This is a genomic window from Pseudomonas sp. P5_A12 (assembly GCF_056400685.1).
In genome coordinates this window covers 1-111,024 of sequence record NZ_JBFUKU010000001.1, presented here as the reverse complement: position 1 = coordinate 111,024, position 111,024 = coordinate 1, and the positions used below count along the sequence as shown (strand labels likewise).

Here is a 111,024-nt window from a genome sequence, read left to right as displayed (position 1 = left end):
GTGTCGATTCGGCACTGGTCTACCGGGGCATGGACATTGGCACGGCCAAACCGTCGAAAGAAATTTTGAGCGAATTCCCGCACCGGTCTGATTCTCGATATTTTCGCCCAACGTGCCCGTACCCATGAAGGCAAGCTCCAGGTAGAACTGGCCCAGCTTGACCACATGAGCACCCGGCTGGTTCGTGGCTGGACTCACCTTGAACGCCAAGGTGGCGGTATCGGCATGCGTGGCCCGGGTGAAACCCAGCTGGAAACCGACCGCCGTTTGCTGCGGGTTCGTCTGCGACAGATCAAGGGCCGGCTGGAGAAAGTGCGCAGCCAGCGCGAACAGTCGCGACGTGGTCGTATGCGTGCGGATATCCCTACCGTGTCGCTGGTGGGTTATACCAACGCCGGTAAATCCACGCTCTTCAATAACGTGACGAAATCCGACGTGTACGCGGCTGACCAATTGTTTGCCACGCTGGACCCGACCCTGCGCCGTCTGGATTTAGACGATCTGGGGCCGATTGTCCTGGCGGACACTGTAGGTTTCATTCGCCACTTGCCCCACAAGCTGGTCGAGGCATTTCGGTCTACTCTCGAAGAGTCGAGCAACTCCGACCTGTTGTTGCATGTGATCGATGCGGCCGAACCAGATCGCATGTTGCAGATCGAGCAGGTGATGGTGGTGCTGGGCGAGATTGGTGCCCAGGACTTGCCGATCCTCGAGGTCTATAACAAACTCGATTTGCTTGAAGGCGTTGAGCCACAAATCCAGCGCGACGAGAACGGCAAACCCCAGCGGGTATGGCTGTCGGCGCGTGATGGCACGGGTCTGGAGTTGCTTGAGCAAGCCATTGCCGAGTTACTTGGCAGTGATTTGTTTATCGGCACCTTGCGCTTGCCGCAACGTTTTGCTCGACTGCGTGCGCAGTTTTTCGAAGTCGGTGCGGTACAGAAAGAAGAACACGACGAAGAAGGCATCAGCTTGCTGGCCGTTCGCTTGCCACGGATCGAGTTGAATCGATTGGTGAGTCGCGAAGGTTTGCAACCGAATGACTTCATCGAGCAACACACTTTGCAATAAAAGCCTGAGAAAGCGGTTGTGCCGTGGTGACAGGCATTCTGTAGCATTGGTCGGCGCGCCGTGGGTGCGTCTTTGCTTTATCAGATGGAGAGCGCTATGGCTTGGAATGAGCCGGGTGGCAACTCGAATAATCAGGATCCTTGGGGTGGCAAGCGCCGCAATAACGGCGACCGCAAGGGACCACCGGATCTCGACGAGGCCTTCCGAAAGCTGCAGGAAAGCCTGAACGGGTTGTTCGGTGGTGGTAAGAAACGCGGTGATGACGGCGGAGGTTCGGGCAAGAGCGGCGGCTTCGGCGGCATTCTTGGCATCGGCCTTGTCGTGCTTGCGGCCGTTTGGCTGTACAGCGCAGTCTATGTCGTCGACGAGCAGGAGCAAGCCGTGGTGCTGCGCTTCGGCAAGTACTACGAAACCGTCGGCCCGGGCCTGAACATCTATTTCCCGCCGATCGACAAGAAGTACCTGGAAAACGTTACGCGTGAGCGTTCGTACACCAAGCAGGGGCAGATGCTGACCGAAGACGAGAACATCGTCGAAGTGCCGCTGACCGTGCAGTACAAGATCAGCAACCTGCAGGATTTCGTGCTGGATGTCGATCAGCCGGAAATCAGCCTGCAGCAAGCGACAGACAGTGCGTTGCGTCACGTGGTGGGTTCTACCGCCATGGACCAGGTACTGACTGAAGGTCGTGAGTTGATGGCCAGCGAGATCAAGGAGCGTCTGCAACGCTTCATGGATACCTATCGCACCGGCATCACCGTTACCCAGGTCAACGTTCAGAACGCAGCGGCACCGCGTGAAGTCCAGGAAGCCTTCGATGACGTGATCCGTGCACGTGAAGACGAGCAACGTTCGCGCAACCAGGCTGAGACCTATGCCAACGGCGTCGTGCCGGAAGCCCGTGGTCAGGCCCAGCGTATCCTTGAGGATGCCAATGGTTACCGTGACGAAACCGTCTCGCGCGCCAAGGGTGAGGCCGATCGCTTCACCAAGCTGGTCGCCGAGTATCGCAAGGCCCCTGAAGTCACTCGCGAGCGTCTGTATCTGGACACCATGCAGGAAGTCTTCACCAACACCAGCAAGGTACTCGTGACCGGCAACAAGAATGGCCAGAGCAATCTGCTGTACTTGCCGCTGGACAAGATGGTCGAAAGTGGTCGCAACACCAGCAGCGCTCCGGTTACGGGCGCGGCAGCCAGCAGCAATGAAGCGAATGCGCGTGCAGCAGCTGATCTGCAACAACAGCAAGCACGTACCAGGGAGAGTCGCTGATGAGCAATAAATCGCTGATCGCCCTTATTGTCGGCGTCGTCGTGGCGATCGCTGCCTGGAACTGCTTCTACATCGTGGCTCAGACCGAGCGTGCGGTGTTGCTGCAGTTCGGTCGCGTGGTTCAGGCCGATGTTCAGCCGGGCCTGCATGTGAAAGTGCCTTACGTTAACCAGGTGCGTAAGTTCGACGCACGCCTGATGACGCTGGATGCACCGACACAACGCTTCCTGACGCTGGAAAAGAAAGCCGTCATGGTGGATGCCTTCGCCAAGTGGCGCGTGAAAGACGCCGAGCGTTTCTACACCGCAACTTCCGGCCTCAAGCAGATCGCCGACGAGCGTCTGTCCCGTCGTCTGGAATCGGGCCTGCGTGACCAGTTCGGTAAGCGCACGCTGCATGAAGTGGTTTCCGGTGAGCGTGACGCGCTGATGGCTGACATCACCGCTTCGCTAAACAAGATGGCGGAAAAAGAACTGGGCATCGAAGTCGTCGATGTTCGGGTCAAGGCTATCGATCTGCCGAAAGAAGTGAACCGCAGCGTGTTCGAGCGTATGAGCACCGAGCGTGAGCGTGAAGCTCGCGAGCACCGCGCCAAGGGTAACGAGCTGGCAGAAGGCATCCGTGCCGACGCCGATCGTCAGCGCCGCGTGTTGCTGGCTGAAGCCTATCGTGAATCTGAAGAGGTTCGAGGTGACGGTGATGCCCAGGCATCTGCCATCTACAACAAGGCCTACGGCCAGGACCAGGAGTTCTACGCTTTCTATCGTAGCCTGCGCGCCTACCGTGAAAGCTTCGCGAACAAATCCGACGTCATGGTCCTGGACCCAAGCAGCGACTTCTTCCGTTACCTGGAAAAAGCCAAGCCTTGATACCGCGTTGACCTGAATCGTCCCCCGCCTGGCGGCTAAAGCCTCGGGCGGGGTGATCCTTTGGGAAAACGTGTGTATGATGCGGCAGCCGGGAAATTCCCGGCTTTTTTGCGTCTGCACGTTTGATTGCTGTTTTCAGGCAGAAAACCGAGTTGAATGACTCGACAGGATTTTCGAGGAAAGTGGTTGGCGAAGCCGGTTCGAGGCTTTTCGCCGTGTTGTTCATGCGCGTGGTTTGCACATGAACCGATCATTTTCTGCTTCACTCAAGGCTCGCCCGACGGCTTGCCGCCCGGATCATAGGGGAATGGCGTAATGGCAACGGTAGACCGCTGGCTGCTGCCAGATGGCATCGAAGAAGTACTGCCACCAGAAGCGGCGCGCATTGAAGTCGCGCGTCGTCAGGTGTTGGATCTGTTCCAGAGCTGGGGTTACGAGTTTGTCGTGACTCCCCATATCGAGTACCTGGAATCCCTGCTGACCGGCGCGGGCTCGGACCTCGATTTGCGTACCTTCAAGGTCATCGACCCGCAATCGGGCCGGCAGATGGGGTTCCGTGCCGACATCACGCCGCAAGTGGCGCGCATCGATGCGCACACCTTGCGTCGCGAAGGCCCGAGCCGTCTGTGCTATGCCGGTAGCGTGCTGCACGCTCAGCCTCGTGCATTGTCGTCCTCGCGCAGCCCGATCCAGTTGGGTGCCGAGTTGTATGGCGATGGCAGCCCGAGCAGCGATGTGGAAGTCATCAGCCTGATGTTGACTATGCTGCAACTGGCCGATGTACCGGATGTGCACATGGACCTCGGTCATGTCGGCATCTATCGTGGCCTGGCCCGCGCCGCCGGTTTGTCCGGCGAAGTCGAGCAACAATTGTTCGATGCGTTGCAACGCAAGGCCATCGACGAGGTCATTACCTTGACCGAAGGCCTGCCCGCCGATTTGTCGGACATGCTGCGCGCATTGGTTGATTTGTGTGGCGGCCGTGAAGTATTGAGTGCTGCCCGCGAGCGTCTGGCGAATGCGCCGGCCCCTGTTCTGGCTGCTCTGGACGACCTGTTGGCGATTGCCGAGCGTCTGTCCGCGCGTTTCCCGGAACTGCCGCTGTACTTCGACCTGGGCGAGTTGCGCGGTTACCACTACCACACCGGTGTGGTGTTCGCAGTGTTCGTGCCGGGTGTCGGCCAGTCCATTGCCCAGGGCGGTCGTTACGACGACATCGGCGCCGACTTCGGTCGCGCTCGTCCGGCTACTGGCTTCTCTACCGATTTGAAAACCCTGGTGACCCTGGGGCGTGCTGAAATCGAGCTACCGTCTGGCGGTATCTGGATGCCTGACAGTACGGATGCGGCACTCTGGCAGCAGGTTTGCCAGTTGCGCAGTGAGGGTCAGCGTGTCGTTCAGGCATTGCCTGGACAACCTTTGGCCGCCGCCCGTGAAGCGGACTGCGACCGGCAATTGATTCAGCAGAACGGGCTTTGGCAAGTATTGCCGCTGGCTTCTTGAGTTTTCCTGCCGGCCGCCGCCGGCACCAAGTTTGYGCGAATGAGGACAAGTGTTATGGGTAAGAATGTCGTAGTCCTGGGCACCCAATGGGGTGATGAGGGCAAAGGCAAGATCGTTGATCTGCTGACCGAACATGCTGCCGCCGTAGTGCGCTACCAGGGTGGCCACAACGCTGGTCACACGCTGGTGATCGATGGCGAGAAAACCGTCTTGCACCTGATCCCGTCGGGCGTATTGCGCGAAGGCGTGCAGTGCCTGATCGGTAACGGCGTAGTGGTTGCACCCGACGCCCTGCTACGCGAGATCACCAAGCTGGAAGAGAAAGGCGTACCGGTGCGCGAGCGCCTGCGTATCAGTCCGTCCTGCCCGTTGATCCTGTCCTTCCACGTGGCGCTGGACCAGGCCCGTGAAAAGGCTCGTGGCGAGCTGAAGATCGGTACCACCGGTCGCGGCATCGGCCCGGCGTACGAAGACAAGGTTGCACGTCGTGGCCTGCGCGTTGGCGATCTGCTCAACATGCCGCGCTTCGAAGACAAGCTGCGTGAACTGGTGGATTACCACAACTTCATGCTGGTGGGTTACTACAAAGAGCCTGCCATCGAGTTCGAAAAAACCCTGGCCGAGTGCAAGGAATACGCTGAGCTGCTCAAGCCGTTGATGCTGGACGTGACGGCCGAGTTGCACGACCTTCGTCGCGCTGGCAAAGACATCATGTTCGAAGGCGCCCAGGGTTCGTTGCTCGACATCGACCACGGTACCTATCCGTACGTGACCAGCTCCAACACCACCGCCGGTGGCGTGGCGACCGGTTCGGGCGTTGGCCCGATGTTCCTGGACTACATTCTGGGTATCACCAAGGCTTACACCACTCGCGTAGGTTCGGGCCCATTCCCGACTGAACTCTTTGACGAAGTAGGTGCGCACCTGGCCAAGCAAGGTCACGAGTTCGGTGCTACCACCGGCCGTGCCCGTCGTTGCGGCTGGTTCGACGCCGTTATCCTGCGTCGCGCTATCGATGTGAACAGCATCTCGGGCATCTGCCTGACCAAGCTGGACGTACTCGACGGCCTGGAAACCATCAACATCTGCGTCGGCTACAAAGATGCGCAAGGCAACGCCGTTGCCCCGACTGACGCTGACAGCTACGTAGGCCTTCAGCCTGTGTACGAAGAAGTGCCGGGCTGGACCGAATCGACCGTGGGTGCCAAAACCCTGGAAGAGCTGCCAGCTAACGCTCGTGCCTACATCAAGCGCGTTGAGGAGTTGATCGGTGCGCCGATTGACATTATTTCGACGGGTCCGGACCGCAACGAAACCATCGTTCTGCGTCACCCGTTCGCTTAATAAGCCATTGATGTAAAAAACAAAGGCCCCTTAATCGGGGCCTTTGTCGTTTATGCCTTTTGGACGGCATGACCTTTGCTGTGATCCTGACTAAAAGCATCGCTTTCAGCGTGCCATCAATTCAATGGCACCCAGGCAGAGGGATTTTAAGTGTCAGCCGTTCTCTCATTGTTACAAAGTCGTTTGTTGCGACCTGTGTTCGTTACCTTGGGTATCGCCCTTTTGGTGCAGGTACTGGTGGCTGTTGTTCTGACCCGGAGTACAGTGACGGCGCTGGAAGCCGATCTGGGTGCGCGCCTGGGCGCTGACAGTCAAAAACTCTCTGGCGAACTAGAGCAGGCAGGACGTGAAGTCACGTCGAGCCTCGACAGCCTCTCGACCAATACGCGTCAGCGCCTCACGGCCGGTTTGTCCTCGCGTTTGAAGGATGAGCAGGCACAGTTGCGCGCAGCGCTGGAAAAAGGCCTGAAGGACTCCGCTAATGATATGGCGCAGCTTCTGGCTTCAGTCGCACCCCGCGCCATGTGGGACAACGACGTGCCAACCCTGTCTGAATTTGCCCGCCGGGCACAGCGTAATCCCAATGTGTTGTTCGTGGTTTACGACGATGCAGCGGGGCAGCACCTGACGCGCTATCTGAATCGCGAAGACCCGATCAACAAGGCCTTGCTGGAAAAGGGGCAGGGCGAGGGCGCGCTGGACAAGGTTCTGGATGCGGCGAAGAGCGATCCATCGGTTTATTACCTTGAGGCCTCGATCAACCCCAATGGTGTGGAAATCGGCAAGGTTTTGATGGGGGTCTCCACTGCCTCGGTGGAAACCGATCTGGCGGCCCTGGACAAGCGTTTCTCGGCGCTGATTGCCAGCAGCGATCAACTGGTCGGCGACAGCCTCAAGGGCGCGTCTGCAGGCAGTGCAGCGGCCATGGGCGCGCGTTTGCAGTCGGCGCAGTCCACTGCGTCTGAAATGAAAGCCAATACCGCCAGCACGGTGCAGGAAGCGGCAGCGACCTTGCGCTGGCGTATCGGCATGAGTTTGGCGTTGGTCGGTTGCGGTGTGTTGCTGTTGCTGGCGGTGGTGTTGGGACGTCGAGTGGTCAACCGCTTGAGACTGCTGATTAGCGCCATGGATGATCTGGCGGCGGGCGAGGGCGACCTCACCAAGCGCGTGCAGATCAACAGCAAGGACGAAATTGGCGACATGGCCTCGGCGGTCAATCGCTTTGTGGATAAGTTGCAGCCGATCGTGCGCGAGGCGGGCGATGTGGCCCGGCGTACCGGTGTGGAAATCGGCGCCATGACCTTGCGTAGTGCCGGGGCTGACAAGGCGGCGGGCATGCAGCGCGATGAAGTGGCCGAGAGTCTGCGGGCGTTGTCGCAGATGGCTGATGAAGCGCAATCTGAAAGCCACGCCATGCAGGCTGCGTTGCAGCAGGTGGTGGACATCCGTTCCGCCACCGACGAAAACACCCGGACCTCGGCGAAAGTCGAAAGCCTGATCGAAGCGTTGGCCGGGCAGGTCGATACCGGAGCGAAAGTCATCGAGCGGTTGGCGCAGCAAAGTGAACAGATTGAAGTGGTGTTGACGGTGATCCATGGGATCGCCGAGCAAACCAACCTGCTGGCGCTCAACGCAGCCATCGAGGCGGCGCGTGCGGGCGAGACCGGTCGCGGGTTTGCCGTGGTGGCTGACGAAGTGCGGGCGCTGGCGAGCAAGACGCAGAGCTCGACCGGTGACATTCAGGCGCAAATCGTTGCCTTGCAACAAGGCGCGCGTGAAGCGGTGGCAGCGATTGGTCAGGCGGGACGCCAGGCCAGCGAAGGTTTGCTGGTATTGCGCGACAGTGCGCGGTTGCAGCAGTCGGTGCAGGCATCGGTCGAGCAGGTGCATGCGGCGATTGGTCTGGCGACTAAGGCAGCAGCGCATCAAGCGCAGGGCGCGCAAGCGGTGCGGGGGCGGGTTGAAACCATTCATGCACAGGCTGAGAAAACGGCTCAGGCAGTGGTGGAGACCACGGCCAGCGGCAAGGTCCTGGATGGGCTGGCGGCGCAATTGAAGGCGAGTCTGGGGCAGTTCAGGGCTTAATCGGTTGTCTGGACTGGCCCCTTCGCGAGCAGKCTCGCTCCCACAGTTGATCTCTAGTGCTCACAAATTTTGAGTTCACAACAGATCCAGTGTGGGAGCGAGMCTGCTCGCGAAGGCAATTTCAGCGGCTCAGATACATCCGTGTCGTGAGCAGATAAACCGGCACCCCCGACACCAAAATCAACAACGCCGCATAAGGCGCCGCCGCCGCGAACTCCACATTCGCGGTATGCGCCCAGACCTCTGTCGCCAAGGTATTGAGCCCGGTAGGACTCAACAACAGCGTCGCCGTCAGCTCCTTCATCGCATCCAGAAACACCAGCGCAAACGCAGCGCCCAGCKCCGGGAAAATAATCGGCAGCGTAATCCGGCAAAACGCGGTGAACGACGTAGCCCCCAGCGTGCGCGCTGCCTCTTCCAATTGCGGCGCAGCTTTGTTCAAGGCCGTTCGAATCGGCGCCTGTGCCAGCGGCAGAAACAGCAGCGCATAAGCAATCAGTAGCAATGCCGATGTCTGGTACAGCGCCGGCACATAGTGCAGCGCGAAATACACCAGCGTCAGCGCAATCACCAGGCCCGGCAGGGCATGCAGAAGATACGGCAAGCGCTCGGCCCAGATCGCCAATTGGCCTTTGTAGCGCACCACCAGCAATCCCACCGGCACGGCCAGCACCAGGCAGAGCGCTGCACCGCCCAGAGAGAGCGCAAGAGATGACAGCAGCGCCTCGCTGATTGCGACTACCGGGAACGCTGCTGAAGAACCGACCGCCAGCCAGTACACCAGCATCCCCAGTGGTATGCCGCTGCCGATGATTGCCAGGGTCAGGCAGTAAAGCTGTCCAGCTCCTGCCCAAGGCCCCAATTGAACCTGTTCCGCCTGCCGCGCCGCGCCTTGGCCGGTACGAACATGCCGGCCCTTGCCGCGAACCCGCAGCTCCAGCCACAGCAACATCAGGCACAGCGCGAGCAACACCGCCGAAAGCATCGCCGCGTTGGCATTGCTGAATTCCAGTTCGAATTGCTGATAAATCGCCGTGGTAAAGGTTTGCAAGCCGATAATCGACAGCGCGCCGAACTCCACCAGCATGTGCAGCGCGATCAACAGTGAACCCGCCAGCAATGATGGCCAGAGCAGCGGCAGCGTGATTCTGAAAAACACGCCCCAGCGATTCTGTCCAAGCGTGCGGGCGGACTCTTCAAGAGAGGGGTCAAGATTGCGCAACGTCGCCGCGACCGGCAGAAAGATCAGCGGGTACTTGGACAGCGTCATCACCAGAATTGCCCCGCCCAAGCCTTCGAAGTGAGCGCTGAGCGATACCCAGGTGAAACTACTGACAAACGCCGGTACTGCAAATGGCAGGCACAGAATCACGCCCCACAGCCGACGTCCCGGCAGATTGCTGCGTTCCAGCAGCCAGGCCAGCGACAGGCCGATCACGCCGCAGGCCAGTGTCACGCCAGCCATCAACGCCAACGTATTGCGCAGCAGCCCAAACACATAAGGTCGCCAGAGCAGATGCAGCGCTTCGGCCCAGCCGGCTTGCCAGGCTTTGAGTCCGACATACAGCAGCGGCAACAGACTGAGCACGACCAGCAGCAGAACCGGGAGCAGCAGCCAGATCGATGGCCGCTTGCGCCGTGGTACGTAACCCCCGCGCGAGGCGGGAGTAGATAACGGTGTGCTCATTAGTTCAAGCCAACGTCGCGTTCCAGGTCCAGGGCTTGTTCGGCGTTACCAAGATCGGCTGGCGTGACATCAKGGGCTTGCAGTTCGCTGAACGGCTTGAGGCCGCGATCCGACTCCATGCCTTTGTGCAGCGGGTATTCAGCAGTGGTCTGGGTGATCACGCGCTGACCTTCTTCGCTGGCCATATACGCGAGGAATTGCTGGGCTTCTTGTGGGTGTTTGCTGGATTTGAGCACGGCAGCGCTGGACACGGTGATGAGCCCGCCGACGTCGCCGCCGGTGAAGTAATGCAGTTTCGAATCGAGCTGGCCTTTCTCGCGTTGCAAGGCGAACCAGTAGTAGTTATTCACCAGTACGGTGGCGACTTCGCCATTTTCCACGGCTTTCAGGGCGACCATGTTGTTGCTGTAGGTCTTGCCGAACGCGCGCAAACCGGTCAGCCATTCTTCGGCTGCTTCCATGCCGTGCACTTTGATGATCGCGACAGCCTGTTCCTGAAAGGCGCCACTGGTGGGCACGAAGCCGACCTTGCCTTGCCATTGCGGATCGGAGAAATCCATCACCGACGTGGGCAGGTCCTTCTCGTCAATCAGTTTGGGGTTAAATGCCACGACCCGGACCCGAGCCGTGATGCCGATCCAGGTGCCGTTGCTCGCGACATATTCCTTGGGTAAAACAGCCAGTGTGGCGTCGTCGGTCTTGGCTAGCAGGCCTTGCTCGCCCAGTTTGTTCAGGGGTGGCGACTCTTCGGTGTAAATCACGTCGGCGGGGGAGCGATCGCCTTCTTCCACGACCTGGCTGGCGAGCTGGTTGCTGCTGCCTTTGCGCACGTTGACGTGGATGCCGGTCTTGGCTTCGAAAGCCTTGGCGATGGCGTCGCCGACTTCCTTGTGTTGACCGTTATAGAGTGTCAGGGAAACCGGGTCGGCAGCCTGGGTGAGGGGAGTGGCGAGTACCAGGCCGAGGAGGGTGAAGGTCAGGCCGCGGCGCAGGGTATTTCGAAACATCATTCGCAGGGTTCCTCACTGTCGCATTGCAAAAACTTGCAACAATGATAAACGATATTGTTTCTCATGTGCGCCTTGCTGGCTTGGGAAGTGTTTGCTAGAGCGGCTGCTACAGGTCGTGTGTTTCTTGAGAGGGAGGATTGGTTTGCGGAAGCCAGAAACGCAAAAACCCGCTTTCGCGGGTTTCTGTGAAATTCAAGATCGTGACCTTGAATTTGAATTGGTGCCCAGAAGAAGACTCGAACTTCCACGACCTTGCGGTCACCAGCACCTGAAGCTGGCGTGTCTACCAATTTCACCATCTGGGCATTCATCGCGAGCGTTGCCGCTGTTGATGTGGCGCACTATACGGAGAGCGTTTTGATCTGTAAACCCCTGATTTAGATTTAATAAATCAGATGCTTAGAATGCAAAAACCCGCTTTCGCGGGTTTTTGTGTGAGCCTTGAAATTGAACTAATCTCAAGCTCGAAATTGGTGCCCAGAAGAAGACTCGAACTTCCACGACCTTGCGGTCACCAGCACCTGAAGCTGGCGTGTCTACCAATTTCACCATCTGGGCATTATCGGCAGCGCGTCTGCGTCGTCGATGGCGCGCACTATACGGAGCGTCTTTTTAACTGTAAACCCCCGACATCAAAAAAACCTGGAAAATTTCGCCAGTGGTCTTCAAACAAGCGTTGCGATGTCGATAAAGGGCTTTAGAAGGGCTGTCACAGCTTGAAATTTCCCGTTTCATTACGCCTATGCCAAACTAACCCGCATATAGACAAGGTGAAAACTCTCTAATGGCCGATTGGCAGTCCCTCGATCCCGAGGCCGCTCGTGAAGCGGAAAAATATGAAAACCCTATTCCTAGCCGCGAACTGATCCTTCAGCACCTTGCTGATCGAGGTTCGCCTGCTAACCGCGAGCAACTGGTCGAAGAGTTTGGTCTGACCACGGAAGACCAGATCGAAGCCCTGCGTCGCCGCCTGCGCGCCATGGAGCGCGATGCTCAACTCATCTATACCCGTCGCGGCACCTATGCGCCGGTGGACAAGCTCGACCTGATCCTGGGCCGCATCAGCGGTCACCGTGACGGCTTCGGTTTCCTGGTCCCGGACGACGGCAGTGACGACCTGTTCATGAGCCCGGCGCAAATGCGCCTGGTATTCGACGGCGACCGTGCCCTGGCCCGTGTTTCCGGTCTCGACCGTCGCGGTCGCCGCGAAGGCATGATCGTCGAAGTGGTCTCCCGTGCTCACGAGACCATCGTCGGTCGCTACTTCGAAGAAGGCGGCATCGGCTTCGTCGTCGCGGATAACCCGAAGATCCAGCAAGAAGTGCTGGTCACGCCGGGCCGCAATGCCAATGCCCAGATCGGTCAATTCGTTGAGGTGAAGATCACTCACTGGCCGACACCACGCTTCCAGCCGCAAGGCGATGTGGTCGAAGTCGTGGGCAACTACATGGCGCCGGGCATGGAAATCGATGTCGCCCTGCGCACCTACGACATTCCTCACGTCTGGCCTGAAGCGGTCTTGAAAGAAGCCGCCAAGCTCAAGMCGGAAGTCGAAGAGAAAGACAAAGAGAAACGCATCGACTTGCGTCATCTGCCGTTCGTGACCATCGATGGTGAAGATGCGCGCGACTTCGATGACGCGGTTTACTGCGAATCCAAGCCGGGCAAGCTGCGCCTGTTCTCCGGTGGCTGGAAGTTGTACGTGGCGATTGCCGACGTTTCCAGCTACGTGAAAATCGGTTCGGCCCTGGACAACGAATCCCAGGTTCGCGGCAACTCGGTGTACTTCCCCGAGCGCGTCGTGCCGATGCTGCCTGAGCAACTGTCCAACGGCCTGTGCTCGCTGAACCCGCACGTCGACCGTCTGGCCATGGTTTGCGAGATGACCATCTCCAAGTCCGGCGAAATGACTGACTACTGCTTCTACGAAGCGGTGATTCACTCCCACGCCCGCCTGACCTACAACAAAGTCAGCGCGATGCTGGAAACGCCGAAACTCACCGAGGCGCGTCAGCTTCGTGGCGAGTACAACGACGTTCTGCCGCACCTCAAGCAGCTTTACGCACTGTACAAAGTGCTGTTGGCCGCTCGTCACGTGCGTGGCGCGATCGATTTCGAAACGCAGGAAACCCGGATCATCTTCGGGACCGAGCGCAAGATTGCCGAAATCCGCCCAACCGTTCGTAATGATGCGCACAAGCTGATCGAGGAATGCATGCTGGCGGCCAACGTGGCCACCGCCGAATTCCTGAAAAAGCACGAAATCCCGGCGCTGTACCGCGTACACGATGGTCCGCCGCCGGAGCGTCTAGAAAAACTGCGCGCCTTCCTCGGTGAACTCGGCCTGTCCCTGCACAAAGGCAAGGACGGCCCGTCGCCGAAGGACTATCAGGCCTTGCTGGCAAGCATCAAGGATCGTCCGGATTTCCATCTGATCCAGACTGTCATGCTGCGTTCGTTGAGCCAGGCGGTGTACAGCGCTGATAACCAGGGCCACTTCGGCCTGAATTACGAAGCCTATACCCACTTCACCTCGCCGATCCGCCGCTACCCGGACTTGCTCACGCACCGGGCGATCCGCAGCGTCATCCATTCCAAGCAGAACACGCCGCACGTTCGCCGTGCCGGTGCGATGACCATTCCGAAAGCGCGTATCTATCCGTACGACGAAGCGGCCCTGGAGCAGCTCGGCGAGCAGTGCTCGATGAGCGAGCGCCGTGCTGACGAAGCCACTCGCGACGTGGTGAACTGGCTCAAGTGCGAGTTCATGAAAGACCGCGTGGGCGAGTCGTTCCCGGGGGTGATCACCGCCGTGACCGGTTTTGGCCTGTTCGTCGAACTGACCGATATCTACGTCGAAGGCCTGGTGCATGTCACCGCTTTGCCGGGCGATTACTACCACTTCGACCCTGTGCACCACCGCCTCGCCGGTGAACGTACCGGTCGCAGTTTCCGTCTGGGCGACACCGTCGAAGTGCGCGTCATGCGCGTTGACCTCGACGAACGCAAGATCGACTTCGAGATGGCTGAAAAAACCATCAGCGCGCCAATTGGCCGCAAGAAGCGCGGAACCGAAACAACCGTTCCGGCCGCTAAAACCGCTGCAGAGCCGGCGCCGGCAAAAACCGGTCGTCGTCCTGCCAAGGAAAAGGCTGCCGAAGCCTATCGTCCAAGCGATGCCGCGGCGAAAAACGCCGAACTGCGTAAAAGCCGTGAAATGAAGCAGGCGTTGCTGTCTGAGGCGAAAAGCGGTGGTAAAGCGGCGTCTGGGGGAAAGACCGGGCGGTCGGCGCCTGACAAGGCCCCCGGCGGCAAGCCAGCAAAACCGAGCAAACATCGTAAAGGCCCGCCAAAAGCGGGTGCAGCTCCAGCCGGCAGAAGCGGCGGGGCGCGTAAACCTAAGGCCAAACCATGAGTCAGTTGGAAAAGATCTACGGCGTGCATGCGGTAGAAGCATTGCTGCGTCACCACCCGAAACGCGTCAAGCAGATTTGGTTGGCTGAAGGTCGCAGCGAGCCGCGTGTACAGGCGCTGATCGCGCTAGCGAATGAAAATCGCGTGCCCGTCGGCAACGCTGAGCGCCGCGAACTCGATGCCTGGGTTGATGGCGTGCACCAAGGCGTGGTGGCGGACGTGAGTCCGAGCCAGGTCTGGGGCGAGGCGATGCTCGACGAGCTGCTTGATCGCAGCGAAGGCGCACCGCTGTTGCTGGTGCTCGACGGCGTGACCGATCCGCACAACCTCGGCGCTTGCCTGCGTTCGGCCGATGCGGCCGGTGCGCTGGCGGTGATCGTGCCGAAGGACAAGTCGGCTACGCTGACCCCGACGGTCCGTAAAGTGGCCTGTGGCGCGGCGGAAGTGATTCCGTTGGTCGCCGTGACCAACCTGGCGCGCACTCTTGAGAAGCTCAAGCAGCGCGGCTTGTGGGTTGTCGGCACGGCAGGCGAGGCTGAGCAGAGTCTGTATCAGCAAGACATGACCGGCCCGACCATCCTGATCATGGGTGCAGAAGGCAGCGGCATGCGTCGCCTGACCCGCGATCTTTGCGACTACCTCGTGCACTTGCCAATGACTGGCAGCGTCAGCAGCCTCAACGTCTCCGTGGCGACCGGTGTCTGCCTGTTCGAAGCGCAGCGTCAGCGTAGCGTCAAGGCTGCTTCGGCCAGCAAAAAGTCTTAAGTCAGTTGTAATTTCTGTGGGAGCGAGCCTGCTCGCGAAGGCGGAGCAACATTCAGCATTAATGTTGGATGTTATGCCTCCTTCGCGAGCAGGCTCGCTCCCACAGAGGTTTGTGTTTGGGTGAAGACGGGTGGTTGTTCAAATAATCACCAATTGCCTTGCGCCTCTCCTGTCCCTTCTCTACAATTGCGCCCCTTGCTGTGACGGCAGGCACGCATGTGTCTATCGCAAGCAAGTCCATAAGTGTCATTCACTCCTTGTCTGACCGCTTTTGAGCGGCAGGCTACAACCCGTAAGGAGCATTCATGCGTCATTACGAAATCATCTTTTTGGTCCACCCGGATCAAAGCGAGCAAGTCGGCGGCATGGTTGAGCGTTACACCAAGCTGATCGAAGAAGACGGCGGCAAAATCCACCGTCTGGAAGATTGGGGCCGTCGTCAACTGGCCTACGCAATCAACAATGTTCACAAGGCTCACTACGTGATGCTGAACGTTGAGTGCACTGGCAAGGCCCTGGCCGAGCTGGAAGACAACTTCCGCTACAACGATGCAGTGATCCGTAACCTGGTCATCCGTCGCGAAGAAGCCGTTACCGGCCAATCCGAGATGCTCAAGGCTGAAGAAAACCGCAGTGAGCGCCGTGAGCGTCGCGACCGTCCTGAGCACGAAGGCGCTGAAAGCGCTGACAGTGATGACAGCGACAACAGCGATAACGCTGACGAGTAATCCACGGACCTTTTGAGGAGCCTATTACATGGCACGTTTCTTCCGTCGTCGTAAATTCTGCCGCTTCACCGCTGAAGACGTGAAAGAGATCGATTACAAAGATCTCAACACTCTGAAAGCTTATGTATCCGAGACCGGCAAAATCGTTCCAAGCCGCATCACCGGTACCAAAGCACGTTATCAGCGTCAGCTGGCCACCGCTATCAAGCGCGCCCGCTTCCTGGCCCTGCTGGCCTACACCGACAGCCACGGCCGCTGAGACCGGGCAGTCGACACGTAGCAAAGGATTGAATGCATGCGTGCCATAGCTGAGTTCATCATGCGCGGCCGTATGCAGGCCACTCTCGTAGTGGCTGGATGCGTAATATTGCCGTTGTTGTATTGGTTGGGTGCTGCCGCTGGAAGCCTTGTGCTTCTGCGGCGCGGATTGAAGGACGCCCTTGGCGTTCTTGCCCTGGGAATGCTGCCAGCGTTGATCTGGTGGCTTTACTCGGATGACCCTCGGGCACTTCTGGTGCTGTTGGGTTCTTCGAGCCTTGCGTTGGTTTTGCGCGCAAGCGAGTCCTGGGTCCGCGTGCTGCTGGTCAGCATAGCGATGGGGGTGGTGTTTTCAGTGGTGCTGGGGGCGACTTTTGCTCCTCAAATCGAGATGCTGGCGCAGGCTTTGATAAAGGTCATGCCGTCGCTACTCGGTGATGTCTACGAGAAGTTATCGGCAGACGAGCAAGCGCATTTTGCGTCCCTGATTGCACCGGTCCTGACCGGCCTGATTGCGGCCTTGTTGCAAATCGTCAGTGTGCTGAGCCTGCTTGTCGGGCGCTACTGGCAGGCGTTGTTGTACAACCCGGGTGGTTTTGGTCGCGAGTTTCGCGCCATCCGATTCCCGCTTTTGCCAGCGATGTTGCTGCTGGCGTGCATGCTTCTGGGGCCGAACATCGGTCCACAGATGGCCATGTTAACGCCGTTGTGCAGCGTACCGCTGGTGTTCGCCGGGCTGGCCCTGATTCACGGGCTGGTGGCGCAAAAGCGACTGGCCAGGTTCTGGCTGGTGGGGTTGTACGTCACGCTGTTGCTGTTTATGCAGCTGATCTATCCGTTGCTGGTGGTCTTGGCCATCGTCGACAGCCTGATTGATTTTCGCGGTCGTTCGGCACCGAAAGATGCCGATAACGCGAACGGTGAAGGTTAAAAGTTAAGAGGATTTTCACATGCAACTGATCCTTCTGGAAAAAGTCACCAACCTGGGCAACCTGGGTGACAAAGTGAACGTTAAGGCTGGTTACGGTCGTAACTACCTGCTGCCTTACGGCAAAGCTACCGCTGCGACCGCTGCCAACCTGGCTGCGTTCGAAGAGCGTCGCGCTGAACTGGAAAAAGCCGCAGCAGACCGTAAAACTTCGGCTGAAAGCCGTGCCGCCCAACTGGCTGAGCTGGAAGTGACTATCACTGCCACCGCCGGTGACGAAGGCAAGCTGTTCGGTTCGATCGGCACCCACGACATCGCTGATGCACTGACCGCCTCTGGCGTTGAAGTTGCAAAAAGCGAAGTTCGTCTGCCGAACGGCACCATCCGCAACGTAGGCGAATTCGACGTAGCCGTGCACCTGCACGCTGAAGTTGAAGCCACCGTACGCGTTGTCGTGGTAGCAGCTTAAGTAGTACTTGTCGGCTGGCACCCTCGGGTGCTTGCCGGTAACATCGGGCACGATCCTGTTTACAGGTCGTGCCCTTTGTCTTTCTGTATCCCCTGCTTTTCATAATCAAAATTCAAGTGGCCATGAACGATATCTCCGCACCCGAGCAATACGATCTGCAAACCGCTTCCCTGAAAGTGCCGCCGCACTCCATCGAGGCCGAACAGGCCGTGCTCGGTGGTTTGATGCTGGACAACAACGCCTGGGAACGCGTGCTCGATCAGGTCTCGGACGGCGATTTCTATCGACATGACCACCGCCTGATCTTCCGTGCGATCGCCAAGCTCGCCGACCAGAACTCCCCGATCGACGTCGTGACCCTTGCCGAGCAATTGGACAAGGAAGGTCAGACGTCGCAGGTCGGCGGTCTCGGTTACCTCGGCGAACTGGCGAAAAACACCCCGTCCGTCGCTAACATCAAGGCTTATGCGCAGATCGTTCGTGCGCGGGCGACGTTGCGCCAGTTGATCGGCATTGCCACCGAGATTGCCGACAGCGCCTTCAATCCGGAAGGCCGCACGGCAGAAGAGATTCTCGACGAAGCTGAACGGCAGATTTTCCAGATCGCCGAGGCCCGGCCAAAAACCGGCGGCCCGGTGAGCGTGAACGACCTGCTGACCAAGGCTATCGACCGCATCGACACCTTGTTCAACACCGACAACGCCATCACCGGCCTGTCCACCGGCTACACCGACCTCGACGAGAAGACCAGCGGCCTGCAGCCGTCCGACCTGATCATCGTCGCCGGCCGTCCATCCATGGGTAAAACCACCTTTGCGATGAACCTGGTGGAAAACGCCGTGCTACGCAGCGACAAGTGCGTCCTGGTTTACTCGCTGGAGATGCCAGGCGAATCGCTGATCATGCGTATGCTGTCGTCCCTCGGCCGTATCGACCAGACCAAGGTCCGTGCCGGCCGCCTGGACGATGACGATTGGCCGCGCCTGACCTCGGCGGTCAACCTGCTCAACGACCGCAAGCTGTTCATCGACGATACGGCCGGTATCAGCCCCTCGGAAATGCGCGCGCGAACCCGTCGGTTGGTGCGTGAACACGGCGATGTCGCCCTGATCATGATCGACTACCTGCAGTTGATGCAGATTCCAGGCTCTGGCGGTGACAACCGGACCAACGAGATTTCCGAAATCTCCCGTTCCTTGAAGGCCCTGGCCAAGGAATTCAACTGCCCGGTGGTGGCGTTGTCCCAGCTCAACCGCTCCCTGGAGCAACGACCGAACAAACGCCCGATCAACTCCGACCTCCGGGAATCCGGAGCGATCGAGCAGGATGCTGACGTGATCATGTTCGTGTACCGGGATGAGGTTTATCACCCGGAAACCGAGCACAAAGGCATCGCCGAGATCATCATCGGCAAGCAGCGGAACGGCCCGATCGGCACGTCGCGACTGGCGTTCATCGGCAAGTACACCCGCTTCGAAAACCTCGCGCCGGGCAGCTATAACTTCGACGACGAGTAAGTAACTCGACATCTGATGTGGCCTCATCGCGAGCAAGCTTTGCTCCTACAGGTGTTCGCAAGCCGCCTGTAGGAGCAAAGCTTGCTCGCGATGAACGATAACGCGATGCCCGTTCATACACTGCGTTTGAGCCAACACCAATTTCCGACCATAGCCGTCGGAATTGGTTATTTTTTGTGCTATATTCCGCGCCCGCGATTTTTCATCTCAACACCGGTCATCGTCATGCAAACAGCCAAGCCGTTATTTGACTATCCCAAGTACTGGGCCGAATGCTTCGGTCCAGCGCCATTCCTGCCGATGAGCAGGGAGGAGATGGATCAGCTTGGCTGGGATTCCTGCGACATCATCATCGTCACCGGTGATGCGTACGTTGACCATCCGTCGTTCGGCATGGCGATCATCGGCCGGCTGCTGGAGTCGCAAGGCTTCCGCGTCGGGATCATTGCCCAACCGAACTGGCAGTCCAAAGACGACTTCATGAAGCTCGGCGAGCCGAATCTGTTCTTCGGCGTCGCGGCCGGCAACATGGACTCGATGATCAATCGCTACACCGCCGACAAGAAAATCCGTTCCGATGACGCCTACACCCCCGGTGGCCTGGCGGGCAAACGTCCGGACCGCGCGAGCCTGGTTTACAGCCAGCGCTGCAAGGAAGCCTACAAGAACGTGCCAATCGTTCTCGGTGGCATCGAAGCTTCCCTGCGCCGCATCGCTCACTACGATTACTGGCAGGACCGGGTTCGCAACTCGATCCTGATCGACGCCTGCGCCGACATCCTGCTCTACGGCAACGCCGAGCGTGCAATCGTCGAAGTCGCCCAGCGTCTGTCCTACGGGCACAAGATCGAAGACATCACCGACGTGCGCGGCACCGCGTTTATCCGTCGTGATACGCCGAAAGACTGGTACGAAGTCGATTCCACGCGCATCGACCGTCCGGGCAAGATCGACAAGATCATCAACCCGTACGTGAACACCCAGGACACCCAGGCCTGCGCCATCGAGCAGGAAAAAGGTCCGGTTGAAGATCTGACTGAAGCCAAGGTCGTGCAGATTCTCGCCAGCCCTAAGATGACTCGCGACAAGACGGTGATTCGTCTGCCCTCGGTCGAGAAAGTCCGTGGCGATGCGGTGCTTTATGCTCACGCCAACCGCGTACTGCACCTGGAAACCAACCCGGGTAACGCCCGCGCGCTGGTGCAGAAGCACGGCGAAGTCGACGTCTGGTTCAACCCGCCGCCGATTCCGATGACCACTGAAGAAATGGACTACGTGTTCGGCATGCCTTATGCGCGCATTCCGCACCCGGCGTACGGCAAGGAAAAAATCCCGGCCTACGACATGATCCGTTTCTCGGTGAACATCATGCGTGGCTGCTTTGGCGGCTGCACCTTCTGCTCGATCACCGAGCACGAAGGCCGGATCATACAGAACCGTTCCGAAGAGTCGATCATTCGCGAAATCGAAGAGATCCGCGACAAGGTCCCGGGTTTCACTGGCGTCATTTCCGACCTTGGCGGCCCGACCGCGAACATGTACCGCATCGCCTGCAAGAGCCCGGAAATCGAATCCGCGTGCCGCAAGCCGTCGTGCGTGTTCCCGGGCATCTGCCCGAACCTGAACACCGACCACTCGTCGTTGATTCAGCTGTACCGCAGCGCCCGTGCCTTGCCGGGTGTGAAGAAGATTCTGATTGCGTCCGGCCTGCGCTACGACCTTGCGGTCGAGTCACCGGAATACGTCAAAGAGTTGGTGACCCACCACGTCGGTGGTTACTTGAAGATCGCCCCGGAACATACCGAGGAAGGTCCGCTCAACCAGATGATGAAACCGGGCATCGGCAGCTATGACAAGTTCAAGCGCATGTTCGAGAAGTACTCCAAGGAAGCCGGGAAAGAGCAGTACCTGATTCCGTACTTCATCGCCGCCCACCCGGGCACCACCGACGAAGACATGATGAACCTGGCCCTGTGGCTCAAGGGCAACGGCTTCCGTGCCGACCAGGTCCAGGCGTTCTATCCGTCGCCGATGGCCACCGCCACCGCGATGTACCACTCGGGCAAGAACCCGCTGCGTAAGGTCACTTACAAGAGCGACGCCGTGACCATCGTCAAGAGCGAAGAGCAGCGTCGCCTGCACAAGGCGTTCTTGCGTTATCACGACCCGAAAGGCTGGCCGATGCTGCGTGAAGCGCTGACCCGTATGGGCCGCGCCGACCTGATCGGGCCGGGCAAGAACCAGTTGATCCCGCTGCATCAGCCGGCGACCGACAGCTACCAGAGCGCCCGTCGCAAAAACTCGACACCGGCCGGTAGCCATAAGGTTGCAGGGGAAAAGACCACCAAGATCCTGACTCAGCACACCGGCTTGCCGCCGCGTGCCAGCGATGGCGGTAACCCGTGGGACAAGCGTGAACAGGCCAAGGCAGCGGCGTTCGCCCGCAACCAGCAGGCGGCCAAAGAGCGCAAGGACGCGGCCAAAGGCAAAGGTCCTAAACCTGCCCGCAAGCCGGTTGTACCGCGCTAAGCCTCTTTTGAGCTGAACAAAACGCCAACCTTAGGGTTGGCGTTTTGCGTTCCCGAGCCACAGAAATTGGGTGCTGGGTCAGAATTTGTATTGGGGCTACTGGCCTCTTCGCGAGCAAGCCCGCTCCCACAGGGATCTCCTGTGAACACCTCGCTTGTGTACACCTCAGGTCAAATGTGGGAGCGGGCTTGCTCGCGAAGAGGCCAGCACAGCCGCTACAAAACCCGGCTGACAGCCCCCGGCCGCAACATTTGCGTGCAACTGCCCCCAACCAATTTCTCGCATCGCCCGATTTTGGTGCTGTACTGCCTCAAGCAAACGGAGAAAGCGCCAGCGTTGCCGTGATGGCATAAGTCTTGCGCGCTTTCGATAACGCTTAGGGCTCGCAGGAGGCACGCCGTGTCGATTCATGTCGCATTGCACCACGTCACACATTACCGCTACGACCGCGCTGTCGAGCTCGGTCCGCAGATCGTTCGCTTGCGTCCGGCCGCTCACAGTCGCACGCGGATATTGTCGTATGCGCTGAAAGTCTCGCCCGAGCAGCACTTTATCAACTGGCAGCAAGACCCCCAGGGCAATTATCTGGCGCGGTTGGTTTTCCCGGAAAAAACCGATGAGCTGCGGATCGAAGTCGATCTGCTGGCAGAGATGGCGGTCTTCAATCCCTTCGACTTCTTTCTTGAGCCTTACGCGGAAAAGATCCCGTTCGCCTACGCCGCGGACGAGCGCAAGGAACTGGCGCCGTACCTGGAAACCTTGCCCCTGACGCCGACGTTCAAGGCTTATCTGGATGGCATCGACCGCACGCCGCTGCCGAGCGTGGATTTCCTCGTCGCGCTTAACCAGCGCCTGAGCGAAGACATCGGTTACCTGATCCGCATGGAGCCGGGCGTGCAGACGCCCGAACATACCCTCGAACAGGCCTCCGGGTCCTGCCGTGACTCGGCGTGGTTGCTGGTGCAATTGCTGCGCAACCTCGGATTGGCCGCGCGCTTCGTCTCCGGTTACCTGATCCAGCTGACCGCAGACGTTAAAAGCCTCGACGGTCCGTCGGGCACTGACGTGGACTTCACCGACCTGCACGCCTGGTGCGAAGTCTATTTGCCCGGTGCTGGCTGGATCGGTCTGGACGCGACCTCAGGGCTGTTTGCCGGTGAAGGTCACATTCCGTTGGCGTGCAGCCCCGATCCGGGCTCTGCGGCACCGATCAGCGGCCTGGTGGAGCCGTGCGAATGCGAGTTCACCCACGAAATGTCCGTGGAGCGGATTTGGGAAGCCCCGCGCGTCACCAAGCCCTACACCGAAGACCAGTGGCAGGCGATTCAAGCGTTGGGCCGGCAGATCGATGCCGACCTGCTGGAAGACGATGTGCGCCTGACCATGGGCGGCGAGCCGACCTTTGTTTCTATCGACGACCCGGACGGCGCCGAATGGAACACCGCAGCGCTCGGGCCGGACAAACGTCGGCTGTCCGCCGAACTGTTCCAGCGCATGCGCAAACACTACGCCCCCAAGGGGCTGGTGCATTTCGGCCAAGGCAAGTGGTACCCCGGCGAGCAACTGCCACGCTGGTCACTGAACTGCTACTGGCGTCGCGACGGCGTGCCGATCTGGCACAACAGCGCGCTGATCGCCGATGAGCAGGAAGACTACGGCGCCGATGGCGCACTGGCCGGGCGGTTTCTGGCGAGTGTTGCCGAACGGCTGAAAATTCCGACACGCTTTGTGTTCCCAGCCTACGAAGACAATTTCTATTACCTCTGGCGCGAAGGCACGTTGCCGCAGAATGTCAGCGCCGAAGACTCACGTCTGGAAGAACCGTTGGAGCGTGCGCGTCTGCGTAAAGTCTTCAGCCAGGGTCTGGATAAAGTGATCGGCCAGGTCCTGCCACTGGCGCGCACCGCCAAGGGTGATCAATGGCAAAGCGGTCGCTGGTATTTGCGCGACGAGCACTGCCGGTTGGTGCCGGGGGATTCGCCGCTGGGTTATCGCTTGCCACTCGGTTCACAGCCTTGGGTGAAAGCGGCGGAGTACCCGTTCATTCATCCCAATGATCCGAATCAGGAGTTCGCCGCGCTTCCCGACACCATTGCATTGAACAGTCCGGGCAAGCCGGCCGAAGCGATTGAGCGCGAGCCGAAAATCGACGAGTCCGCCGATTGGCTGACGCGCACCGCATTCTGCGCCGAGGCCCGGGAAGGGCGGTTGTACCTGTTCATGCCGCCGCTGGAACGGGTCGAGGACTATCTGGAGCTGGTCACCGCCATCGAGGCCACGGCTCAGGAACTGCATTGCCCGGTGTTGCTGGAAGGCTATGAACCACCGAGCGATCCGCGCTTGAGCAACTTCCGCATCACCCCGGATCCGGGCGTGATCGAGGTCAACGTGCAGCCGTCCGCTACTTGGGACGAGTTAGTCGAACGCACCGAGTTTCTGTATGAAGAAGCGCGCCAGACCCGACTGACCACCGAGAAATTCATGATCGACGGCCGGCACACCGGCACCGGCGGCGGTAACCATTTCGTGTTGGGCGGCGCGACCCCCGCCGACTCACCGTTTCTGCGTCGTCCCGACTTGCTGCGCAGTCTGATCAGTTACTGGCACAACCACCCGTCCTTGTCCTACCTGTTTTCCGGACTATTCATCGGCCCGACCTCTCAGGCCCCGCGTGTCGATGAAGCGCGCAATGATGCGTTGTATGAACTGGAAATCGCCTTCGCCCAAATGCCTGAACCGGGCGAAGAGTGCGCACCATGGTTGGTGGATCGATTGCTGCGCAATCTGCTGATCGACGTCACCGGCAATACCCATCGCGCCGAGTTCTGTATCGACAAACTCTATTCGCCGGACGGTGCGACCGGGCGCCTTGGCTTGCTGGAGTTGCGTGCCTTTGAAATGCCGCCGCACGCACGCATGAGCCTGGCTCAACAGCTGTTGTTGCGGGCACTTGTGGCGCGGTTCTGGCGCGAGCCTTACGCGCCGCCGAAACTGGCGCGCTGGGGCACTGAATTGCATGATCGCTTCCTGTTGCCGCACTTTATCGAGCAGGATTTCGCTGACGTCATAGTCGATCTGAATGCGGCCGGTTATCCGGTGCGGGCCGAGTGGTTCGCCGCGCATCTGGAGTTCCGTTTTCCCAAGGTCGGCGATTACGCGGTCAGTGGCATTGAACTGCAATTGCGTCAGGCGCTGGAGCCGTGGCATGTGCTGGGCGAGGAGGGCGCGGTCGGCGGCACTGTGCGGTATGTGGATTCGTCGCTGGAGCGCTTGCAGGTCAAGCTCACCGGCCTGCCACCGCAGCGCTATTTGTTGACCTGCAACGGCATTCCGGTGCCGTTGCAACCTACCGGGCGTGTCGGCGAGTTTGTCGCCGGCGTGCGTTTTCGCGCTTGGCAACCGGCCAACTGCCTGCAGCCGACCATTCCGGTCCATGCACCGCTGGTATTCGATCTGCTCGACACCTGGATGCAACGTTCACTGGGCGGTTGCCAATACCACGTGGCCCATCCGGGCGGGCGCAACTACGACAGCCTGCCGGTGAACGCCAATGAGGCCGAGAGCCGGCGCATGGCGCGGTTTTTCCGCATCGGACACACGCCGGGGAAACTTCCTGTCCCGACGATGGACGTTAACGACGAGCTACCAATGACGCTCGATTTACGACGTTTCTAAATCGTACGCGACGCCCGGATTTTTCGTATATCCGGGTGTCATGAGCGTGCGTTAGTCTGACCGTTCATTGCTGTCTGTCGAGCTTTCCATGCCTGATCTGCTTGATCACTACCCGCTGACGGCGGGCACCTATCACGAACTGCTCGACGACAGTGGCGGCGTACGCCCGCACTGGCGCCGGTTGATCGACCAATTGCAACGCAGTACGCCCTCGCATCTGGTGCAGCGTCAGGCCTTGTTGACCCGGCAGATCCAGGAAAACGGCGTGACCTATAACGTCTACGCCGACCCCAAGGGCGCAGACCGGCCGTGGGAACTCGACCTGCTGCCGCATGTGATTGCCGCTGATGAGTGGGCGCAGTTATCCGCCGGAATTGCCCAGCGAGCGTGTCTCTTGAACGCGGTGCTCGCGGACCTGTACGGGCCGCAACGCTTGATCGCCGAAGGTCTGCTGCCGGCAGAGCTGGTATTTGGCCACAACAATTTCCTCTGGCCTTGTCAGGGCATCAAGCCACCCGACGGGGCGTTTCTGCATCTGTACGCCGTCGACCTGGCGCGCACGCCCGATGGCCGCTGGTGGGTCACGGCGGACCGGACTCAAGCACCGTCCGGCGCCGGTTATGCCTTGGAAAACCGCACCATCGTCTCCCGGGCCTTTCCCGAGCTGTATCGCGATATGAAAGTGCAGCACCTGGCCGGGTTCTTCCGCACGCTGCAGGAAACACTGGCTCGGCAGGCGCCCCGCGATGAGGAAGCACCACTGATCGTGTTGCTTACGCCAGGACGCTTCAATGAGAGCTATTTCGAACACCTGTATCTGGCGCGTCAGCTCGGCTACCCACTGGTGGAGGGCGGCGACCTCACGGTGCGCGATGCCACGGTCTACCTGAAAACCCTGAGCGGCTTGCGTCGGGTTCACGCAATCATGCGCCGGCTCGACGATGACTTCTGCGACCCGCTGGAATTGCGCACCGATTCTGCACTGGGCGTGCCGGGGCTGCTCGAAGCCGTGCGACAGGGGCGGGTGCTGGTGGCCAATGCCCTCGGCAGCGGCGTGCTGGAGTCGCCGGGGTTGCTGGGCTTTTTGCCGAAGATCAATCAGTTCCTGTTTGGAGAAGAATTGATCCTGCCGTCTATCGCCACTTGGTGGTGCGGTGAGCCGCCGGTGCTGGCCCAAGCGCTGGAAAAACTGCCGGAGTTGTTGATCAAACCGGCTTTCCCGTCGCAAAGCTTTGCACCGGTATTTGGCCGTGACTTGAGTGAAAAACAGCGTCTGGCCCTGGCCGCGCGCATGCAGGCGCGCCCTTATGCCTATGTGGCGCAAGAAATGGCCCAGTTGTCCCATGCACCGATCTGGCAGGCCGAAGACGGTCAGTTGCAACCGCGCGCCATCGGCATGCGCGTGTACGCAGTGGCCAGCCATGACGGCTATCGGGTTTTACCGGGCGGCCTGACCCGGGTGGCCGCCGAGGCGGACGCCGAAGTGGTGTCGATGCAGCGCGGTGGTGCGAGCAAGGACACGTGGGTGTTGGGCGATCGCCCGCCCAGTGGTGAGCAATGGAAAACCCAGCGCACGATCGGTGTGCATGACCTGGTACGCCGAGATCCGTATTTGCCCTCGCGGGTGGTGGAAAACCTGTTCTGGTTTGGCCGCTATTGCGAGCGCTGTGATGACAGCGCGCGACTATTGCGCATCATGCTGGCCCGCTACGTGGACGGCGATGATCCGCAAGCCTTGCAGGCAGCTGTCGAACTCGGTGAACGGCTGCACCTGCTTCCCGATGAAGGCGAGTTGCCAGAGCGCCTGTTGGCCGCATTGCTCGGCGAAGACTGGCCTTTCAGCCTGCGTTCCAATTTGCAGCGCTTGCAGTGGGCGGCCTCGCAAGTGCGCGGCAAACTCTCGCGGGAAAACTGGCAGGCGTTGGTGGAGTTGCAGCGGGAGGCCATGGAGCTGGATACCGACGAGCCGAATTTCGGCGAGCTACTGGATTTTCTTAATCGTCTGGTGATGTCGCTGGCTGCGCTTTCTGGCTTTGCCCTGGACGACATGACCCGGGACGAAGGCTGGCGTTTCCTGATGATCGGGCGGCGGATCGAGCGCCTGCAATTTCTCAGCGGCAGCCTGGCAGCATTTTTGCGCGGCGCCGGGGCTTTTGATCAGGCCGGGCTGGAGTGGCTGCTGGAGTTGGGCAACAGCAGCATCACTTACCGTTCGCGGTATCTGGCGGTGGCGCAACTGCTGCCGGTACTCGACTTGTTGCTGCTCGATGAGCAAAACCCTCATGCGGTGCTGTTCCAGTTGAAGCTGGTGACTCGAACCCTGAAACGCTTGAATGACGACTTTGGTGTGCCCCGCGAAGCGGGTTTGCCGTTGTTGGTGGCGCGACTGGCGCAATTTGATCTGGGTTGCCTGGAAAACGCTTTGTTCGGCGCAACCGGCGTCCGCGCCGCGCTTAACGGGCTGGCCGATTTACTGCAAGAAATTGCCGACGCCAGTGGGCAAGTGTCGGATCGTCTGGCCTTGCGGCATTTCGCCCATGTCGATGATGTCAGCCAACGCACGGTGTCCGTCTGATGAGTGCTCACTACCAGATTTTCCACGACACCCATTATCACTATGACAGTCCGGTATCACTGGCCCAGCAGCTGGCGCATCTCTGGCCGCGGCCCTGCGCCTGGCAGCGCTGTACTGCTCAACAATTGCAGATCAGCCCCGACCCGACTGCGCGCCGGGATGAGCTGGATGTGTTTGGCAATCCGCTTACGCGATTGGCATTTGAACGTCCCCACGATGAGTTGCTGGTCAATGCCAGCCTCACAGTCGAAGTCCTCGCCCGGCCCACGCTGGATTTCAATCAATCACCGCCCTGGGAAGACACCCGTAACGCGTTGACCTACAGCAGCCAGCCGCTGTCCCCCGACGTCCTTGAAGCCTGTCGGTATCGGTTCGAATCGCCTTATGTGCATTTGAAGCGCAACTTCGTTGAATTCTCCGAGAGTTGCTTTCCGGCGGGCCGACCGTTGCTGCGGGGTGTTCAGGCATTGATGGAGAAGATCTTCAGCGAGTTCACCTTCGACGCGGAAGCGACGCAAGTGGCGACACCGTTGGTGGAAGTGCTGGAGCGCCGACGCGGAGTCTGTCAGGACTTCGCTCACCTGATGCTCGCGTGCGTACGCTCCCGTGGTCTGGCCGCTCGCTATATCAGCGGTTATCTGCTGACTCAGCCACCGCCAGGCCAACCCCGGTTGATCGGCGCGGACGCGTCCCATGCCTGGGTCTCGGTGTTTTGCCCGGTGCTGGGCTGGGTCGATTTTGACCCGACCAACAACGTACAACCGGCACTCGAACACATCACTTTGGCCTGGGGCCGGGATTTCTCCGATGTCTCGCCATTACGGGGGGTGATTCTGGGAGGGGGCAATCATGACCCGGAAGTCAGCGGAGACCGGCTTGCCGGCGAAAGCGATCTTTCAGTTACGTATTTGCTGGATATGCGGACGCTTTCGCCGGCAAGCCGGTCTCGCTCCCACAGGAGAATGTATGTGTTCTTTGGATAGGGGTAGTTCAGAAGGGGACTGTGAGGGTCAGCAAAGTGACTGCTGACCCTGGACACAGATCCGGTGGGCCTGATCAGATCATCCGGCCCTGAGGGTCTCAGGCGTCGGGCGCCTGATCTTTCGGTGCTTCAGTTTCGTCTGTAGCCACGTCGCCTTCAGCATCCGGGTTCAGTGCTGCTGCTTCTTCTTCAGCTGTAGCTTTCTTGCGCTGAAGCTTTTCCTCTTTCTTCTGCTCCTTGGCCAAGTCTCTCTGACGTTTGGCGAAGGAATAATTAGGTTTAGCCATGGGCGATCCTCTGGGGTCGAAGGTGAGGTTGAGCGGCGCATATTCTGCCCTGTATCGGTGCCGAGCCGTTAGCTGGGTTTTTGATCGGTCCATTTTGGCAGGACCGACGGTTGCCAGGCGTCCAGTGCATCGAGCAGGGTTTGCGGTGATTCGCTCACTTGCAGCATGTCACGGTGCGGTGCGCGAACGAAGCCTTCGCCGACGATATGATCAAGAAAACCGGTCAATTTGCTGTAGAAACCGTTCACTTCCAGCAGCCCGAGCGGCTTGCCATGGTAGCCGAGCTGGCCCCAAGTCCAGACTTCGAACAGCTCTTCCAGTGTGCCCAGGCCACCGGGCAGAGCGATGAACGCGTCACTGAGTTCGGCCATCCGCGCCTTGCGCGCATGCATGCCGTCGACCACTTCCAGACGTGTCAGGCCACTGTGGCCGATTTCCTTGTCTTTGAGGCTTTGCGGAATGATCCCGATCACCTCGCCGCCAGCCGCCAGTGCAGCATCGGCAACAATCCCCATCAGTCCAACGGCGCCGCCGCCGTAGACCAGGGTCAACTTGCGTTCGGCCAAGGCGCGCCCCAAGGCCACAGCCGCTTCTCGATAAGCTGAATGGGTGCCAGTGCTGGCGCCGCAAAATACACAAACAGACGTTAAAGACATGCCTTGCTCCAAGGTCAGGATGGCCAACAGAATAAAGGCAGGTCAGCTACGCTCCAAGGGTTAAACCTCGCGATTGGGTGTTTCACAAGTGCCGCTGGCGCCACAGGCGTAGGCGGCGAGCAAACTGCACAACAGGCTATTCAAGGACATCACAGACGCTCCAGATGAAGGATGACGGCCTGATGATAGGGCCGAGCCAGACGCCTGGCTGGTAGATTGTCTCGATAGGGCTCATAGCCCAAAAGTTGTATACAATTTTTGATTCAGGTCATAGGAACTTGCGGCGATTTCAGGCAGTCTTCTGTCCATTCGCACTTCTGTTAACCCTGCCTTGGAGATTCACCATGTTTGCCAAACTTGTTGCGGTATCCCTGCTGACATTGGCCAGTAGTCAATTGATGGCTGCTGAATGCAAGGTCACTGTCGACTCCACTGATCAGATGTCCTTTGATACAAAAGACATCACCATCGACAAGAGTTGCAAGACGTTCACCGTGGATCTGAAACATTCCGGCAGCTTGCCGAAAAACGTCATGGGCCATAACTGGGTGCTAAGTAAAGAGGCTGACATGCAGCCGATCGCCACCGCTGGCCTGGCTGCAGGCATCGACAAGAATTACTTGCCGGAAGGTGATGCGCGCGTCATTGCTCACACCAAAATCATCGGTGCTGGTGAAACGGACTCGGTGACCTTCGACGTGTCGAAGCTCGCTGCTGGCGAGAAGTACGGCTTCTTCTGCTCGTTCCCGGGCCACATCTCGATGATGAAAGGCACTGTTACTCTCAAGTAATAGAATCATGCTCATAAAAAAAGCGTCCGCTTGGGACGCTTTTTTTGTGCCCGGCATTTGACCGAGTCATCGTTCATTGCGGGCAAGCCCGCTCCCACAGGTATGGAGTTGTCCTTGTGGGAGCGGGCTTGCCCGCGATGGCGTCAGTGCCGACACCTCAGAAATCAAGGCGCAAACGGCATCACCCGCTTGTGATGAGTTTTTCTGTACGTGTCACAGATGATCTTGAACGCTTCCTCACGCACCGCCTCGCCGTGCAGGAACGCATCAATCTCGGCATAGGTCACGCCGTGTGACGCTTCGTCCGGTTTACCCGGCGACAGGTCTTCCAGGTCGGCTGTGGGGATTTTTTCTACCAGCGATTCCGGCGCACCGAAACTGCGAGCGATATCCCGAACCTGGTTTTTCACCAGACCGCTCAAAGGTGCCAGGTCGCAGGCGCCGTCACCGAACTTGGTGAAGAACCCCATCACCGCTTCCGCCGCGTGGTCAGTGCCAATCACCAAACCGTGGGCTGCGCCCGCGATGGTGTACTGCGCGACCATGCGCATCCGCGCCTTGGTGTTGCCGAGCACGAAATCTACCGAGACCGCGTGCTTGCCTTCAAAAGCAGCGACTTCATTGGCCAGGGATTTGACCGCCGGGCCGATGTTCACGGTGTGACGCTCGTCCGGGGCGATGAAATCCACCGAGGCCTGAGCGTCGTGCTCATCGAACTGTGTTTCGTACGGCAGGCGTACCGCGATGAATTTATAACTCTTGTCACCGCTGCGCTCGCGCAGTTCGCGCATGGCGCGTTGGGCCAGCAGGCCGGCCGTCAGCGAGTCGACGCCACCGCTGATGCCCAGCACCAAGGCCTTGAGTCCGGAATTGACCAGACAATCCTGAATGAAGCTGACTCGCCGAGTGACTTCTGCCTCAAGGGCGGCCTTGTCGGCAAACGGCGGTTGAACCTTGAGCTGCTCAGCAATCTCACGCTGTACGGCTTGCATGAATTCACTCCTTGCTAGATGTGCTTGAAAGGGCGGCAGGTACTTTGAAAACATGTCGCAAATAGGCGACAAAATTCGGGTCTTTGCAGTGAGTCTTGCCAGGCTCATCAGAAATTTTTGCGACGGGCTGGCCGTTGCAGGCCGTCATTTTAAGCACGATGTTCATCGGTTCGACACCCGCAATATCACAGGTCAGGTTGGTGCCAATGCCAAAGCTGACATTGATCCGCCCCCTTAACGCGCGGAATATTTCCAGCGACTTGGGCAGTGTCAGGCTGTTGGAGAACACCAGCGTCTTGCTCATCGGGTCAATGCCGAGCTTGTGATAGTGGGCAATGGCTTTCTCGCCCCACAGCACCGGGTCACCTGAATCGTGGCGCAGTCCGTCGAAAAGCTTGGCAAAAAACAGGTCGAAATCGCCGAGGAAGGCATCGGTGGTGATGCAGTCAGTCAGGGCGATTCCCAGCAGGCCGCGGTATTCGCGCACCCAGCAGTCGAGCGCGGCAATCTGACTGTCGATCAGCCTTGGCCCCAGTTGCTGGTGGGCCATGATCCATTCGTGGGCCATGGTGCCCAGCGGTTTCATGTCCAGTTCCCGGGACAGGTGCACATTGCTGGTGCCGACGAAGCGTCCGGGGAAGTCGTGTTTGAGCACATTCACCACTTCTTCCTGCACGCGGTATGAAAAGCGACGGCGGGTGCCGAAATCGGCTACCTGCAACTCGGACAATTCGTCGCTGCTAGCGTTGGCGATCAGCCAGTCGAACTTGCGATAAAGCTGTTCACGTGCCAGTTCCAGACCGACTTCCCTATAGCGATAGCGGTTGCGTACCTCAGTGACAATCGCCAACAGCGGCACTTCGAACAGAATCACATGCAGCCACGGCCCACGCAGGCGGATGAACAGCTCGTCGTTTTCGATGCTGGTGTGGATGTAGCGCAGGTTGAAGCGGAACAGCCCGAGAAACCGCAGGAAATCCGGCTTCAGGAAACTGATGCGTTCCAGAAAACCCAGTTGATCGGCGCTCAGGCTCAACTCCGCCAGACGCTCGATCTGGAAACGGATCTCCGCCAGATACGGGCGCAAATCCTCACTGTTGCGGCAACGAAACTCCCATTCGACTTCGACGTTCGGGTAGTTGTGCAGCACCGCCTGCATCATCGTCAGTTTGTAGAAGTCGGTATCGAGCAGATTCTGCACGATGCGATCGCCAAACACGGGCTCGCTCATAACGGGGTACTCCGCATTGAATGGGGGTAGTGGCGCATATCGGTGGTGTGAATTGCCAGTTTTTTTTGCATTTATGGTGGATTAATCACTATTGCCGGCACCATCAAACGCAAACGCCGATGGTTCATCAATTACTGGGCGTTGCTTCAAGCGCCGCCTGGATGACGAGTGCTAGGCTCTCCCAACTTTTTACATAGCCATCAAGATAAGGGTGACGAGGAACAAGCCCTATTTCAATTGCCTTGATCATTGCTGCCTTGATCATTTCATGGGTCACTGATCCGGTCATGCTTTACAGTCCTTTAAATGTGATTTGGTCCAGCGCGTCGACACCGTCCTGTAGCAATAAATAGGCAGGAAGTATCAGGCGGAAAAAGTCAGCATCATTAGTATGCTTAACAGTTACGGAAGTTAGCGCCTCTAAAAGGCTGGTGGCGGCGCGTATTCTGTAGCAAGCATCTTCAAATAACAGGTGCGGTGCAGCATGTGTGTCTATATAGAAAGTTGGATTGTTTGATGCGCTGGCTTTAAGAGGTTGATAGCGATTCACAGACGAACTCCTTTAACGCGCTTGTGTGTTGAGGGCGCGGGTAGTTTTTATTAATGATGATGATGGTGCGAATGCGTTGCTTAAGGGCTGAACCATCGCAGGAGCGCAATGGTTCAGAGTTCATTCGGGATTTACGCGACCTGTGCTTTAGCTATGGGTCGATCCACACATGCAGGATTCATTGGTGGAAGAGGAGCTGTCAGCGCAGGCCAAGCCCTCAAATCGAGATCTAGATCGCTGAACTTGCTTGAGTCAAAAATGGGCGTTTTGTTGCCATCACGACGTTGTTCATCGTAATCGCCCAGAATTCGCATGCAGACTTTGAATAGCAATGTCATCGCTATCAGGTTGACCAGGGCCAGCAGTGTCATGGTGATGTCGGCAAAAGCAAGCACCGTTGAGAGGTCTTCGACCGAACCCCAAAAGACCAGCATCAATACTAATGCGCGGTACGCAATTAATGATTTACGAGGGGTGGCAATGATAAACCGTAAGCTGTTTTCTCCCAGGTAGTAGTTGTAAAGCATTGCCGTGAACACAAACAGTGCAAGTACCACGCTGATAAACATCCGGCCCCAATCACCTACCACCGCAGCCAGCGAATTTTGTGCCAGCGCAATGCCATCGCCTTCGAAACCGGGTGCATAAAAACCGGAAAGCAAAATGATCAGCGCAGTACAGGTGCAAATAACGATGGTATCGATGAAGACGCTGAACGCCTGCACCACGCCTTGTGCCACCGGATGGGAGATCTTCGCCGTGGATGCGACGTTAGGCGCACTGCCCAGGCCTGCTTCATTGGAGAACACACCGCGCCTGACCCCCATGATGATTGCAGTGCCGATGAGCCCGCCAAACGCCTGATCCAGTCCGAAAGCGCTTTTCACAATACTGATCAGCACGCCGGGGACCTGGTCGATTTGCAACACGATGACGTAAAGCGTCACGCCGATGTAGGCGATAACTTTAAGGGGAACCAATAGATCGGCTACCGCCGCGATTCGCTTTATACCGCCCACGAACACTATGCCCAACAACAACGACAGCGTGAATCCGGACCACGTCGTCGATAAACCAAGGGCATTGTTGAGAGAGTGCGATACGGCATGAGACTCAAGGCCATTGATGGCAAACCCGAAAGTCACCAGCAGCAGGAGTGCAGCAACCACACCGAGCCAGCGTTTGCCGAGACCATGCTGGATGTACCAGGACGGCCCCCCTCGATATTGACCGTTTGCATCGCAGCGCTTGTAGAGTTGGCCCAGTGAGCATTCGAAAAAGCTGCTCGACATCCCCAAAAGAGCGGTCATCCACATCCAGAACACTGCACCGGGTCCGCCCATGCTCAAGGCAATGCCGACGCCCACAATATTGCCGGTTCCAACCCGTCCGGCCAAGCTGAGCGTCAATGCCTGCAATGAACTCAAGTGGTTGTTGCCAGTGTGCGAACTGCCACGTAACACAGAAAACATGTGTACGAAGTAGCGAAGCTGTACAAATCGTGACCGGATGGTGAAGTAGGTTCCAAGTCCAAGAACCAAAGGTGTCAAAACCTTTCCAGAGAGAAAGTCATTGATGACGTCAAGCATTCAAAGCTCCTTGCTGTTTTAAGAGTGCTGGCGAATCGAGGGTGTACGAAATCCTGAAATCCTTCAGGCCCCGTAATATCAAGTCATCTATCAATATGCGCAATTTCGCAACTTGCTTAAATGTGATGCGAGTAGCTGCTATGGTTGCGCCTTCTGACGCTGTTTTGATGGATTAATATGCGAGATTTTCTACCTGCTAACTTAAGGCTGCTGTGTAGTCACTACCGATCTGTCGCTGAAGTCTGTAGGAAACTTCGGATTAATCGTGGGCAATTTAATAAATACCTGTGCGGGAATAGTATTCCCACAGCTTTTAACTTGAAGCGGATTTGTGATTTTTTTGGAGTGGAGGAATTCGAAATTGGGTTGCCGACAGATCAATTTGTCAAACTTATTGGTGGCAAGACAAGGCTGGTCATTCCTCCCCGGGAGGTGTCAGCACCGGAACGAATACTTGAACACCTGCGGCAAAAATCCACATTGCAACTAAAAGCCTACACGGGGTACTACTATGAGTATTACCATGCCATGACGGAGCCTGGTTCTATTATTTGCGCTCTGGTGTATATGTATGAAGAAGACCAACACTTCGTGTACGAGCGAAATGAGCGTTTACAAATAGTCGGCGTGGAAGGGTATGAGCAGTATCGGTATGTGGGCGTTGCCTACCACTTACAGGATCGTTTGTTTCTCATTGATTACGAATCGCTGACGTCCAACGAAATCAGCCAAACCATCCTTATTCCTAGCTTCAAAAGCTGCATTACTCGACTCAATGGCTTGAAAATGGGCGTTTCTGCTGCGGACCATCGCACTCCCGCGTGTTCGCGCGTGGTTTGGGAATATCTGGGGCAGGAGATCAATCGAATCGATGCATATCGCAAGGTACGGCTATACAGCATGGATGATCCCGTCATTGACGATGATCTGCGCGGACGTCTTGCGCAAACCAGCGTTATTGACGGGCTCTTTGTTATTTCGTGAGGCGGACAATGATCTTGGAAATCGGTGCCCCATGGCTACAAGGCTAACTCCCTTCCAAGGCTCAACATTGCGATCCATCCGGACTATCAATCTGTTCCAGCATCCACTTCACAAAATCCCGCACCTTCGGCACTTCCGCCGAATGCTCGGGATACGCCAGGTAATAGGCATCCGTGCTGGGCATCGCGTGCTTCCACGGTATGACCAGTTTGCCGTCCGCCAATTCCTCTTCCACCAGAAACCTTGGTAACAGCGCCACGCCGCAGCCGACCTGAGCAGCGCGAATGCACATGTAAAAAGTTTCAAAACGCGGGCCGTGGTAGCTGTGCTCGGTGTGGTAGCCCTGACTGTCGAACCAGTCGTGCCAGGCCTGGGGGCGGGAGGCGTTTTGCAGCAGGACCAGGTCGGTGAGTTGCGTCGGGTCGGTGAACGGCGTGCCGGGCAGGCTGCCCGGTGCGCAAACCGGCACCAATTCTTCGCCAAACAGCTTCAGGCATTCGGTGCCGGGCCGTGAGCCCTGGCCGAAGTAGAACGCCAGATCGCTGCGACCTTGCAGTAAATCGTCGGCTTCCTGCTCGCTGCACAGGTCCAGATGGATCGACGGATGACGCACGCGCCAGCCTTTCAGGCGGGGCACCAGCCAGCGCGCGCCGAAAGTCGGTGGGGTCGAAACACGTAAGACTTCGGTTTCACCGCCGTAGGAGCGCAGGTAATGGGTCGACATTTCGACCTGGGTGAGGATTTTTCGGACTTCCACCAGGTACAAATCACCAGCCGGGGTCATTTGCAGGCGTCGGCGCACGCGGCGGAACAACAAGTGTTGCAACAATTCTTCAAGTTGCGCGACCTGTTTACTGACGGCGCTCTGGGTCAGGTTCAGCTCTTCGGCGGCCCGGGTGAAGCTCAAATGCCGGGTTACGGCCTCGAAACACTGCAGGGCTGTGATCGACGGCAGGTAGCGTTTATTCAGCATGGGTTGTCCTTTTTCTTGTTTCTTTCTTACCAGCAATTCGCAGCATGAATAAACGGAATGATATCTCTCTTAATCGTCGTTTGTTGGGTAACCTCCGGGGAGCTAAAACTACAGGTCTGATCAGCCGTGATGATTCCGGCTGCACCCTTTGTGTTTTTTGCTTGAGGAGTAACCTATGGTTGCCGCATTGCTTGATCGTCTTGGTGTAAACCCGGCCCTGTACCAGAACGGCAAAGTGCCGGTGCATTCGCCAATCGATGGCAGCCAGATCGCTGCCGTAAATTGGGAAGGAGCTGCTGAAGTCGAGCAGCACATCAGTCGTGCCGATCATGCGTTCGAACTGTGGCGCAAGGTCCCTGCGCCGCGCCGTGGCGAACTGGTGCGCCAACTGGGCGACATCCTGCGTGAATACAAGGCCGACCTCGGCGAGTTGGTGTCCTGGGAAGCTGGCAAGATCACCCAGGAAGGCTTGGGTGAAGTTCAGGAAATGATCGACATCTGCGATTTCGCTGTCGGCCTGTCCCGTCAGTTGTATGGCTTGACCATCGCTTCCGAGCGTCCTGGCCACCACATGCGCGAAACCTGGCACCCACTGGGCGTCGTCGGCGTCATCAGTGCGTTCAACTTCCCGGTCGCAGTCTGGGCCTGGAACACCACGCTGGCGCTGGTGTGCGGTAACCCGGTGATCTGGAAGCCGTCGGAGAAAACCCCACTGACCGCGCTGGCCTGCCAGGCGCTGTTCGACCGCGTTCTGAAATACTTCAGCGATGCCCCGCCACACCTGAGCCAGGTGATCATCGGCGGCCGCGATGCCGGCGAAGCGCTGGTCGATGACCCGCGTGTCGCACTGATCAGCGCCACCGGCAGCACCCGCATGGGCCGCGAAGTGGCGCCGAAAATTGCCGCGCGTTTCGCCCGTAGCATTCTGGAGCTGGGCGGCAACAACGCCATGATCCTCGGCCCAAGCGCCGACCTGGACATGGCCGTTCGCGCCATCCTGTTCAGCGCCGTCGGCACCGCCGGTCAGCGTTGCACCACGCTGCGTCGCCTGATCGCGCACGAATCGGTGAAGGAAGAGATCGTCACCCGCCTGAAAGCCGCCTATTCCAAAGTGCGCATCGGCCATCCGCTGGAAGGCAACCTGATCGGCCCGCTGATCGACAAACAAAGTTTCGAAAACATGCAGGACGCGCTGGAGCAGGCCTTGAGCGAAGGCGGTCGCGTATTCGGTGGCAAGCGCCAACTGGAAGACAAATTTCCTAATGCTTACTACGTCGCGCCGGCCATTGTTGAAATGCCGGAGCAGAGCGAGGTGGTGTGCCACGAAACCTTCGCACCGATTCTGTACGTGATCGGCTACAAGGATTTCGACGAAGCCCTGCGCCTGAACAACGCCGTGCCACAAGGCCTGTCGTCCTGCATCTTCACTACCGATGTACGTGAAGCCGAGCAATTCATGTCGGCGGTGGGCAGTGACTGCGGCATCGCCAACGTCAACATCGGCCCGAGTGGCGCAGAAATCGGAGGTGCGTTTGGTGGCGAGAAAGAAACCGGCGGTGGTCGTGAATCGGGCTCCGATGCATGGCGCGGGTACATGCGTCGCCAGACCAACACTGTGAACTACTCGTTGGAGCTGCCGTTGGCTCAGGGTATTACATTCGATTAAGCAGCGCCAAGCTTCAAGCCTCAAGCTGCAAGCAAACTGGCTTGCGGCTTGAAGCTTGGGGCTTTTAGCTGCTCCGACAGGAGCGTGCAATGCCGTTACGCGAAGAGTGTCTGTGGGAAAAACTGACGCCGCAAAGGCCCGACAACGCGGCGCTCAAGGGTGAAGTGACAGTCGATGTCTGCGTCATCGGTGCCGGTTTCACCGGTCTGTCGGCGGCGGTGCATCTGCTGGAACAAGGTAAATCGGTGTGTGTACTGGAAGCTCATCGCGCCGGCCATGGTGGCTCGGGGCGCAATGTCGGCTTGGTCAATGCCGGCATGTGGATCGCACCGGACGACATCGAAGCCGGATTCGGCGAAGCGGTGGGCAGTCAGCTCAATCGCATGCTCGGCGCGGCACCTTCCCTGGTGTTCAGCCTTGTGGACAAATACAACATCGATTGCCAGTTACGCCGCGAAGGCACGCTGCACATGGCGCATAACGCCCGTGGCGAAGCGGATTTGCGCAGTCGTGAAGAACAATGGAAACGTCGCGGAGCGCCGGTCGAGCTATTGACCGGCCACGCCTGCGAGCAGGCGACGGGCACTAAAAAAATCGCCGCAGCGTTGCTCGATAGACGTGCTGGCACCCTCAATCCGATGGGCTATACCACCGGGCTGGCCAAAGCGGCCATCGGTCTGGGCGGCCAACTGTTCGACCATTCCCCGGTCACCCGGCTCGAACGTCAGGGCCAACGCTGGTCGGTGCAAACCGTTCAGGGTTCGGTCATGRCCGAGAAAGTCGTGATTGCTTCCAACGCTTACACCGAAGGCGACTGGACGGAACTGCGGCGCAACTTCTTTCCCGGTTACTACTACCAAGTGGCGTCGGTCCCGCTGACCGAAGACGCGGCGAAACAGATTTTGCCCGGCGGCCAGGGTTCCTGGGACACCCGCCAGGTTCTCAGCAGCATTCGTCGCGACAAGGACGGGCGACTGTTACTCGGCAGTCTCGGTAATGGCAATCAGAAGCCGGCCTGGTTCCTCAAGGCATGGGCCGACCGTGTTCAGCAGCACTATTTTCCCTACCTCAAACCGGTGGAGTGGGAATGCACCTGGACCGGGCGGATTGCGTTCACCCCCGATCATTTGATGCGTCTGTTCGAACCGGCGCCCGGTTTAGTGGCAGTCACCGGTTACAACGGTCGAGGTGTGACGACAGGAACAGTAGTCGGCAAAGCCTTTGCCGATTATTTGTGTAACGGAAATCCTCAAGCACTGCCGATACCTTTTGCCCCCATGCAGCCATTGGCGGGGGTAGGGCTGCGCAGCTGTTTGTACGAGGCCGGGTTTTCGCTGTATCACGCAGGCCAGTGCCTGCGGATCGTTATCTGATTGTTGAAATTTGTTGCTGGAAGCGGCGTTTTTCGGCGCAGCGTCTAGCCTGTGATGGTGCGGGTTGTAGCAGTCCCGCACCAGCAGTGTGCACTTCGGTGACGAACGGTGTTACAGGCTGGTTGCACGTCGTTTGACGCCGCGGTTGCAATGATGGCGCATGCGGGTTGCGCCTTTAAAAATAAATGGTTTCACCTTCCGCGGTTTAGACGGTTGCACGCCCAATGAAAATGGGATCGAAATTGTCGAAAAAACAATAAGGCAGCGACTTTTTTCAGAATAAAAAACCGATGGCACGGCCCTTGCTCTGAGCATTCAGAGAAATCGCAGTGCCAACTAAAAAAAAACCTTGGAGCACCACCTCATGTCCCAGACGTTTTACAAGAAAGGCTTTCTGGCCCTCGCAGTGGCAGCTGCGTTGGGTGTTTCTGCGTTTGCACAAGCTGATGTGAAAATCGGTGTGGCGGGTCCGATGACAGGCGCCAACGCAGCATTTGGCGAGCAGTACATGAAGGGTGCACAGGCTGCAGCAGACGCAGTCAACGCGTCGGGTGGCGTAAACGGGGAAAAAATCGTACTGGTCAAGGGCGATGACGCCTGCGAACCGAAACAGGCTGTGACGGTCGCCAAGGACCTGACCAACCAGAAAGTCGCTGGCGTGGTCGGTCACTTCTGCTCCTCGTCGACCATCCCGGCATCCGAGATCTACGACGAAGCGGGCATCATCGCAATCACCCCGGGTTCCACCAACCCGGCCGTTACCGAGCGTGGCCTGAGCGCCATGTTCCGTATGTGCGGGCGCGATGACCAGCAAGGCATCGTGGCCGGTGACTACATCGTCGACGTGCTCAAGGGCAAGAAAGTTGTCGTGCTGCACGACAAGGACACCTACGGCCAAGGCCTGGCAGATGCCACCAAGGCTCAACTGGTCAAGCGCGGCGTAACACCAGTGCTGTATGAAGGCCTGACCCGTGGCGAAAAAGACTTCAGCACCATCGTGACCAAAATTCGCGGCGCTGGCGCCGATGTCGTCTACTTCGGTGGCCTGCACCCGGAAGCCGGTCCTCTGGTTCGTCAACTGCGTGAACAAGGTCTGAAAGACGTCAAATTCATGTCCGATGACGGCATCGTGACCGACGAACTGGTGACCACCGCTGGCGGTCCGCAATTCGTCGACGGCGTGCTGATGACCTTCGGCGCCGACCCACGCCTGCTGCCAGAAAGCAAGGCCGTGGTAGACGCATTCCGCAAGGCCGGTACCGAGCCTGAAGGCTACACCCTGTACGCTTACGCTTCGGTACAGGCGCTGGCTGCAGCCTTCAATGGCGCCAAGTCCAACAAGGGCGAAGAAGCGGCTGCGTGGCTGAAGAAAAACCCGGTCAAAACCGTCATGGGCGAGAAGACCTGGGACGGCAAGGGCGACCTGAAAGTGTCCGACTACGTGGTTTACCAGTGGGACAAGGACGGCAAATACCACCAGCTGGAAAAACAGAAGTAAGGGCTGACTCGATCAGCTGACCCCCACAGTTGCTCTATGTGGGAGCGAGCCTGCTCGCGATGACGGACTGAAAGGCGACAACTTTGTCGAATGTTCATCCGCTATCGCTGGCAAGCCAGCTCCTACAGGGGGCGGTGGTGGCCTGACTGATCGTGTCTGAAATCGCTCCGACGTACATCTGTATTTTTCTAGAAGAACCGCACACCCACAGGTGTGCAGGTTCTCATTGCGTGAGATTGCGTTATGGATGGTATTTTCCTGCAGCAACTGGTCAACGGCCTGACCCTCGGGTCGGTCTATGGCCTGATCGCCATCGGCTACACAATGGTCTATGGCATCATCGGCATGATCAACTTCGCCCACGGCGAGGTTTACATGATTTCTGCTTACCTGGCGGCAATCAGTCTGGCTCTGCTGGCTTACTTCGGTATCGAATCTTTCCCGCTGCTGATGCTCGGCACATTGATCTTCACCATCGTCGTCACGGCGGTGTATGGCTGGGTCATCGAGCGCGTCGCCTACAAACCCCTGCGTAACTCCACCCGACTTGCACCGCTGATCAGCGCCATCGGTATTTCGCTGATCCTGCAAAACTATGCACAGATCGCCCAGGGTGCGAAGCAACAGGGTGTTCCCACCTTGCTGACGGGTGCCTGGCGCGTCGATATCGGCTCGGGTTTTGTGCAGTTGACCTACACCAAGGTCTTCATCCTGGTCGCAGCGTTTGCCGGGATGGCCCTGCTCACCTACATCATCAAGTACACCAAGCTCGGCCGCATGTGCCGCGCCACCCAGCAAGACCGCAAGATGGCTTCGATCCTGGGGATCAATACCGATCGGGTGATTTCCTACGTGTTCATCATCGGTGCGGCGATGGCGGCCCTGGCCGGCGTGCTGATCACCATGAACTACGGCACATTCGACTTCTATGCCGGCTTCATCATCGGGATCAAGGCGTTCACCGCTGCTGTACTCGGCGGGATCGGCTCTCTGCCTGGGGCGATGCTTGGCGGGATCATTCTCGGGATTTCCGAGTCGCTGTTTTCCGGTCTGGTCAACTCCGACTACAAAGACGTTTTCAGCTTCTCGTTGCTGGTTCTCGTTCTGGTCTTTCGGCCTCAAGGCCTGCTCGGCCGTCCTCTTGTGTCGAAGGTGTAAGCGATGTCTTCAACCACTAAAAAAACCATTGATATCAAAAAAAGTCTGGTTGACGCGATTCTTGCCGGCCTCATTGCCCTGATCGTGTTCGGGCCGATAGTCGGTGTCGTACTCGATGGCTACGGTTTCAACCTGGAAACGACCCGAGTGGCCTGGATTGTTGCCATCGTCATGGCCGGTCGCTTCGCCCTGAGCCTGTTCCTGCAAACCCCCAAGGGCCTGAGAATCCTCGAAGGGTTTGAAACCACCGGCTCCGGGGTTCATGTGCTGCCGCCCGATTACAAATCCCGGTTGCGCTGGATCATCCCGCTGATGATCGTCATTGCCGTGGTGTTTCCGTTTTTCTCCAACTCCTACCTGTTGGGCGTGGTCATCCTTGGGTTGATCTACGTGCTGCTAGGTTTGGGCCTGAACATCGTGGTCGGCCTGGCCGGCCTGCTCGACCTGGGTTACGTGGCGTTCTACGCCATCGGCGCCTATGGCCTGGCGCTTGGTTACCAGTATCTCGGCCTGGGCTTCTGGACGGTGCTGCCGCTGGCGGCAATTACCGCCGGTCTTGCCGGCTGCATCCTCGGCTTCCCGGTGTTGCGTCTGCACGRTGACTACCTGGCGATCGTGACCCTGGGCTTCGGTGAAATCATCCGCTTGATCCTCAACAACTGGCTGTCGTTTACCGGTGGTCCGAACGGCATGGCGGCCCCGCTGCCAACGTTCTTCGGTCTGGAATTCGGCAAGCGGGCGAAAGACGGTGGCGTGCCATTCCACGAGTACTTCGGCATCGCCTACAACCCGGACGTGAAGTATTACTTCATTTACGCCGTGTTGTTCATGGTTGTGCTGGCCGTGTTGTACATCAAGCATCGCTTGACCCGCATGCCCGTCGGCCGGGCCTGGGAAGCCTTGCGTGAAGACGAAATCGCCTGCCGCTCCATGGGCCTGAACCACGTGCTGGTGAAGCTCTCTGCGTTCACCATCGGCGCATCGACGGCAGGCCTGGCTGGCGTGTTCTTTGCCACCTACCAGGGTTTCGTCAACCCGACGTCGTTTACCTTCTTCGAATCGGCCCTGATCCTTGCCATCGTGGTACTCGGCGGCATGGGCTCGACCATCGGCGTGGTGATTGCAGCCTTCGTGCTGACTGTCGCCCCGGAACTGCTGCGAGGCTTCGCGGAATACCGCGTACTGCTGTTCGGCATCCTGATGGTGTTGATGATGATCTGGCGACCGCGCGGCCTGATTCGGATCAGCCGTACCGGTGTGACCCCGCGTAAAGGAGTAGCGCCATGAGCGAAGTCGTACTCTCGGTCGAGAAGCTGATGATGCACTTTGGCGGCATCAAGGCGCTGAGCGATGTCAGCCTGAAAGTGCACCGCAACTCGATCTTCGCCCTGATCGGCCCCAACGGCGCCGGCAAGACCACGGTGTTCAACTGCCTGACCGGGTTCTACAAGGCCTCGGGCGGCAAGATCGAACTCAACATCCGTGGGCAACAGACCAACGTCATCAAATTACTGGGCGAATCGTTCAAACCGACCGATTTCGTTTCGCCGAAATCCTTCGCCAGTCGGCTGTTCTACAAGGCATTCGGCGGCACCCACCTGGTGAACCGTGCCGGTTTGGCGCGGACCTTCCAGAACATTCGCCTGTTCAAGGAAATGTCGGTGCTGGAAAACCTGCTGGTGGCCCAGCACATGTGGGTCAACCGCAGCATGCTGGCGGGCATCCTCAATACCAAGGGCTACCGCAAGGCTGAAAGCGATGCACTGGACCACGCCTTCTACTGGCTGGAAGTGGTGGACCTGGTGGATTGCGCCAACCGCCTGGCCGGTGAACTGTCCTACGGCCAACAGCGCCGTCTGGAAATTGCCCGGGCCATGTGTACCCGTCCGCAGATCATCTGCCTCGACGAACCGGCCGCCGGCCTCAACCCTCAGGAAACCGAAGCGCTGAGCGCGATGATCCGGCTGCTGCGTGACGAGCACGATCTGACCGTGGTGCTGATCGAACACGACATGGGCATGGTAATGAGTATTTCCGACCACATCGTGGTGCTGGACCACGGCATCGTCATCGCCGAGGGCGGTCCCGACGCTATCCGTAACGACCCGAAAGTGATTGCAGCCTACCTGGGTGCTGACGAGGAGGAAGTGGTATGACGCAACCCATCCTCGAACTCAAGGAACTGGATGTGTTTTACGGGCCGATCCAGGCCCTGAAGAAAGTCTCTCTGCACATCAATGAAGGTGAAACGGTCAGCCTGATCGGCTCCAACGGTGCGGGCAAGTCGACCCTGCTGATGTCGATCTTCGGCCAGCCACGCGCGGCTGACGGGCAGATCATCTATCAGGGCGTGGACATTACGCACAAGTCATCGCACTACATCGCGTCCAATGGCATCGCACAATCGCCGGAAGGCCGGCGGGTGTTCCCCGACATGACCGTCGAGGAAAACCTGCTGATGGGCACCATTCCCATCGGTGACAAGTACGCCAAGGAAGACATGCAACGCATGTTCGAGTTGTTCCCGCGACTTGAAGAGCGGCGCACCCAGCGGGCGATGACCATGTCCGGTGGCGAACAGCAAATGCTCGCCATCGCACGTGCGTTGATGAGCCGGCCCAAGTTGCTGTTGCTTGACGAGCCGAGCCTGGGGTTGGCGCCGATTGTGGTGAAACAGATCTTCGCGACCCTGCGGGAGCTGGCCAAGACCGGCATGACGATCTTCCTGGTGGAGCAGAACGCCAACCACGCCCTCAGGTTGTCGGACCGGGCGTACGTGATGGTCAACGGTGAGATTCGCCTCACAGGCACCGGCAAGGAGCTGCTGGTGAATGAAGAAGTGCGTAACGCTTATCTCGGCGGTCATTGAGTCTGCGTTGTTAAACAAAAGCCCTGGCGCGCAATCGCCGGGGTTTTTTTATGTGGAAAGAGAAGTATTGGTTGAGTTTCAAGTGTTCAGGCGCTGGTCCGCGCAAATCTGATATCAGAGAGTTAAATTATAAACTGGCTATAATTCACTGTAAAAAGTTGCAATATTAATTGCAACCGCTATTGGTTGTTGTAGGTGCCATAGTTATGTACTAAAAATAGACTTGACACTGCGGGAAAGCGTCTATACTTACCCGGCGTGTGCTTGTAATAACGCTACGCTTAAGTTCTTTTTTAGCGCAAATCAATGCATGATATGGCCTCTTATATAGAGAGGTGTTATCCAAGTCTGTGGAGACGCTTAAAATGACTCATAGGTTTTTTTGCAAAATGGCCCTTGCTAGCGTGATGCTCGCATCCGTCAGCGGTGTTTATGCCGCGTCGGCTAATCCCGATGATATGACGTGCAAGGAGTTCCTTGTAACGCCTCCGCTATCCCAGGCCACAATTGCACTATGGTATTCAGTCGACGAAAATATCAATTCAAATGGGGGGTCGTTCACTAAAGAAAAACTTAAAACAGAAATTCTTCCTGAATATGTAAAGCGGTGTACAAAGAACCCAGAGAAAAAAGTTTCCAGTTTTACAGAGGAAATTAAGAAACTGTTCTGAGTGATGTCGTCTAAACCTGAGGCGCTTGTCGGTGTTTTAATGCCGGCGAGCGTTATTACCGTTTTGAGTTCGGTTAGTTGGACGGACAGAGTTGGTTGAGCTTTTTCGCTGGCCTGGTTCTCAAGCAATCGATTGCTGGCCAGCGATATCCCCCATGAAGCCTTCGTCATCCCGGATGTAATCAGGATGGCGGATGTAAATCGCCTCCTGATCGATTCCCAATTCATCACCATTCCCTGTAGGGCAACCGACTGGCTCAGGGGAGCGCCGCGTGCTTTCTTGAAATTGTGGAAAACAATATTCACAAGCTCTCAAAGCGCGACATAAAGCCGCTGTAAATAGTTGTTTTTTCACTGTTTTGACTTGTCCCCGTTTGCTGTGGAGCTGGCTGTGAATAACGTGGGAGTAGCTGGCTAGACGCCTTTAAATACGTGGCTTGCAGCGATGTGGTTGTTTTTTGATCAGGTGTTTTTGCAGGGCTGGAGGATGGCGTTGTCAACCTTTTTATTGGAGGCCAAAGGAGGGTGAAAGGGGCAGGATAGGCCTGTGGATAAGTCTGTGGTTAAACTCTGGAAAGACTCGGCTAAGGGCCGTCGTTACTGGCTTGGCGCCATCGCTGGGTTGCTGGTGCAATCGTGCAAAATGCCTTGGGCTACACCGCGAGCCTGCGAGGGTCAAGCGAAAAACTTTCCAAACTCCTCGCAAAGCCTTGTACACAGCGGCCTCCAGCATTTCCACTTGCCCCCGGAAACTGTGGACCGGCCTGTGGATAACGTGCGCGTACATGGCTGTAAGCCACGGGGCGTATGGTGTTAACAGGGTTGGTTGTTTTTTGCACAGCATCTTGTGATGGTTGCCGCTGTGAGCAAGGCCGGGCATGCTGCCAGCTGACTTTCTATTCCAAGGGCTGCCCGTCAGCCGAAGCAAGGAGAACACGATGTCCAACACCCTGTTTATTACCGGCGCGACCTCCGGTTTTGGTGAAGCCTGTGCCCGTCGCTTTGCCGAGGCTGGCTGGAAACTGGTGCTGACAGGCCGTCGTGAAGAGCGCCTCAATGCCCTGTGCGCCGAGTTGTCGAAGCAGACCGAGGTGCATGGCCTGGTGCTCGACGTGCGTGATCGCAAAGCCATGGAGGAGGCGATTGCCAACCTGCCACCGTCCTTCGCCAAGCTGCGCGGGCTGATCAACAACGCCGGCCTGGCACTCGGTGTGGACCCGGCACCGAAGTGCGATCTCGACGATTGGGACACCATGGTTGATACCAACATCAAAGGCCTGATGTACAGCACCCGTTTGCTGCTGCCGCGCCTGATTGCCCATGGCCGTGGCGCCGGCATCGTTAACCTCGGCTCCATCGCCGGCAATTATCCGTACCCGGGCAGCCACGTGTATGGGGCGAGCAAGGCATTCGTTAAACAGTTTTCGCTGAACCTGCGTTGCGACCTGCAAGGCACAGGCGTGCGTGTCAGCAACATCGAGCCGGGCTTGTGTGAAAGCGAGTTCTCGCTGGTGCGTTTCGCCGGTGACCAGGAGCGTTACAACGCGACGTACGCGGGGGCTGAGCCGATCCAGCCGCAAGACATCGCCGAGACCATTTTCTGGGTGCTAAACGCGCCGGCGCACATCAACATCAACAGCCTTGAGTTGATGCCGGTGAGTCAGACCTGGGCTGGTTTTTCTATCGAACGTAAATCAGTGTAACGGCCATTCGCGAGCAGGCTCGCTYCCACAGGGATTGCGCTGAACTGTGGRAGCGAGCCTGCTCGCGAAAGCTATTTGTCAGTTAGCCGAGATAATCGGCCAGCCCGCGATAGCAGGTTGCCAAGTGATAAGGCGTCGTCGACGGCATGTCCTTGCGGCTGACCTCGCCTTGTTCATCGCGACACTCATACCAACCGCCCGCATGCAGAAAGCGCTGCTGTAGCGCCTGAAGCTGGCGCTGCACAGAAGCCTCGCTGTTTGGCCGCAAGGTCAGGGCGCGCAGGTATTCAGCCTGAGCCCATATGCGCTGGGTGGCATCTTTTGCAGCACCATCCAGATCAAGCATCGCCGCAACCGCACCGGTTTGTGGATCAACACCCAGTTGCTCGGTGAGCGCAAACGCACGCTCAAGCGAAACATGCAGCGTTGAGTCGCGCAGCAACGGCGAAGACTCCAGCAGGAAATACCACTCGAACTGATGCCCCGGTTCAAACCAGTTATCCACAGCTCCTAGCGGTTTCTCCATCAACACGCTCTGTTGCGGGTCGATGAAGCGCTTTTGCATGGCTGTGCATAACGCAACGAGCGCGCGCTGCACGGCGATGTCTTCGCGCACCGACAATGTGGCGAGGAAGGCTTCGGCCAAGTGCATCAGGGGATTTTGCAGCGGCCCTGAGTCGAGCGATGACCAGTCACGGTCCAGGCTGGCTTCGTACAGGCCGTCGCCTGTCGCGAATTGCTGAGCGATCACTTCCAGCGCTGCATTGAGCACCGATTCCACCAGCGGCTCGCGAACCTTGTCCCAGTAATGGGCGCAGGCGAACAGGATGAACGCGTGGGTGTAGAGGTCTTTGCGCTGATCGAGTGGCGCGCCTTGCGGGTCGATGCTGTAGTGCCAGCCGCCGTGCTCGGCATCATGGAAGTTCTGCTGCAGGGAACGGAACAACGCGGCGGCACGTTCTTCGGCGCCCGGCACCTGGCCGATCAGGCTGGAAAACAGATACAGCTGCCGTGCGCAGGCCATGGCCCGGTAGCGTTGAGGCGCCAGCGGTTGATGTTCCGCGTCCAGTGCTTCATAGGGCAGTGCCATGTCGGCATTCCAGCCGGGTCCTTGCCAGAGCGGCACGATCACGTCCTGGAAGTGCTGTTGCACCGAGGCGAACAGGGCGGTCAATTCAGGCAGGGAGGCGGAGCGGGAAACAGGCGGCATTGGCTGGCGTCGTCACGGCAGGGTTGATTGCGCGACATGTTAGCAGAGTGAGCGCTTTGATCGTTCCCACGCTCAGCGTGGGAATGCCTCATCGGACGCTCCGCGTTTGGCTCTTGGGACGCAGAGCGTCCCGGGCTGCATTCCCACGCAGAGCGTGGGAACGATCAAAATCAGCCGGCCAACAACCACACGCCAGTTGCCGCCGACGCCGCACCCACCAGTCGAACCAACGGCGCCGCCGCTCGAGGTAGCACACGAACAACCGCATAACCCAACCCATGCAACGCCGCCGTCGCCGCCACAAACCCGGCCGCATACGCCCAAGGGCTCGACATGTCCGGCAACTCCAACCCGTGCGCCACACCATGGAACAGTGCAAACAGCGCCGTCGTCCCCATAGCCACGCTCAAAGGCGGACGTACCGCCAGCGCCACCGCCAGGCCCAGCGCGAGCACCGAAGCCGCAATCCCGCCTTCCAAAGCCGGCAGGTTCAGCCCTTCAAACCCCAGCAACCCGCCGATCAGCATGGTGCCGACAAACGTGCACGGCAGCGCCCAACGCGCGGTGCCTTTTTGCTGTGCCGCCCACAGGCCGACCGCAACCATGGCCAGCAAGTGATCGAGGCCGCCAAGCGGGTGGCTGATACCGGCGATCAAGCCGTTGTCGCCATGACCCGGATGGGCGAAAGCGATGGCCGGAGTAAGTAGCAGGGCCACGGCGCCCAGTATGCGTTTCAGTGTCATGGGTAAGCTTCCTTGTTGATAAGTCGTGATCAGGCCGCTGTCAGCAGGCCCTGGCGTTCGATGAAGGCGATGATTTCCTCCAGTCCGAGACCGGTTTTCTGGTTGCTGAAGACAAACGGTTTGCCGTTGCGCATACGCTTGGTGTCGCTGTCCATCATCTCCAGCGATGCCCCTACCAGCGGTGCGAGGTCGACCTTGTTGATCACCAACAAATCGGATTTACAGATGCCGGGACCGCCCTTACGCGGCAGTTTGTCGCCGGCGGAAACGTCGATCACGTAGATGGTCAGGTCGGATAATTCCGGGCTGAACGTCGCTGACAGATTGTCGCCTCCGGACTCCACCAGAATCAGGTCCAGCCCAGGAAAACGGCGGTTCAGTTGATCCACGGCTTCGAGATTGATCGAGGCGTCTTCGCGGATGGCCGTGTGCGGGCAGCCGCCGGTTTCCACACCGATGATTCGCTCGGGCGCCAGGGCTTCGTTGCGTACCAGAAAGTCGGCGTCTTCGCGGGTGTAGATGTCGTTGGTGACGACGGCGAGGTTGTAGCGCTCGCGCAGGGCCAGGCACAGGGCCAACGTCAGAGCGGTTTTACCGGAGCCGACCGGGCCGCCGATGCCGACGCGCAGGGGTTGTGTGTTCATGTGGTTCTCCAAATTAAAAGGCCCTAGGAACGGAACAGACGGCTGTACTGGCGCTCATGGGCCATGCAAGCCAAGGACAGGCCAAACGCGACGCTGCCATAGTGTTCGGGGTTGATTCGGCTGGCGTCTTGCTGCACTTGTTGCAGCAGCGGCAGCAGTTCGCTGGTCAGGCGTTGCGCGGCTTGCTGGCCCAGCGGCAAGGTTTTCATCAGCACCGCCAATTGGTTTTCCAGCCAGCTCCAGAGCCACGCGGCCAACGCATCCTGCGGACTGATCCCCCAAGCTCGGGCGGCCAGCGCCCAGCCGAGGGCCAAGTGCGGTTCAGGGCGTTGATCGAGGAAGGCGCGGGCGGGCGCATCCAGCTCTGGTAAGCCATTGAGCAGTTGCTGCAACGAATAACCCATCTGGCGGCTTTCCTGGTGCAGCTCGCGGGTTTCCCGACTGGCGCGATGTTCTTCGCAGCGTTGCAGCAACTCGGCCCAGTTTTCATCAAAGGCAGCTACGCAATGGGCGAGCAACAGCGGCGCTTCGAACCTTGCCAGGTTCAGCAGCAATTGATCGCTGATCCAGCGTCGTGCGCTGTCCGAATCGCACACTCGACCGTTTTCCACGGCCATTTCCAGGCCTTGGGAATAGCTGTAGCCGCCAATCGGCAATTGCGGGCTGGCCAGGCGCAGCAGCGCCCAGGCCGGGTTCATAAACGGACGCCGAACTGATGCAGTTTCGGCGGGTAGTTGAAGTCTTCGTCGCCGTGCCGCGAATGGTGATGGCCGCCACCGTAGGCACCGTGTTCCGGCTGGAACGGGGCTTCGATGTTTTCGACCTTGGCCTCCAGCTGTTCGAGCATGGCTTTGAGCACGTAGTCGTCGAGCAGGCGTAGCCAGCCATCACCGATCTGCAGGGCGACATGACGGTTGCCCAAGTGATACGCGGCACGTGTCAGTTCGAAGGCATTGGCACAGGTGACGTGCAGTAACTGTTCGGGGCGGGCGCAGACACGCACGATGCGTCCGTCTTCGGCTTGCAGGCATTCGCCGTCATACAGAGGCGGCTGCCCGCGCTCCAAAAACAACCCGACGTCTTCACCTTCGGCACTGAAACAGCGCAAACGGCTTTTACTCCGGGCCTCGAAGGTCAGGAGCAATTCGGCGGCCCAGACGGGTCGAGGGTCGATTCTGCGATGAATCACCAGCATCGGAAGGCTTCCAGCAATGGACAATGCTCAGGCTAGAGCAAGGGGCTTGCCAATCGGGCGATATGTAGGAAATGCCTGTCGGAGCTTAGCGGGGGAATTGGTGTGTTGCAGGATTTTGGATCAGTTTGGTGCATGTGGATTTTCCATGCACCAATGTGGGATTTGCTACTCGGTGCTGCCCAAACCTTGCCAATGTTTGAGGCCGATAAAGATGAAGCGCAGTTGCTGAGTGATCTTCGCCTGAGGCGTCAAATGCTCGGGGAGCGCCTCGGCCGGCGGGTCAATAATGTCGGGAAGGGTCGCGAACACACTTTTAACGATCAGATCAGCCATCACACTCAAGTCAGCGATGCCGAGGTGTTGCAGCTTGGGCATCAAGGACAAGTCAGCCGCCAAATCGGAGCTGATGTCTTCACGCAATCGCCCAATCGCCAGCCGTACCGGCAAAGATCCGCCGTACTGCTCGCGGGCAAGAAACAGAAACTGCGAGCGATTGGCGCTGACCACGTCGAGAAAGATCCGCACCGACGCATCAATGATGCCGCCCATGACGAATTCGTTGTGGCGCACCAGGCGAATGGTTTCGCGGAAGGTCTGACCGACTTCGCACACCAGCGCCAGGCCCAGTTCATCCATATCGGTGAAATGTCGGTAGAAACCGGTGGGTACGATGCCGGCGGTTTTGGCAACTTCGCGCAGGCTGAGGCTGCCGAATCCTCGGCCGCATTCCATCAGATGGCGAGCAGCGTCCATCAGGGCGTTGCGGGTTTGTTGTTTCTGTTCGGCGCGGGGCAGCATCGCAAGGGTGTTTTCTGGACAGGACAGCGGCGCACTCTAGCAAATCGGCTTCGCTGGCGTCGAACGACTATCGGGGGATCAGGCGGGGAAATGCAGCGCTCTATAAGTCAAAAGCCCAATCCGGGGATTGGGCTTATTCTCAGGGCGGCCATAGGGCTTAGCTCGTAGCGCTGTTGCGTTCGATCACACGGTCACCACCGCCTTCGGCAAGGGTTTGACCTTGTGGGGTACGGTCGGAACCGCCTTCAGCGAGAGTCTGGCCTTGTGGAGTACGGTCAGAGCCGTCTGCGGCCAGGGTTTGGCCTTGTGGAGTACGATCGGAACCGTCTGCAGCGACGGTTTGGCTGAACACCGAGTGGCTGTCTTTGATTTGCGGAGTTGCCTGATCAGGGGCTGGCAGAGCGAATGCAGTGCTGGCTAGCATCGAGAGGGTCAGGCTAAGCAGTAGTTGGCGTTTCATGATGGGTTGCTCCTTGGGGGGGCGATAAAGTGGGTACGAGGGCAATGCTACTCTCGAAAAATCGATATCAAAGTTCATAAACGCAATGGTAATAATCAACGGAATTGATTGTTCTGCTGCAAGCCTCTAAAACGGGCGTTTTCAGCGAGTATTTTTGCCCTGGAACGGGTAGTTTCGACTCGCTCGCGCCGCACAAAAGTGCGGGTCGGTAACGCTGCCTGAAGTGACCAAGGTGCCCCCGACCGATTATTTGAACGTTAATGGGCGTTTCGGTTAAACCTGCACGCTTTTTCCCAGTCCTAGGTGTCATGCCAGGTCGGTTTTGGCCTAACGTTTCACACGTGCGTCGCAGTAGGGGCGCGCAGTCGTACTAAGGAGTCCTGTGCAATGACGCGCACCCCAAAAATCTTTGCCTGGGCCTTTTCCAGCCTGGTTGTTCTGCTGGCAGTACTCGTTTTGATCATCGTGTTTTTCGACTGGAACCGGATCAAACCCACGATCAACACCAAAGTCTCCGAAGAGCTGCACCGTCCGTTCGCCATCAATGGCAACCTCGCGGTGATCTGGCAGCGCGAGCCTGACGAGGGCGGCTGGCGGGCCTGGGTGCCATGGCCGCATGTGGTGGCCGAAGACTTGAGCCTGGGCAACCCGGACTGGTTGAAGCAACCGCAGATGGTCACCCTCAAACGCGTAGAGCTGCGAATTTCGCCGCTGGCCTTGCTGGCTCAGCGAGTGGTGATCCCGCGCATCGACCTGACCGAACCGAACGCCGACCTTCAGCGTCTGGCTGATGGCCGCGCCAACTGGACATTCAAATTCGATCCGAAAGACCCCGACGCCGAACCGTCGAACTGGGTGGTCGACATTGGAGCCATTGGCTTCGACAAGGGCCATGTCATCCTTGACGATCAGAACCTGAAGACTCAACTCGACATACTCATCGACCCGCTGGGCAAACCGATTCCGTTCAGCGACATCGTCGGTGAAAAAGCGGCGAAAACCGCGCTGGAAAAGAGTGGTGCGCCACAGGATTACGCATTCGCCCTCAAGGTCAAAGGCCAATACCACGGGCAGAAACTTGAAGGCTCCGGCAAGATCGGCGGGTTGTTGGCGCTGCAGGACGCGACCAAGCCGTTTCCGCTGCAAGCCCAGGTGAAAATTGCCGATACCAGCGTCGAGCTGGCCGGCATCCTGACCGATCCCCTGAACCTTGGCGCGCTGGACTTGAGGCTGAAACTGGCCGGCACCAGCCTGGGTAATCTCTATCCGCTGACCGGTGTGATACTGCCGGATACGTCGCCGTACTCAACCGACGGGCACTTGATTGCCAAGCTGCATGAGCCCAGCGGCGCGGTGTTCCGCTATGAAGCGTTCAACGGCAAGATCGGCGAGAGTGACATTCACGGCAGCCTGACTTACGTCGCCAGTCAGCCAAGACCGAAACTCAGTGGTTCATTACTTTCCGAGCAACTGTTGTTCGCTGACCTGGCGCCGCTGATCGGCGCCGACTCCAATGCCAAGCAACAGGCCCGTGGCGGCGACAGCAAGCAGCCGGCGGACAAAGTGTTGCCGGTCGAGGAGTTCAAGACTGAACGCTGGCGTGCCATGGACGCGGATGTCGAATTCACCGGTAAGCGCATCATCCACAGCGAAAGACTGCCGATCAACGACCTGTTTACGCACTTGGTACTGACCGACGGCGTGCTCAGCCTCGAACCCCTGCGCTTTGGTGTGGCGGGCGGCAATCTGGAGGCGCAGATTCGCTTGAATGGCCGGACCGAACCACTGGAGGGTCAAGCCAAACTTACCGCGCGCAAATTCAAGCTCAAGCAACTGTTCCCGACTTTTGAACCCATGAAGACCAGTTTCGGCGAACTCAATGGCGATGCCGATATTTCGGGACGCGGCAACTCGGTGGCCAAGCTGTTGGGCAGCGCCAACGGCACTCTGAAAATGCTCATCAACGACGGCGCAATCAGCCGCGAGTTGATGGAACTGGCCGGGCTCAATGTCGGTAACTATGTGGTCGGCAAAATTTTTGGCGACAAGGAAGTGAAGATCAATTGCGCGGCGGCCGATTTCGATATCAAGACCGGGCTGGCGACCACGCGCCTGTTCGTCTTCGATACCGAGAATGCGATCGTCTACATCGATGGCACCGTGAATATGGCAACCGAACAACTGGACCTGACCATCACGCCGGAGTCGAAGGGCTGGCGCTTGATTTCACTGCGCTCGCCACTGTACGTGCGGGGCAAGTTCATCAAGCCGGATGCCGGTGTGAAAGCCGTGCCGCTGATGCTGCGCGGGGCGGGGATGGTGGCGTTGGGCGTGATTGCGGCGCCGGCGGCGGGTTTGCTGGCGCTGATAGCGCCCAGTGGTGGTGAGCCGAATCAATGTGCACCGTTGCTGGAGCAGATGAAGGCGGGGAAGGCGCCGGTGACAGTCAAACCCACTAAGTGACTGCGGCGTCTATAAAGACGCCATCGCGGGTAAGTCGAACCGTCGCACCGCCGCTCTCACAGGTGCCGCGCTGTTCTTGTGGGAGCGGGCTTGCCCGCGAGGGCGGTGTGTCAGGCGCAACAAATCTTTCAGAGTGTATGCCCGGACAGCAAAGCCTCCTCACGCAACCACGCAAAAAATGCCCGGACCGGCGGATGTCGCTCGCGCCCCGGCACGCACAACGCGCTATAGCCGGCGCCATCGACCTGAATCTCGCCGCGATAAGGCGCCAGCAAACCGCTGGCCACGCTTTCCGACGCCAGAATATTGCTCGCCAGCACCAGGCCTTGACCGGCGATAGCCGCTTGCAAGGCGTAATGCTCCTCGTCGTATTCCCGGACCGCCAGTGTGCCCGCCAACCATGACTCGCCTGACTGCGCGCACCAGGCCTCCCAGCCGTGGGCGTACAGCTTGGAGTTGTGCCAGTGCACGCTGATCAGCGTCGGCGTGTGAGTGGCGGCCAGCGCGACTTGCTCGGGCGAGCCATACACCCCGAAGGTCTCATCGAACAGGCACTGCCCATACAGGTTCGGGTAGGTGTCGAGGCTGTAGCGCAGCACCAGATCGACACTGGCGTCCTGATGCAAATCGATGACTTCGCAATGGGTGTCCAGGCGCAGGCTGATGGTGGGGTGGCGCGCGTAAAAGCGCCCAAGGCGCGGCACCAGCCACAAGGCCGCGAACGCTGCGGTGGTGGAGATCGTCAGGTTGGCGCCACTGCGTTGCGGGCGCAGGGTGTCGACGCTTTGTGCCACGTCCAGAAAGGCGCCGTGYAGGCTGTGAAATAACCGCTCCCCGCCCTCGGTCAGGCGCACTTGCCGTGGCAAACGCTCGAACAGTGGCACGCCGAGCCAGGTTTCCAGTGAGCGAATCTGATGCGATACCGCCGTCGGCGTCACCGAGAGTTCTTCGGCTGCAGCCTTGAAGCTCAACAGGCGCGAGGCGGATTCGAACGCGCGCAGGGCGGTCAGCGGCAGTGAGGCAAACATTCAATTCTCCATGGATGAAATGAATTCATCCCGACTGATTTCTGCTCATTTGAAGCGCTTGGCTGGGAGCTTCAAGCTGCAAGCCACAAGCCGTTTGAGTTTAATCCCAAGGAGATTCAGATGAGTACAATTCTTGCCGTTCACGCCAGCCCCCGTGGCGATCGCTCCCACTCACGCCGTTTGGCCGAAGTGTTTTTTGCAGCCTGGCGAGCCCGAAATCCGCAGTCCACATTGACTCGCCGCGAAGTCGGGCGGGCGCTGATTCCACCGGTCAACGAAGCTTTCGTGGCCGCCGCGTTTTACTCCGAACCCGATGCGCGACCGCTGTCGATGCAGGCGGATCTGGCCTTCAGCGATGAGTTGGTGGGCGAGTTGCTCGGACATGATCTGCTGGTGATTTCCACGCCGATGCACAACTTCAGCGTACCCAGCGGCCTCAAGGCCTGGATCGATCAGATTGTGCGGCTCGGGCTGACGTTCAATCACACCCTGGACAATGGCGTGGCCCAATACGAACCGCTGGTACAGGGCAAAAAAGCCTTGATAGTCACCAGTCGCGGCGGCTTCGGTTTCGGTCCCGGTGGTGCGCTGGAAGCCATGAACCATGCCGATCCGTTGCTGCGCACCGCACTGGGATTCATCGGTATCACCGACATCACCGTAGTGGCCGCCGAGGGCGAGGAGTCCGAGGCGCGTACGTTCCAGATCTCCGCCGCCGAGGCCGAGCAGCGCCTATTGGCGCTGGCCAGGGAGTTCTAAATGGCCTGGCTGTTTCTGCTGATCGCCGCCGGGTTTGAAGTCACCTTTGCCATGGGCATGAAATACGCCGAAGGCTTCACCCGGCTCTGGCCGTCGCTGATCACCGTGATCGCCGCCGTGGGCGGGATTTATTTCCTGACCCTGGCCATGCGCGAGCTGCCGGTGAGCATCGCTTACCCGATCTGGACCGCCATCGGTTCACTGGGCACGGTGTTTCTGGGGTTTGCGCTGCTGGGCGAAAGCCTGACGGCGATCAAACTGGTGTCGGTGGGGTTGATCGTGGCGGGGGTGGTTGGGCTCAAGTAGGGCGGATGTCATAGACTGGTTGTCGAGTTGTCATCTTCGGTGACGATGCTTGGCTGAGGTCTTGCATCCAGCCTGCTTTGTCTCACCGATCACAAGGACGTTCGCCCATGTCGCAAGGCTCTGCTACGCGTTACCCGCTGGTGTTGGTCCCGGGGATGCTCGGGTTTATCCGTCTTGTGCTCTATCCCTACTGGTACGGCATCGTCCCGGCCTTGCGCCAGGGGGGGGCGACCGTGTTTGCAGTGCAGGTCTCGCCGCTCAACTCCAGTGAAGTGTGCGGTGAACAACTGTTGGCGCGGATCGAGGAAATCCTGCGCGAGACCGGGGCCGGGAAGGTCAACCTGTTAGGCCACAGCCAGGGTTCGCTCACTGCCCGTTACGCGGCGGCCAAACGCCCGGACCTCGTGGCGTCGGTGACCTCGGTGGCCGGGCCGAATCACGGCTCGGAACTGGCTGATTACCTGCACAAACACTATCCGCATGACAGCGCCAAAGGGCGGTTGCTGAGCTTTCTGTTATGGATAATCGCCGCGTTGATGAGCCTGCTCGAAACCGGTTATCGCGGGCCGAAGCTGCCAGTGAATATCCATGCGTCCCATCATTCACTCACCACCGAAGGCGTGGCGCTGTTCAATCAGCGTTATCCACAGGGCCTGCCTGAGACTTGGGGCGGGCACGGGCCGGAGGAGGTTAACGGCGTGCGCTATTACTCGTGGTCCGGGACCTTGCAGCCGGGCAAGACGGATAGCGGGCGCAACCTGTTTGACGGGACGAATCGCAGTTGCCGGCTGTTTGCCAAAACCTTTGTGAACGAAGTCGGGCATTGTGACGGGATGGTCGGGCGGTACAGCTCGCACCTGGGCACGGTGATTGGCGACGACTATCCGCTGGATCACTTCGACATCGTCAATCAGTCGCTGGGATTGGTCGGGAAGGGCGCTGAGCCGATTCGCTTGTTTGTCGAACATGCCGCCCGATTGAAAGCCGCTGGCGTTTAACCTCCATACCGAGTCATCGTTCTTCGTGAGCAAGCTTGCTCCTACAGTGACCGTGCTCCCCCTGTAGGAGCGGCGGTGCGGCGAGCGGTCTTGCCCGCGAAGGCGTCAGTTCAGGCAATACGGACCTTACGACCGATCACCGTCGTCCAACGCCCCGAAAGCACCACCCCACCCAACGTCAACACACCGCCCACCAGGTGATACATCGCCAGCTGCTCATGCAGCACCACCGACGCAATCAGCGCGGTAATCAACGGCAGTAAGTTGAAAAACAGCGTGGTCCGACTCGGCCCCAAACGCACCACCGCCTGCATCCACGCCAGTGGCGCCAGCATCGAAGCCAGCAGACAGGCGTAAAGCACCAGCGGAATGTTGTGCAGGGTCGGGCCGATCTTGGGCGAGGCGACAAACAGCGGAAACAGCACCACCACCGCCACCAACACCTGCAAATACAACAACACCAACGGCGGCAATCGCAGCTGCCATTTTTTCAGCAGCGTGCTGTAAATCGCATAGGCCAGGGTGGCGACCAGCATCATCGCGTCGCCCATGTTCACGCCGTGTTCAAGTAACGCGCCGAGGCTGCCGGACGACACCACAACCAACACACCGGTAAACGACAGCAGCGCGCCGGCCAATGCGCCAGCGGTCAGGCGTTGGCCGAGGCTGACAATCGCCATGGCCAGCGACATCAACGGCATCAGCGACAGGATAATTCCCATGTTGGTGGCTGAAGTCAGTGCCGCAGCGAAGTAGGCGAGGCTTTGGTAGACCGCCATGCCCAACACGCCAAGGACAAAAATCTTGCCCAGGTTCGGGCGAATCTGCGGCCAATGCGCGATCACCGGTTTGAGCATGAACGGCGTGAACAGCATCCCGGCCAGCAGCCAGCGGTAGAAACCGATCTCGGCGGGGAAGATGGCCCCGGCTGACATTTTGGTGATCACGGTGTTGCCAGCCCAGATGAAAATGGCCAGCAGGGGATAAGCGTATTGCATCAGAAAAAACCAGAACGTTAATGAGGGGCAATTATCCCCTTGTCTGGATGCAAGCCTATACTTCGATCCAGACAACCTGCCCCGGATGACGGACAGCATGAACAGTAAACACATCGACCTGCTGGACTTCGCCGAGCTGCCGGCCCCGGTCTATTTCCGCTACGCCGATTTCAACACTCACGAGTACGCCTCGGCTCACCGTCACCCTTGGGGCACGCTCGAGTATTCGGCCAACGGCGTGTTGCACATGGAAATCGGCAACAGCCGTTTCATGTCGCCGCCGCAATACGCGGTGTGGGTGCCGCCCGAGACCGAGCACAGCTTCTATAGCAACCAGCCGATCAACTACCGTGCGGTTTGCCTGGCGCCGTCGCTGTGCCGCGAGTTGCCGCAACAGGCCTGCACGCTCGCGATCAGCGATATTCTCAAAGCGATTCTCAAGGACTTTGCGGCGCGAGATTTGAAGATTCCCGAGCATGAGGCGGACATTCGTTTAGGTCAGGTATTAGTGGATCAGCTGCAACTGGCGCCGGTGCATGAATGCTATTTACCCTATGCCAGCAGTCCGGGACTGTTGGGGATACTGGAAGCGTTGCAGGCCGAGCCCGGAGACAACCGGCCCTTGGCCGATTGGGCTGCGCAGGTCCACGTTAGCGAACGCACCCTGGCACGGCAGTTTATTCGCGAACTGGGCATGAGTTTTGGTGAGTGGCGGCAACGGCTGCGATTTCTCGCGGCGATTGAGGCGCTGGACCATCGCAGCATTCAGGACATTGCCTTCGACATGGGTTACAGCACAGGTTCGGCTTTTATCGCAATGTTTCAACGCCAGGCTGGATGTACACCGGAGCAGTACCGACGCAGTCACCTCGAGGGCAGGAAGGTGTGACAAGGGTTGTCTACACTCCAGAACGAGGCTGTGCCCATCGGTACGGCAACAAGGAGAAAACTCCATGACGATGTTGCGTGTCCCTTTGTTGATGATCGGCTTGCTGCTCTGCTCCCAAGGCTTTGCGGCCACACCTCAGCAGGAAAAGATGACTATCTGCAACGCCGATGCGACGGCCAAAAGCCTCAAAGGTGATGAACGCAAAATGTTCATGAGTAACTGCCTGAAAACCGAGGCGGCCGTCCCTGACATCAAAACCCTGACCCCTCAGCAACAGAAGATGAAAACCTGCAATGCCGATGCCACCACCAAATCGCTCAAAGGTGATGAGCGCAAGGCGTTCATGAGTGATTGCCTGAGGAACAAATAAGTGTGGGGGTTGTGAGGGCCTCATCGCGAGCAATCTCGCTCCTACAATGGATCTCAGTTCGCAGGACCCGTGTGGGAGCGAGCCTGCTCGCGAAGGCGTCAGTCGGGGCACTGCAAAAAATCGCCCGAGCCCCGACCAAAGTCGATCTACACAATTCCTAGTGCTGCCACCGGAACGCTGGCAGACTGCCAATCCTTTTACGCTGTTCGTTTTGAGGCTGTATGCCAACGTTTTCTCAACGCCACGTTTTGCTGCTGATCAGTTGGTTCATCATTTTTGGTGGTTTGCTGCTGGTGATCCCACTGCGCTTGTTGCCCAGCCTGCTGGCCGGTCTGCTGGTGTTCGAGCTGGTCAATATGCTCACGCCACAATTGCAGCGGCTGATCGAAGGTCGGCGTGCGCGCTGGCTGGCGGTGGCGTTGCTCGGGACCTTGGTGGTGAGCGTGCTGGCGCTGATCTTTGCTGGCGCCTTCAGTTTCCTGCTGCACGAAGCGGAAAACCCCGGCGCTTCCCTCGATAAATTCATGGGCGTGGTCGACCGGGCGCGCGGGCAATTGCCGCCATTCATCGACGCCTATCTGCCCGCCAGTGCCGGTGAATTCCGCGTGGCCATCGGCGAATGGATCAGCAAGCACTTGAGCGACTTGCAGCTGGTCGGCAAGGATGCGGCGCATATGTTTGTGACGCTGCTGATCGGTATGGTGCTGGGGGCGATCATTGCCTTGCAGCGCGCGCCGGACGTGACCAAGCGCAAGCCTCTGGCGGCCGCGCTGTTCGACCGCTTGCACCTGTTGGTGCAGGCCTTCCGTAATATCGTGTTTGCGCAGATCAAGATTTCGCTGCTGAACACCTTCTTCACCGGGATTTTCCTGGCGGTGGTCCTGMCGATGTTCGGTATCAAGCTGCCGCTGACCAAAACCCTGATTGTGCTGACCTTCCTGCTCGGCCTGTTGCCAGTGATCGGCAACCTGATGTCGAACACCCTGATCACCATTGTTGGCTTGTCGCTGTCGATCTGGGTCGCGATGGCGGCTCTGGGTTATCTGATTTTTATCCACAAGCTCGAATACTTCCTCAACGCGCGCATTGTCGGCGGGCAGATCAGTGCCAAGTCGTGGGAGTTGCTGCTGGCAATGCTGGTGTTCGAAGCCGCGTTCGGCCTGCCGGGGGTGGTGGCCGGGCCGATTTACTACGCGTATCTGAAGAGTGAGCTGAAGCAGGTGGGGATGGTTTGACGGCAGCTGCAAGTTTCAAGCTTCAAGCTGCAAGTTAAAGCCAGTGGCGAACACCGCACTTGCTCTTACTTGAAGCTTGCAGCTTGCAGCTTGCAGCTTGCAGCTGCTTTTCAGCCATAACGCTTGGCCGCTTCAATCGCCAACCCGCTACCAATGCTGCCAAAGATGTTCCCTTCCACATGCCGCGCATTCGGCAGCATCGCCGAAACACTGTTGCGCAACGCTGGAATCCCGCTCGAACCGCCGGTGAAGAACACCGTGTCCACCTGATCGACCCGCACATCGGCATCGTTGAGCATCTGGGTCACGCTGTTGCGCACGCGCTCCAGCAGCGCTTCGATGGCCGATTCAAACAGTGCGCGGGTCAGTTCAACACTCAGCCCCGGCTCAATGCGGTCCAGCGGCACATGGCGACTGTCGGCGTGGGTCAACTGGATCTTGGTTTCTTCCACTTCCATGGCCAGCCAATGGCCCGCGCGCTGGTCGATCAGCTTGAACAGGCGATCGATGCCGCCCGTGTCTTCGATGTCGTAACGCATGCTGCCCAAGGCCAGGGTCGACTTTTGCGAGTACACCGAGTTGATGGTGTGCCAGGTCGCCAGGTTCATGTGGTGGCTGGTCGGCATGTAGGCGCCGCTCTTCATGCGGCTGCCGTAGCCAAACAGCGGCATCAGGCCTTGCAGGCTCAGTTGCTTGTCGAAATCGGTCCCGCCGATGTGCACGCCGCCGGTGGCGAGGATGTCGTCGTGACGGTTGTCGTGGTTGCGGCGTTCAGGGGACAGTCGCACCAGCGAGAAGTCGGACGTACCACCGCCGATGTCGACGATCAGCACCAGCTCTTCCTTTTCGATGGTCGACTCATAGTCGAATGCCGCCGCAATCGGTTCGTACTGGAACGAGACATCCTTGAAGCCAATGGCGCGGGCCACGTCTACCAAGGTGTTTTCGGCTTCCTGGTCGGCCATTTCATCGTCATCGACGAAAAACACCGGACGGCCCAGCACCACTTCTTCGAACTCCCGACCGGCGGCTGTTTCGGCGCGCTTCTTCAGCTGGCCGATAAACAGCCCGAGCAGGTCCTTGAACGGCATCGCCGTGCCGAGAACGCTGGTGTCGTGCTTGATCAGCTTGGAACCCAGCAGGCTCTTGAGCGAGCGCATCAACCGGCCTTCGTAGCCTTCCAGATACTCATGCAGCGCCAGCCGGCCGTACACCGGGCGGCGTTCTTCCATATTGAAGAAGACCACCGAGGGCAGGGTGATCTTATCGTCCTCCAGCGCGATCAGCGTTTCCATGCCGGGGCGCAGCCAGCCGACGGTGGAGTTGGACGTGCCAAAGTCGATACCACAGGCACGGGCTGGAGATGCGTTTTTCATGTCTTTCGAGTTCCGGTTAAAAAACGGCCGCGCAGTGTATGTCAGTGCGACGAATATTCGAAGGCCGACTATCCGCTATTTCGCAGTCATTAGCGCTTGAAACACTCAGCTTTGCCCCAAACTTGCTGGCATGGGCCTGGTAGCCAACCGGCGGTCGCAAGAACCGTCGTCCGCTGCCGATAAACTTCTGATGCGCTGCCCGGTCACAAAATTGAGATCGGTCAATCCAAATGCTGCAAACAAGAGCATGCTGTGCCTGGCGGCGCGATTTGATAACGGATGGTGATCCTTAGATGGACTTCAAAGACTATTACAAGATTCTCGGTGTGGAGCCGACTGCTGACGATAAGGCGATCAAAGCCGCCTATCGCAAGCTGGCGCGCAAATACCACCCCGATGTCAGCAAGGAAAAGGACGCCGAGGCCAAGTTCAAAGATGCCTCGGAAGCCTATGAGGCGCTGAAAAGCGCCGACAAGCGCGCCGAATATGACGACTTGCGCAAATACGGCCAGCACGGCCAACCGTTCCAGGGCCCGCCAGGGTGGCAAGGACGTGGCGCAGGCGGTTTTGGTGGTGGTCAGGATACGGGCGATTTCTCGGACTTTTTCAGTTCGATCTTCGGCAACCGTGGCCCTGGTTTCAATGGTGGACAGTCGCGTAGCAGCACCGGACGGCGAGGGCAAGACGTGGAAATGGAGCTCGGGATTTTTCTGGAAGAAACCCTCTCGAACGAATCGAAGAAGGTCACCTTCCAGGTGCCGCAGTACAACGCTGCCGGCCAGCACGTCAGCAACACCAGCAAGAGCCTGAACGTGAAAATCCCGGCCGGCGTGACTGACGGCGAGCGCATCCGCCTCAAAGGCCAAGGGGCTCCCGGTGTCGGTGGCGGTGCCAATGGCGACCTGTTCCTGACGATCCGTTTTGCGCCGCACCCCAAATTCGATGTCGAAGGCGAGAACCTGATCATTACTTTGCCGCTGGCTCCGTGGGAGTTGGCGTTGGGGGCTGAAGTGGCGGTGCCTACACTGACCGGCAAGATCAACCTCAAGGTGCCGGCCGGTAGCCAGAATGGCCAGCGCATGCGCGCCAAGGGCCACGGCCTGCTGAACAAGGCGGGCGAGCGTGGTTACCTGTTTGTGCAGCTCAAGGCGGTCATGCCTAAAACCTCGAACGATGAGCTCAAGGCGTTGTGGCAGCAGCTGGCGGAAAAAGCCGCGTTTAACCCGAGAGAAAACTTCTGATCCAAGAGACGGAGTAGCCCATCATGAGCAACCCCCTGATCGTTCACCTGGACCTGGCAGAATTCTGTGAGGCGACCGACTTGTCCGACGTCTACGTGATCGAAATCGTCGAACACGGCATCCTCGAACCTCAGGGCAATCAGCCCAAGGATTGGCGTTTCAACGATTATGAGCTGGCGCTGGCCAAGCGCGCCGCCAAGCTGCGGCGCGACCTGGAACTGGAATGGGAAGGCGTCGCCCTGGCGCTGGACCTGCTTGAAGAGGTCCAGCAACTGCGGGCCGAGAACCGGATGCTCAAACAGAGGTTGGGGCGGTTGGTGGTTGAGTAGGTGTTCTGGTGATTCTCTAGTGCCTGTCAGTCCGCTTTCGCGAGCAGGCTCGCTCCCACATTTAGACCACATTCATCCAGCAGGAATACGGTCGAAGGTGGGAGCGAGCCTGCTCGCGAAGAACGATAACTCGGTATCCCTGCTTACCCGTTCCTGGGCAACACCACCGTAAACAGCGTCCCGTCGGTCTCGCTGGAGCTGACCTCTATCGTCCCGCCATGCGCATTCACCACTTCCTTGACGATAAACAACCCCAAACCAAGGCTGGTCGTTGGCTGGCCGAGCTCCTCGTCGGCACTGCGCACCAACGGGTCGAAGATTGTGCCGATAGTTTCTTCGGGAATCGGAACGCCAAAATTGTGCACCGTCAGGCGAACCGTATCCGGCTCCCCAGTGACGGTGACGGTGACATCCCGTTTGTTCAAACCGTGCTGCAACGCATTGCCAATCAGGTTCTGTAGCAGCTGATCAAGTCGCCCGGCATCCCAGACACCTCGGGTATCGCCCACGACGCTTACCATTGGATCGCACTCCGGGTTACCGGCGCAGGCGACGGCAATCGCGGCATGGGCTGCATCTGCCAGGTCCATGGGCGCCGGTTCGATGGGCAGGCTCTTGCCCAAGCGACTGCGCACCAGCTCCAGCAAATCGCTGACCATCACCGCCATGTGTCGAGCGCCACGCTTTATGTTGTTCGCGCAGGCCAGCGCATCGCCTTCAAGCGCAGCTTTGCGCAGCAACAACTCGGTGGACATGCTCACCGCCTGCAGCGGGGCCCGCAGGTCATGGCCGAGGATTGCCAGAAAGATGTCCCGTGAGTGATTGACCTGTTCGGCATAGGCCGCGGTGGATTCGGCAAGGGCTTCGTCGATCGCTTCATTGAAACGGATCATGTCCTGGAAATAGGTCAGGTCCGGTGATTCCAGGCTGTTGACCCACAATCGGATCACACAAGCGCGAAGATGACGGAATTCCGAGGTCATCTGTACCAGATCAAATCCCACGGTATGCCGCAGTTCACCATGGCTGGCGCCGGCTTCGTTCAGGCTCGGGGTTTTCTCCGGTCCTTCACCCTTGGCCTTGGCGCTCTGTTCACTGGCGGTTTGCGCCGTGGTCATGTCCCGCGCGGCCGCCAGCAGAATCGCCTTGGCGTGATCACGCAAGGCCACACGATCCATATTTTCAGCCGCCGGCGTGATGGTTTTTGCGAACTGCTCCCATTCATCGACGATACGGTCCACATGTTGCCTGATGAATTCGGATAAGCGCATGGCGGGTTTCCTGGCAGAAGGTCTGGGCAGCTTAGTCTTTTTACCGGCGGCCCAATACTACCGTTCACGCGCAGACTCAGAAGGCGAATCCGTCAGGGTGGTAATTAATTATTTTTCAGGTTTTAAAGTTGAATGTGAGTGGCTGTTTTCAAGCGGTTTGTCAGCAGTTTTTTAATCTTTTGTTTTTTTCGTCGTTGCATAAGCTGGGTGCTCTAGTCGTTGCATAGGGATTTTTGCGAAATGGAAGCGTCATCAGAAGGAACTGTATTGGAAACATCGCTGGCGGTGCCCGATGAGGGTGAAAACATTTATCTGGACTACCTCACACAAAAAGTCTCGGCGTTTATAAAGACCGTGCCGGCTGACAGGCTTGAATCATTCGTCAAGCAAAGACCGGCCATTCCCGAGTGGTATTGCCGTGCGCGCGCCATGGATCGCCAGTACTTGAAAAGGCTTATCGAGGAACGCTGGCAATTGCAGGGCCCTTTGGAAAAGACATTCAATGATCTGCAACAGGACATCAAAGCGTTTGCGCAACCGTTACTTGTTCAAGCCCTGAAAGATCAGCTGGATCTTGAACTGGACGTTAATACAACGTTAGTGCGGCTTTATGTTCCCGCCACACTGACATTTGGCATTGATACCCACGCCAGTCGAATCAGGCAATACACGCTGCTGGAAGCGGCTCTGCACAACTTCGAAGAAGCGGAAACACAGAGCGGCGCCTTTCGCGATGGCTCCGGTATTTTCATCAAGGACGCCGAAGGGGAAATGCAGCGCCAGGCCTTAACGGTCGAGCGATTTGCTTCCCTGTGCCGGACGCTGGACATCGGCGCCCAGTATCAAAAACACATCACTGCATTGCTCAAGCCAGAAAGCGTTGATGCCAGAACTACGCTTGAACGGCATGCCACCGCCTGCGAAATAGCGGCTTTCAACGAATCAGCACTCATTGCGTATTTGAAAAACGACATTTCTTTTTACTCCTACAGCAAGTTGCAGGACGTGCGGGATCGTAAAAGCGACATCATGTCGGGCGGTCGGCCCCTGCTGTGTCATCGCTTGTCACTCATGGGCTTCAAACTGACTGGCATTGTATTGTTCAGCACAGTGGCAGACACATCGCTGGTGAAAAGGACCTATGACCGTCTGATTCCGGCGCACCAGCAATTGCTGATGGAATGGTCTCAGCGTCTGTCGATATTTCCGGGCCAGGAGTTTGAACAGTTCAAGCTGCTCAAGGCGTTTTTCGCCAACGGCCCCAGCGGCATGATTGATGAGATGCTCCGTCAGAATGATATCCATCAACAAAGTCGTCTGGACGGCCCATTGATCGCCTATGTGCCGGACGACCCTGAACACCCGATCAAGGAATATGCATCGTTCGCTGATTTTATGAAGGTGCTGATCAGCCAATTGCGTACACCGGCCTATCAACAGTTTTTCAGTCGGTTCGTGGCGCAAAAAGACAAGGGCCGTTTTTTCTCGCGGGTCAACGAGCGCCTTACCACCTTTACCTGGCATCAACGCGAGCCTCTGGACATGGGCCCGTGGTGGAGGGAAACCGCCACGGAAAACCCCGATGCGGAGCCAATCACTAACCCCGTCACGGGCGATATCTGGCGTCATCTATCAAGCTGGCGCAGAGAAAAAGCCATCGCCGACGCGCGTCATATTGCGGTGCCCACCAATGATGAAGATGCCGCCACTCGCTGGGCGCGGTTGACCAGTTACTTGAGTCTCGGCTGGAACCTGTTCAATTTTGGAGCCCTGCTGGTGCCCGGGCTGGGCGAAGCCATGTTGGGCATCATGGTCGGGCAAATGCTGCTCGAAACCATGGAGGGTATTGAAGACTGGAGTAAAGGGGACCGGGAGGAAGCATCGGGCCTGCTGGTCGGGGTCATGATCAATGCGGCCCAGCTCGCAATCATGATGGCCGGGCACGTTTTGCCTACACGCATCCCGACTTCGGTCAAGGCCTCGCCTTTTGTCGGCCGCTTGAAAATGGTCGAACTCGCTGATGGTTCGACCCGCCTCTGGCAGCCGAATCTGAAACCCTATGCGCACACCCTCTCCCTGCCCAAGGATTCGTTGCCGAAYGCACGAGGTCTTTATCAGCATGACGGGCGGGACTTTTTACCGCTGGAGGACAAGCATTTCGAGGTCGCTGTCGATCCGCAGACCGACCAGCCGCGGCTCCGGCACCCGAACCGGCCGACGGCCTATCAACCCAAGCTTGAGCATAACGGTGTCGGTGCCTGGCACACCGAACTCGACCGCCCCATCGAATGGGACAAGACCACCCTCATGCGGCGTCTGGGGCCGATGGTCGATGGGTTTGATGCGGCGACGCTGGAACACATCCGTATTGCCAGTGGTGTCGAAGAAAACCAGCTGCGCAGGTTGCAGGTGATCAACGCAGCGCCACCGGCATTGCTGGTCGACACGATCAGGCGTTTCCAGGCATGGGCTGAAACCGAGAAACAGAAAGGCCCGTTAACCTATCTGCAACGCAAGACTCGTTTCGATGCGCTCTACAACGTGCATCAGGTTTCAGACAATGCCGGCGTGCGGGTGATACAGGACACCTTTTCGCACTGTCCAGCCAACCTTGCCGAAGCATTGCTGGCCGCCGCGGGGCCTGAAGACCTACGCGTGGTTGCCGAGCAAAAACGCCTTCCCTTGAGGCTTAAGGAACAGGTGCGTGCAGCCTTGCTGGAGGTGCGCACAACGCGTGCCTATGAAGGGCTTTTCGTTGAGTTTCTTCACACCGCGGATACTGAAAGACTGGCGTTGCACACGCTGGAAACATTGCCGAACTGGCCCCGCGATGTGCGCATCGAAATCCGTGAGCATTCATTCTCCGGCCCGCTGCGAGACAGCATTGGCCCGCAGGGCGCACCCGTGCACAAGGTGCTGGTCAGCGATGATGGTGCCTATGAAGCTCGGGACGCCGCCGATCGGCATTTGCATGGCGCTGACAATCTGTTTACTTCGGTGCTGCATGCGCTACCCGACGCGCAACGTAATGCGCTGGGTTATGAGATCAATCAAGGGGACGCACTCAGGCAGGCGGTGCAAAAGACACCGTTGGCGCGGGACAGATTGCAGCCGATGCTGGCCGACAACCCGTTCCGCAAGCCGGTCTACGATCCCCATACGATGAAGCTGCGCGGCGGCATGCCTGGCGGTGCCCAGGGCATTCCACAACTGTCAGGACGACTGACCCCGCAAGAGCGGGTCAGGAGTGTGCGTCCCGGCTGGACGGAGACCGAAGCCCGGGCCTATCTGGACGGCGACGGTCGTGAAGGCAGCCCGGAACAGCGAGCCAGCGAGCTTGAGATGCAGTTCAATCGACTCAATGCCAACTTTCAGCGCTGGCTGAACACGCCCACCGAGGCGTTCAGGTACAGCGCGGCCGGAAGGGCCGAATGGCAGTCAAGAAACGCGTTGTATAAGGCGATCAGGCAATGCTGGCAGCAAACCGGGCCAAGGGATGTGGACCCCTTCGGCAATGTGCACGGAATAACCCTGGATCTGAGGGATATGCCACTGGCAAGGCATTTGAGGACGATGCCTCCACTGGAGGGTTACTTCGGGCATGTCACCCACCTGAATCTGCTGAACACCGGGTTGGCCGATGCTCAGGTGTCGTTGCTCGATCACTTCCCCAGGCTCCGCAGCCTGAACCTCAATGGCAACCCGCTTACACGTTTTCCTCGCGCGGTGGGCCGGATGCGCGGGCTGACGGAGCTGAACATGCGTGGCAATCGAGTGGTGCTGGATGCGCAGTCGGTGGCCGCTCTGGGCGGGCTGGTCCGGCTGGAAAGCCTGGACCTGATGGGCAACCCTTTGGGGCGCGTCCCCGATATTGGCCGGATGCCCATGCTGCACACGCTGCTGCTGACTGACACGGGCATTTCCACCTGGCCCGACGGATTGTTTTCACTGCCCAGGTTCCGGCATTTCTATCTGGATCTTCAACTGAACCGCATCCTCGACATTCCTGCGGTCAGGCGTGGCACCGCCGAGGCGGAAATGTTGGCGCGCACGGTGTTGAGTCGTAACCCGCAATGGTTGCCGGAGGCGAATCTGCAAACGCTGCGCGATTACATTCAATCCGTCGGCATGGATCCGGACCGACCTTATCCGCCCCGTGGCATACGCGACAGCCTCGATTGGGAGCAAGGGCTGACCCGACCCGAGTGGGTAGCCCGTCAGGAGCTCTGGAATGAGGTTGAGGACGAGTTCGGTTCGGTGCCGTTTTTCAACGAGATCCGCAAGCTGACCGAGTCCTATCACTTCAAACACGACATCGCCTTTCGCACGGACATGACCGCTAAAGTCTGGCGCATGCTCGACGCAATGGCCAAGCACAGCGAGCTGCGAGAAAAGCTGTTCACGATGGCCACGGCGCCTACGGCGTGCGTCGATGGCGGTGCTCAACTGTTCAATGCCATGGGTATGGAGGTGCTGATTCAGGAAGCCTATGACCTGGCGAGTCCGAATCTGGTTGAAGCGGATCTGGTGCAGCTGGCCCAAGGCAAATCCCGTCTGGATGAGCTGAGCAGAATCGCGCACAAGGTCATTGGTGAGCGTGTAAACCGGGGCGAGCAGTTCCGGCGCGTCAATGCTACTGGGGAGGTCACAGRCACCATTGATGAAGTCGAGGTGCATCTGGCCTACATGACGGACCTGGCCGACCGCCTGGAACTGCCTTGGCAGTCTCGACACATGCAGTTCAGAAAAATCGCCGCGGTCACGCCAGCGATGATCGAGGATGCGTACCAGCGTGTGCTCGATCTGGAGGCCGGGGATCTGCTGTGCGACGCGATCAGCGAACAACCCTTCTGGTCATCCTACATTCAGGGCTCCAATCGTCGAGCTTTCAAAGCCATCAGGCGCCGTATCGATGCGACCACCGATTTTTACATGGTCCTTGAAAAGCGGGCGACCGAGTCGCTTTCCTTGCAGGAAAAAGCGCAACTAAAAGAAGAGATCAGGGTACTCGCCGCCGAGCTTGGCAAGCCGGAGAGCGAATTCGCCCCGGGACAAGTCATGACCGCCCAAGTGTATGAACGCGAAATGAGCCGGCTCAATGCCGAGAAGCTGACACTACAAAAGACACTGACCCGACAAGCGATGGATCGGGCAAAACTGCTACGGGTCGAAACGCCCTTCACCGTCATAACCTGAACTGGCACAGACGTCGGTTGCGGCACGAAAATCGACGATTTCGTGCCAGCCTATTAACTCGTACATAAGGATATGTACCTTGCAAAAAACACACGAAAACAACGACGAACATGCAGCGCTATCACACGCTGCCGAGCCACAAAGTATCCACGCCGAATTCATCGCCGACGCCATCCCGGACTGGCTGGTGAATGCCTCGCCCGAGAGGCGGGAGGCGCTGAAAACCACTGAGCTCATTCTGCCCGACTGGTACCTGGCGGCATCGCAGGCGCAGCGCCAGGCCTTGAATGCGAGTTTTGTGGCGAGTATGACCTCGCAGAACCTGCTGGATAAAACCCTGTCGCGGATGCAGGACATTGATGCGTTTGCCGAACCGCTATTGGTCAAGGCGCTCAAGGACCGATTCGCAGTGGAACTGGATGTCACTAAAACCTTCCTGCACCTGAAAAAGCCTCTGGAGGTGGGCATTTTCGAAATAGAAGTCAGCACGTTCGAGGTGCTGAAATTGCCTCTACTGCAAGCTGCATTGCACAACTTCGAAGATACGGAGTGTGTAGCGGATCACTTTCATTCCTCCTCAGGCTTTGTAGTCGAATCGACCCCGGGCCAATTCAGCAAGGTGACCACTGCCTTGACGGTGATGCAGTACCTCAAGCTGTGTCGGGACCTGGACATCGGTGCGAAGTATCAGGCTTACCTGAAGGACTTTGTGCAACCTTCCAATCCCGTGGCCGACTCCGTGCTGCGCAAGCGATTTGTGAGCAGTCAAAAAGATGCGATGCGCGCGGCTGCCGAACTCGCCCTGTTGAAGAAGGTCATCGAGCCGAAGGATTACGCGATGATCCTTTCGGTGATTGAAGGAGAACTCAACCCGAAGATCGACAACACGCCGGTGTGGATTTGCGATCTGGTGTTGATGAAGAAGCGAATGACCGGCTGCGTACTGTTCCATATCTGTGAAAAGTATCGCTACTGCGATGATGTCCTGCTCTACATTCCCCACGACCCGGAGCACCCGCTGAAACGCTACAAAAGCCGGGACATGGAGGCGACCTTGAAGCGTCTGTTCTTGGCCACTGACGCCTCGCAACCGGCCAACGCGGGTCCGACGGCGTATCAACGCTTTTTCAGCCAGTTCGTGGCCTATGCAGATCGTCCGTATTACTTCAGCCAGTTCACCCGCAAGGCAGCGGTTTCCCCGCCAGACCCGATGGCGCCGTTTCGATCTCCCCTGTGGAAAGGGATTCAAGCGTTCCCGGCGTTTTTTTCTGTCTTCACCCAGCCTAACGAACTGCCGCCCGAGCCACCGTCCCGACAGGAACCGGTCGACGAACTCTATCTGCCTGTCACCGGCTACAGGCAGCGTGGTTTGTGGGGGCCGAACGTCGATCCCTGGGCGGATCTGTATGAGCAAAGTCGCAACAAAATTCTTGCCGATGCCCGCAGTCATGCGGTTCCCACAGCCGATGTCGATGCCAGGGTCCGAGCAGAAAAAATCGCCCATTTGCTGGATATCGGCCTGCTGGTGTTGAACGGCGTCTCGATGTTTGTACCGGTGCTGGGTGAAGTGATGATCGGGGTAATGGCCGGCCAGATCTTGTACGAGACATTCGAAGGGGCCGTGGAGTGGAGCGAGGGTGATCGCAAGGTGGCCTTGGCTCACCTGATCGACGTGGCGGAAAATCTCGCGCTGATTGCCGTGCTGCACGGGGCGGGCAAGGGCCTGGGCACGCTGGCAGCGGTGAAGCCCGAACCCTTGGTCGAGGGGTTGAAACCGGTCACGCTGCCGACGGGGCAACAACGGTTGTGGAAGCCGGACCTTGAGCCTTACAAGGCTCCCATAACGTTACCGGCGGATTCTCAGCCTGACGGACTGGGCCTGTACTCGGTTAACGGCCAGGCTATTTTGCCGCTCGATGATGCTCGCTTTGTAGTCAGGCAAAATCCTTCCAGCGGCGAGTACCGCATYCAGCACCCGCGCCGGCCTGACGCTTATGCACCGCACTTGGAACACAACGGGGTGGGCGCGTGGAGCCATGAGGGAGAAGAACCCCTGAGCTGGGATGGGCCGATCCTCATGCGACGTCTCGGCTATCGTGCGCAGGCCTTAACTGATGCGCAGCTGGAACAGGTGCGCACCGCCAGTGGGATTGAACATGATCAGCTGCGTCGCCTGCATGTCGAGCAACAGCTGCCAGGGGCGCAGCTGTCCGACACCCTCACGCGCTTTCGAATCGACCGGGACATTGAAACATTCGGGTCGCAAATCGGCAGCGATGATCCTGAGGTCTACGCCAAGGCGGATCTGCATCTGCAGTTCAAAGTCATGCGCAGTCAGGAGCTGTTGCCCGCGACACCCGCGATCAAAGTCATGGACAGCAGGGCAAAAACTATCTGGGAAGATCCGGTAACAGGCGCAGGACAAGCACGCCGGTTGACGTTCGTGGTGAGTGATCGGGATGCGGCGAACGGCACGGTGCTCTCGGCGCTGCTGGACATGTTCAAGGCGCAAAAGGTCGCTATCGAGAGCGTTCCCGGGACGTCGGATTTGACCCTGGAACAACGCGCTGCGCAACTGCGCAAGGAAATCGCGCGCGCCGCGCAGCACAGGAAAAAATTATTGTTCGAGTCCCTGTATCGGGAACAGCAGGCCAACTCCCACGGTTCAGTGGAGCGAATCAAAGTCTTTTTCCCGCAACTGCCCAGCATCGTTGTGGAAGAAATCCTGGGTGGCGCGACTCAGGAAGAACGGTTGGCGTTGGACAAACCCGGGCCCTTGCCTCAGCGCCTTTACGAGCAAGCGGAACAGGCCCGGCAGGAGCTGCGTGTGGCTCAGGCCTATGAAGGGCTCTATATCGAATCTTCCTCCAGCGTCGACAGCGAAAGGCTGGCCCTGCGCAGTCTTGAAGCGCTGCCGGGCTGGCCGAAGGACGTGCGTTTCGAACTGCGCGAGTATGGGGCGCAGGGAAAATTGCTGGACGCTATCGGTTCGCCGCAGACACCGGTCCGCGCGGTGCTGGTGGTTGATGGGAACACCCGGTTCGCCCAATCGACGTCCGCCAGCCTCTATTCGTCGGTATTGCAGGCTTTGTCTGCAGAGGAACGCCAGGCATTGGGCTTCACGCTGGAAGACGCCGAACAATTGAAGTCGACAGTGCAACGCAGGCCATTGCCACGAGATCAGTTACGGGCGGTTCTTCAAAAGTACCGTGTGCTCAAACCAAGCGTCGAGCCAGGCATGAAACTGCTCGGCGGGATCGGCCCATTGCCCTCGGGGCTACAGGTGGCCAGTTTTTTCCGAACGCCGCGCGCGCGGGTGCTCAAGCTGTTTCCCCTCTACAGCGAGGCGGAGGTCGACGCATTCCTGCTGTCGTTGGGCGAGGATGTGCGCGGTGGGCTGACTCGATATGAAGCCGAATTCACCACCCTCAAGAATGAGTTGAATACTTGGGTTCAATCCCGTGTCACAGCGCAAAGCAGCTCCGCTGTAGCCGGGGATGCCCCCGAGCGTCAGGTAGCCGACAAGCTCAAGCGTTGCTGGCGGCGGCAGAGCGGGTCGACACTGAGCATCGAATCGACTGTTGAACTGCCGTCGTTGAGCGTTCGATTCCGTCATGTCGATACGCTCGCRCTGACCGGTAGCGGCGTGCGCAACCTCAATGCCTTTCTCAAGGGCTTCACCGATCTCAAGACACTGAAACTGGAGGGCATGTCCCGGCTCAGCGAATTGCCTGAGGCGGTGGGTGAAATGAACGGTTTGACTCATTTGAGCCTTAGAGGAAGCCGGGTTCGATGGAATCCACACAATGCGGCGTTGCTCGGGAAATTGAGCGCTCTGGAGGCGCTCGACTTGTTGAAAAACCCACTGGGTATCGCACCGGACTTCAGCACGATGACTCGACTGAAGACCATCAACCTCAGCGGCACGGGCATAGAGCAATGGCCCGTGGGCATGGGGAATCTGCCCGACTTGCAAATGCTGGACTTGCGCGATAACGAGTTGACCGAAGTGCCCCGGGCGATGCTTTCTGCGGCGGATGATCATCTCGAAGCCAACGCCAGGGTGAACCGGGTCACGCTTCTGGAACGCAACCCGTTTACCCGCCAGGGTTGGCAGCGGCTCCAGGACTTTCGGGAGCATCTGCAAACGCAGAGTCCTGAACTGTTGGAGGGTAGCCTTCCAGACGCCTTTAAAGTTCAAGACATAATGTCGGCCAGAGTTGGTCAACTGTATTCCGGCTTCGACGAGTTTGAGATAGAGGCATTCCTGCAAACCCACGGGGCCGCTGCGGAGATCGAACTGGCTCGCCTTGAAAGTGAGTATGAAACACTGAATCAACAGCTGTCGGCCTGGGCATTTTCCGGAGGCGGCGCACGCTCACGCTACATTCGGGCTGGTCAGATGTCCGCCGGTTTGTCTGAACGGGCCGAGCGATACACCGCCGCTGACCGCATTCGAGCGTGCTGGAGGCGGCAATCCCCGCGAAGGAACGCGGTCGACGGTAGCCCCATCGGTTTTGAGCTCGACTTGAGTGGCCAGACGCTCGACAGCGTGCCGGACCTTGAAGCGGATTTCAGTCATGTGGGTTCGCTCAAATTAAACGGCATGGGCCTGAGCGTTTCGCCAGAGGGTTTTCTTGCGCATTTCAAAGGCGTGCGCTGGCTGGACCTGTCGAATAACCAGCTGACGGCGATCCCCCCGGCGCTGGACGACATGCACGGGCTGACGCGTTTGTTTTTGCAACGCAACCGCATTCGCCTGACGCCGGAAACGACGCAGATCCTTTCCCGACGGACAACACTCAGGGCGATGAACCTGGCGCAAAACCCGTTGGGAATGGCGCCCGACTTCACTCAAATAACGGATATGCGCTCGCTCAACCTGAATTCGATCGACATTGAGACATGGCCGGTGGGCCTGGGCACGCAGCCGTTACTGGATGTCATTGATTTGAGGAACAACCGGATCACGACGATCCCGGAGTCGGTTACCGCACCGCCTGCCGAAAGGCTGGAACAGGTGGCGGGCCTCAACAACTTTACTCACATCGGTGGCAACCCATTGTCCGAGGTCACCCAGCAACAGCTGCGCGATTATTGGAGTCGGCTCGAGCGCGAACGTCCGGATTTGTGGGGCGTCAGGCGACCGGGAGTCTTCGAGTATCGAGCGCCGATGGCGTTAGCCGGGCGCGTGGCAGGCGGGGGGCAGGAATTGACCGCGCTTCAGCGTTGGCTCAAAGACCTGCCCGCTGACCAGGTCCAGGCCAGACAGGCGCAATGGCAATCATTGTCGGCACAGGAGGGCTCCCAAGGGTTTTTCCACGTGCTCAACGATCTGGAGAATGCCGGCGCCGGCCATGCTGATCTTCAGCAACGTGTATGGGCAGTCGTCGACACCCTCACCGAGGGCAATCCTGAGTCCGTGGCGCTGCGCCAGGAGATGTTCGAATGGGCAGGCAGGCCGGCCTGTTGTGATCGAGCCGCGTTGTCGTTCAGTAACCTGGAAATCATGGCACTAGTGTACCGGGCGCGGGCGCTGGCCATGGACGGCGAGCAAAGTGCAGCCTTGCTGAAACTGTCCAGAGGGTTGTTCCGTCTGGAAGAGCTCGAGAAAATCGCGTTGGCCGATATTGAGCGACGCACCATTGCGATCAACAACACGCCGGGCTTGTCGGCGGCCCTCAAGACACAGCAGATCCGGTTTCTGGAAGAGGTCGAGATCAAACTGGCCTATCGCTACGGGCTCAAGGACCGGCTTGAATTACCGGGGCAGCCTCGGCGAGTTCGTTTCGTCAATTTGGGCAACGTGACCCCGGAGATGCTTGATCAGGCCTGCGCCAAGGTGCTGGCGCTGGATGGCTCGCCTGAAGAGTTTCAGTCGTTGGTGGCGAAGGATTTCTGGAAAGATCTCGTCACCAACAAATACCGGGCGCAATTCGAAGCGCAGCGCGAGCCCTATCAGGATCGCCTGACCAGTCTGCGCGATCGCCAGCAGGCAGGCGAATTATCAGAGGCGCAATTCAAGGTGCAATCCGCTGACCTGGATGCTCAGTTGCAGATTGAGGAAGCTGTGCTGATCGAGGCGTTTACTCGCGAGGAGTTGGTCAAACACCTGCTCTGATCAAACGCTGTCAACCGATGAACAAAGGCCTGGATCTGCGCAAGCATCCAGGCCTTTTCTATGTGCCGCTCAACCGATCAAAACAGGAAATAGCGCTGCGCCATCGGTAACACATCCGCCGGCTCACACCACAGCAGCACACCGTCGGCCTTGACCTGATACGTTTGCGGATCGACATCAATGTTCGGCAGGTAATCGTTATGGATCAGGTCAGTTTTCTGCACCTCGCGGCAACCTTTGACCACGGCGATTTTCTTCTTCAGGCCCAGTGCTTCGGGAAGACCTGCCTCCTGCGCCGCCTGACTGATAAAGGTCATGCTGGTGGCGTGCAGCGAGCCGCCGTAACTGGCAAACATCGGACGGTAGTGTACCGGTTGCGGCGTTGGAATCGAGGCGTTGGCATCGCCCATCAGGCTGGCGGCGATGGCGCCGCCCTTGAGAATCAACGTTGGTTTCACCCCGAAAAACGCCGGACGCCACAGCACCAGATCGGCCCATTTACCCACTTCGACCGAACCGACTTCATGGCTGATGCCGTGGGTGATCGCCGGGTTGATGGTGTACTTGGCGATGTAGCGTTTGGCGCGGAAGTTGTCGTTGCCTTCGCCATCACCTGGAAGCGGACCGCGCTGTTTTTTCATCTTGTCGGCGGTTTGCCAGGTGCGGGTGATGACTTCGCCGACGCGGCCCATGGCCTGGCTGTCGGAGCTGATCATCGAGAAGGCGCCGAGGTCGTGGAGAATGTCTTCGGCGGCAATCGTCTCGCGGCGGATGCGGCTTTCGGCGAAGGCCACGTCTTCGGCAATGCTCGGGTCCAGGTGGTGGCAGACCATCAGCATGTCGAGGTGTTCGTCGATGGTGTTGCGGGTGAACGGTCGGGTCGGGTTGGTCGAACTCGGCAGCACATTGGCAAAGCCGCAAGCCTTGATGATGTCCGGCGCGTGACCGCCACCGGCACCTTCGGTGTGGTAGGTGTGGATGGTGCGACCCTTGAACGCGGCGAGGGTGGTTTCGACGAAGCCGGATTCGTTGAGCGTGTCGGTGTGGATCGCCACCTGCACGTCGTACTGGTCGGCGACGCTCAGGCAGTTGTCGATGCTTGCTGGCGTGGTGCCCCAGTCTTCGTGCAGCTTGAGGCCGATGGCGCCGGCCTTGACCTGCTCGATCAAGGGCTCCGGCAGGCTGGCGTTGCCTTTGCCGGTGAGGCCGATGTTCATCGGGAATGCGTCGGCGGCCTGGAGCATGCGCGCCAGGTGCCATGGCCCGGAGGTGCAGGTGGTGGCGTTGGTGCCGGTGGCCGGGCCGGTGCCGCCGCCGATCATGGTGGTGACGCCGCTCATCAGCGCTACTTCGATCTGCTGCGGGCAGATGAAATGGATGTGCGTGTCGATGCCGCCGGCGGTGAGGATCATGCCTTCACCGGCGATGACTTCGGTGCTGGCGCCGATGGCAATGGTCACATTCGGCTGCACGTCCGGGTTGCCGGCCTTGCCGATGCCGGCGACGCGGCCGTCCTTGAGGCCGACGTCGGCTTTGACAATGCCCCAGTGGTCGATGATCAGCGCGTTGGTGATCACCGTGTCGACGACCTCGGCGGCCAGCAGTTGGCTCTGGCCCTGGCCATCACGGATGACTTTGCCGCCGCCGAATTTGACTTCTTCGCCGTAAGTGGTGAAGTCTTTTTCCACTTCGATCCACAGCTCGGTGTCGGCCAGGCGCACCTTGTCACCGACGGTGGGGCCGAACATGTCGGCGTAGGCCTGTCTTGAGATTTTCATTTGCCTGCCTTGGGATTCAATTGTTCTTCAGACCGCTCGCATAGCTCGCTATCGCAGCCTCGCTGCGCTCGACAGCTCCTACGGGTGTTCGCGTAAATTCCCTGCTGCGCCCGGTCCCTGTAGCAGCTGTCGAGTGAAACGAGGCTGCGATCATTTGGACGCACTGCAGAAATCAGTCGAGCTCACCCATGATCCGCCCGGCGAACCCGAACACCCGGCGATGCCCGGCCAGATCCACCAGATCGACTTCCCGACWCTGCCCCGGCTCGAAGCGCACGGCGGTGCCGGCGGGGATGTTCAGGCGCATGCCGCGGCTGGCGGCGCGGTCGAAGGTCAGGGCGTCGTTGGTTTCGAAAAAGTGGTAATGCGAGCCGACCTGGATCGGCCGGTCGCCGCTGTTGGCCACTTTCAGGCTGACAGTGCGGCGGCCAGCGTTGAGTTCGATATCGCCGGGCTGGATCTGGTATTCACCGGGAATCATCAATGGGCTCCTTGCAGAATCTTGTAATAGAGCGCGGTCGGCTTGTAGAGGCCRCTCGGGTCGCAGGCGTAGTCGGGGATTTCTCCCGCCCGGGTGTAACCCAGCGCCTTGTAGAAATCTTCAGCGGGGGAACCCGCCTCGGTGTCGAGGTAGAGCATGCCGCGCTTGTGCTGGAGCGCAGCCTGTTCCAAAGCTCTCATCAACTGCTGGCCCAGCCCCCGCCGACGCGCGTGTTCGCGAACCAGCAGTTTTTGTACTTCGGCGCGGTTCAGGCCATTGGCTTTCTGGCACAGGGTCAGTTGCACGCTGGCTTGCACTTGTTCATCGCGAACCACCACCCACAGCAGCACATTGCCCTTGTTCAGGTTCTCCTGAACCTCATCGAAATAGGCGCGCGCCTGTGTGGCATCCAGAGTGGCCATGAAACCTACGCTGGCGCCGTACCCTACGGCATCGAGCAATAAGTCGATCAAACCCTGGCGATAGTGCGCAAAGCTTTCAGCATTCACACGGCGCAATTGGGCGGCGTTCATCAGCGATTACTCCTGGTGGGCGACTGGCGGCTCCGCGCCGGGATTGAGAGTCAGCTGCATGAAGGTCAGGTCCAGCCAGCGACCGAACTTGGTGCCCACCTGGGGCATCTGTCCGGTGGTGACGAAACCGGCGCGTTCATGCAGGCGAATGGAAGCGGCGTTTCCGCTTTCGATGGCGGCGACCATGACATGCTTGCCGCAGTCTTTGGCGCGTTCGATCAGCACGGTCATCAGTTGCGGGCCGAGGCCGTTGCCGCGCTGGTCGCTGCGCACGTACACCGAGTGCTCTACGGTGTGGCGGAAGCCGTCGAACGGCCGCCAGTCACCAAATGATGCGTAACCGAGCACACTGTCGTCAGCGTCGACGATCACCAGAATCGGGTAGCCCTGAACTTGCCGGGCACTGAACCATGCCTGGCGGTTGCCGAGGTCGACGGCTTGTTCGTTCCAGATCGCCGTGGTGTTGAGCACGGCGTCGTTGTAGATGTCGCGGATCGCCGGCAGGTCGGTCTGTACCGCGTCGCGGATGGGGTAAGTCATGACGGGGCCTCAGGCGATAGGTTGGTGGACGGTGACCAGTTTGGTGCCGTCGGGGAACGTCGCTTCAACCTGGATTTCCGGGATCATTTCCGGGATACCTTCCATCACTTGTTCGCGGGTCAGCAGGGTCGTACCGAAGTGCATCAAGTCGGCCACGGTCTGGCCGTCACGCGCGCCTTCGAGCAGCGCAGCGGAGATGTAGGCCATGGCTTCCGGGTAGTTGAGTTTCACGCCGCGCGCCAAACGCCGCTCGGCCACGAGGCCGGCGGTGAAGATCAGCAGCTTGTCTTTTTCGCGTGGGGTCAGGTCCATCGTTGGAATCCATCTGGGCAGATAAAAAAGTTCGGAACTGTAAACACATACCTGTAGGAGCTGGCTTGCCAGCGAAGCTTTTGGCGTCAGTGAGTACGCCTTCGCTGGCAAGGCAGCTCCTACAGGGGATAGCGTTTCAGGTGCTCCATATTCTTGGGGGGACCGCTTCCCGGCCAAGCAACGCCGGCCTGAGCAATCGCCACAATTCAATCAACCAGCCGCGCGCCAACAGCGCCTCACTGGCGAGACACCGAGCCACCAACAGCCCCGGTAACTGGGTCAAATCCCCGCGTACCTCATTGGGCAGCGAACGACAGGTTTCCAGCAACTCACTGTCGATCTCCCCGGTCACCAGCAACGTCGCAAACACCGGTTGCCCGTCCAGCCCGATCGGCGAATCCAGCAAGCCGTCATTCCCGACAATGCGCTGGCGTTCGTGCCAGAGCAACTGACCATCGCGGCGGATGTTCAGGTGCGCCTGAAAATGTCCGAGGTCAAAACGCTCGCCACTGGCCGGTCGACCCAGCGCTACGACGTCCCAATAGAACAACCGCGCGTCGCCTTCCAGCTCAATCGAAGTGCTCAGTTCGGCCTGGGCATCGCTGAAGATAATCGTCTCCTGCGGCAACCATTCCAGTGTCGCGCCAGCCGCCACGTTCAGATCCAGTTTCTGATACGCGGGCCCCGCCGCGCGATACCACTTGGCCGCGCCGGGGCTGGTGATTTGCGCCCAGGCATTCGTGCCGACGCTAGCCGAAATGTCCAGCCGATCCCCGCCAGCGATACCGCCCGGCGGGTGAACGATGATGTGCTGGCACACCTCGGGGCCTTCGGCATACAGGTGCTTTTGCACCCGCAGCGGGCCTTTGTGGCGGCGCTGGATCGGGCGTGTGCTGTCGCCGAAACGGGCGTAGCCCAGCTCCAGCTCGGCGTGCCAGCTGGGGGTAAACAGGGCAGTTGGGACAGGTAAATTCATGGTTTCCAGTTTTCGTCGTGACGCTACAGATTAGATCGTTACCAATCCACGCACACCTTCGGCTTCCATGTTTTCACCGCGACCCTGCTGCACGATCTCGCCCCGGGACATCACCAGGTATTGATCGGCCAGTTCGGCGGCGAAATCGTAGAACTGCTCCACCAGCAAAATCGCCATGTCGCCCCGGGCTGCGAGCTTCTTGATCACCGCTCCGATCTCCTTGATCACCGACGGCTGGATGCCTTCAGTGGGTTCGTCGAGGATCAGCAGGCGAGGACGACTGGCCAGCGCACGGCCAATCGCCAATTGCTGCTGTTGGCCACCCGACAAGTCACCGCCACGCCGCTGCTTCATTTGCAGCAGCACCGGGAACAACTCGTAGATGAACGCCGGGACTTCCTTGGCTTCGGAGCCGGGAAAGCGTGACAGGCCCATCAGCAGGTTTTCTTCGACGGTCAGGCGGCCGAAGATTTCCCGGCCCTGCGGCACGTAGGCGATCCCTGCGTGCACGCGCTGGTGCGGCTTAAACGTGGTGATCGGTTTGCCTTCCCAGTTCACTGCGCCTTCTTTGGCCGGCAGCAAACCCATCAGACACTTGAGCAGGGTGGTTTTGCCCACACCGTTGCGCCCTAGCAGGCAGGTGACTTCGCCGACTTTCACGTCAAACGTCAGGCCGCGCAGGATGTGGCTACCGCCGTAATACTGGTGCAGCTTGTCGACTTGCAGCATTCTCAAATTCTCCTCAATGATCGTTCCCACGCGGAGCGTGGGAACGATCAATCCCACCGAATCAGCGACCGAGGTACACCTCGATGACCCGCTCGTTGTCCTGCACTTGCTCCAGCGACCCTTCCGCCAGCACGCTGCCCTGGTGCAACACCGTAACGTGGTCGGCAATCGAACCCACAAAGCCCATGTCGTGCTCGACCACCATCAACGAATGCTTGCCCGCCAGGCTCTTGAACAGCTCAGCAGTAAACTCGGTTTCAGCGTCGGTCATGCCCGCCACCGGCTCGTCGAGCAACAGCAATTGCGGGTCTTGCATCAGCAGCATGCCGATTTCCAGAAACTGCTTCTGACCGTGGGACAACAGCCCCGCCGGGCGATTGACCGAGGTCGTCAGGCGAATGGTCTCCAGCACTTCAGTGATGCGGTCTTTCTGCTCGCCACTCAGGCGCGCCCGCAGGCTGGCCCACACCGACTTGTCGGTTTTCTGCGCCAGTTCCAGATTCTCAAACACGCTCAAGGCTTCGAAGACTGTCGGCTTCTGGAACTTGCGACCGATGCCGGCCTGGGCGATTTGCACTTCGCTCATCTGCGTCAGGTCGAGGGTTTCACCGAACCAGGCTTTGCCGTGACTGGGGCGGGTCTTGCCGGTGATGACGTCCATCAGCGTGGTCTTGCCCGCGCCGTTGGGCCCGATGATGCAGCGCAGTTCGCCGACGCCGATGTACAGGTTCAGATTGTTCAGCGCCTTGAAGCCGTCGAAGCTGACGCTGATGTCTTCCAGGGTCAGGATCGTGCCGTGGCGAGTATCCAGCCCCGGGCTGACACGTTGGCCGTGGCTGATGGCGTCGCGGCTGGTGCCGGCGTCCTTGTTCGGCTCCACGGGGAAAAAGGCCGGTTCGAGCATGAATTCAGCCGTCGCAGTGGTTCTCATTGCTCACCCCTTTTTTTCAGCAGACCGATCACGCCTTTAGGCAGATACAAGGTCACGACGATGAACAGCGCACCGAGAAAGAACAGCCAGTATTCCGGGAACGCCACGGTGAACCAGCTCTTCATGCCGTTGACCACGCCAGCGCCAAGCAGCGGGCCGATCAAGGTTCCGCGACCACCGAGTGCGACCCAGACTGCCGCTTCAATGGAGTTGGTCGGCGACATTTCACTCGGGTTGATGATCCCGACTTGCGGCACGTACAACGCACCGGCCAGGCCGCACAACACCGCGCTCAACACCCAGACAAACAGCTTGAAACCGCGCGGATCGTAGCCGCAGAACATCAGACGGTTTTCCGCATCGCGCAGGGCGGTCAGCACTCGACCGAACTTGCTCTGCGCCAGGCGCCAGCCAATGAACAGGCTCGCCACCAGCAACACCACCGTGGCGAAAAACAGCACGGCGCGGGTACCAGGTTCAGTGATGCCGAAACCGAGAATGGTGCGGAAGTTGGTGAAACCGTTGTTGCCGCCAAATCCGGTTTCGTTACGGAAGAACAGCAGCATCCCGGCGAAGGTCAGGGCCTGGGTCATGATCGAGAAATACACGCCCTTGATCCGCGAGCGGAAGGCGAAGAAGCCGAACACCAGCGCCAACAACCCCGGCGCCAAAACCACCAGACACATGGCCCAGAGGAAGCTGCTGGTGCCGGTCCAGTACCACGGCAATTCAGTCCACGACAGAAAGGTCATGAACGCCGGCAAGCCATCGCCTGAGGCCTGGCGCATCAAGTACATGCCCATCGCGTAACCGCCGAGGGCGAAGAACAGGCCGTGGCCGAGGGACAACAGGCCGGCGTAACCCCACACCAGGTCCAGCGCCAGGGCGACGATGGCGTAGCAAAGAATCTTGCCCACCAGCGTCAGCGTGTAGGCGGAGACGTGAAACGTGCTGTCCGGCGATAACAGCGACAGCAGCGGCATCGCCAGCAGTAGAGCGAGGACCACCGCGCCAACTGCGATCGTGACTTTGGGGCCGGCCTTTTGTGTGGCCGTGAGCAATAGGGGCTGGTTCATCGGGGCATGCTCACGTCCAGTGACGCACCGCGGTGCAGGCTGTCGGCGTGCCAGGCAAGGCGCGGGTCGCAGTGGATGGTTATTCCCTCGACAAGATCCGCAACGCGGCATGGCGCGTCGACAGTCGCAACCCGTAGGGCCGTTGTCTTGATGGCGGCGGGGCCTGTCTCGATGTCATTGATGGAAAACATATTTACGTTCCTTATCGGTTTCGCCGCCAGCGAGGCAGCGGCGCGGTCGTCAATGGGCGTGAGCATGCCCCGCTTAGTCGATCACCCGTCCTTTCAGTGCGAAGAGGCCTTGCGGACGCTTCTGGATGAACAGAATGATCAGCGCGAGGATCAGGATCTTGCCGAGTACGGCGCCGATCTGCGGTTCAAGAATTTTGTTGGCAATACCGAGGCCGAACGCGGCGAACACGCTACCGGCCAACTGGCCGACACCGCCGAGCACCACCACCAGGAACGAGTCGATGATGTAGCTCTGGCCGAGGTCCGGGCCGACGTTGCCGATCTGGCTCAGCGCCACGCCACCAAGACCGGCGATGCCCGAGCCAAGGCCGAAGGCGAGCATGTCTACGCGCCCGGTCGGCACACCGCAGCACGCGGCCATGTTGCGGTTCTGGGTGACGGCGCGGACGTTCAAACCCAGGCGGGTCTTGTTCAGCAGAAGCCAGGTCAGCACCACCACGAACAGGGCAAAGGCGATGATCACGATGCGGTTGTACGGCAGCACCAGATTCGGCAGCACCTGAATCCCGCCCGACAACCACGCGGGGTTGGCCACTTCAACGTTCTGCGCGCCGAACAACAATCGCACCAGCTGAATCAGCATCAAACTGATGCCCCAGGTGGCGAGCAAGGTTTCCAGCGGGCGGCCGTAGAGGTGACGAATCACCGTGCGCTCCAGCGCCATGCCGATGGCGGCGGTAACGAAAAACGCCACCGGCAACGCAATCAGCGGGTAGAACTCGATGGCGTTCGGGGCGTAGCGCTGGAACATCATCTGCACCACATACGTCGAGTAGGCGCCGAGCATCAACATCTCGCCGTGGGCCATGTTGATCACGCCGAGCAGGCCGAAAGTGATCGCCAGACCGAGGGCGGCGAGCAGCAGGATCGAACCGAGGGACATGCCGCTGAACGCCTGACCGAGCAGCTCGCCGATCAGCAGCTTGCGTTTGACTTGCGCGAGGCTGGTTTCGGCGGCAGTGCGCACCGTGGCGTCGGCTTCGACGCCCGGCTCCAGCAGACTTTCGAGGCGGGTGCGGGCCAGTGGGTCACCGGTTTCACCGAGCAGCCGCACAGCGGCAAGGCGCACGGTGGGGTCGGTGTCGACCAGTTGCAGATTGGCCAGGGCGAGGCTGAGCGCGGCATGCACGCTTTCGTCTTTTTCGCCCGCCAGTTGCTGGTCGAGGAACTTCAACTGTGCGGGTTTGGCGCTTTTCTGCAGTTGCTGCGCGGCGGTCAGACGGATTTTGGCGTCGGCGGCGAGCAGTTGGTGACTGGCCAGGGCGGTGTCGATCAGACCCCGCAGGCGATTGTTCAGGCGCAGGGTTTTCGGTTGGCCGTCGACGGTCAATTCGCCTTGTTGCAGGGCGTTGATCAGCTCTATGCGGGCCGGATCGGGCTGCGCGGCCCAGGACTCCAGCAGTTTGGCTTGCTGCACGGGGTTGGCGGCGACGAAGTCTTCGGTGTCGCTGGCCTGTACGGCCATCGGCAGTAAAAGCACGAGTGCAAAGATAAAGCGGTAAAGGGCGGTGGGCATGTCATTGGCCTTACGTATTGATCGTTCCCACGCTCCGCGTGGGAATGCCTCACCGGACGCTCCGCGTCCGCATTTGGGACGCGGAGCGCCCCTGGCTGCATTCCCACGCGGAGCGTGGGAGCGATCAGGCTGTGCGGGGTGGCTTAGTTGCTCTTCACCGCATATTCCGGCTTCTTGTCGTTGCCCTGAATGAACGGGCTCCACGGCTGGGCACGGATCGGCCCTTCGGTCTGCCACACCACGTTGAACTGACCGTCAGCCTGGATCTCGCCGATCATCACCGGCTTGTGCAGGTGGTGGTTGGTCTTGTCCATGGTCAGGGTGTAGCCGGACGGCGCGGCAAAGGTCTGGCCGGCGAGGGCTTCGCGGACTTTGTCGACGTCGGTGGATTTAGCTTTTTCAGCCGCTTGCGCCCACATGTGAATGCCTACGTAGGTGGCTTCCATCGGGTCGTTGGTCACCGCTTTGTCGGCGCCCGGCAGGTTGTGTTTCTTGGCGTAGGCTTTCCAGTCGGCAACAAATTTCTTGTTCGCCGGGTTCTCGACCGATTCAAAGTAGTTCCACGCTGCCAAGTTGCCCACCAGCGGCTTGGTGTCGATGCCGCGCAGTTCTTCCTCACCCACGGAGAACGCCACGACCGGAACGTCGGTAGCTTTCAGACCCTGGTTGGCCAGCTCTTTATAGAACGGCACGTTGGAGTCKCCGTTGACGGTCGAGATGACGGCAGTCTTGCCACCGGCCGAGAATTTTTTGATGTTGGCCACGATGGTCTGGTAATCGGCGTGGCCGAACGGGGTGTAGACCTCTTCGATGTCCTTGTCCGCTACGCCTTTGGAATGCAGGAACGAACGCAGGATTTTGTTGGTGGTGCGCGGGTAGACGTAGTCAGTGCCGAGCAGGAAGTAGCGCTTGGCGCTGCCGCCTTCTTCGCTCATCAGGTATTCAACCGCTGGGATCGCTTGCTGATTCGGCGCGGCGCCGGTGTAGAACACGTTTGGCGACATCTCTTCGCCTTCGTATTGCACCGGGTAGAACAGCAAACCGTTGAGTTCTTCGAACACCGGCAACACCGACTTACGCGACACCGAAGTCCAGCAACCGAACACCACGGCCACTTTGTCCTGGGTCAGCAACTGCCGGCCTTTCTCAGCGAACAGCGGCCAGTTCGACGCTGGGTCAACCACCACCGGCTCCAGCATCTTGCCGTTCACGCCACCCTTGGCGTTGATCTCATCGATGGTCATCAACGCCATGTCTTTGAGCGATGTTTCGGAGATCGCCATGGTGCCGGACAACGAATGCAGAATACCGACCTTGATGGTTTCGGCGGCCTGGATGGTCCAGGTCATGCCCATCGCGGCAATGCTTGCCGAGAGTGTAAAAGCCTTGATCAAGCTACGACGCTTCATTGTGCGATCTCCATGGACTTATGAGTTTTCTTGGTTGGCAGATGCGGACTACTGAAGGGTGTTTTGCAAAGGCTGTGCCGGTTGGCAAAAGTCGCGAAAATGACGGGTTAGAGCGGTTGTGCGGTTTTGCGACGCACCAGGAAGGGACGAGGCCGGGGCAGTGGTGCGAGGGCGTGCGTCATTGTGGTGCTGCCGCGTGACGGCAGCGGTGATGCAGGGGGTTCAGTCAACGCCGGGAAAGGAATCGACGTACTGGATCTTGAAATCGGGGAAGGAATCGACGATCTGGATTTTGTAATCAGGGAAACTATCGACAGTTTTCCACTTGCCCGGCGAGTCCGGGAAAGAGTCGACCTGCTGTACCTTCAGATCGGGAAAGGAGTCGACCACCTGCACCTTGTAGTCAGGGAAGCTGTCGACGAATTGGATCTTGCCGTAGATCTTCGAGACATCGACGGTGGTATCGGCCCATGCGGCGCTGGAGCCGAACACCAGCAACGACAGGCAAACAGATTTCAACATGAGGCTCATCCTGAGAGTCGTGAGACATGCAGTGTAGGAAATGTTGAGCCCCTGTGGGAGTGTGACGGCGCAATCCAGGGGCGACGACAAACCCTTGTGGGAGCGAGCCTGCTCGCGAAGACGGCGGCACATGCCACATCGCAGTGACTGCCCAACCGCTTTCGCGAGCAGGCTCGCTCCCACATTTGTTTTGCGGTGTATTTAGGTGGGGACGACGTTATCCACTGCGCGGTTCACGGCCAGTTCCGCGAGCATGATGACCTGCTGAATCGCTATCGCCTTATGGCGCTGCGGGCCGATCAGCTCGGTGGCGAAATCGCTCGCCAGCACACTGGCTGACGCCAGGGATTCACAGGCATTGACCAACAGACTTTCGGTGTCGTTGTTTGGGGCGATCATGAACATGGTGCTGGGGCGGCGGGGTTTTTCGGTGTATTGGGCCGGGGGATCGAGGTAGTAGTCGAGGGCGCGCTTGATGGCGTCGCGGTCTCTGAGCAGGTCTTCGTCGCGAGATGTTTCGGGATCGGGAGTGGTGGTGTCGATGGGTGGATCGGGTACGAGTTTCTTGGTCATGGCAATGATTCCCTTGAAGCAATTGGAGCCATCACTTGTCGTTTCTCACGCGACGAAGGGGTGGCAGCTATGTGCGGAGTGAGAAACCGGTAGGAATCAACCCGGCCGAACCGAAGTCCGCCCGCACACAGCCGCCATAGTCATTGCAGGCAGCGGATAAGCTGGCGGCAATTATGGTGCTGCTTGCGATAGATTGAAACCTAGCCGAGTTCTCACACCCGATCACTGAGTCTTCAGTGACAGCCCCAGACTAGACAGCCCACGTCCGACGAACAACCTGAAAAAGTCGTGGGAAACGTCCGGTCATTTCGCATTCAGATAAACACACATAAACAGCCCCAGAATCACAATCCTTGTGGGAGCGGGCTTGCTCGCGAAGACGGCGGCACATCCAGCATCAATGTGACTGACGAACCGCTTTCGCGAGCAAGCCCGCTCCCACATTTGATAGTGATCACATGTTGGAGCAAGCCTCTAATCCTGACCTCTTGCGGGTTTTATGATGAAGATGAGGCCGATTCAGTCTGTCGGCCGAAGCGCGACAACAGCACGCGATCCAGCACCCAGACCACCACCAGTGAAGCCCCCACCAGCGGAAACATCACCGCCAGGGCGAACATGATGACCATCGCGGTTTTCCATTTCGGCAGGTCGTGGCGCAGCGGCGGCACACCGAATTTGCCCTGTGGCCGACGCTTCCACCAGATCACCACGCCACTGACGGCGCTGAGCAGGATCATCAGGCAAATCAGCAACACGATGATCTGATTGAACACCCCGAACATCTTGCCTTCGTGCAGCATCACGCCGATTTCCGTAGCGCGGGCGACGGTACCGTACTGCTCGAAACGCACATCGGCGAGGACGTCGCTGGTGTATTGATCGACGTGCAGCGTGGCGTCGTTGCGTGGGWCGTCGGCGAATACGGCAATGGTGAACACGCCGGTGGCAGTTTTCGGGAAGGTGATGCTGTAACCCGGCTCGACCTTGCGTTGCACGGCGATGTTTTGCACGTCTTGCAGGCTGATGGTCGGCGCGGCCGGGCCGGCTGGCGCTCCGCTGTGGGCCATGTGTTCGGCGTGTTCGCCGCCGGACATCGGCATCGGCGTGTTTTCCATGGCCCAAGGCACGGTCTGGCGGGTGGCGGTGTTGAGGCTGCGCGCCTCGACGTCGGACTTGGGTACGTTGTCCCACATGGCGGCCGGGAACACGTTCCACACGCCGGCGTATTGCGCGCCCCAGAACCCGGTCCAGGTCATGCCGCTGAGCAACATCACCAGCAGTAACGAAGCGCCCCAGAACCCGGTGACCGCGTGCAGGTCACGCCACAACACGCGACCGCGACTGGTCAGGCGCGGCCACAAAATGCCCGCCGCCTGGCCGCGCGGCCACCACAGGAACACCCCGGACACCACCAGCACGATGCCCCAGCCGGCGGCCATTTCGATCAGTCGATCACCGACGGTGCCGATCATCAACTCACCGTGAATCGACCGCGCAACCGCTTGCAGGTTTTTCTTGGCGTCTTGCTCGCCGAGGATGTCGCCCTGGTAGGGATCAATGAATACGTTGAGCTCTGTATCGCCATTGATCACGACAAATTGAGCACTGCGCTCGGCGTTGACCGGTGGCAGGTACTGCTTGATGGTGGCTTGTGGATACGCTTCTTTCACCCGCTTGAGCAGGTCGTCGGCGGGCACGGTGTGGTGCCCGGCCGGGACGTTCAGCAGGCTGCCGTACATCAACGGATCGAGTTGCGGCTTGAACAGGTAAATGATGCCGGTCAGGGCCAGCATCACCATGAAAGGCGCCACGAACAGACCGGCATAGAAATGCCAGCGCCAGGCCAGGTTGTAGAAATTCGGTTTGGGCTGTTTCATTGGTTGTGCTCCGCTTGGCGATTCAATTGTTTGTAAAAGATCGCAGCCTCGTTTCACTCGACAGCTCCTACAGGGTGTAAGCGTACCCATGCAGGAGCCTGCGATCCTTTGCTTTTTCTTATTAAAAACTCATGTCCACCTTGGTCCAGAGCGTTCGCCCCGGTTCTTTAATGGCCTGTGGGTTTTGGGCCGGGTAGCCAAAACCGGCGTTGCCGGCCAGGTTCAAATGCTCGGCGTAGGCCTTGCCGAACAGGTTGTCGACGCCGGTGCTGACCCTCCAGTGCTGGTCGATCCGGTAGGCACCGTTGAGCGAGAACACGCCGAAACCGGGGGTCTTGCCGAAGTCTTTGCCGACGACGTTGCCCTTGTTCAGATCGATGCGGTTTTGCGCGGCGACCACTCGCCACAAGGCCCCGGCACTCCAGTTGTCTTCGCTGTAGGTGAGGCCGAAACGTGCGTCCAGTGGCGGCATTTGCGGCAGTGCGTGGTTTTCGCTGCTGTTCTTGCCCCAGGCGTAGGCCAGGGTCGCGTCGGCTTTCCAGTTGTTGGTCAATCGGTAGGCCGCACCGAGTTCGCCGCCCATGATGTTGGCGTCGATGTTTTGTGCCTGGGAGAGGGTGCCCGCTGGGGTCTGGATGTAGTTGAACAGGATGTAGTCGTGCACTTTCCCGACGTAACCAGAGGCCCAGACGTCGAGATCTTCGGTTCGGTATTGCAAACCGAAGTCGAGCTGGGTGGTTTTCTCGGGTTTGATCGAATCGAAGGCATTCAACGAACCGGCAGGGCCGCTCTTGGGTGAAAACAGCTCCCAGTAATCCGGGAAACGTTCGGTGTGACCGAGGCCTGCGTACAGGGTGGCCGGGCTGTCGGCCAGGTCATGTTCATAACGGGCGAAGCCGCTCGGCAGGGTGTCGGCGCGGGTGTTGTCGGCGGTCGGGTTGGGGCGTTTCGTCATCCCTGAACCGATGTTTTGCCGGTAGTCCTTGGCCGAGGCGCGGTCCAGGCGCGCGCCGGTAATCAGCCGGTCACGGTCGGCGGCGTACCAGGTCAGTTCGCTGAAGACGCCGTAGTTGTGGAAGTCGGCGTCCTCGGTGTACGGCAGGTCCTTGTAGGTATTGATGCCCGCACTGCCGCGCTGGCGGTGCTCGCTGGTTTGCACGTCGATGCCGCTGATCAGCTGCACGACGGCCCAGCGCCAGGTGCCTTTGACCCGACCGCCGACGGTTCGACGGTCGACGTTCGACGCCCTTGGGCCGGACATCATCCCGGTGCCGGAGGGCGTGCGCAGGGTGTAGTTGTCCATCACGTGGTCGGCGTAGTTGTAGTAAAGCTGGGCCTCGATCTTGTCCAGCACGTCGCCGACGTTCGATTTTTCGAAGCGCAGGCCGAGGCTTTCGCGCAGGAACTGCGAGCCGTCCATGCCGCGTCCGGCGTAACGTGCTTCACCATCGCTTTTGCCGGCAGTCAGTTCCAGCAGGGTGTCTGCATCCGGGGTCCAGCCGAGTGCGACGTCGCCGTTCCACTTGTCGTAGCGCGAGGGCACGATGTCATTGTCGCCATCCCGGTAATCGTCGGCGTGTGCGGTGTTGCCGATCACCCGCACGTAACCCAATGGCCCGCCGGCAGCGGCGTCCACTAGTTTGTCGAAGCGGCCGTTGGAACCGGCCAAAACGCTGGCATTCACCCGGGTGCCGAGTTCACCGAAACTCTCCGGCTCCCGATCGAAGAGGATGGTCCCGGCGGACGCGCCCGGCCCCCACAGTACGGTTTGCGGGCCTTTGATCACGGTGAGTTTGTCGTAGGTTTCCGGCGAGAGGTAGGAGGTGGGTGCGTCCATCCGGCCGGGGCAGGCGCCCAGTAACTGGCCGCCGTTGGTGAGGATGTTCATCCGCGAGCCGAACATGCCGCGCAGCACCGGGTCGCCGTTGGTGCCGCCGTTGCGCACGAGGGCGAAGCCGGGGATGGTTTTCAAGTAGTCGCCACCGTCACTGGCCGGCACCGGTTGGCGCGGGTCCTTGGGGTTGGTGACGATGGTCAGTGGCGAGCTGGGGGCGATCGCGGTGATGACCGTCGGGCTCAGTTCTTCACTGTGGCCGGCGTGTTCATCGGCCAGCGCCAGCGGTGTCAGTAACGCGCCACACAACAATGCGGTGGTGTGCCTGAATCGAACACTGGGTTCGTTCAGGGCAAAAGAAGCTTGGGCAGGGCTCAAGCGTGAGTCAGCAGAAAACCTGGACATGACAATTTCCATCGAACGGCATAAACGACACGGCCGGCAGCCTGGGGCTGGATTCTTGGCCGTGTGAGATCAGAGGTAAGTGTTTACGCGACGATGGGCGGGGCGCGGGTTCGGGCGCCGGGGAAGAAGGGTTGCCGGGCATGGCCCAGGCGGGGGGATGGGGTGGAGAACGTGTTGTCAGGCGGGGTGTTGAAGGCTGTGAGCGAAACACCGCCGGTCAGCGCCGGGCAGTTGAACAGCAGGCTGCAATAGCCGCATTTTTCCCAGAGCGCATGGTGCGAGGGTTCGGGCGGGCAGTGTTCGGCGGCGGGTTGCGCGCCGTGGTCGGCGTGTTCCATCGCCGACATGTCCATGCTCATGTCCATCGACATGTTCATGGTCATGGCAGAGGCGCGTTGATCCATCGGCATCGACTGAGAAATCAGCGGGCCGATAAAAATCATCAACATGGCGAACAGGCTGATCCAGCTGCCGCGCGTCAGGCTCAAGGGCTGACGGCGTGACGCGGATGACCTGGCGCTAAGCGGGCGCATGGCGGCTACGGCTCAGTCGATTACTGGGCGTGCGCGTGCATGTGCAGGTCTTGTGGCGGCTTCTTCTGCACAGCGACTTCGACCGTCACATCGCCGGCCTTCTCGAAATGCATCGTCAGCGGGAAGTGTTTGCCCTCGCTCAGCAGGCTGCGATCCTTCAGCCCCAGCAGCATCACGTGATAGGCCATCGGTGCAAAGGTGACGTTGCCGCCAGCGGGAATCTCGACGCTCGGCACGTGTTGCATTTTCATCATGTCGTTCTGCATCACGTGCTCGTGCAACTGGGCTTCGCCGGAAATCGGCGAGTCGACACTGAGCAGGCGGTCAGCGGTTTTGCCACTGTTGTGAATCACAAAATAGGCGGCAACGGTTGGCGCGTTGGGCGGCAACTCCTGCGACCACGGGGTCGCGATTTGCAACTCGCCGACTGTGTAGTCTTGGGCATTGGCAAAGCAGGCAGGCAGCAGCAACGCAGCCAAAACGATGAGTTTGTTCAACATGACAGTTCTCCGGAACGATTCAAAACGCAGGTCAATTGCGAGAAGGAATCACACCAGAGGGGATGCGCGGGGGTTGAGACTCGGCCATTGCTGACGCGGCGTGGGGGTGTCGAGTGTGGCGGCGGGCAGGCTTCGATTGCTCTCGAAGTGCGCGAAATACAGCTGCGGCTCATGCCCAGGCAGCGCCACCAAGGGTGCAGAGCCCGAGCAACACCAGCAATGCTGCATGTTGGAATGATCGTCGCCCTGTGGCGCCTTCTGCTCGATATCGCCCAGGGAAATCGCCACCATTTTGGTGCCGCTGGACGTACAGAAACTGCCCCACAACAATTGCTCGGCGGGTGATTTCGCCGCCTGCGCCATCGCATTGCTCATCGGCATGGCGAGCATGTTGAACAGCACTGCGAAGCAGGCGATCCATGCAATTGCAAGCCGATGTCGGGACATGGGACAAATCCATTGGGTGGGCGATCAAGCGCGGCTATTTAGCCTGATCAGGGCCGATAAGTAAAAAAGCGGCGTGCGGTGTGGTGTCGCAGTGCCACGCTTTCATAAACTTCATGATAGTCGCGAATTTCAGATTGCCAGTGCCGTCCAGCTGAGGTCGAGTACTTTTTTGTAGCAGCTGCCGAAGSCTGCGTCCGGCTGCGCAGCAGTCGTAAATCCTGCATCCACGGTTAGCCTGAAAAATCGAGGTGCCCGATTTTACGACTGCTGCGCAGCCGGACGCAGGCTTCGCCAGCTGCTACAGGTTATGTGGTGTTTTTGATGGCAGGGCTGCCAGCACGTCCGCCACCGTACTGAACTCGTGCTCAACCTGTGGCAATACCGGCCGCTTTAAAACAATCACCGGCACCCCACGCTCCCGCGCTACTTCCAGCTTCGGCTCAGTCGCGGTGCTGCCGCTGTTCTTGCTGATCAGCACATCAATCTTGCGACGCTCAAACAGTTCACGTTCATCCTCAATCACAAACGGTCCACGTGCGCCGATGACTTCGCAGCGTTCGTTGCCGGGGTAAACGTCCAGCGCACGTAACGTCCAGAATTGCTCCGGCGGAATTTCGTGCAGGTGCTGCAACGGTTCGCGGCCGAGGGTGAACAAGGGGCGGTGGAAGGGTTTCAGGGTATCGATCAGTTCGGCCCAGTCACCGACTTCGCGCCAGTCATCCCCAGCCTGAGGTTGCCAGGCGGGTCGGCGGAGCGCCCAGCAGGCAATGCCGGTCAACTGCGCGGCGGTGGCGGCGTTCTGGCTGATTTGTGCGGCGTAAGGGTGGGTCGCGTCCAGCAGCAGGTCAATGCCTTCGTCGCGAATGAATTGCGCCAGACCTTCAGCACCGCCATAGCCGCCGACGCGTACCTGACAGGTCAGATCGGTCGGCACACGACCCACGCCGGCCAGGCTGTAGATATGTTCAGGCCCAAGGGTTCGAGCGATAGCCAGCGCTTCCGTCACACCGCCGAGCAGCAAAATGCGCTTCATTGAAATGCTCCCGCGTGGCCAACAATGCCACCCTGACGATCAATCGCAAACACTTCGACCTGAACCTGGGCCGGCACCACGCTGCGAGCAAACTCCAAGGCGTGCTGACACACCGCATCACCTAGCGCGATGCCCGCCGCACTGGCCATCGCCAGGGCTTGCTGGCTGGTATTGGCCTCGCGAATCGCTTGTTGCAGTGCTTGGTCAGCACCGACCGCCGCCGCCCATTGGGCCAGTTGCGGCAGGTCGATGCTGGAGTGTCGGCTGTGCAAATCCATGTGCCCGGCCGCCAGTTTGCTGATCTTGCCGAAGCCGCCGCACAGGCTGAGTTTATCCACAGGCACTTTGCGCAGGTGTTTGAGCACGGCACCGACGAAGTCGCCCATTTCGATCAGGGCGATTTCCGGCAGGTTGTAGACCCGGCGCATGGTGTCTTCACTGGCGTTGCCGGTGCAGGCGGCGATGTGCAGGTAGCCGTTGGTTTTGGCAACGTCGATGCCTTGGTGGATCGAGGCGATGTAGGCCGCGCAGGAAAACGGCCGGACGATGCCGCTGGTGCCGAGAATCGATAGCCCGCCAAGAATCCCCAAGCGTGGATTCATGGTTTTCAGCGCCAGGGCTTCGCCGTCCTCAACGTTGACGGTGACCTCGAAACCGCCGCTGTAGCCGAGTTCTTCGGCCAGCAACGTCAGGTGATCGGTGATCATTTTGCGCGGCACCGGGTTGATCGCCGGTTCGCCGACACCCAGCACCAAACCGGGGCGCGTCACCGTGCCGACACCGCGCCCGGCCTTGAAGCGGATACCCGGTTCGACGCTCAGACGCACTTGCGTGTACAGCAGCGCGCCGTGGGTCACGTCAGGGTCGTCGCCGGCGTCCTTGAGGGTGCCGGCTTCGGCACCGTCGTTGGTCAGGCGACAAAACTCCAGGCGCATATGCACTTGCTTGCCCTTGGGCAACACGATCTCGACCGCGTCAGCACCCACCCCGGCCAGCAACAGACGCGCCGCCGCCAGACTGGTGGCGGTGGCGCAGCTGCCCGTGGTCAGGCCGCTGCGCAGCGGGGCGGGTTGTTCGGCGGTTTCGTCACGCATCGCAGGGCTTCGTCACGTCCAGCAAGGTGATGGGCAGCGCCTGGCGCCAGGTGTCGAACTCGCCCAATGGCTGCGCCTGGGCAATGTGGATGCGGGTCAGCTCACCGCCGTAGCGTTCGCGCCAGGCCATCAGGGTCATTTCACTTTGCAGCGTGACCGCGTTGGCAATCAGTCGGCCACCGGGTTTGAGTTGTGCCCAGCAGGAGTCAAGAACGCCTTCGCGAGTGACACCGCCACCGATGAAAATCGCGTCCGGACGCTCGAGCCCGGTCAGGGCCTGTGGCGCGCTGCCGCGAATCAGTTGCAGGCCGGGAACGCCGAGGGCGTCGCGGTTGTGTTCGATCAGCAACTGGCGACCTTCATCGGCTTCAATGGCTAGCGTGCGGCACGTCGGGTGCGCACGCATCCATTCGATGCCGATCGAGCCGCTGCCGGCGCCGACGTCCCACAGCAGTTCACCCGGCACCGGCGCCAGGCGTGCGAGGGTGATGGCGCGCACGTCGCGCTTGGTCAGTTGGCCGTCGTGCCTGAAGGCTGTATCGGGCAGCCCGGCCAGTCGAGAGAGGTGCTGCGTGTTCGGCTCGGCGATGCACTCGATGGCAATCAGGTTCAGATCGGCAACCTGCGGATCATTCCAGTCATTGGCGACGCCATCGATGCGTCGTTCGGCGGCACCGCCCAAATGTTCCAGCACGGTAAGGCGGCTCTGGCCGAAACAGCGCTCGCGCAGCAGTGCAGCAATCGTAGCCGGGCTTTGGCCGTCGTTGCTCAGTACCAACAGACGCACGCCGCTGAACAACTGCGCATTAAGGGCGGCGAGAGGCCGGGCAACCACGGAAAGCGTCACTACATCCTGCAACGGCCAGCCCATTCGCGCGGCTGCCAGCGAACAGGAGGAGGGCGCCGGCAGAATCAGCATTTCATCAGCGGGCACTTGCCGCGCCAGGCTGGCGCCGACACCAAAGAACATCGGATCGCCGCTGGCCAGTACGCACGCCGGCTCACCGCGTCGGGCCAACAGTGGCTCAAGGGAAAACGGACTGGGCCATAACTGACGTTCGCCACGGATGCACACCGGCAGCAAGTCCAGTTGCCGCTGACCGCCAATAATCCGCGAAGCGCGCAAAAGAGCGTGCCGGGCGTTTCTGCCCAGGCCCTTGAAGCCGTCTTCACCGATTCCCACTACTGTCAGCCAGGGTGACATCTGCAGTCCTTAAAAATAGTCCTCAAACGGACGGTTCCGACGGGCAGGCTTTTCATGCCGCCTGACAAAGCAGGCATAATACCGCGCCTTCGCCCGCGAAGCGCCTTTCCCCACACAGCCGGTCGCCCCCTTGAACGAACGTCCGATGTCCACTGCCTTACGCCCCTCGGCTTGCCCGGGGTTGCTGCGTATTGTTCAGGCACTGGACGGCGGCATCTGTCGGATCAAGTTGAATGGCGGTTCGATCAGTGCCGATCAGGCCGAAGCGGTGGCGGATGCTGCCGAACGCTTCGCCGGTGGCGTGATCGAGGCGACCAACCGCGCCAACCTGCAAATTCGCGGGATCGGCAGCGAACACGCGGCGTTGATCGACAGCCTGATAACGGCCGGACTGGGCCCGAGCAACGCCGCCGGCGACGATGTGCGCAACCTGATGCTCAGCCCGAGCGCCGGGATCGATCGGCATGGGCTGATCGACACGCGCCCATTGGCCGAGCAGATTCTCGCCACGCTGCAAGGCGATGAACGCTTGCACGACCTCAGCGCCAAATTTGCCGTGCAGCTGGATGGCGGCGAAGCCTTGGCAATGCTCGAACATCCGCATGACCTGTGGCTTTCAGCGGTCGAGCGAGACGGCGAACAACGCTGGGCGTTCGGTCTGGCCGGGTGCCCGGCCGATGTACCCGCCGGTTCGGTGTCGCTGGATCAAGGCCATGGGCTGGTGGTCGCTGTTCTGGAGTTGTTTCTTGAGTTGGCGCGGCCCGATCAGACACGCATGCGCCATCTGCTCGCCGAATGTTCGCTCGACGGGTTTCTCGCTCGACTGGCCGAACGTGTGCCGCTGATGGCTATCGAAGGCTGGCAACGCACGGCAACCCCGAGTGACCTGCACATCGGCGCTCTCCCACAGGGTGACGTCGATCATGTGTACATCGGCGCAGTGCCACCGCTGGGTCGTCTCGATCCCGCGATGCTGCGGGGTGTTGCACAACTGGCGCGGGAACAGGGCGACGGCCACCTGCGTTTCACTCCGTGGCAAAGCCTGTTGCTGCCCGGTGTTCACACCGACCATGCAGCTCAAGTTATCCACAGCCTCGAACAACTTGGCTTGCGCTGCTCGGCCGACGATGCCTTGGCGCACCTGATCGCCTGCACCGGCTCCACCGGTTGCGGCAAAGGCCTTGCCGACACCAAGGGCGATGCCCGAAAACTGGCGTTGCTGTTGCAACGCCAAGGTCATGCGCCGAACGTTCACCTGTCCGGTTGCTCGCGTTCCTGCGCCGCTGCGCATATCGCGCCGATTACCTTGTTGGCGGTCTCTGCCGGTCATTACGACCTCCATTTTCGCGATGCAGCACAGCCCGGTTTCGGCGCGCTGCACGCACGCAATCTTACTATTGAAGCGGTCGCAGCCTTGCTCGACGACCGTTCACGGAGCTCCCTAGATGCTTGATTACATCCGCGACGGTCAGGAGATCTATCGCAACTCCTTCGCGATCATCCGCGCCGAGGCCAACCTGGCGCGCATCCCCGCCGACCTGGAAAAACTCGCGGTGCGGGTGATCCACGCCTGCGGCATGGTCGATGCCATCGATGGCCTGCAGTTTTCCGAAGGCGCGGGCAAGGCCGGGCGCGAAGCGTTGGCCGGCGGTGCGCCGATTTTGTGCGATGCGCGGATGGTCAGCGAAGGCGTGACCCGCACGCGGTTGCCTGCCAATAACGAAGTCATCTGCACCCTGCGTGATGACAGCGTTCCGGACCTGGCCCGCGAGTTGGGCAACACCCGCTCCGCCGCCGCGCTGGAACTGTGGCGTCCGCACCTGGAAGGCAGTGTGGTGGTGATCGGCAACGCGCCGACCGCGCTGTTTTATCTGCTGGAAATGCTCGACGCCGGCGCACCGAAACCCGCCCTGATCCTCGGCTTCCCGGTGGGCTTTGTCGGCGCTGCCGAATCCAAGGCTGCGCTCGCCGCCGACAGTCGCGGCGTGCCGTTTGTGATCATGCAAGGCCGGCTCGGCGGTAGCGCCATGGCCGCCGCCGCCGTTAACGCCCTCGCCACGGAGATCGAATGATGCAGCAACCTGGACGCTTGATCGGCCTGGGCGTCGGCCCCGGTGATCCGGAACTGATTACCGTCAAAGCCCTGCGCCTGCTGCGCGAGTCGCCGGTGGTGGCGTACTTCGTCGCCAAGGGCAAAAAAGGCAATGCCTTCGGCATCATCGAAGCGCATTTGCAGGACGCGCAAACGTTGCTGCCGCTGGTGTACCCGGTGACCACTGAAGCATTGCCAGCGCCGCTTTCCTATGAGCAAGTGATCAGCGATTTCTACGATGCGGCCGGCGAAGAACTCGCCGCGCATCTGGACGCGGGCCGTGACGTGGCGGTGATCTGCGAAGGCGATCCGTTCTTCTACGGCTCTTACATGTACCTGCATGATCGTCTGGCCGAACGCTATGAAGCCGAAGTCGTGCCAGGCGTTTGCTCGATGCTCGGCGGCGCTTCGGTGCTGGGCGCGCCGCTGGTGTATCGCAATCAGAGTTTGTCGGTGCTGTCCGGCGTGTTGCCTCACGACGACCTCAAGCGTCGGCTGGCCGATGCCGATGCGGCGGTGATCATGAAGCTGGGGCGCAACTTCCCCAAAGTACGTCAGGTGCTGGAAGAACTCGGCTTGGCAGAGCGTGCGCTGTATGTCGAGCGCGCGACCATGGCCAATCAGAAAATCGTCCCGCTCAATGAGGTCGAGCCGATGTCCTCGCCGTACTTCTCGCTGATCATCGKTCCCGGCGAAAGGTGGCAAGGCTGATGCCCCGTCCAGTTCCGGCGATTGTCATTCTGGGCAATGGCAGCCTTGCGACCGCGCGCAAGATTCAGCAGGTCTACCCCGGCGCGTTGATCCACGGCCTGGCCGAACGGGTTGAAGGCGTGGACCGCGTCTATCACGAGTTCGGCGCGACCTTGCGTGAGCTCTATCAGCAGGACACGCCAATCATCGCGCTGTGTGCGGCCGGGATTGTCATTCGCACGCTGGCGCCGTTGTTACTGGAGAAAGGCGTCGAGCCGCCGGTGCTGGCCGTGGCCGAAGACGGCAGCGCCGTGGTGCCGCTGCTCGGCGGGCTGGGTGGCGTGAACGTCATGGCCCGGGAGATTGCCGCCGGTCTTGAAGTCGCTGCGGCGATCACCACCAGCGGTGAATTGCGCTTTGGCACCTGCCTGCTCAATCCGCCGAGTGGTTATGCGCTCGGTGATCTGGAGTTGGGTAAACGCTTTGTCTCGGATTTACTCGCCGGTCACAGCGTGCGGATCGAAGGGGCGGCACCGTGGCTGGCGCAAGCGCAGTTGCCGGAAGATCCGCAGGCACAATTGTCGATTCACGTCGGCAGTGCCGAGCGCACACCGGCAGCCAATGAGTTGATGATCTACCCGCGCAGCGTGCTGGTGGCGGTGAGCGCCGAAATCGCCGATTTGCCGCAGTCGATTCGTGCGGCATTGCATCAGTTGAACATCGCCGTGCAATCGGTGGCGTGCCTGTTGGCCTGTGATCTGCACATGGCCAATGCGGCGTTGCGTGAAGCGGCGCTTGAGCTGGGCGTGCCTTTGCGGTTTGCGTCGACTACCGGCGGAGCCAGTGATCTGGCCCGTCAGGCGCTGCCGAACGCCTCCGTCCTTTCGACTGACAAGGGCATTGCCATCGCGGTAGCCAGCGAACCGCTGGACCTTGCTCGGATCGGCCGCCCGCGCGGTCGTCTGGCGGTGATCGGCTTGGGCCCTGGCGCCGCCGAATTGATGGTGCCGGCGGTCAAGGCAGAACTGGCGAAGGCCACCGATGTGCTCGGCTATGAAACCTACGTGCGCATGGCCGGACCGTTTCGCGAAGACCAGGTGCTACATTGCACCGACAATCGCGAAGAGATGCAGCGTGCCCGTCACGCCTTTGAACTGGCGGCGCAAGGTCGTTCGGTGATTGTGGTGTCGTCGGGCGACCCCGGTGTGTTCGCGATGGCGGCGGCGGTGCTTGAAGCGTTGCACGAGTCGACTGAGGCGAGTTGGCACAGCGTTGATCTGGAGATCCTTCCGGGCGTTTCTGCTTCCCTGGCGACGGCGGCTCAGGCCGGTGCGCCGTTGGGGCACGACTTCTGCGTGATGTCGCTTTCGGACAACCTCAAACCTTGGTCGATCATCGAGAAGCGTCTGGACCTGGCCGCCGAAGCCGATCTGGCGCTGGCGTTCTACAACCCGATCTCCCGTGCGCGTCCCTGGCAACTGGGCCGAGCGCTGGAGATTGTGGCGCAGCATCGCACCCTCGAAACGCCTGTAGTGCTGGGGCGTGACATCGGTCGCCCGGGGCAGACCTTGCGGGTGACCACGCTGGGGCAATTGACCCCGGATCAGGTGGACATGCGCACCATGGTGTTGATTGGTTCGTCGACAACCTGCGTGTTCCCGCGTGCCGAGGGCGGTGAGTGGGTGTATACCCCGCGTTGGTATGGCGACAAACCCGCTTCATGAAGCGTGGCGGCCTCGTTCTGAGGCCGCTTTCCTGTTGATAGTTCTCGTGTCGGGCATTTAAGTGTCCTGATGTTAATAAAGACTGGGATCGGTCATTGCCGCCACTCATGTTTATTGAGCGTTGTGATTCTGCTTGTGTGTTTTTTACTGTTTTGCACGGCGTTTAAGTTTCTGGATGTTCTACGGGTAATGAATTGTTGGTTTTCCATCGTGAGACGGAAAATTAGTTGGGTTAATGTTGTTTCCTGAGTCTGATTGGCTCTTTGGTTTTTTGCCGATTTCTATTTCTACAGGGAAGTTTATTTATGGATGAGCAGGAAGCTCGTCGTGCGAACGGCTATGTCGGTTTTGTCGATCTTTTTAAACTGTCAGATCTTGAACAGGCCTTGCTGGCCTATAAAGGTACTGATGGATATGACGCTGTTTTTCGATATTACTTCGGGTGCCTCGGGCTGCTCGATTTTCCAAGGATGCGTGTGCCGCTGGGTCTGTTGCGCCAGGCGCTCAAGTCTTTGGTTGAACCCAATGGCCGACGCCGACGTGCCGCTGAGCAGGGGCCGCCATCAGCGCCGGATGAGGGGGCTGCGCCTGGGCTGACAGAAATACAGGACAGGCTGGAAAGTTTTCATGCACGCCTGTCCAACAGCATCGAACAATTAAGCGCCGTCGCCACTGAAGTGCCTAAAATCTTGCACTTTGTCTGGCTCGGTGGCGGTCTTGGGGGTATTCAGCGCGATTATATTAATGTCTGGAATAAAGCCGTAGCCGGGGAAGGTTACAGCGTCAAGCTCTGGTATGACAGCGACGCACTACTGGCCTATGAAACAAACCGGATCATTGTTGAGGCCGCCAAGGCTGACGCGATGCTTAATGGCGGGCAGGCCAGTCAGACAGCCATTGAACTGGGCGACAAGTATGAGGAACGTGCCATCGTCCTCAAGCAACAAATGTACGCTCATATCTCTCTGGCTGTAGCGCGGGGTATAACCGCCGATGAAGCAAGAATTGATCTTCTGGTTCGGGCTTATGGCCAGAATGAAGCTCACCTTAAAGCCTTGAGGGATAAGAACAGCCGAAGTATTTCGGAAATGGGCGAGCAGGGTATTGAACTTCACGATCTGGCGAATCAGGTAACACCGCTCAGTTTGCAGGCTATTTACCAACGGGAAATAAGTTTACGTGGCAATCTTGCCGCCGCGTCCGATGTGGTGCGCGTTGAGGCGTTGATCGCTGAAGGCGGAAGTTATGCCGATGTCGATAACCTGCCACCGCTACGGGAAACGCTTGGCGGCGTGGATATCAGCCAATTCAGCGCCGATGCGCGTTTGGGCGTGTTGCAATTGTTACTGGATCATAACCCTGAGTGGATGCCAGGTCGTCAGGCACTACGCGGCCAATACACGAACTATTTCGAAGTAATCCCCAAAGAGCATCGTCCGGCTCTGGAGCGATTTGCCAAAAGTCGCCCGGACTTGAGCAGCGTTTTTAGCCCACCGGCAGAACGCCTCGTTCGGCCTGACGGGTTGCGAGCGGTTGCGGAGCAAAGCAGTTTAAGCAATGCGTTCCTGATGGCTCATCCCGGCTCGGCCATGTTGAGGGCGGTGATCGAGCGTTTCAGGTTCAACTATGAAGTTGTCGACGCCACGGCACGCTTGGCCCTTGAGCGAAACATTGCGCTGATCGACGCCGAGACCATGAGCGGTCTGGCATTGGAGGTGATCGAAAAACAATTCGGTCCCTTGCACCAATTGTCATCGGAGGAAGAGCTCTCGTTCAGTTTTCTGGTCGAGGCTGCGGCGACCTACTACAGCGACGGCATCCGCCCCCAGAGCGAAGTGACGATCTACCTGACCGGTCCTGCGGCAATGCGCGATGCAATCGAGGCCTATGCCCGCGCGCACTTCACCGTTCGAGCGGCCGAATCCTGGCGCGAGGACGTTGCAATTGCCGCCAAGGGCACGGTCAACCGGGCAACCGAGGAGGAGTTGGATCATTCCTGGAAAGAAAACGCGAGCGACACCGGGCAATGGTTGATCAATGAACAAAAACGTTGGCAAGAAGGGCGGTTCAAAATCCGCTTTGCGGGTGATGTCGCCCAGTTGCTCGAATACCAGACCATCCAGTTTGAGGAAGGCTGGCCTGTCATCGAGGGGCGTCATGTGTTGTCGACGGTGCTGTTACAGCGACTGGCCGATGAATTGGGTGGGGCATTCCTCAACGCGATGAATGAGCAACACAGCGGTCCGATGACCTTCGAAAAAACACTGCCATTGAGTTTTGATGATCGCCAATCAATCCTCGCTCAGGATGTCAGAACACGGCCTCCGGCTTCGCTGAGTGACTCGACGACTCAACAGCTGTCAGTCGATGAAATACTGAGCCGCATCGCCAACGGCTCCTTTCTGAGTGCACAGTTGAGCCCCCGGCAGCGGCTGATGCTGGGGGCGTTGCTGGGGGCGTCGGCACTGGATAACCGCAGCTTCGACTCGGTGAGTGTCGAACTGGAGAATCTGGCCAATACTGTTTCCGAGCTGGGGGTATCGGGCCGTTATGCGGCCATTGAGCGCCAACTTTACAAACACCGTGCGCCGGCCTTCCAGGCTGGGCTGGAAAACGTTTCAGGCGAGCCACCGGTGTTTGCCGAGCGTGCCCTGGATCTCAAGACAAATGCGCTCAAGCAGCCGCTGACCTTGCGTGAATGGGGCCAGCAAGTTGCCCGGATTCAGCAATTGGCGAAAATTGAATTCCGTGACCGGATTGTCGAACGAGTGAGCCTTGTCCTGAACAGTTTCCATGCTGGCTCGACCAAACTGGTGCCGCAGGATTTGCTGCTGCAGGGCACTGGCGAGCAAGTGGGTGGCCGCTGTTACCCGCTGACGTTGGCGATGTCCGCGGCATTGACCCAAGGCCCGGCCGCCGCCAATACCCTGCGGGAACGCTTCTACCTCGGCGTTATTGACCCTGAAGAAGGCGACTCTGCGGTCTTTCTGCGTGTCGTGGAAGAGATGCGAGGATTACAGCTGAACGAGATGGGCGCCGCCTTGGCTCGCTCTGATCTGGCTCAGGTCGTGGCGTTACTCGAGGCCAAAACATCCACGACTACTTTGATGCTCAACTCCAATAACCACTCCATGCTGGTGGCGAAAACCTTTGATGGCGAGCGCGGCCTCTATCATTTCTACGATCCTAACTTTGCGGTGTTCGAGGTTGAACAGCCGCAGCTGTTTCGTGAGGCGCTGGAGGCGTTCTTCCTGCAGCATGAAATGGCCAGGCAGTACGACGCCTACGGTGAAACTTCACGGCCGATGTTTGACCTGATCGAACTGGATGGGGCGCGCCTTGCCGGGACATTACTGTCTTCTGGTCTTCGTGTGTCGGACTTGCTGCAACCCGGCCCGCTGAAGGAGCAGTCATTGCCAGCGGTCAGGCAGCGCCTGGCGAGTGCTCGCGGCGAATCGCTGATGAATAATCCGCGACTGGGCAGTAGTCTGCTGGAGCTGGACGGTCATTGGTGGGGCCAGCAGATAGAGCAGGCGACTACGGCGCTGCAGGAAAAGAATCCAGGGGTCGCAGGGTTTGTCCCGTTGTTCGAGACACTGGAAGTGACCCCGGTCGGCGAGTATCGCTTGAGCCTGATCAACCCCCGCAAGCCTGAAGATCTGGTGCAAGTTATAACCAGCGATCAACGTTTCCTGCGCATCAAAAACTATCTGTCAGCGCATTTCTCGACGCTGGCCACAAAACCCCGGGCACCGATCAACGAGCCGGGTCCGACCGGGGCTGGCAGCGTTCATACACTGAACGCAGGCTTCACTATCCAGGCGCTGATGAATGCGCTGCGCTCTCGGGAAGGCGCCGGGAAACCGTTGACCACCGCCGTCCGGTTGCACGCCTATGTCAATTACGCACAGCTGGTGCACGGTAACGTGATTGATGTGCTTGRCCTGGTCAAACTGGTTCGACAGGCCCTGGCAGACGAGAAGGTGATCGCGCAGACCTGTGCGCCGGTGGTGAGCGAAGCGTTGGGACATGTGGCCAACGAAGGTGTGGGCGCGGTGTTAGGTCTGGCCAATGCAGGCTTTGATGTTTACCAGTTGGCTACGGCCCAAAACGATGTGGAGCGCGCGCAGTACGGGACTCAATTGGCATTTGATTCGGCGAGTGTGGTGCTGGCCGGCGCAGGAATCGGCGCCGGTGTGGTCGGTGCGAGTACGGCGGCAGCGGTTCTGGGCGGAGCCGGGGTGATTTTGGGCGGCCTGGCCATCGGTGCCGCAGCACTGGCACAGGGCTTTGCCATCATCGCGGAGGAGGTGAAACAGGTCGGGTTGTTTTTTGACGAGCTGGAGCGGGCTCATCGTGCAGGCGGTTATCGGTTTGATGAGGGGGGTAAAGCATGGTTGCCTCAACCCTCGCTGGTATTCCATACGCTGGATTTGAATGCGCAAACCTTGATGTTCGACAGCCCCAAACTGTTCCCCCTGCGCGATCATTTAGGGGTGCCGGATTTTGAGGTGAATTACGAGCGAGCCATTGATATTCGCCGTGAACTCAACCTGCCGGGACAGGCCGATTTCCGTCCTGCTGCCGGACAGGTCATCGTGCTGCCCTGCACGCCTGAAACGATCTACGGCTACGAGTACAAGTGGCTGCCTTTTTCCACGTTGCGTCATGACGTTGGCTTTGATGTGGCCCGTCGCCTGGAGAAAAAGAAGCCGGACGGCCAATACCTGTTTCTCTTTTCGTTCTATTCGTTTCCCGGTGACTACATTGTCTATCGTCTGAACCCGGTCTATCAGCCGACGCTGATCACCGTGCGACTGGACGCAGTCGATCGCACGCTGGTGGTGCCCGATCTGCCGAAATCGTGGCATGAAAAAATCACCTATAGGATCGAAGGCGCCGATGCGCAATGTTCGCTGGTGCTCAATCCCGGAGTCAGCATTGAACTTGAAGCGCCGTCGCTGAAAACTTCGCGCTGGGTACTGCACGCGTCCTGGGCGAACGTCAGCGATGTACGAGTGGAAACCTCCGGAGGCGTTTCCATTGGCGCAATCAAAGTGATGATCAGCGGCAAGGGACGCCATGAAATCATGGTCAAACTCGCCAACAACCAGGTGTTCAGGGTTGATCAGGTAAGCCAGCAATTGCTGCTTCTGGAGCAAGATGTGGCCCCAGGCATAAACGCGCAGGTGTTGCAGGACCACTTCAAGGCCCTGGCCAATGACCATCGTCTGGCCATGCCTTATACGCCGATTCATCAGTTTCCGGTCCCGTTTGAAAACCCGGACGAACCCAGGTTCGCAAACGCCTGGTACGACGCGGGGGAAGACCGGTTTCTATACATCCGCGATGACGCGCTGGGAGAGGCCGATGGCGCATTGCTGGGCGCAGTGGATAGCGGCTATGCCTACTTCTACGACCCGCACACTTACTTCATCTGGCGAGTCGACGCAGTGACCGGTTTGCTCAGTCATCGTTACAGGCTGTTGGTGGCGAGGATTGCAGATAGTGTCATCACCCACTGCAAGGTGGAGTCGCACGGGGTGATCACGATCGTTCAGAGGGTCACGCGCCAAGGTCGGACGGCAGACGAGTATGTGTACCACCTGCATGGAGACGAGGTGTTTTTGAGTTCAATGACTCGAGATCTGGATCTGGCTCTGGAAACCGTCTTGAGCACGGCTGACACGCTTACCGACTGGGCACGGGTGTTTGGAGAGTATGTTTCACCTTTGCCTGCCTCGACTCACGATGGCGTCACCACAGTCAGCTGGCAGCCTGCACCTTACGTTTCGGTTTGCTGGAAGGTGGACTCAACGTTGCGTGATCTTGCCTGGGTTCGCAGCAACGACCAGCTGATTGTTCGTCCCGTCCCGTTACGACACCGGGCACGAGGCTGGCCGGACTCCATCAAACAAATGAATGAGCTCACGCTGATTCCCCCGGCAAACGATGAGGCTGATGTTTTCGTCATTTACGACAAGACTTCCAGGCGTCTAACCCGCCATGAACGGATTAACGGGGCTTGGTCCGTTCGACAGATTGCACCCGGAGGGCTGGTCAATGTGGTGGCTGTTGAAGGCGGCTTCCTGGCGCTGACCCGCGAAGGTCTGTTCTTCAATGTGACCGCCGAAGGCCGCCTACAGCTGGCAGGCCTGTCCGATGACTGGCTCAGGGATCGAGCGCAATGGTGGTTGGCGCTGGATGCGGTGGCCACTCAAGACCCGGTCGAAAGTTTTGCCATTGTGGGTTTGAAGAATTTCAGCGGCGAAACCCGGTTAAGCGCCTGGTATGTGGATAATCGGTTGTTGCTGTCCGAACTGGGGCATGGAAAGGAAGTGCGTTTGCTGAGCGTTACGCCGGATAACAAGGCGGTCTGGTTGCTTGAACGTTCAACCGGCGAAGTCTACCGTCAGGCATTCATTGATCCCGACGTGCTTGACGGTGCGTTTGGCCCGGGCCTGCGATTGTTGCAGGCTGACGCGGTACCGGCCCCGCAGCGCGAGTGGGCGCCCTGGCGGTTTGCCATGGTCCGCGCAGAAGGCGCAGGCCTTCGAGCAACAACGCTTGAAGGGATCGAGGTCGAGCTGCGTTATCAGGAGTCGGTGTTGGTGACCGGGGTCGATAATGATTGGGTTGCCGCTCAGTCCGACCCATTGCACGACAGCCTCAAGACGCTGGTCGAGCACCATCGGCATACCGGTTTTCTTTCGGTAGAGGAGCCCGACAGCCGACAATGGTATGTGGCCGAAACCGGGCGATTGATTCGGGTGCCTCAGGCATCGATACCTGATGACTTCGAACTCTTGGGTACGCAGCAACACACGAATGTGTTGCTTCATGACAGCAAAGATGGGCGCTTGCACACCTACCCCTTGATGGAGCAGACCGGTCCGGTCAGTTATGTGCAGCGTAATGCGGAAGTCATCGCGATCGAGGGACAGATGGCGGTAAGTGACCTCTTGCCGCTGCTGCCCGACGATGTGAACACCTTGATCCTTCGACTGGGGCAAGGCGCAGTCACTTGCCATCTATCGCAGGCTGCCTGGTTGAGACTGGAGTCGGTCATCGTCGACTGCCGACAGTCTCTGGGCGGTGCGGCATGGATTCCCGGAAAGTTGATCTGGGCCTTGGAGCGCCCGGAACAACTTTTACTGAGCAAAGTTGGGGAACACCTGGTGATGATTGATTCGGACAGTGGGCACAGTCTGATCTTTCGTCAGGTATTTGCGGCGGATCCAGCCTTGCGTGGGGAGGTGTTTCTGGCAATTGGCGGCTATCAGTCCGTTGCAGTGTCGGGGCTGGTGAGTGCCTTGGCCTCCAGAAAGGACACCACGGGCAGTGTGTTATTCAATGAACTTTTGTCGAACGGAAAAACTGAAACAGTAGGAAGTTAAGTTATGCCGTTTCGTCACGCATTGCGCTTGTTCAATGTGTGACGACATTGTTTTAGTGTGTTTACGCTTTATTGGTTTGCCGCGACATGATTTGAATTTTCTTCAGTTTGAATAGATGGCCTTCGTGTCATGGTTTGCTCGCTCTCAACGAAGTTTGTTTGTGTGAGTATCGCTTTATAACTGTTTTTATAATTTTCTGATGGTTGGGTGTCCCGTGCCTGCAATGTTGTGCGGGTTTAACGAGTCTGATTGTCTTTTTGTTGTTGCTGTTTCAAGGATGAAAGTTTAATGAGTGTTACTGAAAAAATATCAAATAAAGGCCATGGTTTTTTCTCCCCGGAAGAGTTTGCAATCGTCAAAGCTTCATTTTCCGAGTTCTCCGGTACGACCGAATATTTAGCGCTTGAGCGCTACTATCACCTTGCGAATGAAAGTCCAAATGCCCCTGAAAAACAGGTGCCCGTAAAACTTTTTCAGGACGTATTCGAGTCGCTGCTTCGTCAAAAAGCAACGCCGGTTTCGCCCTCCCTCCGTGAGGCCTCTGCCGGCCTCAAACAATATGCGTCCAGGCTGTCCAATACCGCCGCCATGCTCCCCAGGGCGGCTAAATTCGTGCCAAAAATCATGCACTTCGTTTGGGTCGGTGGCAGTGAAGTGGGGGCGATTCAGCGTGATTACATGAACATCTGGCGTAAGGTCCTCGCCCCAGAGGGCTACACCTTCAATCTTTGGTACGACAGCGATGCCTTGCTGGCCTTCGAGATGAACCGGGTGATTCTCGAAAGCTCCAGGGTGCATGCGATGGAGTCCGGGGGCGATCTGGTGACTGACCCTGTGAAACTCTCAAGGATGATCGAGGACCGTGCTCGCGTGTCGAAACGGCAAATGGCGGATTTTCTCAATCAGCCCCTATGGGCCGTTAGGGCAGACGAGGCGCGGATCGACCTGATGGTTCGAGCTTATGGCAAGGATCGCGCGGTGCTGGAGAAGTTTCGCCAGAAGTGCCTGGACACCCATTTGGAGATAGTGGGGCAGGATCTGCGGCTGCGGGATGTTCGCCATGAATTCGCCGACCATTACTTAAAGGATGTTTATCAGCGCGAAGTCGCGATGCGCGGCAACTTTGCCGCGGCCAGTGATGTCGTGCGCTTGCAGGCCGAGTATCTGGAGGGTGGTCGTTACAGTGATATGGATTATTTGCCACCTTTGGCCAATAACCTGGGCGGAGTTGATATCAGCGGGTATAGCGAGATTGCCCGGCTC

87 protein-coding genes, 2 tRNA genes and 3 pseudogenes are annotated in these 111,024 nt (G+C 59.0%); 47 read left to right on the top strand and 45 right to left on the bottom strand.

The features are described 5' to 3' along the window. From AC1DSG_RS00460 to AC1DSG_RS00430, 7 genes and pseudogenes are all read left to right on the top strand, one after another. Window positions 1-86 (top strand): annotated as a pseudogene (locus AC1DSG_RS00460) (hypothetical protein); the annotation flags it as partial. Beyond that, a pseudogene (hflX, locus tag AC1DSG_RS00455) lies at window positions 79-1,071 on the top strand (ribosome rescue GTPase HflX); the annotation flags it as partial. The pseudogenes AC1DSG_RS00460 and hflX, both read left to right, overlap by 8 nt. Before the next feature lie 96 nt (window positions 1,072-1,167). Next, on the top strand, window positions 1,168-2,343 hold the full coding sequence (gene hflK, locus AC1DSG_RS00450) for an FtsH protease activity modulator HflK (RefSeq protein ID WP_477789109.1): 1,176 nt from the start codon (window positions 1,168-1,170) through the stop codon (window positions 2,341-2,343). Next, window positions 2,343-3,212: a protease modulator HflC gene (gene hflC / locus AC1DSG_RS00445; protein ID WP_477789108.1), complete on the top strand. Its 870-nt coding sequence runs from the start codon at window positions 2,343-2,345 to the stop codon at window positions 3,210-3,212. Before hflK ends, hflC begins: the two co-directional genes overlap by 1 nt. Before the next feature lie 315 nt (window positions 3,213-3,527). Then, window positions 3,528-4,715, top strand: coding sequence for an ATP phosphoribosyltransferase regulatory subunit (locus AC1DSG_RS00440; RefSeq protein WP_477789107.1), 1,188 nt, complete (start codon window positions 3,528-3,530; stop codon window positions 4,713-4,715). A gap of 54 nt (window positions 4,716-4,769) precedes the next feature. Then, window positions 4,770-6,059 (top strand): adenylosuccinate synthase, encoded by a 1,290-nt coding sequence (locus AC1DSG_RS00435; protein WP_027921980.1) that lies wholly within the window; start codon window positions 4,770-4,772, stop codon window positions 6,057-6,059. Window positions 6,060-6,209: 150 nt separating this feature from the next. Then, window positions 6,210-8,144, top strand: a complete 1,935-nt coding sequence (locus AC1DSG_RS00430; protein WP_477789106.1) for a methyl-accepting chemotaxis protein — start codon at window positions 6,210-6,212, stop codon at window positions 8,142-8,144. Between the two features lie 121 nt (window positions 8,145-8,265). Here the strand turns inward: AC1DSG_RS00430 and AC1DSG_RS00425 are convergent, their stop codons facing one another. The 4 genes from AC1DSG_RS00425 to AC1DSG_RS00410 form a co-directional block, all read right to left on the bottom strand. Then, window positions 8,266-9,831: an ABC transporter permease gene (locus tag AC1DSG_RS00425; protein ID WP_477789105.1), complete on the bottom strand. Its 1,566-nt coding sequence runs from the start codon at window positions 9,829-9,831 to the stop codon at window positions 8,266-8,268. Then, entirely contained in the window at window positions 9,831-10,841 is a 1,011-nt protein-coding gene (locus AC1DSG_RS00420) for an iron ABC transporter substrate-binding protein (protein ID WP_477789104.1), read from the bottom strand. The genes AC1DSG_RS00425 and AC1DSG_RS00420 overlap by 1 nt, the downstream gene beginning before the upstream one ends. 218 nt (window positions 10,842-11,059) lie before the next feature. After that, window positions 11,060-11,146, bottom strand: a tRNA-Leu gene (locus tag AC1DSG_RS00415). A gap of 166 nt (window positions 11,147-11,312) precedes the next feature. Continuing rightward, window positions 11,313-11,399: transfer RNA gene (locus tag AC1DSG_RS00410), tRNA-Leu, on the bottom strand. A gap of 226 nt (window positions 11,400-11,625) precedes the next feature. On the opposite strand from AC1DSG_RS00410, the gene rnr reads away from it, so the two are divergent. The 11 genes and pseudogenes from rnr to AC1DSG_RS00355 all read left to right on the top strand — a co-directional run. Then, complete coding sequence (rnr, locus tag AC1DSG_RS00405) at window positions 11,626-14,256, top strand: ribonuclease R (RefSeq protein WP_477789103.1); 2,631 nt, start codon at window positions 11,626-11,628, stop codon at window positions 14,254-14,256. Then, window positions 14,253-15,020: a 23S rRNA (guanosine(2251)-2'-O)-methyltransferase RlmB gene (rlmB, locus tag AC1DSG_RS00400; RefSeq protein ID WP_477789102.1), complete on the top strand. Its 768-nt coding sequence runs from the start codon at window positions 14,253-14,255 to the stop codon at window positions 15,018-15,020. The genes rnr and rlmB overlap by 4 nt, the downstream gene beginning before the upstream one ends. Window positions 15,021-15,325: 305 nt before the next feature. Beyond that, window positions 15,326-15,748 (top strand): 30S ribosomal protein S6, encoded by a 423-nt coding sequence (gene rpsF, locus AC1DSG_RS00395; protein WP_003217491.1) that lies wholly within the window; start codon window positions 15,326-15,328, stop codon window positions 15,746-15,748. Between the two features lie 28 nt (window positions 15,749-15,776). Continuing rightward, window positions 15,777-16,007, top strand: coding sequence for a 30S ribosomal protein S18 (rpsR, locus tag AC1DSG_RS00390; protein WP_002551829.1), 231 nt, complete (start codon window positions 15,777-15,779; stop codon window positions 16,005-16,007). 36 nt (window positions 16,008-16,043) lie between these two features. Then, window positions 16,044-16,937, top strand: a complete 894-nt coding sequence (locus tag AC1DSG_RS00385) for a hypothetical protein (RefSeq protein WP_477789101.1) — start codon at window positions 16,044-16,046, stop codon at window positions 16,935-16,937. A gap of 19 nt (window positions 16,938-16,956) precedes the next feature. Further along, window positions 16,957-17,403, top strand: coding sequence for a 50S ribosomal protein L9 (rplI, locus tag AC1DSG_RS00380; RefSeq protein WP_003197251.1), 447 nt, complete (start codon window positions 16,957-16,959; stop codon window positions 17,401-17,403). Window positions 17,404-17,525: 122 nt separating this feature from the next. Then, a complete protein-coding gene (gene dnaB, locus AC1DSG_RS00375; protein WP_007947521.1) occupies window positions 17,526-18,920 on the top strand; it encodes a replicative DNA helicase in 1,395 nt (464 codons plus the stop codon). A 225-nt stretch (window positions 18,921-19,145) separates the two neighbouring features. Continuing rightward, entirely contained in the window at window positions 19,146-21,449 is a 2,304-nt protein-coding gene (locus AC1DSG_RS00370) for a YgiQ family radical SAM protein (protein ID WP_477789100.1), read from the top strand. Window positions 21,450-21,848: 399 nt separating this feature from the next. Then, window positions 21,849-25,124 carry a transglutaminase family protein gene (locus AC1DSG_RS00365; RefSeq protein ID WP_477789099.1) on the top strand — a complete coding sequence of 1,092 codons (3,276 nt, stop codon included), beginning with the start codon at window positions 21,849-21,851 and terminating at the stop codon, window positions 25,122-25,124. Window positions 25,125-25,212: 88 nt separating this feature from the next. Further along, window positions 25,213-27,699, top strand: coding sequence for a circularly permuted type 2 ATP-grasp protein (locus AC1DSG_RS00360; protein ID WP_477789098.1), 2,487 nt, complete (start codon window positions 25,213-25,215; stop codon window positions 27,697-27,699). After that, window positions 27,699-28,562, top strand: a pseudogene (locus AC1DSG_RS00355) (transglutaminase family protein); the annotation flags it as partial. The gene AC1DSG_RS00360 and the pseudogene AC1DSG_RS00355, both read left to right, overlap by 1 nt. A gap of 217 nt (window positions 28,563-28,779) precedes the next feature. Here AC1DSG_RS00355 and AC1DSG_RS00350 read toward each other — a convergent pair. Next, window positions 28,780-28,968, bottom strand: a complete 189-nt coding sequence (locus AC1DSG_RS00350) for a hypothetical protein (RefSeq protein ID WP_223518450.1) — start codon at window positions 28,966-28,968, stop codon at window positions 28,780-28,782. Window positions 28,969-29,036: 68 nt separating this feature from the next. Beyond that, window positions 29,037-29,624, bottom strand: a complete 588-nt coding sequence (locus tag AC1DSG_RS00345) for an LOG family protein (protein ID WP_477789097.1) — start codon at window positions 29,622-29,624, stop codon at window positions 29,037-29,039. Window positions 29,625-29,968: 344 nt separating this feature from the next. On the opposite strand from AC1DSG_RS00345, the gene azu reads away from it, so the two are divergent. After that, window positions 29,969-30,415 (top strand): azurin, encoded by a 447-nt coding sequence (azu, locus tag AC1DSG_RS00340; RefSeq protein WP_477789096.1) that lies wholly within the window; start codon window positions 29,969-29,971, stop codon window positions 30,413-30,415. A gap of 164 nt (window positions 30,416-30,579) precedes the next feature. Here azu and nadE read toward each other — a convergent pair whose 3' ends face one another. From nadE to AC1DSG_RS00315, 5 genes are all read right to left on the bottom strand, one after another. Next, entirely contained in the window at window positions 30,580-31,407 is an 828-nt protein-coding gene (gene nadE / locus AC1DSG_RS00335) for an ammonia-dependent NAD(+) synthetase (protein WP_477789095.1), read from the bottom strand. Window positions 31,408-31,411: 4 nt separating this feature from the next. Beyond that, window positions 31,412-32,638, bottom strand: a complete 1,227-nt coding sequence (gene pncB / locus AC1DSG_RS00330; protein ID WP_477789094.1) for a nicotinate phosphoribosyltransferase — start codon at window positions 32,636-32,638, stop codon at window positions 31,412-31,414. A 127-nt stretch (window positions 32,639-32,765) separates the two neighbouring features. Beyond that, complete coding sequence (locus tag AC1DSG_RS00325; RefSeq protein ID WP_477789093.1) at window positions 32,766-32,927, bottom strand: hypothetical protein; 162 nt, start codon at window positions 32,925-32,927, stop codon at window positions 32,766-32,768. Window positions 32,928-32,930: 3 nt separating this feature from the next. Next, window positions 32,931-33,188, bottom strand: a complete 258-nt coding sequence (locus tag AC1DSG_RS00320) for a hypothetical protein (protein WP_477789092.1) — start codon at window positions 33,186-33,188, stop codon at window positions 32,931-32,933. Between the two features lie 131 nt (window positions 33,189-33,319). Beyond that, window positions 33,320-34,777, bottom strand: coding sequence for an alanine/glycine:cation symporter family protein (locus AC1DSG_RS00315; RefSeq protein ID WP_477789091.1), 1,458 nt, complete (start codon window positions 34,775-34,777; stop codon window positions 33,320-33,322). Window positions 34,778-34,954: 177 nt separating this feature from the next. Here AC1DSG_RS00315 and AC1DSG_RS00310 point away from each other — a divergent pair, with 177 nt between their 5' ends. Further along, complete coding sequence (locus tag AC1DSG_RS00310; protein ID WP_477789090.1) at window positions 34,955-35,761, top strand: helix-turn-helix domain-containing protein; 807 nt, start codon at window positions 34,955-34,957, stop codon at window positions 35,759-35,761. Between the two features lie 61 nt (window positions 35,762-35,822). Here AC1DSG_RS00310 and AC1DSG_RS00305 read toward each other — a convergent pair whose 3' ends face one another. Further along, window positions 35,823-36,734 carry a LysR family transcriptional regulator gene (locus tag AC1DSG_RS00305; RefSeq protein WP_477789089.1) on the bottom strand — a complete coding sequence of 304 codons (912 nt, stop codon included), beginning with the start codon at window positions 36,732-36,734 and terminating at the stop codon, window positions 35,823-35,825. Window positions 36,735-36,909: 175 nt separating this feature from the next. On the opposite strand from AC1DSG_RS00305, the gene amaB reads away from it, so the two are divergent. The 8 genes from amaB (at window position 36,910) to AC1DSG_RS00265 (ending at window position 45,969) form a co-directional block, all read left to right on the top strand. Further along, window positions 36,910-38,400 (top strand): L-piperidine-6-carboxylate dehydrogenase, encoded by a 1,491-nt coding sequence (amaB, locus tag AC1DSG_RS00300; RefSeq protein WP_477789088.1) that lies wholly within the window; start codon window positions 36,910-36,912, stop codon window positions 38,398-38,400. A gap of 89 nt (window positions 38,401-38,489) precedes the next feature. After that, window positions 38,490-39,773 (top strand): L-pipecolate oxidase, encoded by a 1,284-nt coding sequence (gene amaA / locus AC1DSG_RS00295; RefSeq protein ID WP_477789087.1) that lies wholly within the window; start codon window positions 38,490-38,492, stop codon window positions 39,771-39,773. A gap of 364 nt (window positions 39,774-40,137) precedes the next feature. Then, window positions 40,138-41,271 (top strand): branched-chain amino acid ABC transporter substrate-binding protein, encoded by a 1,134-nt coding sequence (locus AC1DSG_RS00290; RefSeq protein WP_310351617.1) that lies wholly within the window; start codon window positions 40,138-40,140, stop codon window positions 41,269-41,271. A gap of 243 nt (window positions 41,272-41,514) precedes the next feature. Beyond that, a complete protein-coding gene (locus AC1DSG_RS00285) occupies window positions 41,515-42,429 on the top strand; it encodes an ABC transporter permease subunit (RefSeq protein WP_007947537.1) in 915 nt (304 codons plus the stop codon). Window positions 42,430-42,432: 3 nt separating this feature from the next. Then, a complete protein-coding gene (gene livM / locus AC1DSG_RS00280; protein ID WP_477789086.1) occupies window positions 42,433-43,716 on the top strand; it encodes a high-affinity branched-chain amino acid ABC transporter permease LivM in 1,284 nt (427 codons plus the stop codon). Then, the gene (locus tag AC1DSG_RS00275) at window positions 43,713-44,585 is read left to right on the top strand and encodes an ABC transporter ATP-binding protein (RefSeq protein WP_007947539.1); all 873 of its coding nucleotides are present in this window, start codon (window positions 43,713-43,715) and stop codon (window positions 44,583-44,585) included. The genes livM and AC1DSG_RS00275 overlap by 4 nt, the downstream gene beginning before the upstream one ends. Further along, complete coding sequence (locus AC1DSG_RS00270) at window positions 44,582-45,298, top strand: ABC transporter ATP-binding protein (protein ID WP_477789085.1); 717 nt, start codon at window positions 44,582-44,584, stop codon at window positions 45,296-45,298. Before AC1DSG_RS00275 ends, AC1DSG_RS00270 begins: the two co-directional genes overlap by 4 nt. Before the next feature lie 365 nt (window positions 45,299-45,663). Continuing rightward, window positions 45,664-45,969, top strand: coding sequence for an HdeA/HdeB family chaperone (locus AC1DSG_RS00265; RefSeq protein WP_477789084.1), 306 nt, complete (start codon window positions 45,664-45,666; stop codon window positions 45,967-45,969). Window positions 45,970-46,089: 120 nt separating this feature from the next. On the opposite strand, the gene AC1DSG_RS00260 is transcribed toward AC1DSG_RS00265, so the two are convergent. After that, window positions 46,090-46,323, bottom strand: coding sequence for a hypothetical protein (locus AC1DSG_RS00260; RefSeq protein WP_477789083.1), 234 nt, complete (start codon window positions 46,321-46,323; stop codon window positions 46,090-46,092). A gap of 583 nt (window positions 46,324-46,906) precedes the next feature. Between AC1DSG_RS00260 and AC1DSG_RS00255 the strand changes: the two genes are divergently transcribed. After that, on the top strand, window positions 46,907-47,671 hold the full coding sequence (locus AC1DSG_RS00255; protein ID WP_477789082.1) for an SDR family oxidoreductase: 765 nt from the start codon (window positions 46,907-46,909) through the stop codon (window positions 47,669-47,671). A gap of 82 nt (window positions 47,672-47,753) precedes the next feature. Here the strand turns inward: AC1DSG_RS00255 and AC1DSG_RS00250 are convergent, their stop codons facing one another. The 7 genes from AC1DSG_RS00250 to AC1DSG_RS00220 all read right to left on the bottom strand — a co-directional run bounded on the left by AC1DSG_RS00250 (window position 47,754) and on the right by AC1DSG_RS00220 (window position 52,721). Further along, entirely contained in the window at window positions 47,754-48,881 is a 1,128-nt protein-coding gene (locus tag AC1DSG_RS00250) for an AGE family epimerase/isomerase (protein ID WP_477789081.1), read from the bottom strand. Between the two features lie 170 nt (window positions 48,882-49,051). Continuing rightward, complete coding sequence (locus tag AC1DSG_RS00245; RefSeq protein ID WP_477789080.1) at window positions 49,052-49,624, bottom strand: HupE/UreJ family protein; 573 nt, start codon at window positions 49,622-49,624, stop codon at window positions 49,052-49,054. 29 nt (window positions 49,625-49,653) lie between these two features. Then, on the bottom strand, window positions 49,654-50,268 hold the full coding sequence (gene ureG, locus AC1DSG_RS00240) for an urease accessory protein UreG (protein ID WP_007947546.1): 615 nt from the start codon (window positions 50,266-50,268) through the stop codon (window positions 49,654-49,656). A 23-nt stretch (window positions 50,269-50,291) separates the two neighbouring features. Continuing rightward, the gene (locus tag AC1DSG_RS00235; RefSeq protein WP_477789079.1) at window positions 50,292-50,966 is read right to left on the bottom strand and encodes an urease accessory protein UreF; all 675 of its coding nucleotides are present in this window, start codon (window positions 50,964-50,966) and stop codon (window positions 50,292-50,294) included. Continuing rightward, complete coding sequence (ureE, locus tag AC1DSG_RS00230; RefSeq protein WP_477789078.1) at window positions 50,963-51,463, bottom strand: urease accessory protein UreE; 501 nt, start codon at window positions 51,461-51,463, stop codon at window positions 50,963-50,965. Before ureE ends, AC1DSG_RS00235 begins: the two co-directional genes overlap by 4 nt. A gap of 165 nt (window positions 51,464-51,628) precedes the next feature. Continuing rightward, window positions 51,629-52,261, bottom strand: coding sequence for a TetR family transcriptional regulator (locus AC1DSG_RS00225; protein WP_477789077.1), 633 nt, complete (start codon window positions 52,259-52,261; stop codon window positions 51,629-51,631). A 157-nt stretch (window positions 52,262-52,418) separates the two neighbouring features. Next, window positions 52,419-52,721: a hypothetical protein gene (locus AC1DSG_RS00220; RefSeq protein ID WP_477789076.1), complete on the bottom strand. Its 303-nt coding sequence runs from the start codon at window positions 52,719-52,721 to the stop codon at window positions 52,419-52,421. Window positions 52,722-53,108: 387 nt separating this feature from the next. Between AC1DSG_RS00220 and AC1DSG_RS00215 the strand changes: the two genes are divergently transcribed. Continuing rightward, a complete protein-coding gene (locus AC1DSG_RS00215) occupies window positions 53,109-55,184 on the top strand; it encodes an AsmA family protein (protein ID WP_477789075.1) in 2,076 nt (691 codons plus the stop codon). 128 nt (window positions 55,185-55,312) lie between these two features. Here the strand turns inward: AC1DSG_RS00215 and AC1DSG_RS00210 are convergent, their stop codons facing one another. Next, window positions 55,313-56,212, bottom strand: a complete 900-nt coding sequence (locus AC1DSG_RS00210; RefSeq protein WP_477789074.1) for a LysR substrate-binding domain-containing protein — start codon at window positions 56,210-56,212, stop codon at window positions 55,313-55,315. 120 nt (window positions 56,213-56,332) lie between these two features. On the opposite strand from AC1DSG_RS00210, the gene AC1DSG_RS00205 reads away from it, so the two are divergent. The 3 genes from AC1DSG_RS00205 (at window position 56,333) to AC1DSG_RS00195 (ending at window position 58,275) form a co-directional block, all read left to right on the top strand. Beyond that, the gene (locus AC1DSG_RS00205) at window positions 56,333-56,971 is read left to right on the top strand and encodes an FMN-dependent NADH-azoreductase (protein WP_477789073.1); all 639 of its coding nucleotides are present in this window, start codon (window positions 56,333-56,335) and stop codon (window positions 56,969-56,971) included. Next, window positions 56,972-57,277 (top strand): DMT family transporter, encoded by a 306-nt coding sequence (locus tag AC1DSG_RS00200; protein WP_477789072.1) that lies wholly within the window; start codon window positions 56,972-56,974, stop codon window positions 57,275-57,277. A 107-nt stretch (window positions 57,278-57,384) separates the two neighbouring features. After that, window positions 57,385-58,275 (top strand): esterase/lipase family protein, encoded by an 891-nt coding sequence (locus AC1DSG_RS00195; RefSeq protein WP_477789071.1) that lies wholly within the window; start codon window positions 57,385-57,387, stop codon window positions 58,273-58,275. A 110-nt stretch (window positions 58,276-58,385) separates the two neighbouring features. Here the strand turns inward: AC1DSG_RS00195 and AC1DSG_RS00190 are convergent, their stop codons facing one another. Continuing rightward, window positions 58,386-59,273, bottom strand: coding sequence for a DMT family transporter (locus AC1DSG_RS00190; RefSeq protein ID WP_477789070.1), 888 nt, complete (start codon window positions 59,271-59,273; stop codon window positions 58,386-58,388). 97 nt (window positions 59,274-59,370) lie between these two features. Between AC1DSG_RS00190 and AC1DSG_RS00185 the strand changes: the two genes are divergently transcribed. The 3 genes from AC1DSG_RS00185 (at window position 59,371) to AC1DSG_RS00175 (ending at window position 61,767) form a co-directional block, all read left to right on the top strand. Then, window positions 59,371-60,162 (top strand): AraC family transcriptional regulator, encoded by a 792-nt coding sequence (locus tag AC1DSG_RS00185; protein WP_477789069.1) that lies wholly within the window; start codon window positions 59,371-59,373, stop codon window positions 60,160-60,162. Window positions 60,163-60,226: 64 nt separating this feature from the next. Continuing rightward, window positions 60,227-60,532 (top strand): PsiF family protein, encoded by a 306-nt coding sequence (locus tag AC1DSG_RS00180; protein WP_477789068.1) that lies wholly within the window; start codon window positions 60,227-60,229, stop codon window positions 60,530-60,532. A gap of 221 nt (window positions 60,533-60,753) precedes the next feature. Further along, window positions 60,754-61,767, top strand: coding sequence for an AI-2E family transporter (locus AC1DSG_RS00175; protein WP_477789067.1), 1,014 nt, complete (start codon window positions 60,754-60,756; stop codon window positions 61,765-61,767). Window positions 61,768-61,877: 110 nt separating this feature from the next. Here the strand turns inward: AC1DSG_RS00175 and AC1DSG_RS00170 are convergent, their stop codons facing one another. After that, on the bottom strand, window positions 61,878-63,143 hold the full coding sequence (locus AC1DSG_RS00170; protein ID WP_477789066.1) for an Hsp70 family protein: 1,266 nt from the start codon (window positions 63,141-63,143) through the stop codon (window positions 61,878-61,880). A gap of 293 nt (window positions 63,144-63,436) precedes the next feature. Between AC1DSG_RS00170 and AC1DSG_RS00165 the strand changes: the two genes are divergently transcribed. Both AC1DSG_RS00165 and AC1DSG_RS00160 read left to right on the top strand, forming a co-directional pair. Continuing rightward, on the top strand, window positions 63,437-64,384 hold the full coding sequence (locus tag AC1DSG_RS00165) for a DnaJ C-terminal domain-containing protein (protein ID WP_477789065.1): 948 nt from the start codon (window positions 63,437-63,439) through the stop codon (window positions 64,382-64,384). A gap of 23 nt (window positions 64,385-64,407) precedes the next feature. Next, window positions 64,408-64,713 (top strand): chaperone modulator CbpM, encoded by a 306-nt coding sequence (locus AC1DSG_RS00160; protein ID WP_477789064.1) that lies wholly within the window; start codon window positions 64,408-64,410, stop codon window positions 64,711-64,713. Window positions 64,714-64,856: 143 nt separating this feature from the next. Here AC1DSG_RS00160 and AC1DSG_RS00155 read toward each other — a convergent pair whose 3' ends face one another. Further along, entirely contained in the window at window positions 64,857-65,984 is a 1,128-nt protein-coding gene (locus AC1DSG_RS00155) for a sensor histidine kinase (protein ID WP_477789063.1), read from the bottom strand. Here AC1DSG_RS00155 and AC1DSG_RS00150 point away from each other — a divergent pair. The 3 genes from AC1DSG_RS00150 (at window position 65,983) to AC1DSG_RS00140 (ending at window position 77,301) form a co-directional block, all read left to right on the top strand. Then, the gene (locus AC1DSG_RS00150; RefSeq protein ID WP_477789062.1) at window positions 65,983-66,159 is read left to right on the top strand and encodes a hypothetical protein; all 177 of its coding nucleotides are present in this window, start codon (window positions 65,983-65,985) and stop codon (window positions 66,157-66,159) included. The two genes, AC1DSG_RS00155 and AC1DSG_RS00150, sit on opposite strands and share 2 nt — an antisense overlap. Before the next feature lie 65 nt (window positions 66,160-66,224). Further along, complete coding sequence (locus AC1DSG_RS00145; RefSeq protein ID WP_477789061.1) at window positions 66,225-71,180, top strand: NEL-type E3 ubiquitin ligase domain-containing protein; 4,956 nt, start codon at window positions 66,225-66,227, stop codon at window positions 71,178-71,180. A 79-nt stretch (window positions 71,181-71,259) separates the two neighbouring features. Beyond that, complete coding sequence (locus AC1DSG_RS00140; protein ID WP_477789060.1) at window positions 71,260-77,301, top strand: NEL-type E3 ubiquitin ligase domain-containing protein; 6,042 nt, start codon at window positions 71,260-71,262, stop codon at window positions 77,299-77,301. A 77-nt stretch (window positions 77,302-77,378) separates the two neighbouring features. On the opposite strand, the gene ureC is transcribed toward AC1DSG_RS00140, so the two are convergent. The 21 genes from ureC to cbiE form a co-directional block, all read right to left on the bottom strand. Then, the gene (gene ureC, locus AC1DSG_RS00135; protein WP_477789059.1) at window positions 77,379-79,079 is read right to left on the bottom strand and encodes an urease subunit alpha; all 1,701 of its coding nucleotides are present in this window, start codon (window positions 79,077-79,079) and stop codon (window positions 77,379-77,381) included. A gap of 172 nt (window positions 79,080-79,251) precedes the next feature. Further along, window positions 79,252-79,560 carry an urease subunit beta gene (locus AC1DSG_RS00130; protein ID WP_477789058.1) on the bottom strand — a complete coding sequence of 103 codons (309 nt, stop codon included), beginning with the start codon at window positions 79,558-79,560 and terminating at the stop codon, window positions 79,252-79,254. Continuing rightward, a complete protein-coding gene (locus AC1DSG_RS00125; RefSeq protein WP_477789057.1) occupies window positions 79,560-80,093 on the bottom strand; it encodes a GNAT family N-acetyltransferase in 534 nt (177 codons plus the stop codon). The genes AC1DSG_RS00130 and AC1DSG_RS00125 overlap by 1 nt, the downstream gene beginning before the upstream one ends. 6 nt (window positions 80,094-80,099) lie before the next feature. Further along, complete coding sequence (locus AC1DSG_RS00120; RefSeq protein ID WP_477789056.1) at window positions 80,100-80,633, bottom strand: N-acetyltransferase family protein; 534 nt, start codon at window positions 80,631-80,633, stop codon at window positions 80,100-80,102. Between the two features lie 9 nt (window positions 80,634-80,642). Next, window positions 80,643-80,945 carry an urease subunit gamma gene (locus AC1DSG_RS00115; protein ID WP_007945249.1) on the bottom strand — a complete coding sequence of 101 codons (303 nt, stop codon included), beginning with the start codon at window positions 80,943-80,945 and terminating at the stop codon, window positions 80,643-80,645. Window positions 80,946-81,081: 136 nt separating this feature from the next. Continuing rightward, the gene (locus tag AC1DSG_RS00110; RefSeq protein WP_477789055.1) at window positions 81,082-81,921 is read right to left on the bottom strand and encodes an urease accessory protein UreD; all 840 of its coding nucleotides are present in this window, start codon (window positions 81,919-81,921) and stop codon (window positions 81,082-81,084) included. Between the two features lie 30 nt (window positions 81,922-81,951). Beyond that, complete coding sequence (urtE, locus tag AC1DSG_RS00105; RefSeq protein WP_008031204.1) at window positions 81,952-82,650, bottom strand: urea ABC transporter ATP-binding subunit UrtE; 699 nt, start codon at window positions 82,648-82,650, stop codon at window positions 81,952-81,954. Between the two features lie 61 nt (window positions 82,651-82,711). After that, window positions 82,712-83,581: an urea ABC transporter ATP-binding protein UrtD gene (gene urtD / locus AC1DSG_RS00100; RefSeq protein WP_477789054.1), complete on the bottom strand. Its 870-nt coding sequence runs from the start codon at window positions 83,579-83,581 to the stop codon at window positions 82,712-82,714. Then, on the bottom strand, window positions 83,578-84,657 hold the full coding sequence (gene urtC, locus AC1DSG_RS00095; RefSeq protein ID WP_477789053.1) for an urea ABC transporter permease subunit UrtC: 1,080 nt from the start codon (window positions 84,655-84,657) through the stop codon (window positions 83,578-83,580). The genes urtD and urtC overlap by 4 nt, the downstream gene beginning before the upstream one ends. A 264-nt stretch (window positions 84,658-84,921) precedes the next feature. Beyond that, window positions 84,922-86,424 (bottom strand): urea ABC transporter permease subunit UrtB, encoded by a 1,503-nt coding sequence (urtB, locus tag AC1DSG_RS00090; protein WP_477789052.1) that lies wholly within the window; start codon window positions 86,422-86,424, stop codon window positions 84,922-84,924. Between the two features lie 143 nt (window positions 86,425-86,567). Then, a complete protein-coding gene (gene urtA / locus AC1DSG_RS00085; protein WP_007945241.1) occupies window positions 86,568-87,833 on the bottom strand; it encodes an urea ABC transporter substrate-binding protein in 1,266 nt (421 codons plus the stop codon). A 222-nt stretch (window positions 87,834-88,055) separates the two neighbouring features. Continuing rightward, window positions 88,056-88,355: a 7(1) septoil knot domain-containing protein gene (locus AC1DSG_RS00080; protein WP_477789051.1), complete on the bottom strand. Its 300-nt coding sequence runs from the start codon at window positions 88,353-88,355 to the stop codon at window positions 88,056-88,058. 201 nt (window positions 88,356-88,556) lie between these two features. Continuing rightward, window positions 88,557-88,928 carry a DUF6124 family protein gene (locus AC1DSG_RS00075; protein ID WP_477789050.1) on the bottom strand — a complete coding sequence of 124 codons (372 nt, stop codon included), beginning with the start codon at window positions 88,926-88,928 and terminating at the stop codon, window positions 88,557-88,559. A 497-nt stretch (window positions 88,929-89,425) separates the two neighbouring features. Then, window positions 89,426-90,808: a PepSY-associated TM helix domain-containing protein gene (locus AC1DSG_RS00070; RefSeq protein ID WP_477789049.1), complete on the bottom strand. Its 1,383-nt coding sequence runs from the start codon at window positions 90,806-90,808 to the stop codon at window positions 89,426-89,428. 121 nt (window positions 90,809-90,929) lie between these two features. Continuing rightward, window positions 90,930-93,047, bottom strand: coding sequence for a TonB-dependent copper receptor (locus AC1DSG_RS00065; RefSeq protein ID WP_477789048.1), 2,118 nt, complete (start codon window positions 93,045-93,047; stop codon window positions 90,930-90,932). An 83-nt stretch (window positions 93,048-93,130) separates the two neighbouring features. Further along, window positions 93,131-93,580, bottom strand: coding sequence for a DUF2946 domain-containing protein (locus AC1DSG_RS00060; RefSeq protein ID WP_477789047.1), 450 nt, complete (start codon window positions 93,578-93,580; stop codon window positions 93,131-93,133). A gap of 20 nt (window positions 93,581-93,600) precedes the next feature. Next, window positions 93,601-94,080 carry a copper chaperone PCu(A)C gene (locus AC1DSG_RS00055; RefSeq protein WP_477789046.1) on the bottom strand — a complete coding sequence of 160 codons (480 nt, stop codon included), beginning with the start codon at window positions 94,078-94,080 and terminating at the stop codon, window positions 93,601-93,603. Window positions 94,081-94,128: 48 nt separating this feature from the next. Next, window positions 94,129-94,527, bottom strand: coding sequence for a DUF2946 domain-containing protein (locus AC1DSG_RS00050; protein WP_477789045.1), 399 nt, complete (start codon window positions 94,525-94,527; stop codon window positions 94,129-94,131). Between the two features lie 298 nt (window positions 94,528-94,825). After that, on the bottom strand, window positions 94,826-95,560 hold the full coding sequence (locus tag AC1DSG_RS00045) for a cobalt-precorrin-6A reductase (RefSeq protein WP_477789044.1): 735 nt from the start codon (window positions 95,558-95,560) through the stop codon (window positions 94,826-94,828). Beyond that, the gene (locus AC1DSG_RS00040) at window positions 95,557-96,654 is read right to left on the bottom strand and encodes a cobalt-precorrin-5B (C(1))-methyltransferase (RefSeq protein WP_477789043.1); all 1,098 of its coding nucleotides are present in this window, start codon (window positions 96,652-96,654) and stop codon (window positions 95,557-95,559) included. The genes AC1DSG_RS00045 and AC1DSG_RS00040 overlap by 4 nt, the downstream gene beginning before the upstream one ends. Further along, window positions 96,647-97,858, bottom strand: coding sequence for a precorrin-6y C5,15-methyltransferase (decarboxylating) subunit CbiE (cbiE, locus tag AC1DSG_RS00035; RefSeq protein ID WP_477789042.1), 1,212 nt, complete (start codon window positions 97,856-97,858; stop codon window positions 96,647-96,649). Before cbiE ends, AC1DSG_RS00040 begins: the two co-directional genes overlap by 8 nt. Window positions 97,859-98,003: 145 nt before the next feature. Here cbiE and cobG point away from each other — a divergent pair, with 145 nt between their 5' ends. From cobG to AC1DSG_RS00005, 6 genes are all read left to right on the top strand, one after another. Then, window positions 98,004-99,311 (top strand): precorrin-3B synthase, encoded by a 1,308-nt coding sequence (gene cobG / locus AC1DSG_RS00030; RefSeq protein WP_477789041.1) that lies wholly within the window; start codon window positions 98,004-98,006, stop codon window positions 99,309-99,311. Beyond that, window positions 99,304-99,930 carry a precorrin-8X methylmutase gene (locus AC1DSG_RS00025; protein WP_477789040.1) on the top strand — a complete coding sequence of 209 codons (627 nt, stop codon included), beginning with the start codon at window positions 99,304-99,306 and terminating at the stop codon, window positions 99,928-99,930. Before cobG ends, AC1DSG_RS00025 begins: the two co-directional genes overlap by 8 nt. Beyond that, window positions 99,930-100,661 carry a precorrin-2 C(20)-methyltransferase gene (locus AC1DSG_RS00020; protein WP_477789110.1) on the top strand — a complete coding sequence of 244 codons (732 nt, stop codon included), beginning with the start codon at window positions 99,930-99,932 and terminating at the stop codon, window positions 100,659-100,661. The genes AC1DSG_RS00025 and AC1DSG_RS00020 overlap by 1 nt, the downstream gene beginning before the upstream one ends. Then, window positions 100,661-102,364, top strand: a complete 1,704-nt coding sequence (gene cobJ, locus AC1DSG_RS00015; protein ID WP_477789039.1) for a precorrin-3B C(17)-methyltransferase — start codon at window positions 100,661-100,663, stop codon at window positions 102,362-102,364. Before AC1DSG_RS00020 ends, cobJ begins: the two co-directional genes overlap by 1 nt. 305 nt (window positions 102,365-102,669) lie before the next feature. Further along, entirely contained in the window at window positions 102,670-109,761 is a 7,092-nt protein-coding gene (locus AC1DSG_RS00010) for a TcdA/TcdB pore-forming domain-containing protein (RefSeq protein ID WP_477789038.1), read from the top strand. A 288-nt stretch (window positions 109,762-110,049) separates the two neighbouring features. Continuing rightward, a partial coding sequence (locus AC1DSG_RS00005; RefSeq protein WP_477789037.1) for a TcdA/TcdB catalytic glycosyltransferase domain-containing protein occupies window positions 110,050-111,024 on the top strand: 975 nt, incomplete at its 3' end.

Bases quoted from the DNA above. Each gene is read 5' to 3' on its own strand.
- hflK (WP_477789109.1), top strand. From the start codon at position 1,168: ATGGCTTGGAATGAGCCGGGTGGCAACTCGAATAATCAGGATCCTTGG.
- hflC (WP_477789108.1), top strand. From the start codon at position 2,343: ATGAGCAATAAATCGCTGATCGCCCTTATTGTCGGCGTCGTCGTGGCG.
- AC1DSG_RS00440 (WP_477789107.1), top strand. From the start codon at position 3,528: ATGGCAACGGTAGACCGCTGGCTGCTGCCAGATGGCATCGAAGAAGTA.
- AC1DSG_RS00435 (WP_027921980.1), top strand. From the start codon at position 4,770: ATGGGTAAGAATGTCGTAGTCCTGGGCACCCAATGGGGTGATGAGGGC.
- rlmB (WP_477789102.1), top strand. From the start codon at position 14,253: ATGAGTCAGTTGGAAAAGATCTACGGCGTGCATGCGGTAGAAGCATTG.
- rpsF (WP_003217491.1), top strand. From the start codon at position 15,326: ATGCGTCATTACGAAATCATCTTTTTGGTCCACCCGGATCAAAGCGAG.
- rpsR (WP_002551829.1), top strand. From the start codon at position 15,777: ATGGCACGTTTCTTCCGTCGTCGTAAATTCTGCCGCTTCACCGCTGAA.
- AC1DSG_RS00385 (WP_477789101.1), top strand. From the start codon at position 16,044: ATGCGTGCCATAGCTGAGTTCATCATGCGCGGCCGTATGCAGGCCACT.
- rplI (WP_003197251.1), top strand. From the start codon at position 16,957: ATGCAACTGATCCTTCTGGAAAAAGTCACCAACCTGGGCAACCTGGGT.
- dnaB (WP_007947521.1), top strand. From the start codon at position 17,526: ATGAACGATATCTCCGCACCCGAGCAATACGATCTGCAAACCGCTTCC.
- AC1DSG_RS00370 (WP_477789100.1), top strand. From the start codon at position 19,146: ATGCAAACAGCCAAGCCGTTATTTGACTATCCCAAGTACTGGGCCGAA.
- AC1DSG_RS00360 (WP_477789098.1), top strand. From the start codon at position 25,213: ATGCCTGATCTGCTTGATCACTACCCGCTGACGGCGGGCACCTATCAC.
- AC1DSG_RS00350 (WP_223518450.1), bottom strand. From the start codon at position 28,968: ATGGCTAAACCTAATTATTCCTTCGCCAAACGTCAGAGAGACTTGGCC.
- AC1DSG_RS00345 (WP_477789097.1), bottom strand. From the start codon at position 29,624: ATGTCTTTAACGTCTGTTTGTGTATTTTGCGGCGCCAGCACTGGCACC.
- azu (WP_477789096.1), top strand. From the start codon at position 29,969: ATGTTTGCCAAACTTGTTGCGGTATCCCTGCTGACATTGGCCAGTAGT.
- nadE (WP_477789095.1), bottom strand. From the start codon at position 31,407: ATGCAAGCCGTACAGCGTGAGATTGCTGAGCAGCTCAAGGTTCAACCG.
- pncB (WP_477789094.1), bottom strand. From the start codon at position 32,638: ATGAGCGAGCCCGTGTTTGGCGATCGCATCGTGCAGAATCTGCTCGAT.
- AC1DSG_RS00325 (WP_477789093.1), bottom strand. From the start codon at position 32,927: ATGACCGGATCAGTGACCCATGAAATGATCAAGGCAGCAATGATCAAG.
- AC1DSG_RS00315 (WP_477789091.1), bottom strand. From the start codon at position 34,777: ATGCTTGACGTCATCAATGACTTTCTCTCTGGAAAGGTTTTGACACCT.
- AC1DSG_RS00310 (WP_477789090.1), top strand. From the start codon at position 34,955: ATGCGAGATTTTCTACCTGCTAACTTAAGGCTGCTGTGTAGTCACTAC.
- AC1DSG_RS00305 (WP_477789089.1), bottom strand. From the start codon at position 36,734: ATGCTGAATAAACGCTACCTGCCGTCGATCACAGCCCTGCAGTGTTTC.
- amaB (WP_477789088.1), top strand. From the start codon at position 36,910: ATGGTTGCCGCATTGCTTGATCGTCTTGGTGTAAACCCGGCCCTGTAC.
- AC1DSG_RS00290 (WP_310351617.1), top strand. From the start codon at position 40,138: ATGTCCCAGACGTTTTACAAGAAAGGCTTTCTGGCCCTCGCAGTGGCA.
- AC1DSG_RS00285 (WP_007947537.1), top strand. From the start codon at position 41,515: ATGGATGGTATTTTCCTGCAGCAACTGGTCAACGGCCTGACCCTCGGG.
- AC1DSG_RS00275 (WP_007947539.1), top strand. From the start codon at position 43,713: ATGAGCGAAGTCGTACTCTCGGTCGAGAAGCTGATGATGCACTTTGGC.
- AC1DSG_RS00270 (WP_477789085.1), top strand. From the start codon at position 44,582: ATGACGCAACCCATCCTCGAACTCAAGGAACTGGATGTGTTTTACGGG.
- AC1DSG_RS00265 (WP_477789084.1), top strand. From the start codon at position 45,664: ATGACTCATAGGTTTTTTTGCAAAATGGCCCTTGCTAGCGTGATGCTC.
- AC1DSG_RS00255 (WP_477789082.1), top strand. From the start codon at position 46,907: ATGTCCAACACCCTGTTTATTACCGGCGCGACCTCCGGTTTTGGTGAA.
- AC1DSG_RS00250 (WP_477789081.1), bottom strand. From the start codon at position 48,881: ATGCCGCCTGTTTCCCGCTCCGCCTCCCTGCCTGAATTGACCGCCCTG.
- AC1DSG_RS00245 (WP_477789080.1), bottom strand. From the start codon at position 49,624: ATGACACTGAAACGCATACTGGGCGCCGTGGCCCTGCTACTTACTCCG.
- ureG (WP_007947546.1), bottom strand. From the start codon at position 50,268: ATGAACACACAACCCCTGCGCGTCGGCATCGGCGGCCCGGTCGGCTCC.
- AC1DSG_RS00235 (WP_477789079.1), bottom strand. From the start codon at position 50,966: ATGAACCCGGCCTGGGCGCTGCTGCGCCTGGCCAGCCCGCAATTGCCG.
- ureE (WP_477789078.1), bottom strand. From the start codon at position 51,463: ATGCTGGTGATTCATCGCAGAATCGACCCTCGACCCGTCTGGGCCGCC.
- AC1DSG_RS00225 (WP_477789077.1), bottom strand. From the start codon at position 52,261: ATGCTGCCCCGCGCCGAACAGAAACAACAAACCCGCAACGCCCTGATG.
- AC1DSG_RS00220 (WP_477789076.1), bottom strand. From the start codon at position 52,721: ATGAAACGCCAACTACTGCTTAGCCTGACCCTCTCGATGCTAGCCAGC.
- AC1DSG_RS00215 (WP_477789075.1), top strand. From the start codon at position 53,109: ATGACGCGCACCCCAAAAATCTTTGCCTGGGCCTTTTCCAGCCTGGTT.
- AC1DSG_RS00205 (WP_477789073.1), top strand. From the start codon at position 56,333: ATGAGTACAATTCTTGCCGTTCACGCCAGCCCCCGTGGCGATCGCTCC.
- AC1DSG_RS00200 (WP_477789072.1), top strand. From the start codon at position 56,972: ATGGCCTGGCTGTTTCTGCTGATCGCCGCCGGGTTTGAAGTCACCTTT.
- AC1DSG_RS00195 (WP_477789071.1), top strand. From the start codon at position 57,385: ATGTCGCAAGGCTCTGCTACGCGTTACCCGCTGGTGTTGGTCCCGGGG.
- AC1DSG_RS00190 (WP_477789070.1), bottom strand. From the start codon at position 59,273: ATGCAATACGCTTATCCCCTGCTGGCCATTTTCATCTGGGCTGGCAAC.
- AC1DSG_RS00185 (WP_477789069.1), top strand. From the start codon at position 59,371: ATGAACAGTAAACACATCGACCTGCTGGACTTCGCCGAGCTGCCGGCC.
- AC1DSG_RS00180 (WP_477789068.1), top strand. From the start codon at position 60,227: ATGACGATGTTGCGTGTCCCTTTGTTGATGATCGGCTTGCTGCTCTGC.
- AC1DSG_RS00170 (WP_477789066.1), bottom strand. From the start codon at position 63,143: ATGAAAAACGCATCTCCAGCCCGTGCCTGTGGTATCGACTTTGGCACG.
- AC1DSG_RS00165 (WP_477789065.1), top strand. From the start codon at position 63,437: ATGGACTTCAAAGACTATTACAAGATTCTCGGTGTGGAGCCGACTGCT.
- AC1DSG_RS00160 (WP_477789064.1), top strand. From the start codon at position 64,408: ATGAGCAACCCCCTGATCGTTCACCTGGACCTGGCAGAATTCTGTGAG.
- AC1DSG_RS00150 (WP_477789062.1), top strand. From the start codon at position 65,983: ATGGCGGGTTTCCTGGCAGAAGGTCTGGGCAGCTTAGTCTTTTTACCG.
- AC1DSG_RS00155 (WP_477789063.1), bottom strand. From the start codon at position 65,984: ATGCGCTTATCCGAATTCATCAGGCAACATGTGGACCGTATCGTCGAT.
- ureC (WP_477789059.1), bottom strand. From the start codon at position 79,079: ATGAAAATCTCAAGACAGGCCTACGCCGACATGTTCGGCCCCACCGTC.
- AC1DSG_RS00120 (WP_477789056.1), bottom strand. From the start codon at position 80,633: ATGACTTACCCCATCCGCGACGCGGTACAGACCGACCTGCCGGCGATC.
- AC1DSG_RS00115 (WP_007945249.1), bottom strand. From the start codon at position 80,945: ATGGACCTGACCCCACGCGAAAAAGACAAGCTGCTGATCTTCACCGCC.
- AC1DSG_RS00110 (WP_477789055.1), bottom strand. From the start codon at position 81,921: ATGAATTTACCTGTCCCAACTGCCCTGTTTACCCCCAGCTGGCACGCC.
- urtE (WP_008031204.1), bottom strand. From the start codon at position 82,650: ATGCTGCAAGTCGACAAGCTGCACCAGTATTACGGCGGTAGCCACATC.
- urtD (WP_477789054.1), bottom strand. From the start codon at position 83,581: ATGAGAACCACTGCGACGGCTGAATTCATGCTCGAACCGGCCTTTTTC.
- urtC (WP_477789053.1), bottom strand. From the start codon at position 84,657: ATGAACCAGCCCCTATTGCTCACGGCCACACAAAAGGCCGGCCCCAAA.
- urtB (WP_477789052.1), bottom strand. From the start codon at position 86,424: ATGCCCACCGCCCTTTACCGCTTTATCTTTGCACTCGTGCTTTTACTG.
- AC1DSG_RS00080 (WP_477789051.1), bottom strand. From the start codon at position 88,355: ATGTTGAAATCTGTTTGCCTGTCGTTGCTGGTGTTCGGCTCCAGCGCC.
- AC1DSG_RS00075 (WP_477789050.1), bottom strand. From the start codon at position 88,928: ATGACCAAGAAACTCGTACCCGATCCACCCATCGACACCACCACTCCC.
- AC1DSG_RS00065 (WP_477789048.1), bottom strand. From the start codon at position 93,047: ATGTCCAGGTTTTCTGCTGACTCACGCTTGAGCCCTGCCCAAGCTTCT.
- AC1DSG_RS00060 (WP_477789047.1), bottom strand. From the start codon at position 93,580: ATGCGCCCGCTTAGCGCCAGGTCATCCGCGTCACGCCGTCAGCCCTTG.
- AC1DSG_RS00055 (WP_477789046.1), bottom strand. From the start codon at position 94,080: ATGTTGAACAAACTCATCGTTTTGGCTGCGTTGCTGCTGCCTGCCTGC.
- AC1DSG_RS00050 (WP_477789045.1), bottom strand. From the start codon at position 94,527: ATGTCCCGACATCGGCTTGCAATTGCATGGATCGCCTGCTTCGCAGTG.
- AC1DSG_RS00045 (WP_477789044.1), bottom strand. From the start codon at position 95,560: ATGAAGCGCATTTTGCTGCTCGGCGGTGTGACGGAAGCGCTGGCTATC.
- AC1DSG_RS00040 (WP_477789043.1), bottom strand. From the start codon at position 96,654: ATGCGTGACGAAACCGCCGAACAACCCGCCCCGCTGCGCAGCGGCCTG.
- cbiE (WP_477789042.1), bottom strand. From the start codon at position 97,858: ATGTCACCCTGGCTGACAGTAGTGGGAATCGGTGAAGACGGCTTCAAG.
- cobG (WP_477789041.1), top strand. From the start codon at position 98,004: ATGTCCACTGCCTTACGCCCCTCGGCTTGCCCGGGGTTGCTGCGTATT.
- AC1DSG_RS00025 (WP_477789040.1), top strand. From the start codon at position 99,304: ATGCTTGATTACATCCGCGACGGTCAGGAGATCTATCGCAACTCCTTC.
- cobJ (WP_477789039.1), top strand. From the start codon at position 100,661: ATGCCCCGTCCAGTTCCGGCGATTGTCATTCTGGGCAATGGCAGCCTT.